Origin of the sequence: Nocardia camponoti (assembly GCF_014646135.1) — a bacterium.
Taxonomy (GTDB): domain Bacteria; phylum Actinomycetota; class Actinomycetes; order Mycobacteriales; family Mycobacteriaceae; genus Nocardia; species Nocardia camponoti.
On record NZ_BMMW01000001.1, the window covers coordinates 882,016 to 997,358 of the forward strand.

Below are 115,343 nucleotides of genomic sequence, written 5' to 3' on the forward strand. Positions count from 1 at the left end.
GAAGGTCTGGCCGCCTGCCGTTCGGACGGTGTCGGCGTCAAGCCCGATAACCCGATCGGCAACCACCCGCGCACCCGTGAGCGACAAGCTCGCGCGCAAGGCTTCGGTGTCGAACATCTGGTAATCGCGGTCGATGGTCCAGCGTTGGCGTGCGTAGGCGACCGGCTTGGTCGAGGTAGCGACCACGCGCGGGTCGAGCCACGCGGGAAGGTCATCGGCCCAGGCACCGTAGGTTGCTGTCCACGCGCGGTCGGGGTGCGGGTCGATCACCGTGACCCGACGCCCCCGCGCGAGCGCGCGATGAGCGAGCGCTCGACCAGCTGGGCCGAGCCCGCAGACAATCAACTCGGCGCGCATCACGACATTGGATCAGATGGGGCGATTTCAACCACCGCCGTGTCACGGACGCACACCGGTTCGGCCGCGACGCCTCGACCTGGTGGCAGCGAGCGGACAAGATGGAAACCATGAGGTCGATCTGGAAAGGCTCGATCGCATTCGGGCTGGTGAACGTCCCGGTCAAGGTGTACACCGCGACCGAGGACCATGACATCCGGTTCCACCAGGTCCACGGCAAGGACGGTGGTCGGATCAAATACGACCGCGTCTGCTCGGTCTGCGGCAACTCGGTGCAGTACGCCGACATCGACAAGGCGTACGTGTCACCCGACGGCGAGCAGGTTGTCCTCACCGACGCCGACTTCGCCGGGCTGCCCGCCGCCGAGAAGCACGAGATTCCGGTGTTGGAATTCGTGCCGTCGGAACAAATCGACCCGATCCTGTTCGACAAGAGCTACTACCTCGAACCGGACTCCGCGACACCTAAGGCGTACGTGTTGCTGGCCGCGACGTTGGAGCGCGTCGACAAAACCGCGCTCGTACATTTCACGCTGCGTCAGAAAACTCGGTTGGCCGCACTCCGTGTGCGCGACGGGGTGCTTGTGCTGCAAACGTTGCTGTGGCCCGACGAAGTGCGCGCTGTCGAATTCGGCAGCATTGACGACGCGCCAGCGCCACGTCCGCAAGAGTTGAAAATGGCGGAGACACTTGTTGATTCGATGTCGGGCGATTTCGATCCCGGCGAATACACCGATGAATATCAGATCGAATTGCAGAAGGTGCTTGACGCGGCGATCGCGAGTGGGACGGGGACGATCGAGCCTGCCGCGGCATCAGCGGAGGATGAAGCGCCCGATGCGGAAGTGGTCGATCTGGTTGCCGCGCTGCAACGCAGTCTTGAAGCGGGTGGTCGACGTGGCGCGGCCGACGATAAATCCCCCGCGAAGAAACCCGCCAAAAAAGCCGCCGCCAAGAAAGCTACCGCGACCCGTAAGGGCGCGTGAATGATGCTTACGCTGATTGCCAATCAGTGGGACCCTGAGTGCGCGGCGATCCGCACGTTCCTCACGCGCAATAGCGTGGTCTACCGATGGCTGGAACCCAGCGACGCTGAGGGCCACGAGTTGCTGACGCGACACGGGTTCACCGACGGGGATACGCCCGTCCTCGTCAACGACGCTGGTCAGACCCTGCGCAACGCCACCGAAGAACGGCTTGGCTCCTTCGTTGGCCTGCACGTCAAACCAACCGACCCCGACTACGACCTCGTCATCATCGGCGGCGGACCCGCTGGGATGGCCGCCGCGGTCTACGGCGCGTCCGAAGGCCTGCACACCGTGTTGTTGGAAAAGTGGGCGATCGGCGGCCAGTCCGGCCTCACTTCCCGTATCGAGAATTACCTCGGTTTTCCCGACGGGATTTCCGGTGCGGAGCTGACCGACCGCGCACGCCGGCAGGCCGATAAGTTCGGGGCCGAGTTGGTGATCAGCCCGGACGTCGACCACCTCGCCCGATCCGACAGCGGCTTCGAATTGCGCTTCACCGACGGCGGTTCGGTTGGCGGCAAAGCGGTGATCGTCGCGACCGGCGTGCAGTACCGCACCCTCGACGCACCGGGGGTCGAAGAGTTCTTCGGCGCGGGCGTTTACTACTTCTCGGCACTCACCGAAGCGCCGCAGTGCGTGAATTCGGACGTGTACATCGTCGGCGGTGCGAATTCGGCGGGGCAGGCGGCGATCTATTTCGCCAACACCGCCGCCAGTGTGACTCTGCTGGTGCGAGCCGACAATCTCGCCAAAGATATGTCGACCTATCTCATCGAGCAGGTCGAAGCGAATCCCCGTATTCATGTGCGCACGTCGACGGAAATTGTTGGCGCGGCGGGCGATTCGCATCTGCAGCAACTCACCTTGCGCGACAAGCGAACCGGTGCCGAAGAAAAAGTGCGCACCAACTGGCTGTTCTCCTTCATCGGCGGCACACCCCAAACCGCATGGCTCGGGCCCGACTACGCGCGCGATAAAAAGGGCTACCTGCTCACCGGCCCCGACATCATCGTCACCGAAGGCACGCGGTGGAACCTCGTCCGCGCTCCCCTGCACCTCGAAACGACTGTGCCTGGCGTGTTCGCGGCAGGCGACGTGCGCGCGTTCAACGGGCATCGTGTCGCCGCCGCTGTTGGCGAGGGGTCGATGGCGGTGATGCTCGTGCACCGTTTCCTCGGCGAATGAGTTTTACTCACCCAGAACTGAACCATTGTCCAGGAATTATCGGCACGGTTTGCTTGCCTCATGAATTTCTCTCGGACTTTCGCTGCCGTGGCGTTGGTAGCAACCGCGGCGCTCTCCCTCACCGCCTGCGGCTCCGCCGACGCCGACAAAGCCGACGGCGGCACCGTTGTCCGCATCGGCACCACCGATCGCGACAAGGCATGGGACGTCTTCGAACAGAAGGCGAAGGAAAACGGCATCACGCTCAAGGTGACCAACTTCTCCGATTACAAGCAGCCCAACGCGGCGCTTTCGCAGAAGCAGATCGACCTGAACCTGTTCCAGCACCTTCAGTTCCTCGGCGCGTACAACGTCGCCAACAACGACACCCTGACCCCGATCGGGTCGACTTACATTGTCCCCCTTGGCCTTTACTCCAAGAAGCACAAGGCGCTCGCTGACATCCCCGCTGGCGGCGAGATCGCGATCCCGAACGACCCGACCAATCAGGCACGCGCGCTGTTCGTGCTGCAGGCGGCTGGCCTGGTGAAGCTGTCGGGCACCCCGACCCAGCCGACGCCCGCCGACCTCGACAAGGCGGCGTCGAAGGTGAAGGTGACGCCGGTTGACGCCGCCCAGACCGCGCTTTCGCTCGCGTCGGTCGACGGCAGCATCATCAACAACACGTTCCTGTCGAAGTCGGGCATCGACCCGCAGTCGGCGCTCTACAAGGACGATCCGAAGAACCCCGGCGCTGAGCCCTACATCAACGTGATCGTGTCGCGTGCCGAAGACAAGGCCAACCCGACCTACCTCAAGCTCGCCCAGATTTGGAAGGACCCGGCCGTCGCCGCCGCGCACGCCGAAGTGACCAAGGGCACCGCGGTGGCCGTCACGCGCACGCAGCCGGAGTTGCAGGCCATCTTGGATCGGGTGCAGCAGGGCATCCGCGCGACCAAGTGAGTGCGGCTGCCGCAGTCGAATTCACCGGTGTCACCAAGGTTTTCGGTAAGGGTGATGATGCGCAGGTCGCGCTGGATGCCATCGACCTGCGCATCGAGCCCGGCGAGATCTTCGGTGTCATCGGGTATTCGGGCGCGGGTAAGTCGACGCTTGTTCGGTTGATCAACGCGCTGGAAAAACCGACGTCAGGCACGGTCACGATCGCGGGCACCCCCATTACCGGGGTGCCCGAGTCGGCCGTGCGTCGGTTGCGCCGCGACATCGGCATGGTGTTTCAGCAGTTCAACCTGTTTCGGTCGCGAACGGCGGCGGGCAATGTGGAGTACCCGCTCAAGGTCGCTGGTTGGAAGCGGGCCGAACGCAAGGCGCGGGTCGCGGAACTGCTTGAGTTCGTTGGACTTTCGGATAAGGCGCGGTCGTACCCCGACCAGCTTTCCGGTGGGCAAAAGCAGCGGGTTGGCATCGCGCGTGCGCTCGCGACGTCGCCTTCGCTGTTGCTTGCCGACGAGGCAACGTCGGCGCTCGATCCCGAGACGACGGCTGAGGTGCTTCGGCTGCTGCGCAAGATCAATCGCGAACTCGGGGTAACCATTGTGGTGATCACCCATGAGATGGATGTGATTCGCGCTGTCGCTGATCGGGTCGCGGTGCTCGCGGACGGCAAGATCGTCGAATTGGCTTCCACCTTCGACGTTTTTGCTGATCCGCAGGCCGCGCCGACTAAGTCGTTTGTGGGCACGGTGTTGCATAACCGGCCCGACGGTGGCGAGGTCGCGCGGTTGTCGTCCGTGCATAGCGGGCGATTGGTGACCGTTGATGTCGACGATCAGCACGGCATTGGTGACGCGCTCGCCGCGGCGACGCGGGCCGGGGTACGGTTCGAGATTGTCTACGGCGGGGTTTCGACGGTGCAGGACAAGACTTTTGGCAGTCTCACCGTCGCGCTGGATGGGCCTGACGACGCGGTCGCTGACGTGGTCGCGACGTTGGAAAGGCGGTCGGCATGAGCACCGATTGGGGCAAACTCAGCCCTATCCTGTGGGAATCGATCGGGACGACGATCTACCTCGTCGGGTTCACGTTCTTGTTCGCGGGCGCGCTCGGATTGCTGTTGGGCACAGCGCTTTACAGCACTCGCAAGGGCTCGCTGCTGTCGAACGCGCCAATTAACTTGGTGCTCAACGTGATTGTGAACGTGGTGCGTCCCATCCCGTTCATCCTGCTTGTCGCCGCGCTGTTCCCGGTGACGCTTGAGGTGGTTGGCACGACCATCGGCCGCGACGCCGCCCTGTTCGTGATGGTGGTCGCCGCGACGTTCGGCATCGCTCGCATCGTCGAACAAAACCTGGTGACGGTGGAACCGGGCGTGATCGAGGCGGCACGCGCGGCGGGCGCTGGCCCGCTGCGCATCATCGCGACCCTGCTGATCCCCGAGGCGCTCGGCCCCCTGATCTTGGGCTACACCTTTGTGATCATCGCCATCGTCGACATCTCGGCCATGGCGGGCGCGATTGGCGGCGGCGGCCTGGGTGACTTCGCGATCGTGTACGGCTACCAGCAATTCCAGTGGCAGCCAACGGCAGTGGCGGTGGTGATCATCATCATCGGCGTGCAGGCAATCCAGTTCTTCGGCAACTGGTTGGCCCGCAAGGTGCTGCGCCGCTAAGGGTCAGATCAGCTCGGGTTAGTCAGCTCAGGTTAGGCAAGCTCGGCCCGCGCCCGCATCAACGCGAACCCCAACAGGTTCAGTCCCAGCCATTGGCTGGGAGATTCGGTGCGCGGGTCGTCGGCGGCAAGCCCGTTGCCCCAAATTCGATCGACGGGGCTTGCCTCAACCAACACCCGCTCCCCCGTTTTGCGCAGGTAGTCAGCCAACGCCGGGTCTTGCCCGAACTTGGCGGCGTTGCCCTCGGCGACGATGTCGAATCGCGCTGCGACCCAACGATCTTCGTCGAAGTTTGCGATCTTGCGGCCCAGCTTCTTCGCCACACTCGGATGCCCAGCGGCAACGACCTCGGCGGCGGTTTGCTCGTCGTTGAAGAGCAACGCTTTACGCCACATCATGTAATGCTCGGCGGTCGCGAATTCCACGCCGTCGAGTTGGAACCGCGCGGGCCACCATTGGCTCAGGCAGCTGGCACCCAGCGTGCCGTCGGGGCGCGGCGTGTGCCCCCAGAACGGCAGGTACTTCGGAGTGACGCCCGACGTGATGGTCGCGCACAGGTCGCTCACGGATTCGATTCGCACGGTGGTTCTCCCCCTTCAAAAACAAGTGTTGAGCGGGAGTCTGGTCTACTCCCGCTCACCTTGTCTAGCTCATTACGCGTTCGCTGTGCGCGCGGCTCAGCCAGCCTGGTCTATTCGCGCCAAAGTCCTTCCGCCACAGGCGATCATCGCCGAACGCAACTGCCACAACCCCGACGCCTGGGTCGGATCGAGCCCGGTCAGATGCGCGACGCGCCGCAGCCGGTAATCAACGGTGTTGGCGTGCACGTGAAGCAAGCGCGCGGTGCGTTGCCGGTTGAGTTCATTGCCGATGTGCACACGCAGGGTTTCGAAGAGTTCCGGGTGCGCGTCGAGCGGGGCGAGCAGCTGACGCAACCGCGCGCGACCGGGTCCTGGGCGGGTGAGTTGGTATTCCAACGCCAGGTCGGTGAAGTGGTACAACCCGGGTGCGGAATCGAGCTGTTCGACCATGTCGAGCACCTCGTGTGCGCGCTGGGTCGCGGCAGGGATTTCCTCGCGCGGCCCGCTGACGTGGGCGGCGGTCACGGTCACGCGACCAGCGACGCGAGCGAGCGCGTCGACAACGCGAGCCAGTCCGGCCGGATCGTCGTCGCCGTTGGTCGGGATAAGCACCGTGCCGCCTTCGATCGACAACATCGACAGCGCCTGCCCGCCGCTGTGATGGGCCAGCGCGGCACCGATGCGCGCGAGAATCCGCGCGGCCTCTCCCGGCTTGCTCGACTCGGGTGAGGCGAACGAAATCGCAAGCACCGCATAGTGATCGGCGATCTGAATACCGCATGCACGGGCGAGCGTCTCGGTGGGTCGGCCCGCGATCAGCGCGTTCGCCAGTTCTCGCAGCGCCCACGCCTCGTCGCGTTCGGCGGGCAGGTCACCGCTGCCGCCGTAAGCGCGACCAACGGTGCTCGACACCATGTCCAACGCGCGCACCGCCCGCCGGAAACCTTCGGTGACATCGCCTCTGTCGTGGCCGCCGGTGTAGTCGTACACCTCGTCAACGCAGTCGCGCAGCGCCTCGTTGGCCACCCGCAACACCGAATCCAGCGGCACACCTTCGCGCGCCCACCCGGCTGCCGCGCGACTGAGCACCGCGACCTCGTGCGCGCAATCTTGTTCTGCGACAAGGCCGCTGATGATCGACTTGCACAGCCGCGTCGCGGTCACCGTCGCCGAACTCACGACACTCACGTCGGATCGAGTAGTCATCGTTGTCCACCTTCTTCCCTGTTCCACCGAAACCTTCACAGCGCCAGGTTGTCGATGTAACGATGACTCTAGAATGAGCACCCGCTCACCTTCTACTCTACTTTTTTCGAAGGGGAAATGATGCCACCGCAGCCCGATAAGCAGCGGAAACGCCCACGACAGGACCGCGCGAAGGAAACGCGAACCCACATTCTCGCGACAGCAGCTCACCTTTTTGGCGAGCGCGGAATCACCGAGACATCGACCAACCGCATCGCCGCCGAAGCCGAGATCAGCGTGGGGACGCTGTACCGGTATTTCGCCGATCGCGAAGAAATCGTCAAAGAACTCAACGACGGACTGTTCACGCGGGTCGAAACGCGCTACGGCGAGCTGTTGCCCGCCATAACCGGCTTGACGCCGCAGGAGGCGGTCACCGAAATCCTGCGTGCTGCTGTCGAGATTCTGGTCGCCGAAGGACCGCTGGTCCGCGCGTTAGTCACCGACCTGAATTTTTACGGCAGCGGCATCCCCGATTTCGAACCGCGCTTCCGCTTCATTCTGAAGGTCTACATCCTCAACGCGATCGGCCTGCAACCGGGCGTCGACGTCGACACGATCGCCTTCGTCGCCCTCAACGCGGGCTTCGCTGTCACGCTGCGGTCGGTGTATTTGGAAAACGAAGGGTTTGACCGGGAAACGGTCATTGCCCAAACGGCGGAGATGATCGGGACGTGGATAGCGACGAAGGCCCAAGTCCCATAAGGGAATTGGGCCTTCGTGCGGTGCGTGACTAGCGCACGTTGTCGGTGCAGTGCACCGCGACAACCTCGCCGCCCGCGAGCTGGCCTGCCAACTGCGAGGAACCGACGTTCAACAGCAGCGCCTGCGGCGAGCCCTCGACCAGGTTCGCCCACGCGTCCTTCTCGGACTCGGCGCGGGTCGAGCCAACACCCCAGGCGGTGTACTCATCGTTCTCGACGATGGTCAAGCAGCCGTTGGACCACGACGCACGGATCGTGCAGGTATCCGCAGCGCACAGCTCCAGCGCCTTCGCCTCAGCGTCGGCGCGCGTGGAGAAGTTGATTCCGCCACCGAAGTCGTCCCAGCCGTCGCCGAGCGCGATCGCACCGTACAGGTCACCTGCGGCGTTGGCAGTACCAGCGCCGAAAACCGAACCCGCCGCCATACCAAGGGCAGCGACGGCGACCGTCGCCTTACCCATGAAACTCATTGTTTCTCCTCATCATTCGGCCCCGAATGAGGCCGACTGAAGATCATCGCGCAGGACTTAGACTCGCTCTACCCAACCGATCAAGATCACAAACATCCGCCTTCACCTATCACTGAGAAAGCCCGGGACCATCGCGGTCCCGGGCTCTCAAGTAGCAGCGTTAGACAGTAAAGCCCAACGCGCGCAACTGCTCTCGCCCATCGTCGGTGATCTTGTCCGGACCCCACGGGGGCATCCAGACCCAGTTGATCTTGAGGTCATCGACAAGTCCGCTGCGCACCAACGCGTTTCGCGACTGATCCTCGATCACGTCGGTGAGCGGACACGCCGCCGATGTGAGCGTCATGTCGAGCGTGCAGATGTTGTCGTCATCGACGGACATGCCGTAGACGAGGCCCAAATCGACGACGTTGATGCCCAATTCGGGGTCGACAACGTCGCGCATGGCCTCCTCGAGGTCCTCGATGTGCTTGGCCTGCTCAGGGGTGAGCTCGACCGGCGGCGACGCCTCAACAGCCTCAGCGGCGGTATCCGGGGTCTGGGTGCTCTCAGCAGATTCACTCACGACGCGGCCTCCTCAGCCGAACTGATCTGTACCACAGCGTCTTTGAACGCCATCCAGCCCAGCAGCGCGCACTTCACGCGCGCCGGGTACTTCGCGACACCAGCTAGCGCGATGCCGTCGCCGATCAGGTCCTCATCACCTTCGACCGTGCCCCGGCTCGAGATCATCTCGCTGTAGGAGTCGACCACCTTGAGCGCGTCGCGCACCGGCAACCCGATGACCTGGTCGGTGAGGATCGACGTCGCGGCCTGGCTGATCGAGCAGCCCTGCCCGTCGTAGGAAACGTCGGCAACCGAACCCGCGTCGTCGATCTCGACGCGCATCGTGACCTCGTCACCACAGGTGGGGTTGACGTGATGCACCTGCGCACCGTAGGGCTCACGCAGCCCACGGTGGTGTGGGTGTTTGTAATGGTCCAGGATCACTTCCTGGTACATCTGCTCCATGCGCATTACTTAGGCGACCTCATCGTGTGTGACGCCGAAGAACCGCTGCGCTTCGCGCACGGCGGCGACGAGCGCGTCGACCTCGTCAAGAGTGTTGTAAACGGCGAACGACGCGCGCGCCGAAGCGGCGATGCCGAAGCGGCGATGCAGCGGCCACGCGCAGTGGTGCCCGACGCGAATCGCGACGCCCTGGTCGTCGAGGATCTGGCCAACATCGTGGGCGTGGATGCCATCGACAACGAAAGCGACAGCGCCACCACGGTTTTCGGCTTCGGTGGGGCCAACGATCCGCACACCGGGAATCGCGCTGAGCCCTTCCAACGCGGCCACGGTGAGCGAATGCTCGTGCGCGGCAACAGCATCCATGCCGAGCGCTTCGAGGTAGCGCACAGCAGCGCCCAATCCGACAACCTGCGAGGTCATCGGGACGCCAGCTTCGAACCGCTGCGGCGGCGGCGCGTAGGTGGATTCCTCCATGAAGACCTGCTCGATCATCGACCCACCGGTGATGAACGGCGGCGTGACCTCAAGCAGCGCACGCTTGCCGTACAGCACACCAACACCGGACGGGCCGAGCATCTTGTGGCCGGAGAACGCGGCGAAGTCGACGTCGAGCGCGCCGAAGTCGACCGGCATGTGCGGCACCGACTGGCACGCGTCGAGCACGACAAGCGCGTCAACCGCGCGAGCGCGGCGCACCAGTTCTTCCACCGGCGCGACCGCACCAGTGACGTTGGACTGATGCGTGAACGCGACAACCTTTGTCGCCGAAGACAATTCGAGCGAGTCGAGGTCGATGCGCCCGTCGTCGGTAACGCCGTACCACTTCAACGTGGCACCGGTGCGACGCGCGAGTTCCTGCCACGGCACCAAATTCGCGTGATGCTCAAGCTCGGTGACAACGATCTCGTCGCCGGGGCCGACGTGGTACGGGAACCGCGCGTCACCGAAGGCGTTGGTGACGAGGTTGAGCGACTCGGTCGCGTTCTTGGTGAACACGATTTCGCCCACATCGGCACCGACGAAGCGCGCGATGTCGGCACGCGCGCCCTCGTAGGCGTCGGTCGCTTCTTCGGCGAGCTGATGCGCACCGCGATGCACCGCCGAATTGCTGGTGAGCAAGAACTCGCGTTCAGCGTCGAGTACCTGCACCGGACGTTGCGACGTGGCACCCGAATCGAGGTACACCAACGGCTTCCCATCGCGCACCGTGCGGTGCAGGATCGGGAAATCGGCACGCACACGCGCCACGTCGACAGTGCGACCTGGCTCGTGGGCGACCAACGGTGCGGCGGTCATGTCAGGCTCCTGTGGCAGCGTTCTGAGTGAAACGGACATAGCCATTGGCATCGAGCTCTTCGGCCAGCTCGGCACCGCCTTCGGCGACGATCTTGCCGCCGACGAACACGTGCACGAAGTCGGGCTTGATGTAGCGCAGGATGCGGGTGTAGTGCGTGATCAGCAGAATGCCGCCGTCCTCACGCTCCTTGTAGCGGTTGACGCCTTCGGAAACGATGCGCAGCGCGTCGACGTCGAGGCCCGAGTCGGTCTCGTCGAGGATCGCGATCTTGGGCTTGAGCAGCCCGAGCTGCAGCACCTCGTGGCGCTTCTTCTCGCCACCGGAGAAACCCTCGTTGACGCTGCGGTCGGCGAAGGCGGAATCAATTTCGAGCTCGTTCATCGACTCCTTCACCTCCTTGACCCAGGTGCGCAGCTTGGGGGCCTCGCCGCGCACGGCGGTGGCGGCGGTGCGCAGGAAGTTCGACATCGAAACGCCAGGCACCTCGACCGGGTACTGCATCGCGAGGAACAGGCCCGCGCGAGCGCGCTCGTCGACCGACATCGCGAGCACGTCTTCGCCGTCGAGGGTGATGGTGCCCTGGGTGACGGTGTACTTGGGGTGACCCGCGATCACGTACGACAGGGTGGACTTACCCGAGCCGTTCGGGCCCATGATCGCGTGGGTCTCGCCGGATTTCACGGTGAGATCGACACCGTTGAGGATCTTCTTCTGTTCACCCTCAGGCGTGGTGACCTCAGCGTGCAGATCCTTGATTTCCAGAGTCGTCATCGAATTCCTTTGTGAAGTAAGTAAGTAGTTGGGGCGCGTCAGACACCGATAGCGGCGAGCTCAGCTTCGATAGCCGCTTCTAGGCGCTCACGGACCGAGGCAACAGCGATCTTGGAGATGATCTCGTGGAAGAACCCGCGCACGACGAGTCGACGGGCCACCTCCTCGGGAATGCCACGCGCACGCAGGTAGAACAGCTGCTCGTCGTCGAAGCGGCCGGTTGCGCTCGCGTGGCCAGCGCCCGCGATCTCACCGGTCTCGATCTCAAGGTTGGGCACCGAGTCGGCGCGCGCGCCGTCGGTGAGCACCAGGTTGCGGTTGGCCTCGTAGGTGTCGGTGCCTTCCGCCGCGGCGCGGATGAGCACGTCGCCGACCCAGACCGTGCGCGCGTCGCCCTTGGGCGACTTCGGGTCGCCCTGCAGCGCGCCCTTGTAGAGCACGTTCGATTTGCAGTTGGGCTGCGAGTGGTCGACGAGCAGACGCTGCTCGAAGTGCTGACCGGCGTCGGCGAAGTACAGGCCGAGCAGTTCAGCGTCGCCGCCGGGCGCGGCGTAGCGCACGGTGCCCGACAGACGGACCAGGTCGCCACCGAGGGTGACCGAGGTGTGGCGAATGGTCGCGTCGCGACCCACCTTCAGGTGGTGCGTGGTGAGGTGCACGGCGTCGTCGGCCCAGTCCTGGACGGTGACCACGGTGAGCTTCGCGCTGTCGCCGAGCACGAATTCGATGTTCTCGCCGTAGGTTCCGCTGCCGCGCTGGTCGATCACGAACGTCGCCGACGCGAAATTGGCAAGGCGGATCTGCAGGTGACCGAAGGCGGTCTTACCTTCGCCCGGTCCCGTCACCGTGACGGTAACCGGCTCAGCGACAACAACTTCGGTGCCAACCGAGATCACGGTTGCCGAGGTGAAACTCGAATACGCTTGCGCGGCAACACGATCGGTAGGCGTGCCCGCCTGACCGAGGCGCTCGTCGTCGCGACCGACGGTCTCGACGGTGATGCCGTCGACCGGGGTGACCTCGACCGTGGTCGTGCCATCGGCGACCGCGGTGCCGTCATGCAGGCCGCGCAGGCGACGCAGCGGGGTGAACCGCCACGCCTCGTCGCGGCCCGACGGCACCTCGAACTGGTCGACGTCGAACGAGGCGAAAACCTCGCCCTTGTTGATCGCTGCCCCAGCTCCGGGGTTCTGGATCGGTGTCTCGAGCGACGACATCAGCCGACGGCCCCTTCCATTTGCAGCTCGATGAGCCGGTTAAGTTCCAACGCGTATTCCATCGGCAATTCCTTGGCGATCGGCTCAACGAAGCCGCGCACCACCATCGCCATCGCCTCGTCCTCGGTCATGCCGCGGCTCATGAGGTAGAACAGCTGTTCTTCCGACACCTTCGAGACCGTGGCCTCGTGGCCCATGGTGACGTCGTCCTCGCGGATGTCGACGTACGGGTAGGTGTCGGAACGGCTGATCGTGTCGACGAGCAGCGCGTCGCACTTGACCGTCGACTTCGAACCGTGCGCGCCCTTGTTGACCTGGACAAGGCCACGGTAAGACGCGCGACCGCCACCACGCGCCACCGACTTCGACACGATCGTCGACGAGGTGTGCGGGGCGAGGTGCAGCATCTTCGCGCCGGTGTCCTGGTGCTGGCCCTCGCCAGCGAAGGCGACCGAAAGCACTTCGCCGTGCGCGTGCTCACCAGTCATCCACACGGCCGGGTACTTCATCGTGACCTTGGAACCGATGTTGCCGTCGATCCATTCCATCGTCGCGCCCGCTTCGGCCTTGGCCCGCTTGGTGACGAGGTTGTAGACGTTGTTCGACCAGTTCTGGATGGTCGTGTAGCGGCAGCGGCCGCCCTTCTTCACGATGATCTCGACAACGGCCGAGTGCAGCGAGTCGGACTTGTAGATCGGCGCGGTACAACCCTCGACGTAGTGCACGTAGGCGTCTTCGTCGACGATGATGAGCGTGCGCTCGAACTGGCCCATGTTCTCGGTGTTGATGCGGAAGTAGGCCTGCAGCGGGATGTCGACGTGGACGCCCGGCGGAACGTAGATGAACGAGCCGCCCGACCACACCGCGGTGTTGAGCGCGGAGAACTTGTTGTCGCCAGCGGGGATCACGCTGCCGAAGTACTGCTCGAAGATTTCGGGGTGCTCTTTGAGCGCGGTGTCGGTGTCGAGGAAGATCACGCCCTGGGACTCCAAATCCTCACGGATGGAGTGGTAGACGACCTCAGACTCGTACTGCGCGGCCACACCGGAAACGAGACGCTGCTTCTCAGCCTCGGGGATGCCCAGCTTGTCGTAGGTGTTCTTGATGTCTTCGGGCAGGTCTTCCCACGACTCGGCCTGCTTCTCCGACGAGCGAACGAAGTACTTGATGTTGTCGAAGTCGATGCCGTCGAGGTTGGAACCCCAGTTCGGCATTGGCTTGCGATCGAAGATGCGCAGGGCCTTGAGGCGCTGCTCAAGCATCCAGTCGGTTTCGTTTTTCTTCGCCGAGATATCGCGCACGACGTCTTCGGACAGGCCACGCGTCGCCGCGGCACCGGCCGCGTCGGAGTCGGACCAGCCGTAGTCGTAATTGCCAAGCGACGCGATGGTCTCTTCCTGGGTGAGCTGCGGCACCTGGCTTGCGCCAGCGTCGCGGCCTGTCGCGGCAGTCGTCATTGCGCACTCCTTCCGGAGTCATTCGAAGCGTGCGTCGCATTGCTCGCGGGCGATGCGGCGGCGGGGAAATTAAGCGGGACGTGCGTGGTGCAGGCACAGTCACCGTTGGCGATGGTGGCCAGTTGCTGCACGTGCGTGCCAAGCAGGTCGCGAACGACCTCGCGCTCAGCGGCACACAATTGCGGGAACTCCTCGGCCACATGCGCGACCGGGCAGTGATGCTGACAGATCTGCACCCCCGACCCAACCTCGCGGGTCGTTGTCGCGAATCCCGCCTCAGCGAACGCGCTGGCGATCTCGGCGGCTTTCGCCTCCACTTCGCCAGCGGTGTGGTCGACCACCGGTTCGATGCCTTCCACAATCGCCGCGGCGCGCCTGCGTGCGAATTCGGCGATGGCCTTCTCGCCACCGATTTCGCGTAACTGCCGGATTGCCGCACCGGCGAGGTCGTCGTAGGCGTGACCGAGACCAGCCCGGCCTGCCGCGGTGAGCTGATACTGCTTGGCTGGCCGACCGCGACCCTTCTGCTGCCACGGTGCCGACCGACTAGCTCGGGCCTGACCAGCCTCGATGAGCGCGTCGAGGTGTCGACGCACGCCAGCGGGGGCAAGGCCGAGTTCAGCGCCGATCGCGGTGGCGGTGATGGGGCCCTGTTCAAGGAGCAGGCCAACGATCGCGGCGCGGGTTTGCCCTTCATGTCCTTGCGTTGGAGCCGGTGAGGTGGGCACAGGGGAAGCCGCGGAGTCGGTCTTTCGACCCGCTCCCTGTGCTTCCGTCCGCAAACCCATGGTTTTCACAACACCAGTGTGTCGGAATTACTTCCGTAAATCTAATAAGGGTCCCCTTGCAAAGGGTGCCCTGACCTGCGTCGTCGTCGGCAAGACCGATCGGTCCGTGACAAATCGCCAGGTCGCCGGACGCGGAAAATACGTGCGCGACGTCGCATGCGTGACCCACCACACAGTGTCTGTTTGGTCGCCAACGCCGCCCAGGACGCGCCCGACCGGATTCATGACACGATGGAACCGTGGGTCAACCTGTGCCGCCGACGTGCGTCCGACATCCTGATCGTCCGACCGGATTGGCGTGTACACGCTGCGGTCGACCAGCCTGCCCGGAGTGCCTGCGGCCCGCCGCAGTGGGTCAGCATTGCGTCGACTGTTTCCAAGCGCAGCCCGTGCAGTCCGCGCGCACGCTCGTCGCGAAAGCGCGACCGGTCGCCACCTACGGACTCATCGCGATCAGCGTCGCCCTCTACGCGATCACCGCCGCGCAGTCGCATGACCTCATGAACAACCAGCGCGGGTCGAGCCTGTTTTGGGACATGGCGCTTGTCCCCTACCTCGTCGCGCAAGGCGAGTGGTACCGCGTCATCGGGTCGGGGTTCCTGCACTTCGGGGCCGTGCACTTGGCGTTCAACATGTTCGCGCTGTGGGTGGTCGGGCGCGATCTAGAACGCGTGCTTGGCTGGGCGCGGTTTCTCGCGGTGTACTTAGTCGCGCTGCTTGGTGGATCGGCGGCGGTGATGGTCGGGTCGGGCGCGCTCACCGCGACGGCCGGGGCATCCGGGGCGCTCTATGGCGTGTTCGGCGCGGTGGCTGTCGCGCTGCTTCGACTCAAGCAAAGCCCAACGCCCATGCTGATTCTCATCGCGATCAACCTCGTCATCACGTTCTCGCTGCCTGGCATTTCCCTGTGGGGACATCTGGGCGGACTTGTCGCTGGTACGGCCTGCGCGGTCGGGATTTTGTTTGTCCCCGAATGGCTTTCGGCCCGCACGTCGCAACAGGCGGCGCGCCTCGGGTGGCTGTCGGTCGCCGTTGTCGCGGTGGTGTGCATCGCTGTCACCTTGGGTGCCGCCGTCTACCTGCGCGCGAACCCGCCGGTCATGGCGGCGATGTTGAGCCAAAGCGCGGGCTTCTGATGGTCACGCGGCGCGGCCGATAGGCTCACCCTCCGTGTCGGTACTGGAAGGCAAAATACAGGCGTTCGGGCGAAGAGCCCTAGGGCTCGACGTCCCCGCGCCTGACCACACCGTCGCGGTGCTGCACCGCGACGAACCGCGCGTCCCCGGTCTCGACGGCCCCGAACGCGCGCAACTCGACCGCATTCGGTTGATGGGCGCGACCGGCGCTGTGTTGATGGCGATCGCCGCGCTTGGCATCGGCGCGCAGCCCGTGCATCAAAATCCGGTGTCGGGCATGCGAGTGTTCGGCATTTTCGCTCGCGCGCACACCGGGTCGCTTGCGATGTGCATGTTCGGCACCGTGTTGGTGATCGGCGCGTGGTTGTTGTTGGGGCGCTTCGCCATTGGTGGGTTGAACGGCTCGCCGCGTCGGCGGTTGAGTCGATCGCAGCTCGATCGCACGCTGTTGTTGTGGATCATTCCGCTGTCGATCGCACCGCCGATGTTTTCCAACGACGTGTACTCCTACCTCGCGCAAAGCGAGATCGCCGCGCGTGGGGTCGACCCGTATTTGGAAGGTCCGGTCGCTGGACTGGGTATCGACAACGTCCTCACCAACAACGTGCCGACGATTTGGCGCGATACGCCAGCGCCTTACGGGCCGCTTTTTCTCTGGATCGGACGTGGCATCGCGCACCTGACCGGCGACAACATCATCGCGGGTGTCTGGGTGCATCGACTGCTCGCGCTCGCTGGAGTCGCGCTGATCGTGTGGGCGCTCCCGCGTCTTTCGGTGCGCTGCGGCGTCGCGCCGGTGAGCGCGCTGTGGCTCGGCGCTGCCAACCCGCTCGTGCTGTTTCACCTGGTCGGCGGCGTCCACAACGACGCGCTGATGCTCGGGCTGATGCTTGCGGGCATGGAGCTGACGCTGCGCGCGATTTACGGGCCGGGTGGTCGACCGGATCGGCTCAACGCCACCGGATTGCCGCCGTTTAACGCGAAAGCCTGGGCGTTTTTGGCGGCGGGAACCGTGGTCATCACGTTGTCGTCGTCGATCAAACTCACGTCGATCATCGCGCTCGGGTTCGTTGGGATGGCACTCGCGCGGCGCTGGGGTGCGTCGGTGTCGGCGGTCGCGAAGGCCGCTGTGGTTCTCGGCGTGGTCGCGGGGGCGACGACCTTGATCGTCAGCGAGGCGAGCGGGCTCGGGTTCGGCTGGGTGCACACGCTCAGCGTCGCCAACGCGGTGCGCAGTTGGATGTCGTTGCCGACGGTCATCGGCATCATCACCGGCTTTGGCGGCGTGCTGCTCGGGTTGGGCGACCACACGACCGCGCTGCTGTCGATCACGCGTCCGATCGCCGCCGTTGTCGCTGGGTACATCACTATTCGCATGCTCGTCGCGACGGGACTCGGACGCCTGCACCCAGTCGGTGCGCTCGGCGTCGCCCTTGGTGCGATCGTGCTGCTTTTCCCCGTCGTGCAGCCCTGGTACCTGCTGTGGGCCATCGTTCCGCTCGCCGCGTGGGCAACTCAGCCGGTGTTCCGTGTGCCCGCTGTGGCGTTCTCGGCGGTGGTGTCGATGCTGGTGATGCCGCGCGGCGCGGAGTTCCAGGTGTTCCAGATCATCGGCGCGGCCGTGGCGGCAGCCGTGTGCTTCGGGCTGTTCTACCTGCTGACCCGCAACAGCTTGCCCTGGCGGGCACAGCCGGGGGTGTCAGCTCCGTCACAGGAGGGCACGCCCTACCGTGTGACATCGTGAACGCACGCTCGGTACCCGCGGTACGCGTCGATGACGTCGTCAAACGCTTTGGCGATACGACCGCCGTCGATGGCCTGTCCTTCGAGGTCGAGCGCGCCCAGGTGTTCGCGCTGCTTGGCCCGAACGGCGCTGGCAAGACGACGACCGTCGAAATGTGCGAGGGGTTCGGCGCGCCCGATCAGGGCAGCGTGCGGGTTCTTGGCCTCGATCCGATCGCCGATTCCGAGCAGTTGCGCCCGCGTATCGGCGTGATGTTGCAGGGTGGCGGCGCGTATCCGGGCGCGCGGGCAGGCGAGATGCTTGACCTCGTCGCCGCCTATTCCGCCGACCCGATCGACCCTGATTGGCTCCTCACCACGCTTGGCCTCGGCGATCACCGCCGCACGCCCTACCGTCGACTTTCCGGTGGTCAGCAGCAGCGGCTCGCGCTGGCATGCGCTCTTGTCGGCAAGCCGGAACTGGTTTTTCTCGACGAACCGACCGCCGGCCTCGACGCCCAAGCGCGACTGATCGTGTGGGAACTCATCGACGCGCTGCGACGTGACGGTGTGAGCGTGGTCCTCACGACGCACATGATGGACGAAGCCGAACAGCTCGCTGACCATCTCGCGATCATCGACCACGGTCGCGTTGTCGCCCAGGGTTCGCCCGCCGAGGTCACCGCCCACGGCGCGGCGGGTCAGCTGCGTTTTAGCGCCCCGCCGAAACTCGATCTGCGCCTGCTTGCCGCCGCGTTGCCCGAGGGGTTCGCGCCCTGCGAGACAGCACCCGGCGCCTATCTCATCGAAGGCGAGATCACCCCGCAGGTCCTGGCGACCGTGACCGCGTGGTGCGCGCGAATGGATGTGCTCGCCACCGACATTCGCATCGACACGCGCCGCCTCGAAGACGTTTTCCTCGAACTGACCGGACGGGACCTGCGCGGATGACCACCGAAACCAACCGCTTCGCCGCTGGCACTTTCACGCCCGATCCGCGCCCGGCCTCACGTGCGGTGATGTTGCGCGCGCAGACGAGCATTGAGCTGAAGTTGTTGCTGCGCAACGGCGAACAACTGCTGTTGACGATGTTCATTCCGATCGCGTTGCTGGTCGGGCTCACGCTGTTGCCGTTCGGCGAGTTCGGCGACAACCGGGTGAACAAGGTCGTGCCCATGGTGATGATGACGGCGATCATGTCGACGGCGTTCACCGGCCAAGCCATCGCGGTCGGGTTCGATCGACGGTATGGGGCGCTGAAAAGACTTGGGGCAACACCACTTCCGCGGTGGGGGGTGATCGCGGGCAAGTCGGCGGCGGTGTTGATCGTTGTCGTTTTGCAGTCGGTGCTGTTCGGGCTGATTGGTGTCGCGCTTGGCTGGCGGCCGGGGTTGCTTGGGCTCGCGCTTGGCGCGGTCGTGATCGCGCTGGGTACCGCGACGTTCGCGGCGATGGGCCTGCTGCTCGGCGGCACGCTCAAGGCCGAGGTCGTGCTCGCGTTGGCCAATATCGCGTGGTTCATCATGCTCGGCTGCGCTGGGCTCGTGCTGTTGTCCGGGTTGCCGACCGCGGTGACCGTCGCGGCTCGGCTGTTGCCGTCGGGTGCGCTCGCCTACGCGCTGGAGCGTGCGCTCGACGGGTCAATCGACTGGTTCGGCATCGCCGTCCTCGCGGTGTGGGGCCTCGTCTGCGGCTGGCTCGCGACGCACTTCTTCCGCTTCAGCTGAGATCAACGACACGTTGTAGTACACCGGGTTCCGGTCGGCTATCACCGGCCAGTACCATCGTGACGTGCTCAATCGCGCCTTCCTCGCACTTGTCGACCGGTTGCCGCTGCCCTCGTTGCGGGTGCAGCGCATCCTCGCGTTCGCGGTGATCCTCACCCAGGCGGGTATCTCCGTCACCGGCGCGGTCGTGCGGGTCACAGCATCGGGCCTTGGTTGCCCCACGTGGCCGCAATGTTTCCCGGGCAGTTTCACGCCGGTTGGGGTGTCGGAAGTTCCGGTCATTCACCAGACCGTCGAGTTCGGCAACCGCATGCTCACGTTCGCGGTCACGTTGTGCGCCGCGCTGATCGTGCTGGCTGTCGTGCGCGCGCGACGTCGACGTGAAGTGGTCGTTTACGCGTGGCTGATGCCCGGCGGCACTGTTTTGCAGGCCATCATCGGCGGCATCACCGTGCGCACGGGGTTGCTGTGGTGGACCGTCGCGGTGCATCTGCTCGTGTCGATGCTGATGGTGTGGCTCGCTGTCGTGCTTTACGCCAAGATCGGCGAGCCTGATGACGGCGTCGAAACCGTTCAGGTGCCCGCTCCCCTGCGCTGGCTCACCGCGCTCAGCGGTGTCGCGCTGGCTGGTGTGTTGATCGCGGGCACGTTGGTGACCGGCGCTGGCCCGCACGCGGGCGACAAGAGCATTGACCGACCCGTCGCGCGGTTGGAAGTCGAGATCGTGACGCTGGTTCACCTGCACGCGCAGTTGCTCGTCGGGTACCTCGCGCTGCTAGTTGGTCTCGCGTTCGGCCTGTACGCGGTCGGGATTACTCCGGCGATCCGCAAGCGCCTGTTCGTGCTGCTCGGCCTGGTTGTCGCCCAGGGTGCCGTTGGCGTAGTGCAGTACTTCACCGACGTACCCGCCGCGCTCGTCGCGGTGCATGTGGGCGGCGCGGCGGCCTGCACAGCGGCAACAGCGGCACTGTGGGCCTCACTACGAACCCGCGAATTGCTGCCCGCCAACGTTGCCGACCGAGTAGCCGCACACTAGCGATTGGCTGCCGCAGTCGATTGACTGCCGCAGTCGATTGGCTGCCGCGGCAATTGACAGCCGCTACGGCTCCCAACGCGGGATCCCCCCGTCAAGCGAACAGGGCAAGTTTTTGGCCCCCTCTCGTTTGCGGTGCGTTGCGTAACGGCGAAGCCGGAGCAACGTGCCGCAAGCGAGAGGTCACTGGGCCAAAAACTCCGCGGCGCCAGCCGCCAAAAACAAAGGCGTTGCGTAACGGCGAAGCCGGAGCAACGTGCCGCAAATGAGAGGTCACTGGGCCAAAAACTCCGCGGCGCCAGCCGCAAAAACTACAGCCTCTCGACCAGTTTCCAGTTGCGCGCCTTCGGGAACTTCGTCTGATGCGCCACCCACGCGGCCATCTTCTTCCAGTGCCCAGGCTCCGGGCTCGCCTTGCTCACCAGTTCGCGGTCCCAGTGCTCGGTTTCGGCGAGCCCGTTGACGCGCTCAACGATGGCTTTCGCGATGTCCATCGAGGCGACAACACGGTCGCCGAGGATGCCGTCGGCACCAACGAGGGTGATGCGCACGCCTTCCTTGCCCACGTACTGCAACACGGCCGTGGCCGAATCACCGTGGTCGGCGACGAATTTGACGATGGACTTCTCGACCCCGGCGGGCACCTTGACGGCGACGGCGTTTGCACTCATGACCGGTAGTTTACCGACCAGTAGTAACGAGTCCACCCCCGGTTACGTGTAAAACTGCGGGCATGCATGCGATTGAGGTCACCTCCCACGGCGGTCCCGAAGTTTTGCGTTATGTCGAGGTTGCGGATCCGGTGATCGGACCCAAGCAGCTTCTCGTCCAAACCCAGGGCATCGGCGTCAATTACATCGATACCTATTTCCGCACCGGCGCGTATCCGCAGGCCACGCCCTATATTCCGGGTTCGGAAGGGACCGGCGTTGTCAGCGCGATCGGCGCTGAGGTCACCGAATTCGTTGTTGGCGACCGCGTGGCGTGGGCGGCGGCGCCGGGCAGCTATGCCGACCAGGTTGCCGTCGACGAGGCGCATGCCGTGCTCGTTCCCGAAGGCGTTTCGACCGAGGTTGCCGCGTCGGCGTTGTTGCAGGGCATGACCGCGCACTATTTGATCGAGTCGATTTATACGCCGGGACCGGCCGATCCGGTGTTGATTCACGCGGGTGCCGGTGGTGTTGGGCTGTTGCTGACGCAGTTGGCGAAGGCCAATAACGCGTATGTGATCACGACGGTGTCGTCGGACGAGAAGGAGAAGCTGTCGCGCGAGGCAGGCGCCGACGTTGTCCTGCGCTACCACGACGACCTCGCCACGCAGGTACGCGACCTGACGAGCGGTGTCGGCGTCGCGGTGGTGTATGACGGTGTCGGCGCGGCGACGTTCGAACAGAGTCTCAAGTCGTTGCGGGTGCGCGGCATGATGGCGCTGTTCGGCGCGGCGAGCGGCCCAGTTCCGCCGTTTGACCCGCAGCAGCTCTCGCGCGACGGTTCCCTGTTCCTAACCCGTCCGAAATTGGGCGACTACACCCGCGATCGCACCGAATTCCTTTGGCGCGCAACGGATGTGTTCGATTGGATCGCCTCAGGCAAGCTCCGCTTCCGCATTGGCGCGACCTACCCCCTCGCTGACGCCGAACAGGCGCACCGCGATTTGGAGTCGCGCAAGACAACGGGGTCAATCGTGTTGTTGCCCTAGGTCGCACGGCGTACTCGGGCCATCCCGAGCACGCCTAAGCCAATGCTGAACGCGCCCAACACTATTGCGAAATAAGCGGCGGCGATTCCATTGCCCGTTCCGAGGCCGCCGGGCGATGTCGCCGCGAGGTAGGCACCACCGACGAGCCCGATGAGCCCGGCGATCGCCGCGTGCCAACGGGCGGGACTCGTTGCGAGGCGGCCGGTCGGGTCACGCAGGACGAGGATCGCGGTGACGATGCCGGTCAGGGTGAACAAGGCCAGGATGGTGGTGGGTGCGCGGCCGCGACTGGCCTCGGCGGCGGCGTGCAGTTCGGTCGCATAGCTGGCGAGGATGGCTGAGGTGGCGACGCGCATCGTGGTGCTCCTTACGAGGGGACGGTTCCATCGTCGGCGCATCTGCGGCGCGAATCATCGTGCGAGCGTGGACAATTCATGCTGCCGTTTCTGGGGCAGCGCGGCGCGACCACTACCGCGTTCGCAGTAGTCGCTAACTACCGTCGAGCGCGGATGCCGCGCGGGCGTTTTCGGCCTACCGTGGAACGATGACCCGACCGCGCCCAAGCGACTGGGCCGTCGCGCTCGGCGTTGCCGTCACCCAGCTCGTCGCCGGTTACGCAGCGAACCCAGACGGTCCGCTGCTCGGGTTCGCCCTGCTGGCCGTCGGGGGCGCGGTGCTGTTGTGGCGTGCGCGCGAACCAGTCGCGGTGTTGATCGGCACCGGGCTGTGCGCATTGGCTTGGCAGGCAATCGGTTTCGATGTGGCGGCTGTCGCGTTTCTGTTCGCGGTGTATGCAGCGGTCCGCGCTGGGTATCGCGTTGTCGGTCTCGTCGCGTCGGTCCTGTTGGTGGTCACGTTGCCGTTCGCCGTCCTCGTGACCGGTGCCGACTTGCCCGCCGCGCTCGCGCAGGCACGCGGCGCGTTGGAAATCGCCTGGTTAGTGGCCGCCGGTGCGGCTGGCGAAGCGCTTCGCCAGGCCGAAGCGCGCGCGGACGAGGCCGAACGCACCCGTGAGGAAACCGCGCGCCGACGAGCCGACGCCGAACGCCTCCACCTCGCGCGCGAACTGCACGACTCACTCACGCACCACATTTCGGTGATCAAAGTGCAGGCTGAGGCGGCGGCCCACGTCGCGCAACGCAGAGGCGACGAGACCTCACCGGCGTTGGTCGCGATCCGCGACGCCGCGCGGGAAGCGACCGCCGAACTACGCGCGACCGTCCAAACCTTGCGCGACGACCACCCACACCCGCCGCGTGGACTCGCCCAGATCGCCGATCTCGTCGACAAGGCGCGTGGCGCTGGCGTCGACGCGACACTGAGCGTGACCGCCCGCACCGCTCTCCCCGGCCCCATCGACCGAACGGCCTACCGCATCGTGCAGGAATCGCTGACCAACATCGCCCGCCACGCGGGCAACGCGACCGCGACGGTCCAGCTTGACCAGCGAGCTAACGCCTTGGTCATCCGCGTCGACAACAGCCCGGACGCAACAGCATCCACCGCGTCAACCTCCGGCGTCGGCCTCATCGGCATGCGCGAACGGGTGCACGCGCTCGGTGGGCAGTTGCATGCCGGTCGTCGTCCTGACGGCGGCTTTTCCGTGCACGCCGAGCTCCCGCTCACCGGTGGTCCAGCGTGATTCGGGTGCTGCTGGTCGACGACCAGCCCCTGATTCGCAGCGGCTTTCGCGCGTTGCTCGACATCGAACCCGACATCGAGGTTGTCGCGGAAGCGGCCGATGGTGCGCGGGCCGTCGACCTCGCGCGCACGCATGTGCCCGATATCGCGCTCATCGACATCCAAATGCCCCACGTCGACGGCATCGAAGCCACGCGCCGCATCGTGGCCGACCCGACGCTCGCCAGCGTGCGCGTGGTGATCCTGACCAATTACGGCATGGACGAGTACGTGTACGAGGCGTTGCGGGCGGGTGCCAGCGGGTTCTTAGTCAAAGACATCGAACCAAGGGATTTCCTGCACGCGATTCGGGTCGCCGCACGCGGTGACGCCCTGCTCGCGCCGACGATCACCCGCGCGCTCATCGACCGCTACCTCACGCAACCGCCCCTAACCAGCGTCGAGAACGCGGCCGAGTTGACCGTGCGTGAACGCGAAGCCGTCGTGTTAGTCGCGCGCGGCTTGAGCAATGACGAGATCGCCGCGCATATGGTGATCAGCCCGTTGACCGCCAAGACGCACGTCAATCGCGCGATGACAAAACTGGGCGCGCGGGATCGTGCGCAAGTGGTGGTTTTCGCCTACGAATCAGGGCTGGTCAGTCCGCGTGCCCGCTGAGGGCTACAGCCCGACCAGGCTGCCGAGGGTGTTCCAGCCAAGCACCGAGTCGACGGCGAGGCCGCAGAAGACGACGGCGAGGTAGTTGTTCGACTGCAGGAACAGACGCAGCGGCTTCACCGATTCGCCCCGACGCACCCCGGCGTACAGCTGATGGGCCATCAGCAGGAACCACGCGCCGGCGACGATCGCGACGGCCGCGTAGATCACGCCGGTCGCGGGGATCAGCGCGAGGGTGGCGAGCACCGTGAGCCAGGTGTAGATCACGATCTGCTTGGTGACCTGCTCTTCAGTGGCGACAACCGGCAGCATCGGCACGCCAGCCGCGCGGTAGTCCTCCTTGTAGCGCATCGCGAGCGCCCAGGTGTGCGGCGGCGTCCAGAAGAAAATCACCGCGAAAAGCACAAGCGAAGGCCAGCCGATCGTGCCGGTGACCGCTGACCACCCAACGAGCGCGGGCATACAGCCGGCAGCACCGCCCCAGACCACGTTTTGCGAGGTCCGACGCTTGAGGCCCTTCGTATAAACGAAGACGTAGAACAGAATCGTCGCGACAACGAGGATGCCGCTGAGCAGGTTGGCCTGCCACCACAACCACGCGAACGACAACGCGCCGAGCACCACACCGAAAACAAACGCGTGCGACGTTGGCACGGCGTCGCGGGCGAGGGGGCGACGCGCGGTCCGCTTCATCACCTTGTCGATGTCGGCGTCGGCAACACAGTTGAGCGTGTTGGCGCTCGCCGCGCCCATCCAGCCACCGAAAAGCGTGACCAAGATGAGGCGAATGTCGACGTTGCCGCGATCGGCTAGCAACATCGTGGGGATGGTTGCGACAAGCAACAGCTCGATGACCCGCGGTTTGGTGAGCGCGATATAAGCGAGCGGCTTGCGCACGACTGGCGACGACATGACTTTGGCCGCGATTCCATCGCCGCCGAAGCGGTCGGCCAATGCCGTCGAGGAATCGTGCGCACCGCTATTACCCGGCTGGTGACCGATCCGCACTATTTCTCCTCGCACGCTGTGCTTCGCATCCGGCATTGGAACGAGCAGCGCGCGGCTGCGACGCGGCCACTACTACAGACGATGGTAGACACCCCGTCCTAGTCGCTCCGCGTCAGGGTCTGGTGAACCTTCGATAACGCCGGAGTGAACGAGATAGCACCGCGCCCGATCGCGCAATCCATCAAAAGTGCGAAGCGATCTGAAAAATCGCGAACTAGACTCGGACGCAGGGTTCGCGCCAGTCCGGTGTTGCACCACCACTAGGGTATTCATGAACATCGGTACGCACCCTGGCATGCGGTCGATTGAGACAACTTCATCGCCCCTGCCACGTATCGCCGTCGACGAAACCTAGGTCAGGAGAACCACGGTCGTGTCAGTCACAGACGACATTCGCGCCCACACTCGCCGGAATTACCCGAGCGACTGGACAGAACTCGACACCAAAGCCGTCGACACCGCGCGGGTGCTGGCAGCGGATGCGGTGCAGAAGGCGGGCAACGGGCACCCCGGCACCGCGATGAGCTTGGCTCCCGTCGCGTACGTGCTGTTCCAGCGCGTGATGCGGCAGAACCCGGCCGACCCGTGGTGGACGGGGCGCGACCGCTTCGTTCTCTCGTGTGGCCACACCAGCCTCACCCTCTACATCCAGCTCTACTTCGCCGGTTTCGGCCTTGAGCTGCACGATCTGGAAACCCTGCGGCAGTGGGATTCGCTGTGCCCGGGCCACCCGGAGTACCGCCACACCAACGGTGTCGAGATGACAACCGGCCCGCTCGGCCAGGGTCTCGCTTCCTCGGTCGGCATGGCGATGGCGGCGCGTCGCGAGCGCGGTCTTTACGACCCGCTTGCTCCCGAAGGCACCAGCCTGTTCGACCACTTCATCTACACCATCGCTTCCGATGGCGACCTCGAAGAGGGCGTCACGTCGGAGGCGTCGTCGATCGCGGGCACGCAGCAACTGGGCAACCTCGTCGTGATTTACGACAACAACAACATCTCCATCGAAGACGACACGCTCATCGCGTTCAACGAAGATGTCGGCAAGCGCTACGAGGCGTACGGCTGGCACGTGCAGAACGTCACCAGCGGTGAGGATGTCGTCGCGATCGAAGAGGCCATCACCGCGGCTAAGGCGGTCACCGACAAGCCGTCGCTGATCATCCTGCACACCGTCATCGGCTACCCGGCGCCAACCAAGATGAACTCCGGTGCCGCCCACGGTGCCGCGCTTGGTGCTGAAGAGGTCGCCGCGCTCAAGGTCGAGCTTGGGTTCAACCCGGATTCGTCGTTCGACGTCGCGCCCGCAGTCATCGAGCACACCCGCAAGGCGCTCGTGCGCGGTGCGGAAGCGCAGGCCGAGTGGCAGATTCGGTTCGAAGCGTGGGCCGCGCAGAACCCGGAAAACCACGCGCTCTACGAGCGGTTGCAGGCACGCAAGCTGCCTGAGGGCTGGGAGAAGTCGCTTCCCGAGTTCGAGCCGAACGCCAAGGGCATGGCCACGCGTAAGGCTTCCGGCGCGGTGCTCGCGGCTCTCGCTGACGTGCTGCCGGAGCTGTGGGGCGGTTCCGCCGACCTCGCCGAGTCGAACAACACCACGATGCCGGGGCAGAAGTCGTTCGGTCCCACCGAGATCACCACGCGGCACTGGACAACCGACCCGTACGGCCGCACGCTGCACTTCGGTGTGCGCGAGCACGCGATGGGCTCGATCCTCAACGGCATCGCGCTGCACGGTCCCACCCGTCCGTACGGTGGCACGTTCCTCGTGTTCAGCGACTACATGCGTCCGCCGGTGCGTCTCGCCGCGATGATGCGCACCACCGTCACCTACGTGTGGACGCACGACTCGATTGGTCTTGGCGAAGACGGTCCCACCCACCAGCCGATTGAGCACCTCGCCTCGCTGCGCGCGATCCCGGGCCTCAACGTGGCCCGTCCCGCCGACGCCAACGAGACGTCCTACATCTGGCGTTCGCTGCTGGAACGTGGCTCCGACGAGCACAAGTCGCACTACAAGGTGTACGAAGCGCCCAAGACCGACGGCCCAACCGCGCTCGCGCTCACTCGTCAGGACGTGCCAACGCTGGAAGGAACCAGCTACGAAGGCGCGTCGCGCGGCGGTTACGTGCTCGCCGACGCCACCGGCGGCGACCCGCAGGTCGTCATCGTCGGCACCGGCTCCGAGGTGCAGCTCGCGCTCGACGCGCGCACGGTCCTTGAGGGTGAAGGCATCCGTGCTCGCGTGGTTTCGATGCCGTGTGTCGAGTGGTTCGACGCCGAAGACAAGGCGTACCGCGACTCCGTCATCCCGCCGAACGTGCGTGCACGCGTGTCGGTGGAAGCCGGTATCGCGATGCCGTGGCACCGCTTCCTCGGCGATGCGGGCGAGCACGTTGGCATCGAGCACTTCGGCGCCTCCGCGCCCTACAAGGTGCTGTTCGAGAAGTTCAACATCACCACCGACGCCGTCGTCGCCGCAGCTAAGCGTTCGCTCGACAACGTGAAGGGGTAGTGCCATGACAACAACGCAGAATCCGAATCTCGCCGCGCTCACGGCGGCGGGGGTGTCGGTGTGGCTCGACGATCTGTCGCGCACCCGCATCGAGACGGGCAATCTGGCCGACCTCATCGCTACCCGCAGCGTTGAGGGCGTCACGACCAACCCGAGCATTTTCCAGGCCGCGCTCAACGAAGGCGACGCGTACAGCGCACAGCTGAACACGCTCGCCGCCCAGGGCGCCGACGCCGAAGGCGCGGTCCGCACGATGACCACCGACGACGTCCGCGCCGCGTGCGACGTGTTCGCGCAGGTGTTCGCCGACACCGGTCACGTCGATGGGCGTGTGTCGATCGAGGTCGACCCGCGCTTGGCGTTCGACACCGATTCCACCGTGGCCCAGGCCATTGAGCTGTGGAAAATCGTCGACCGGCCGAATCTGTTCATCAAGATTCCGGCAACCGCGGAGGGCTTGCCCGCTATCACGCGTGTGCTCGCCGAAGGCATCAGCGTCAACGTCACGCTGATCTTCTCGGTCGAGCGCTACCGCGCGGTGATGGGCGCGTATCTCGACGGCATTCGCGCGGCGATCGCGGCCGGGCATGATGCGGCCAAGATCCATTCGGTCGCTTCGTTCTTCGTTTCGCGTGTCGACACTGAGATCGACAGTCGGCTCGACGCCATCGGCACCCCGGAGGCGTTGGCACTGCGTGGTCAGGCGGGTATCGCCAACGCGCGGCTCGCGTACGCGGCCTACCAGGACATTTTCGACGGTGGCGCGCACACGGTCACCTACGACGAGCTCGCGCCGAAGGGTGCCAATCGCCAGCGTCCGCTGTGGGCGTCGACGGGTGTGAAGAATCCGGCGTACTCCGACACGATGTATGTTACCGAGTTGGTCGCGCCGAACGTGGTGAACACGTTGCCGGAGAAGACGTTGCAGGCGTTCGCCGATCACGGCGAGGTCCTTGGCGACACGCTCAGCGGGCGCGCGGTCGAGTCGGCTGCGCTTTTCGACGCGCTCACCGCCGTCGGGGTCAACCTGTCGGATGTGTTCGCGGTGTTGGAGGCCGAGGGCGTGCAGAAGTTCGAATCCGCTTGGACCGAACTGCTCGACGCGACGACCAACGCGCTGCGCGCGGACTCAGGTAACTGACCTGATGGCCGGCACAGTTTCGGTGGAGCAGGCGGCACGGCACTGGGTCAATCCCCTGCGTGACCCTCGAGACAAGCGGCTCCCGATGATCGCGGGGCCGTGCGCGATGGTGATCTTCGGCGTCACCGGCGACCTGTCCCGGAAGAAGCTGATGCCGGCCATCTACGACCTTGCCAACCAGGGTTTGCTCCCACCGGGGTTCTCGCTGGTTGGGTTCGCGCGCCGCAATTACGCTGACGAGGATTTCGAGAAGGTCGTGATTGAGGCGGTGCGCAAGCACGCGCGCACGCCGTTCCGTCAGGAAGTGTGGGATTCGCTGGCGGCCGGATTGCGGTTCGTCCAAGGCAGTTTCGACGACGATGCCGCGTTTGCGACGCTGGCGCGCACTCTCGCCGAGCTCGATAAGGAACGCGGCACGGGCGGTAACTGCGCGTTCTACCTGTCGATTCCGCCGAATATGTTCCCGGTGGTGCTCGACCAGTTGTCGAAACACAAACTGGCGCAACCAGGTCCAGAACCTGACGGTTGGGTGCCGTGGCGGCGCGTGGTGATCGAGAAGCCGTTCGGCCACGATCTCGCGAGCGCGAAAGCGCTCAACGCGCTGGTGAACCGTGTCTTCCCCGAGGAGACGGTGTTTCGTATCGACCACTATCTCGGCAAAGAGACCGTGCAGAACATCTTGGCGCTGCGCTTCGCCAATGAGCTGTTCGAGCCCATCTGGAACGCGAATTACGTTGACAGCGTGCAGATTACGATGGCCGAGGACATCGGCCTTGGCGGTCGCGCTGGGTATTACGACGGCATCGGCGCCGCCCGCGATGTGATCCAGAATCACCTGCTGCAGCTGATGGCGCTCACGGTGATGGAAGAGCCAACCTCGTTCGAACCGAAGCAGCTCACGACCGAGAAGATCAAGGCGCTCTCGGCGACCAAGCTGGTGTATCCGCTCGACGAGACCACCGCGCGTGGGCAATACACCGAGGGCTGGCAGGGCAGCGAGCACGTCGTCGGACTGCATCAGGAGGAGGGTTTCGACCCGAATTCGCGCACCGAGACCTACGCGGCCATCACGCTGCGGGTGGAAAACCGCCGATGGGCGGGCGTGCCGTTCTACCTGCGCACCGGAAAACGCTTGGGCCGCAGGGTTACTGAGATCGCGGTCATGTTCAAGCGTGCGCCGCACCTGCCCTTCGACCAAACGATGACCGAGGAATTGGGGCAGAACGCGCTCGTCATTCGGGTGCAGCCGGACGAGGGCATCACCATGCGGTTCGGGTCGAAGGTGCCCGGCACCGGCATGGAAGTGCGCGACGTGAATATGGACTTCAGCTATGGCGAAGCGTTCACCGAGTCCTCCCCCGAAGCCTATGAGCGGCTCATCCTCGACGTGCTGCTTGGCGTTCCTTCGCTGTTCCCGGTAAACGCCGAAGTCGAATTGTCTTGGGAGATCCTCGATCCGGTGATTTCGCACTGGGCGGCAGGCGGCAAACCCGAACCATACGAGGCCGGGACCTGGGGTCCGATTTCGGCCGAAGAGATGCTCGCGATCAGCGGGCGGGAATGGCGGCGCCCATGATCGTCGACATGCCCGACACCAACACCGTCGATGTCAGCAAGCGGTTGTTGCAGCTTCGGGAAACCAACGGGGTCATCACCCAGGGCCGCGTGCTCACGCTCGTGGTGTGCACGCTCGACTCGTCCGAGGCGGAGATCGCGATCGAAGCGGCCAACGAGGCAAGTCGCGAACATCCGTGTCGCGTGATCGTGCTCGCGCGCGGCGACCGGGAAGCCGAAACCAGCCTCAGCGCCCAGATCCGCGTTGGTGGCGACGCGGGCGCGGCCGAGGTCATCGTGCTGCGCATGCAGGGCGCGCTCGTCAACCATGAGAGCAGCGTCGTCACACCGTTTCTGCTGCCCGACACGCCCGTTGTCGCGTGGTGGCCGCGTGGCGCGCCGGAATTCCCGTCGCTCGATTCGGTCGGCAAACTCGCCAAACGCCGCATCACCGATGCCACGTTCGCACCCGACCCGCAAGCCACCATCAAGCATCGCCGCTACACCTACGCCACCGGCGACACCGACCTGGCGTGGAGCCGCATCACTTACTGGCGAGCGCTGTTGGCGGCGTCGCTGAACGTGCCACCGTATGAACCGGTCACGTCAGCGAGCGTGTCGGGGTTGGCGAGCGAGCCCGCGCTGGACATGCTGGCGGGCTGGTTGGCCAGCCGATTGAACTGCCCGGTCATCCGCAAGTCGGGTGAACTGAAGGTGGAGTTGCATCGAGCGTCGGATTTCATTTCGATCGCCCGACCGCAATTGGGAAGAACCGCAACGATTATCCGCACCGGTGAACCCGACCAGCACATCGCGCTGGCCCGCCGGGAAACTCGCGACTGCCTCGCCGAAGAACTGCGGCGTCTCGACGCCGACGAGATCTACGCCGAAGCGCTCGCCGGAATCGAGAAGGTGACCTATGAGTGACAGCATCGACGAATTCGACGACCTGGGCGCCGATTTCCCCGCCAACACCATCGAGGTACACACCGATCCCGAACAGGTCGCCGAGGCTGCGGCGGAGCGGTTCGTCGACACCATCGTCGCGGCTCAGGCCGCGCGCGGTGTGGCGTCGGTGGTGCTCACCGGTGGCAGCGACGGCATCCGCACGCTCGTGAAGGTACGGGAGAACCCCGGCGACATCAATTGGGGCATGCTGAACGTGTTTTGGGGCGATGAGCGCTACGTCCCCGCTGACAGCCCGGAACGCAACGAGTTGCAGGCGCGCGAAGCGTTGCTAGACCATGTGCCGCTCGACCCGGCGCGTGTGTTCCCGATGGCGCCGTCGGATGGGAATTTCCCGACGGTGGAGGCGGCGGCGGCCGCGTACGGGCAGATCGTGCTTGGGTTCCTCGCCGAAGCTGGCGATTTCGACCTCGAACTGTTCGGCATGGGCCCCGAGGGCCACATCGACTCACTGTTCCCGCACTCCCCCGCCGTGCGGGAAACCACCGAATACGTTGTCGCCGTACACGATTGCCCGAAGCCGCCGCCCACGCGAATCACGTTGACGCTCCCGGCGATTCATCGCGCGCGCCACGTCGCGTTGATCGTCACGGGCGAAGGCAAGGCGGCGGCGGTTGCGGCCGCCGTGAACGGCGCGTCACCCGACGACGTCCCCGCCGCTGGCGCGGTCGGCATCGAGTCCACCACCTGGGTCATTGACGAGGCGGCAGCGAGCGACCTTGGCCTTGAGGATTTCGACGACTTCGACGATGAAGACGACGAGGACGACGAGGACGACACTGCCGCGAAGTAGTTCGAACCGGCACTCGGAGTAAGCCAGCGGGGCTGGGCCATCATGGCCCGGCCCCGTCTCCGTTCAACGACTCGCACCCTTCGGTCGCTAAAGCGGTGAGACCACCAATTGCGGGCACGCGCTGCTCACTGCGCCTACCATCGCAAGCAGATCATCGGCGGTGCACAGATAGCTCTCAACGGCGAAGAGGGGTCGCGGTGGGTGACGGAATTGCAGCAGGGCACACCACGGACCTCGACGCGCATTTTCGCGCCGCACTCGCCGAGCTCACCGTCAGCGGCGCGGCCGAACCGCACACCCGGCTCGACCCCGGCCTTGGTCTTGAGCTGTTCGAATCTCAGTGCGCCAGTAGGCATCTCGACCTGAACGCCCGCCGATTAGGTGCGAAGCGCCAGGGTTTCTACAGCATCGGGTCGTCGGGACACGAGGGCAACGCCGCGGTCGCCGCGGCAAGTCGCGTTGACGATCCCGCATTGCCGCATTACCGCTCCGGCGCGTTTTTCGTGCAGCGCTGCAGGCAGTTACCCGGGCTCAACCCTGTTCGCGACGTGCTGCTCGGCGTCGTCGCGGCTGCTGCGGACCCCATTTCGGGCGGTCGACACAAGGTATTCGGGAGTCGCCCTGCTTCGATCATTCCGCAAACCTCCACCGTCGCCTCGCATCTCCCCCGCGCGATCGGCCTCGCCTTCGCGATCGATCACGCTGCGCGCCAAGGGATTTCGAACGCATGGCCTCACGATGCGGTGGTGGTGTGCAGTTTCGGCGACGCGTCGGCCAACCATTCGACCGCCGTCGGTGCGGTGAACGCGGCCGTGCACGCGAGCACGCGCGGGGTGCCGATGCCAATAGTGTTCGTTTGCGAGGACAACGGTTGGGGCATCAGCGTCCCGACCCCACCCGACTGGATCGAACGCGCCTACGGCCCACGCCCCGGCCTCACCTATCTATCCGCCGATGGCTGCGACCTGCCGAACGTTCTCGGCACCGCGCAGGACGCGTTCGCCATCGCCCGCACCTGGCGCGTGCCCGTGTTCCTGCACATGCGCACCGTGCGACTAGGCGGCCACGCGGGCTCAGACGTCGAATCGGGCTACCGCAGCCCGGCCGACATCGCCGCTGACCTGGCCCGCGACCCCCTGATCGGCACCGCACGCGCGCTTGTCGAGGCCACCATCGCGACCCCGGCGGACCTGCTCGCCCGCTACATCCGTATCGGCACCCGAGTACGCGACATCGCCGACGAGGTAGTCACCGAACACCGCCTAGATACCGCCGCATCAGTGATCAGCCCACTAGCACCGGCCCGCCCACACGCCGTCGCAACCGAGGTCGCCCGCATCTCACCCAGCGCCAGCATCGACGAGGCAGCAGCAATTATCAACGTGCCCAACACTTCTCGCCCCAGCCTCACCCTCGCCCAGTCCATCAACACCACCCTCGCCGACCTTCTCACCCGCGACAACGACATCCTGATCTTCGGCGAAGACGTCGCGCGCAAAGGCGGCGTCTATGGCGTCACCAAAGGGCTGCGGAAACGGTTTGGCGCGCGGCGGGTGTTCGACACCCTGCTCGACGAACAAACCATCCTCGGCACCGCACTCGGCGCAGCGCTCGCCGGTTTCGTCCCCATCCCTGAGATCCAGTACCTCGCCTACGTGCACAATGCCGCCGACCAAATTCGCGGCGAAGCGGCGACGCTTTCGTTCTTTTCCGCTGGTCGCTACCGCAATCCGATGGTCGTGCGCATCGCCGGCCTCGCCTACCAGAAGGGCTTCGGTGGGCATTTTCACAACGACAATTCGCTAGCCGCGCTCCGCGACATTCCGGGCGTCGTCGTAGCGGTGCCGAGCCGGGCCGACAACGCCGCCGCACTCCTACGCACGTGCGTCGCGGCGGCCAGGGTCGACGGTCGCGTCTGCGTCTTCATCGAACCCATCGCGCTCTATCACACCCGCGACCTGTTCCCCGACGACGCCGCATGGCTCGCGCCAGCATCCGACGAGCACGTCCCTATCGGTCAGGCACGCACCTACCAGGACGGCACCGACCTCACGATCGTCACGTTCGGCAACGGCGTCCCGATGAGCTTGCGCGTCGCGCGGACCCTCAACCAACGCGGCATCGCAACCCGGGTCGTCGATCTGCAATGGCTGTCACCACTGCCGACGAAGGACCTCATCGCGGCAGCCGAAGCAACCGGACGGGTATTGATAGCCGACGAAACGCGACGCAGCGGCGGGGTCGCCGAATCAGTGATCGCGACGCTCATCGACGCGGGCTTTCGCGGCCAAATCCGTCGCGTGACCAGCGAAGACAGCTTTATCCCGCTCGGCCCGGCGGCCGAAACGGTGCTACTGAGCGAAGCCGCGATCAAAGCGGCCGCGCTAACGCTACTTAGCTGAACTTGATCTCAAGGCCGATGCCGAGGATCGCGATGAGCCAGACAATGCCGACGAAGACGGTGATGCGGTCGAGGTTCTTCTCCACCACGGTCGAACCCGACAGGCTGGACTGCACGCCGCCACCGAACAGGCTGGACAAGCCACCGCCCTTGGCACGGTGCAGCAGCACCAGCAGCACCAGCAACACACTGGTGATGACCAGGAGGATATCGAGGAACAGCGACATGGCGTCCATCCTAGGGGCACACCGCCGCGCTGGTCTAACCAGCCTCGACCGCGACCAGATGGGCGACCGTGTCCGGGCCCGCTGAATAGTGCGCGACGGTCGCCTCGATCTCTCGGTCGCGGGCGGTGAGCCGCACCTGATGCTGGTGCATATGCTCAGCCCAGGACCGTACGACGAACGCTTCGACGTACCGATCGAGGACGCCGACGTCGCGGTAGAGCCGCCATTCCATCGCGCCCGTTCGCTGCCGTGACCGGCCAACCAACGCCATCGCCTCGGTGAACGCGACGACGTCGGCGGCGGGCACGTCGTAGCCGCGCATCACCAGCACCGGCCCATCTTCGGCGTCGGGTTCGACAACGAGCTGCGGTTCTGGCCAGAACGCGGCAGGCGACAGGTCGATGTCTTCGACGTTATGCCGGATCGGCAACCACACCGTGCTCACCGCACACACCGCGAGCAGCCCGGCCGCGATGAGCAACGCCGTGACCGCGCCCGCCGTGCCCGCGACCAAACCCCATCCGAGCGAACCGAGCGCTTGCCCGCCCATGAAGACGAGCATGTATACCGAAAGCCCGCGCGCCCGCACCCACGCGGGCAGCAGCAGTTGCATCGTGGCGTTGAGCGTCGCGAGCGCGAGCAACCACGCCAAGCCAGCGCCAACGAGGGCGACAAACACCGCGACCGGATTCGGCACCAGCGCGGCCGTCACCGCGCCGACTCCGAACAGCGTGGCCGCGATCGCCAGCCGCTGCGTTGGCGTGAGCCACCGTCGCACCCGCGACAGCGCGAGCGCACCAACAACCGCACCAAGCCCCAGCGCACCGAGCAGCAGACCGTAACCGCCGGACCCGAGGTGGAGTTGATCGTGCGCGATAACCGGCAGCAGCGCCCACACCGCGCTGCCGGGCGCGACAAACATGATGGTGCGCAACAACGTTCGACGAATCGCGGGCGCGGCCCGAATGAACCGCGTGCCCGCTTGCAGTGCGGCGAGCGGGCGTTCACTCGGCAAGATCACGTCACGCACCGGCGAATGCCACAGCGCGAGCACCGCGACAATCCCCAGGAACGACACGGTATTGAACGCGAAAACCACCGTCGGGCCCGCCACCGAGACGAGCACGCCCGCGATCGCAGGCCCGATCGCACGTCCCAGGTTGACGTTCATGCTGCCCAACGCCGCCGCCGACGCGATCTCGCCGCGTGGAACGAGTTCGGGTTGAATCGCCTGCCACGCGGGCGCCGTGAGCGCTTGTCCGCAGCCAAGGACGAACAGCAGCGTGAGCAGCACGACGGGCGTGGTGTGGCCGGTGGCGGTGCAGACCGTCAACGTGAGCGAGGTGAGCGCCATGCCTGACTGCGCGCCGATCAGCAAGCGGCGCCGGTCAACAAGATCGGCAAGCACCCCCGACGGGATCGCCAGCAACATCACCGGCAACGTCAATGCCGTCTGCACGAACGACACAAGCGCGGCCGCGTTGGGTTGGTCGACGAGGATCCACTGCGCCCCGACCGTCTGCATCCAGGTGCCCAGGTTGGAGCCCAATTGCGCGACCCACAGCGCCCGAAAAACCCGCGAGCGAAGCGGCGCCCACGTCGAGGTATGTGCGGTCGTGGACGTCACCGGCTGAGCATATCCCGCCAACCGGAGGCGACAACGTGCCTAGGATGGCGTCATGTCGGCAACTCTGTTCCGTCGCATCGTCGTTACCGCCGTCGCAACCGGAGCGGTGTTCGCTGCCGTCGGGTGCTCGTCGGATTCCTCAAGCCCGCCAACCACCTCGGCCGCCCCAGCGAGCGACGGCACCCCGATGGGCCACGTTTATGAGTCGACGGCAGTCGATGGCACCGCGATTCCTGGCGGGGGCCCGATGACCCTTACGTTCAAAGATGGTCGGGTGAGCGCTAATTCGGGCTGCAACACCGCCAGCGGCCCAATCGACTTGACCGGCAACGTCATCCACGTCGACAGACTCGCTGGCACGCTCATGGCGTGCGGCGGTGACGCTTCCGGCGCCGACGCGTGGCAGTCGGACTTCCTCGAAGCCAGCCCTACCTGGCAGCTCACCAAGGGCCAACTCACGCTCACCACGCCCGCGACGACCGTGCGACTGACCGATAAAGAGATTCTGCACCCCGACAAACCGCTTGTCGGCACGAAGTGGACGGTCACGGCGCTCCTCACCCCGCAGAGCAACATCCGTTCCGCGGTCATCGACGACATCAAGCCAGGTTTCAGCATCGCTCAAGACGGCAGCATCTCCGGCACCGCTGGCTGCAATCACCTTGGCGGCACCGCGAAAGTCGGCCCCGGCGACACGGTGACCTTCGCGACAACAACAACGCGCATGGCGTGCCCACCCGAAGTGATGGACGTCGAACAAAACGTGCTGCGTGCACTCGACGGGACCGCGCACGCCACCGTCGACGCCGATACCCTCACCTTGCGCAACGACAACGGTTACGGCCTCACGCTGACCGCAAGCTGAGCCGAATAAGCGAAAACAAAAGGCCGAGAACCACTTTCGGTTCTCGGCCTTTCATCAGAGCATTACTCAGCTCACGGCAGCGGACCACCAGCGGCGATCGCCGACAGCGTCGCGAACTCGTCGGCCTTGAGCGAAGCACCACCAACGAGCGCACCGTCGATGTCGGGCTGAGCGATGAGCTCGCCGATGTTCTTGGCGTTCACCGACCCGCCGTAGAGCACCTTGACGTCGGCGGCAACCTCGGGCGACGCCAGCTTCGCCAGCTCCTCCCGAATCGCGCCGCAGACTTCCTGCGCGTCGGCAGCCGATGCCACCTTGCCGGTGCCGATGGCCCACACGGGCTCATAGGCGACGACAACCTTGGCGATCTGCTCGGCCGAAAGCCCCTTGAGCGAACCACGCAGCTGCTCAAGGTTGTACTCGACGTGCGTGCCGGCTTCGCGGACGTTGAGGCCCTCACCGATGCAGACGATCGGGGTGAGGTCGTACTTCAACGCCTGCTTGGCCTTGGCGAGCACGGTCGCGTCGTTTTCCAGGTGGTACTGGCGACGCTCCGAATGCCCGACAACCACATACGTTGCCCCGAGCTTGGCCAGCATCGCCGCGCTGATCTCGCCGGTGTAGGCACCCGAATCGTGCGCTGACACGTCCTGCGCACCGTAGGTGAGCAGCAACTTGTCGCCGTCGACGACCGACTGCACGCTGCGCAGATCGGTAAACGGCACGATGACGGTGACATCGACCTTGTCGAAGTACTTCTCCGGCAACGCGAAGGCGACTTTCTGGACAAGCGCGATGGCCTCAAGGTGGTTGAGGTTCATCTTCCAGTTGCCCGCGATAAGCGGTTTACGCGCCACCCGTCAGCCCTCCAACACCGAAATACCGGGCAGCTCTTTGCCTTCCAGGTATTCGAGCGAAGCGCCACCACCGGTGGAGATGTGCGAGAAGTCGTCGTCAGGCAGCCCGAGCGCGCGCACCGCGGCGGCCGAGTCGCCACCACCGACGACGGTGAAGGCACCCTTCTCCGTCGCGGTGACGATCGCTTCGGCGACCCCACGCGTGCCTTCGGCGAACTTCGGGAACTCGAAAACGCCCATCGGGCCGTTCCAGAAGATCGTCTTGGCTTCGGCGAGCAACGCCGAGAAACGCTTCACCGATTCGGGACCGATGTCGAGACCCATCCAACCATCGGGAATCTCGCTGGCCGACACGGTCTTTGCTTCCGCGTCGGGGGCGAACTTATCGGCGACGACGATATCGACCGGCAGGTGCAGCACGTCGCCGAAGCGCTCAAGCAGATCCTTGCAGGTGTCGATCATCTCCGGCTGCACGAGCGAGTTGCCGACCGGCAAGCCCTGGGCGGCGAGGAAGGTGAAGCACATGCCGCCACCGACGATGAGCGTGTCAACCTTCGGCGCGAGCGCCTCGATCACGGCCAACTTGTCGGACACCTTGGAACCGCCGAGCACGACCGCGTAGGGGCGCGTGGGGTCTTCGGTGAGCTTGCGCAGGACCTCGACCTCGGTGGCGACGAGGTTGCCCGCGTAGTGCGGCAGCTTCTTCGCCACGTCGTATACCGACGCCTGCTTGCGGTGCACAACACCGAAACCGTCGGAAACGAACGCGCCGTCGTCGCCAACCAGCTCGGTGAACTCGGCGGCGAGCTTGGCGCGCTCCGCTTCGTCCTTGCTTGTCTCGCGCGGGTCGAATCGCACGTTTTCGAGCAGCAGGACATCACCGTCGGTGAGTCCCTCCGAACGCGAAAGCGCGTCGTAGCCAACAACATCGCCAGCGAGCTGGACGTTGCGGCCCAGCATTTCGCTCAGCTTCTTGGCGACCGGCGCCAACGAGTACTTGGCTTCGGGTTCGCCCTTGGGCCGACCAAGGTGCGCGGCGACGACGACCTTGGCGCCCGCGTCAACGAGCGCTTTGATCGTGGGAACCGACGCGATGATGCGGCCGGGATCGGTGATCTCGCCGTTGTCATCGAGGGGAACGTTGAGGTCAGAGCGCACGAGCACGCCGCGACCTTCGACCCCTTCGTTGAGGAGATCTTGCAGAGTTTTGACAGACGGATTTTTTTCGGACACGAGGGCCAATTCTCTTACAGCGAGTGGCCGACAAGGTCGACCAGGTCGGCGAGACGGTTCGAGTAGCCCCACTCGTTGTCGTACCAGGAGACGATCTTCGCTTCGGAGCCGATGACCTTGGTAAGCGGCGCGTCGAAGATCGACGAGTGCGGGTCGCCAACGATGTCCGAGGACACGATCGGGTCGGTGTTGTACTTCAGGATGCCCTGCATCGGACCCTCGGCTGCGGCCTTCATCGCGGCGTTGATGTCTTCGATGGAAGCTTCCTTGGCCAGGTCGACGGTGAGGTCGGTGACCGAGCCGGTGGGGACGGGCACGCGCAGCGCGTAGCCGTCGAGCTTGCCAGCGAGTTCGGGGAGCACGAGGCCGATGGCCTTGGCGGCACCGGTGCCGGTGGGCACGATGTTGAGTGCGGCGGCGCGGGCGCGACGCAGATCCTTGTGCGGCGCGTCCTGGAGGTTCTGGTCCTGGGTGTAGGCGTGAACCGTGGTCATGAGACCCGAGACGATGCCGAACTCGTCGTTGAGCACCTTGGCGACGGGGCCGAGGCAGTTGGTGGTGCACGACGCGTTCGAGATGATGTTCTGGCTGCCGTCGTAGCGGTCCTGGTTCACGCCCATCACGATGGTGATGTCGTCGCCGGTGGCGGGCGCCGAGATGATGACCTTCTTGGCACCACCGGTGAGGTGGCCCTTGGCCTTTTCGGCGGCCGTGAAGATGCCGGTCGACTCGACAACCACGTCGACGCCAAGGTCGCCCCAGGGCAGCGCCGCCGGGCCTTCCTTGATCGCGAGCGCCTTGATCCGCTGCTCGCCGACCACGATGTAGTCACCGTCGACGGAGACTTCCTGCGGCAGGCGGCCGAGGATCGAGTCGTACTTCAGCAGGGTGGCGAGGGTGTTGATGTCGGTGAGGTCATTGACCGCGACAATTTCGATGTCGGTCTTGCCGACCAGTTTCAGCGCCTCAACCGCACGGAAGAAGTTGCGTCCGATACGACCGAAGCCGTTGATGCCTACCCGGACAGTCACGTTATCGCTCCTCAGCTTTCAGGCGGATTAATTCCGACCACGACCACATTAGTAGCCATGCCGACGCACAGGGAACTCACCTGGCGGTTGCCGCCACGGTGAGGCGAGTCGGGGAACAACAGAATAAGGGGCAGAACGGTCGCATTTGACCGCTCTGCCCCAAACGTCGGATTCCCCACAAACGGAACGGTTGTTACGCGTCGTCGAGAAGTTCCGCGGTAACCGCCGACTCGGTATCGGGAATGCCCAGGTCCTTGGCCCTGCGGTCAGCCATCGACAGCAAGCGCCGAATGCGCCCAGCCACCGCGTCTTTCGTCATCGGCGGGTCGGCGAGTTGACCAAGTTCTTCCAGCGAAGCCTGCCGATGCTCGACGCGCAAGCGCCCGGCAGCAGCCAAATGGTCGGGGACGTCGTCGGCCAAAATCTCCAGCGCCCGTTCGACTCTGGCCGCCGCCGCGACGGCCGCGCGCGCCGACCGACGCAGATTGGCGTCGTCGAAATTGGCGAGCCGGTTGGCCGTGGCGCGCACTTCGCGCCGCATCCGACGCTCTTCCCAGGTGAGCCGCGTGTCTTGCGCGCCCATCCGAGTAAGCAGCGCGCCGATGGCCTCACCGTCGCGCACAACGACGCGATCGGTACCGCGCACCTCACGCGCCTTCGCCGTGATCCCGAGCCTGCGCGCCGCACCAACAAGCGCGAGCGCCGCCTCCGGGCCGGGGCAACTCACTTCCAGCGCCGACGAGCGGCCCGGTTCGGTGAGTGACCCGTGCGCGAGAAACGCTCCGCGCCAAGCGGCTTCGGCGTCGCCGATGCTGCCGCCGACCACCTGCGCGGGCAACCCACGCACCGGCCGACCACGCACGTCGAGCAACCCGGTCTGTCGAGCGAGCGCCTCACCTTCCTTCGACACTCGCACCACATACCGCGAGGTCTTGCGCAAACCGCCAGCACCAAGGACATGCACATCGGACCCGTAGCCGTAGAGCTCGAAGATCTCCCTGCGCAACCTGCGCGCGATGGATCCCATATCGACTTCGGCTTCGACGATCACTCGACCGCCGACAATGTGCAGCCCGCCCGCAAAACGCAGCAGCGCCGACAATTCCGCCTTCCGTGAACTGACCTGCGTGATCGCGAGCCTGCTCAGCTCATCTTTCACCTCGGCTGTCATCGCCACGAGACGCGCTCCTTTCCCACCGACCCGGAACGCACACCCTGGCCCATGTGCCGTCCCTCGACTCGAAGCCCTGCCAGTTGCGACCGCGGCTGCCGGATCAGTTGATCCAGTGCGGCGGCGAGTTTTCCGGGATGATGCCGTGCCGTTCCCGGCTCGGCGACATCGCAGAAGGTTACCTGGGAACGCAACTGTTCGGCGGCTCTTGCGACATGTTCTCGTTGCCGTCCCTCGGGCACCGACGCCGAATCGACTAACACATCGTCGACCGCGAAATCCGGTGCGTGCTGGGACAATACATGCAAATGACGCTCCGCGGAAAAGCCGGACGTCTCGCCCGGTTCGGCCGCTAAATTCAGCACAAGTACTTTGCGCGCTGTCGTGTCGCGCAGTGCCGCATACAGTTCGGGAACGAGCACATGCGGGATCACGCTCGTGAACCACGAACCAGGCCCTAGCACAACAACATCCGCGTCGGCCACCGCCGCTGTCGCTTCGGGGCTGGCTGGCGGATCAGCCGGAATCAGCCGCACTCGCCGGACATTACCGGGCGTTGTCGCGACCGCAACCTGACCGCGAATCGTGCGACCAACGCGCGGGTCGGCTTCCAACCCCGAAACATCGGCTTCGATGGTGAGCCCAACCGGTGCCATCGGCAGCACCCGACCGGTGACGCCAAGCAGGCGACCAACCTCATCGAGCGCGGCGATCGGATCGCCGAGTACCTCGGTGAGTCCCGCCAAGATCAGGTTGCCAACCGAATGCCCGGCGAGCGCTCCCGAACCGCCGAAGCGGTGCTGCAGCGTTTCGGTCCACACCCCGTCGGCGTCGGCGGACAGCGCCGCGAGCGCCATGCGCAGATCACCGGGCGGCAGCATGCCTAACTCAGCACGTAACCGACCCGATGAGCCGCCGTCGTCGGCGACGGTGACCACGGCGGTGATGCGCTGCGTGAGCCTGCGCAACGCCGTGAGCGTGGCGTAAAGCCCATGTCCGCCGCCTAGCGCGACGACGGCTGGCGAAGCCCCTGTCATTCACGCCCCAAATCTCGGTGCACGACGCGCACCACGTCAACGGCAGTGTTCGCCGTGTCGGCACCGATGCGTTCACCGAGCGCTTCAGCGATCGCCACGCTTCGGTGTTTGCCGCCGGTGCACCCCACTGCCACCGTCATGTATCGCTTCCCCTCTTGCCGGTATCCGGTCGTGGTCAGGTCGACCAGGTGGTTGGCGGTGCCCAAGTAGTCCTGCGCACCCGGCCGCGACAGTACGTAGTCGCTGACCACCGATTCCTGTCCCGTGTGCTCGCGCAATTCCGGAATCCAATGCGGATTGGGCAAGAATCGCACATCCAACACCATGTCGGCGTCGAGTGGAACACCGTACTTGAACCCGAACGATTGCACCGTGAGCGCGAGTGCCGCTGGCGCGCCCGCGCCGTAGGCTTCCTCTAGCTTGCGGTGTAGCTGGTGTATCGACAACTCGGTGGTGTCAATCACCAGGTCAGCGGCCGCTTTCACTGAGCCAAGGCGCACCCGTTCGGCGGTGAGCCCGGCCGACAACGTGCCGTCGGGGCTGTCGCTTTGCAGCGGGTGCCGACGACGCGCGAAGCCGAAACGGCGAATGAGCACGTCATCGGACGCTTCGAGAAACAGCACGCGCGTACGAATGCCCGCGGCGCGCAAAGCTTCGGTTACGCCGGATAGGTCACCGGTGAAGAAGCGACTTCGCACGTCCATCACCAGCGCTAAGCGCCGAATGGGTGGGTCGGTTGCCGCGCCGAGTTCGACCATGCGGCCGATGAGTTCGGGCGGCAGATTGTCGGTGACGTACCAGCCCAAATCCTCAAGCACGCGCGCGGCAGTGCCGCGGCCCGCGCCGGACAGGCCGGTCACGATCACCACTTCTACTGGTTGTTGTTGAGCGGCGACGTCTGATCCGGCGTGCCCGGGTACCGTCGGCGCATTGTTATTCGATTCGACGCGTGTCATGTCCTACCGGATCCGTTTCTGGGTGCCCTGCGATCATTGCAGTACTGGCCGCACTATCGGGCGTAGACACTCGAGGGATCGGCCCGACAATCTCCCGAGAAGGCATGGCCGCGATGGGCACGAGTTCGCGCCCGGGCGGGGTGATCTCAGGTTCCGCCAGCTCGATTGCCGCGAATTCGCTTGGGCGCGTGATGTTTTCGATAACGCGCTCAAGGAGCTCGTTCACATCAGCCTCATGCGCAACATCATTCGCGTTCGCCCCATCCGTCACTTCGGGCGTTTCGGGCGCTTCCGGTGGCACCTCGGGCGCGGCGCCGAGGGCGGCCAAGACCGCCTTCGCCGTCGCGACGCCGATACCAGGCACCTGGGTGATGTCATCGACGCTGGCCTCTTTGATCTTGGCGACCGAACCGAAGTGCTGAACCAGCGCGGTGCGCCGCGATTCGCCGAGGCCGCGCACCGAGTCGAGCGCGGACGCGGTCATGCGCCGCGACCGTTTGCTGCGGTGGAAGGTGATCGCGAATCGGTGCGCCTCGTCGCGCACGCGTTGAAGGAGGAACAGCGCCTCGCTGTTGCGCGGCATGATCACCGGATCTGGTTCGCCCGGCACCCACACTTCCTCAAGTCGCTTGGCGAGGCCGACCACCGCGACGTCGGTAATGCCGAGGTCATCGAGCACTTCCGCGGCGGCGGCCGCCTGCGGCGCGCCACCGTCGACGACGTACAGGTTTGGCGGGTAGGCGAATTTGCGCGGCCTGCCGGTGGTGGGGTCGATGCCGGGGCCCGAGCCACCCGGTTCGTCGAGGTCGTCCGCCGGACCCGAAACCGGCGTCGGCTGTTCGCTCAGCTCCTGCCGTTCGCGAGCCAGCCGGGCGAAGCGTCGTCGCGTGACCTCGCGAATCGAGCCAACGTCGTCGGAGCGGCCTTCGCCCGCCGCTTCCTTGATCGCGTAATGCCGATAGTCGGACTTCTTCGCCAGGCCGTCTTCGAAGACAACGAGCGACGCGACAACGTCGGTGCCCTGCACGTGGCTGATGTCGACACATTCGATGCGCAGCGGGGCGCTGTCGAGCTCGAGTGCTTCTTGAATGTCTTGCAGCGCTTGGGATCTCGAATTGAGGTCGCCCGCGCGACGGAGCTTGTGCTGGGCCAGCGACTCGGCGGCGTTGCGCTGCACGGTTTCGGCGAGCGCCTTTTTGTCGCCGCGCTGCGGCACGCGCAGCGACACCGCCGACCCGCGCAATTCCGAGAGCCATTCTTGGACCTCGGTCGCATCGCCGGGCAGGTCGGGCACCAACACTTCGCGGGGCACGACGCCCGAGCGGTCGCCGTTTTGCTCGGCGAGGGCAGCCTGTTCGCCATAGAACTGGGTGAGGAACTGTTCGACAAGCGCGGCCAGTTCGGTGCCCGATTCGGCGGGCCGGTCGAGCGCGTCGCCCGCCTTGTCGACCACCCAGCCGCGTTGACCGCGCACGCGGCCGTCGCGGACGTGGAAGATCTGGACCGCCGCCTCTAGCTCGTCTGTGGCGAAGGCGATGACGTCGGCGTCGGTGCCGTCGCCGAGCACGACGGCCTGTTTCTCCAGCGCGCGCCGCAGCGCTTGGACGTCATCGCGCAGGCGGGCCGCGTTTTCGAAGTCGAGGTCGTCGGCGGCCTCGTGCATCCGTTTTTCCAGCGTGCGAACCATTTTGTCGGTGCGGCCTGCGAGGAAGTCGCAGAATTCCTCGACGATGTCGCGGTGTTCAGCGGCGTCAACGCGTCCGACGCAGGGGGCCGAGCATTTATCGATGTAGCCGAGCAGGCAGGGGCGACCGATCTGATTGTGACGGCGGAAAACCCCGTTTGAGCAGGTGCGGGCCGGGAAAACGCGCAGCAGCAGGTCGAGAGTTTCGCGGATGGCCCAGGCGTGGGCGTAGGGCCCGAAGTAGCGCACGCCCTTCTTGCGCGCACCGCGATAGACGAACAGGCGCGGATATTCCTCGTTGAGGGTGACCGCGAGGACCGGGTAGGACTTGTCGTCGCGGTAGCGCACGTTGAAGCGCGGATCGAATTCCTTGATCCAGTTGTATTCGAGTTGCAGCGCCTCGACCTCGGTGGAGACAACGGTCCACTCCACGCTGGCGGCGGTGGTGACCATCTGGCGGGTGCGCGCGTGCAGCGACAGGACATCGGCGAAGTAGGAGTTCAACCGCGACCGCAGGCTCTTGGCCTTGCCGACGTAAATGACCCGACCGTGGGCATCACGAAACTTGTAGACGCCGGGTTCGACGGGGATCGTGCCCGGCGCAGGCCGGTAGCTCGCGGGATCTGCCACCCGTTCAGATTAGCGAGCGGGTCTGACAGGAACGGGCGGCCTAGGGCAGCGACAACACGCCGTGGTCGGTGAGCGCGTCGAGCAGCGCCGTTGGCCGCTCGGTGGTGGTGATGGCGTCGACGAGGGCGAAGCGTGCGCCAAGGGCGGTCGCGCCGCCGTCGGCTTCGATGCTGTCGCCGATCATCAGGGTGCGCGCGGGGTCGACACCGAGTTCGGCGGCGGCATGTTCGAAGATGCCCGCGTCGGGTTTCATCACGCCGATTTCATACGACAGCGTCATCGACCCGACGAGTGCGTCCCACCCTCTGCTCGCGAAAGCGGGCCGGATGTCGAAGGCGATATTGCTGACGATGGCGACCGGAATACCCTGGGCGGCAAGGGTTTTCAGCGCTTCGCCGGTGTCGGGGTAGGGCGTCCAGGCGAGGGGGTCGATGAGCCGGTCATAAAGGCGCGCCGCGTATCGGTCGGGCACACCGGACCCGCGCAGAACCGCGAGGTACGCCTGCCGGTGCAGCGCCGGGTCAAGGTCGCGGTTGTCCCATGCGTGTTGGTCGTCGGGACCGAAGGTCATGAATTGGTGCACTGGCGAGGTCATGCGGCGCAGAATCTCGGCTTTGGTCGCCACGTCAAAGGGCGTGCCGTCATCGTCGACGAGCTCGTCGGCCCAGGTGGTGTCGTCCTCCAATCGGAAGACCGTGCCGGAGAAATCGAAGAGCACCGCGTCGACAGCCATGCTTCGAGAGTATCGACCCTCCCCCGCCCACACTGGCGGATTCCCGCCTAGCAACCCAGCGTTCAACTAGCGGGATACCGCTAGATGATCTTGAATGAAGCGTTCGGGGGATTCACCATGCGATCGTCGATCGCGCGTCTCCCGATCGATGAGGAGAACGGGCGTTGACTAGCCCCAACCACGAAAATCCCGCGCAGCCTAACTATGCGGCGATGCCGCCGTATCCGGCTCAGCCCTACCCCGGTCAGCCGCTGTACCCAGGCCAGCAGCCCGACCCATCAGCTCACTTCGCTCCCGGTCAGCAGCCCTATCCGCAACCGGTCCCGGTTGACCAGTTTGGGCAGCCGCTGTACGCGGGTCAGCACCCGTACGCGGCCTACTACGGTCCGGCTGTCCCCACCTCGATGCCCGGAACTGTCCGTGCCGCCCAGGTGATTTCGCTCATCGCGGGCGCACTGGGGATCGTGCTGATCATCGCGATCGGCGCCGTCGGCGGAGGCGAAGCCGCAGGGCGAGCCGTGGCCGGTTTCATCCCGTTCGTCGTGCTAGCCGGACTCGCCTGTGCCTACGGTTCCGGCGGCCCAGCAACGCGCGGCTGGGCCATCGGTATCGGTGCGCTTGAATGCCTCTGTGGACTCGGCGGCGCGGCGTCGCAGCAGGCACCCGGCCTGATGGGGTTAATCGTTGGGGCGACCGTGTTGCTGTTGCTCTCGCAGCGGTCGGCCGCCACTTGGTTTAGGCGACCGCGCTAGCCGCCAACGGGCAGTGCGTCGGCAATCATCCTGGTCAGCCGGCGCACACGACCCGGTCAGTTTTCGGTGTCGGGTGCGCGCTCAGGCTTCGGAGTCGACTCCGGTTCGGCAGGGGCGTAGCGCGCGCCGAGGGCGCGCAACTGTTCCAGTGCCGCGGCCGCTCGCGCCTTATCGTTCGCGCGAATCGCCAGTACCGGGATGTACTCGTCGTCGGTGAGTTCCAGTCTCGCCCAAGCCTTTCGGTCGGCGAAGCTGACGCCTCGGACGTATGACCAAGGGACGTCGCGGTCGCCGAGGATGTTGCGCACCGAAACGCCGTGGGCGCCCGCGCGCAGGCGTGGGCGCGTGAACAGCAACACTGCGGCGGCGCCGAGCACGCCGATCATGATCATCGCGACCTGGTCGGCGAGCCGGAAGTTCACGCCGGTCGAGCCCGTGCGCAACAAAATTCCACCGACGGTGAAGAACGCGAGGATCACTACCGCGATGATCACCGAGGTGCGAATCGCCTTGCGGGGCCGCACAATCAACTCCCATTCGGAGGCCGGTTCCGCAGGGCCGCGACGACGAATCCGCTCAACTGGCACGGTCACGCCGATCGCAACTGGCGGAGCGTGAGCGCGGCGTCGAGCGCGGCAGCGGCGGCCTGTTCGCCCTTGTCTTCCGACGAACCGGGCAGCCCGGCCCGATCGCGGGCCTGCTCTTCGTTATTCGTCGTCAGTACGCCGTTGGTGACCGGGGTCGCCGCGTCAAGCGATACCCGGGTGAGCCCGGCGGTGACCGCGTCACAGACGTATTCGAAATGCGGTGTGCCGCCCCGGATGACGACACCGAGCGCGACAACCGCGTCGTGGGTGCGCGCCAATTCCTGTGCGACAACAGGCAATTCCATCGCACCAGCGCACCGCACGACAGTGAGGTTTTCCACACCAGCCTCTTTGGCGACGCGGACCGCGTTCGCGACGAGGGTGTCGCAAATCTCGGTGTGCCAGCGCGAAGCGACGATGCCCAGTCGCAGATCCTTGGCTTCGGCCAGGGCGAAAGTCGGGACGCCGGTACCGCTCATCGTTGCTGCCTTTCGAAACGGGGAATCGTCACTGCGCGGTTTCGCCCAGATCCAGATCGTCGAGGCCGACGAGTTCGTGGCCCATCCGGTCGCGCTTGGTGCGCAGGTAGTGCAGGTTTTCGGCGTTGGCGCGCAACGGCATGGGGACCCGGTCGGTGATCTTGAGGCCGTATCCGTCGAGCCCGACGCGCTTGGCCGGGTTGTTGGTGAGCAGCCGCATCGAGCGAATACCGAGGTCGACGAGGATCTGCGCGCCTGTCCCGTAGTCGCGTGCGTCGGCGGGCAGGCCGAGGTCGAGGTTGGCGTCGACGGTGTCGCGCCCGGAATCCTGCAACTGGTATGCCTGCAACTTGTGCATCAGCCCAATGCCACGGCCCTCGTGCCCGCGCATGTAGAGCACAACGCCACGCCCCTCGGCGTCGACCATTTCCAGCGCGGCATCAAGCTGGGGGCCGCAGTCGCAGCGCAGTGAGCCGAAGACATCGCCGGTGAGGCATTCGGAGTGCACGCGCACGAGCACGTCTTCGCCGTCGCCGATGTCGCCGCGCACCAACGCGACGTGCTCGGCGTCTTCGAACACGCTCTGGTAGCCGACGGCTTTGAAGTCGCCGTGCGCGGTGGGGATGCGCGCTTCGGCGATGCGGGTGACGTGCTTTTCGTGCTTGCGTCGCCACGCGATCATGTCGGCGATCGAGATCATCGCGAGGTCGTGCTCGTCGGCGAACACGCGCAGCTCGTCGGTGCGGGCCATGTGGCCGTCATCTTTTTGGCTGACGATCTCGCAGATCACGCCAGCAGGCCGCAGCCCAGCCATGCGGGCGAGGTCGACAGCGGCTTCGGTGTGGCCGGGGCGACGCAACACGCCGCCGTCCTTGGCGCGCAGCGGAACGACGTGGCCGGGGCGGCTGAAGTCGTCGGCCTTGGCCTCGGCGCTGGCGAGCAGTCGCATCGTGACGGCGCGGTCGGCACCGGAAATACCCGTCGTGATGCCCTCGCGCGCGTCGACCGACACGGTGTAAGCGGTGCCGTGCTTGTCCTGGTTCATCGCGTAGGCGGGCGGCAGGCCGAGCCGGTCGCAGTCGTCGCCGGTGAGCGGGACGCAGATGTAGCCGGAGGTGTAGCGGATCATGAACGCGACCAACTCAGGGGTTGCCTTCTCCGCCGCGAAGATGAGGTCGCCCTCGTTTTCGCGATCCTCGTCGTCGATGACGACGACGGGCTTACCGGCCGCGATATCGGCGACCGCGCGCTCGATGCTGTCCAACCTGGTCACGCCGCTCCGTAATTTCTGGCGGGCTGGTGCCCGCAGGTCGAGAAGTTTTCGTCTCTTCACTACATTACGACCCACCCCGCGCCGAACTTCTCAGTGCCCGGGGCTGCGGTGTGAGTCGTTATCGGTTCATCCCCGCTGAGCCAACCGCTCCACATACTTCGCGATCACATCAACCTCAAGGTTGACCACTGTTCCGACCGGGGCGGAACCAAGCACCGTCAGCGCGAGGGTGGTGGGGATCAGCGACACCTCGAACCAGTCGCGGTTGCCGTCGGCCGCCGGTTCGTCGGCGATCCCGAGTCCCGAAACGGTGAGCGAAACACCGTCGACGGTGATCGAACCCTTCTCCACCACATACCGCGCGATGGCGTCGGGCAGCGAGATCCGGACGACCTCCCAGTTTTCCGACGGCGTCCGCGACAGCACGGTGCCGGTCCCGTCGACGTGGCCCTGCACGAGGTGGCCGCCGAGGCGGCTGTCGAGGGCGGCCGCGCGCTCAAGGTTGACGCGGGAGCCGGGCACGAGCGCCCCGATCGACGAGCGGTCGAGCGTCTCGGCCATCACGTCGACGGTGAAGCTGTCGCCATCGACAACATCGACAACGGTGAGGCACACCCCGTTGACAGCGATCGAATCACCGTGTCGCGCATCGGAAGTCACCAGCTTGCCGCGAATCGTCAGCCGGGCGGCGTCGCTGAGCGTCTCGCTGGCGACGATCTCGCCCAACTCCTCGACGATTCCTGTGAACATCGCTGAACTCTCCCTTGTCGCGTCGGCGGTACTGCTGGCCCAACAGCGGGCAAGCGAGCGCTATTCCCGCGCCGAGACGACTCCCGGGGCCGCGCCCGGGCCACAGCCTAGACGATGGCGTGATGGCGACCGCGAACAAACGGGCGCGCAGCGAATGGTCGGCAATGGCGAATTTTCCCATGACAAACCGCACCCGTTAATCGCACATTCATCGGGCGGTCCTTTCGGCGCCATACCCTTGGATTACGAACTCGAAACACGATGATCCGAATCCTTGCGACGCAACCGCGTGAGTCGGGAGAATCGTTACGTCGCCGATGCCGCGTCGAAGAACAAGTAAGGGGGCCGCGTGCGCACTGTCACCGATTCGACTCTGGAATTGCGTTGCGTTCGGTATCGCCGCGAATTCTGCTTGCCTGTCTCGATCGATCCGGATTCGCGTCGCATCCTGTTGCGCATTGGGTCCGCTTTCGGCGCGGTCACGATGCCGAGCGAACTGGGCGAGCGCGTGCACGCGCGGCTTAGCGAGGTGGGCGTGAGCGGCCCGGTGGTCGCGCATCCACGCGCGAAGCGCTGGACGTTGCTCACCACGGGCAGCGTCGGCGAACCGGTGAGTGCGAGCGCGTCAGCGGAACTGTTTCGCCTGTATGCGACGGTCGCCTGCGCGGGCAGCCAGATCGTCTTGCCTTCGCCCGACGACGAACGAACCGGCTACCGGCTGTGGATCAACCCGCCCGACCACGTCGATCACCGGCCAACGATGGCGGCGGTGATCGACGCGGCCCGTTCGGTCGGCGCACGCAAACTGCGCACGCTGTAGCCGGGGCTACGGGGCCCAGACGCTCGCGGCCTGACGACGCAGCGTGCGCACGGCAGCGCCGGGGTCGGCGGTGTTGTATACCGCCGACCCGGCGACGAAACAATCAATACCGGCTTCGGCGGCTTGCTCGATGGTGTTGGAATTGATGCCACCGTCGATTTCGACAACCAAACGCAATTCACCCGAGTCAACAAGGCGTCGCACAATACGCGCCTTCTCCAACACACTGGGAATGAAGGATTGGCCGCCAAATCCCGGTTCGACACTCATTACCAGCAGGGTGTCGAAATCGCGCAGAATTTCCAGGTACGGCTCGATGGGCGTATTCGGTTTCACCGAAAGACCCGCTTTGCCACCGGCAGCGCGAATATCGCGGGCCACCGCGACCGGATCGTCGGTTGCTTCGGCGTGAATAGTCACGTTGTAGGCGCCGGCCTCGGCGTAGCTGGGTGCCCAGCGGCCGGGGTTGTCGATCATGAGGTGGCAGTCGAGCGGAATGTCGGTGGCTTTGATCAGGCTCTCCACCACGGGCAGGCCGAGGGTGAGGTTCGGCACGAAGTGGCCGTCCATCACGTCGACGTGCAGCCAGTCGCTGCCTTCGACGGCATTGGCCTCGCTCGCCAGGTGCGCGAAATCCGCGGACAAGATGGAGGGGGCAATCATCGGCTCGGCCGGGCGCGGGAAGGTCGAAGTAGACACTAAGGAAGTGTAGCGGCGTGTAGGCGCGCCGAATGTGGGTAGTCTGCACGGAGTGACCAACATTTCGGCCGAGCATGGGCTCTTCAGCGCCCCAGTGCAGATTCGTGTGGCGGCTACCTTGTCGCAGTTGCCGATTCTGCGTGGGCTAGCCGAAACCCTGGTATTGCTAAGCGATTTCACCCTCGACGAGGTGGCCGACGTGCGCCTCGCCGTCGATGAGGTGTGTTCCACGCTCATCGCCAACGCCGCACCCGATTCCCACCTCACCTGCGAATTCACCGTGGGCGACTTCGAATTACGCGTCCGTGTCGACGGTGTAGCCGCACGCGAGGGCATGCCCGACGAGCGCAGCTTCGGTTGGCATGTGCTGCGCACCCTTTCCGACGAACTCACCGCCGAGCAATCGCCTTTCGACGCCGCCGCGGCCGGTTTTCCGACGACGGTGAGCTTCCGTCGAACCCGGGGGAAGGCGTAGTGCACGACGAGAACACCCCCGAAGACCCGGCCGACGAGCTAGCCGCCGACGAGGCTGAGATCGACGAGGTCGATGAGGTCGACGCGGTAGTCGAGGACACCGAACCCGAGGCCGAGCCGCCGGAGCCCGTTTCGGGTTACGACGACGTCGGGCGACTATTCGAGCGGCTAGCGGCCACCGAACCCGGCACTGTAGCGCACACCGTCGCGCGTGACGTGGTGATCAATCGCTGCATCCCGCTCGCCGACCACATCGCCCGCAAATTCAGCGGGCGCGGCGAGCCCTTCGATGACCTTGCCCAAGTGGCGCGCGTCGGGCTCGTGCACGCGGTTGATCGCTTCGATGTGAGTCGTGGCTCGAATTTCCTGTCGTTCGCGGTGCCGACGATCATGGGCGAGGTGCGTCGCTATTTCCGCGACAACACCTGGGCGATGCGAGTTCCCCGGCGTGTCAAGGAAACTCACCTGCGTATCGGTGGGGCGGTCGATCAGCTTTCGCAGCGACTCGGTCGCGCGCCGACTGCCAAGGAAATCGCGGCCGAGCTGGAAGTTGACCCCGATGAGGTCACGCAAGCGGTGATCGCGGGCAACGCTTATCAGCCAACGTCGATCGACGCGGCCTCGGTTGGTCGCGACAGCGACGCTTCCCTGCTCGACACTCTCGGCGAAGAAGAAGCGCAGTTCGACCGCGTTGAGGAATACATCGCGGTGCGCCCCCTCCTTGAGGGCCTGCCGGAACGCGAACGGCGCATTCTCACCATGCGATTCTTTGAATCAATGACCCAAACTCAGATCGCCAACCAGCTTGGCATCTCCCAGATGCACGTATCGCGCATTCTCGCGAAAACCCTTGCGCGCCTACGGGATCTGTCCGACCGGGAGTGATTCCCAGGTCGGACAGGGCCCGCTGCCGTTAAGACTCGCTCTTACGCAACGCGGAAACGAACATCGCGTCGGTGCCGTGCCGGTGCGGCCACAGTTGCGCCGAAGGGCCATCACCCAAATCATTGACGCCAGGCAGTAATTCGCGCGTGTCGAGCTGTTCAGCACCCGACTTGCGCACGAAATCATTCACCACCGCGACAGTCTCAGCCAGGTGCGGCGAGCACGTCGAATACACGACAACCCCGCCGGGGCGCACCAAATCCCATGCGGCCGTGAGCAATTCGCGCTGCAGACTCACCAGTTCGGGCACGTCGCTTGGCGTGCGACGCCACCGCGCCTCAGGCCTGCGGCGCAGCGCGCCAAGACCGGTGCATGGTGCGTCGACGAGGATGCGGTCGTAACCGGGCTCAAGGCCGCTGTCGCGTCCGTCGGCGACATGCACGGTGACGGGCAGGTCGCGGGTGGATTTGCGCACCAGTTCCGCGCGGTGTTCGGCCGGTTCTACCGCGTCGACGGTGAACAGGTCGATCGCGGCCAGCGAACCGAGCATCGCCGCCTTACCGCCAGGACCAGCGCAGAGGTCGAGCCAGCGGCCCTGGTCATCGCCCTTGAGCGGCGCGCGGGTGAGGGCGAGCGCGACCAGTTGGCTGCCCTCGTCCTGCACGGCGGCGATGCCTTCGCGAATCGGTTCAAGCTGGCCGGGGTCGCCGCCGTCGAGGTACACCGCGTACGGCGAAAGTGTGCCCTCGGTGCCGCCGGTGACGAGCGCGAGTTCCTCGGCGGTGATTTCGCCAGGACGCGCGGCCAGGTGGACGACCGGACGTTCGTCGTCGGCAGCGAGCAGGTCGTCGAGTTCGCCAGCGTCGGCACCGAGCGCGTCGGCGAACGCCTGCGCGATCCAAACTGGGTGGGCATGCTCGAAGGCCAAGCGACCAACCGGATCAGCGGGCGACAGCTCCGCGATCCACTCTTCGGCGGTGCGTTCGCCCGCCCGACGCAGCACGGCGTTGACGAATCCCGCACGGCCCTGGCCGAATTCGGCACGCGCGAGATCGACGGAGGTGTCGACGGCGGCGTGGGCGCTGGTGCGGGTACGCAGCAGCTGGTAGACGCCGAGGCGCAGAATGTCGAGGATCGGACCGTCGATTTCGGCGACCGGGCGACCCGCGCAAGCGGCGATCACGGCATCAAGCTGGCCTTGCGACCGCGACGTGCCGTAGGTGAGTTCCGTTGCGAACGCGGCGTCGCGTCCCTGAATCTTGCGTTCGCGCAACAGCTTTGGGAGCACGAGGTTGGCGTAGGCGTCGCGTTCGCGGACCGCACGCAGCACGTCGAGCGCGACTTCGCGGGCGGGGTCGATCGACTCGTGGCGCTTGCGCGCGGTCGGCACGTTGGGGTCGGCGCGCTCGTCGCGATTGGCGGGGTTGCGGCGTCCACGTGGGGCATTGCCGTTGCTCGCGCTGCTGGCGGGACCACCGCGCCGTCCTTGCGAGTCGCGTGCGCCGGTACGGCTGCTACCTACACCTGCGCGCTCGCTGGTGTCGCGCTGGCCGGATCGGTTTCCGCCCGCACCTGCCCGCTCGGCTCCGCGTTGGCCGGTGCGATCGCCGCGCTCGCCGCTATCGCGCTGCCCAGCGCGGTCCCCGCCCGCACCGGCCCGCTCGGCTCCGCGTTGGCCGGTGCGATCGCCGCGCTCGCCGCTGTCGCGCTGCCCGGTGCGGTCCCCGCCCACGCCACCGCGCTCGCCGGTGTCGCGCTGGCCAGCACGATTGCCGCTCGCACCACCATCACGCGACGAGGACTGGTCGCGTCGGAAACCTCCGCCGCTCGCACCTTCCGACCGATCCGCGCCCGACGCGCCTGCCGAATCCTGGTGTGATCCAGCGGAATTCGCGTCGTCGGTGCGGTACGCCCGACCTCGGCGGTCCGCGCGGTCGCGGTCGTCCCGGCGACGCGGACGGTTGTCGCCGTCGCGACCGGACCAACGCTGTTCGCCCGCTTCGCCTTTCGGCTTCGCGGCCCGCGCGGCCCACCCGCCGTCCACGTTTTTGCCCGTGATTTTGCGTTCGGGCGAGTCAGCCTTGCGGGCCTCAGCTTCGCGGCGGCGGCGACGGTCGGAGGCGCTCATGCGGTCACCGTGCCCGGTGCCAAACGTGCGCCGCGTGCCCAGTCGAGCGCGTTCATCATCTTCTTGCCCGGTGGTTGCACCTGACCCAATCGCACTGCCGTGGTTGACGTTCCGACGTACACGCCGGATTTGCGTACCTCGATCTCGTGTTCGGGCAAGGTTTCCTCCACCATCTCGACCGGACCCAGCTTGAGCCGGATTCCGTTGACCTCGGTCCACGCGCCCGGAGCGGGCGTGACCGCGCGGATGTGGCGTTGAATTTGTAGCGCGGGCATTCCGAAACTGATGCGCCCACCTTCGACGGTGACCTTCGGTGCGTACGACACCCCGTCATGCGACTGCGGAACCGCGCGCAGCTCGCCATCCTCGACGCCGTCAAGCGTCTTTTCGAGCAGGACAGCGCCTGCTTCGGCGAGTCGACCGAGCAGGTCGCCCGCGGTGTCGGTGCGATTGATTGGCTCGGTCATCAGGCCGTACATCGGCCCGGTGTCGAGACCTGCTTCGATAAGAAACGTTGTGGCACCGGTCATTTCGTCGCCAGCGGCAATCGCGGCCTGCACCGGGGCGGCCCCCCGCCACGCGGGCAGCAGCGAGAAATGCAGGTTGATCCAGCCGTGTTTGGGGATGTCGAGCACATGTTGCGGCAGCAGCGCACCGTAAGCGACGACCGGGCAGCAGTCGGGCGCGAGTTCGGTGAGCGCGGCGACGAACTCGGGATCGCTCGGCTTGGCCGGGGTGAGCACCGGGATGCCGTGCTCGTCGGCGACCTGACCGACCGGCGAACGCATGATCTTGCGACCACGTCCGGCGACGGCATCCGGGCGAGTAACGACGGCAACTACCTCGTGCCGACCGCTGTCGATGAGCCGTCGCAGCGACGGGACAGCGGGTTCCGGGGTGCCGGCGAAGACGATGCGCATCAGCGGCCACCGCCCACACCGCTGGATTCGCGCACGGTGACACCGTTGCGGAACCAGTCGGATTCGCGGATCGTCCGCATCGCGGCCTTGCGGTCCGACGGCTCAAGGCGGTTGATGAACAGGATGCCGTCGAGGTGGTCGCCCTCATGCTGCACACAGCGCGCGAGCAGCTCGGTGGCATCGAATTCGATAGGCGCACCGGTGATGTCGACACCCTTGACCGTGATGTTGGCCGCGCGTTCCACATCGAATCGCACGCCCGGAATCGACAGGCAGCCTTCGGCACCGACCTGGGTTTCTTCGCCGTTGACCGTCCACTCCGGGTTCACGACGTGCCCGGCGTGGTCGCCGGTGTCGTAGACGAACACCCGCAGACCCACGCCGATCTGCGGGGCGGCCATGCCAACGCCGCCGTCGTCGTGCATCGTTTCGGTGAGGTCGGCGACCAGCTGCGCCAGCTCCGCACCGAACTCGGTGACCTCCTCCGCACGGGAACGCAGAATCGGATCGCCGAAAAGGCGAACGGGCTGAATGGTCACGGCGGCTCCCAGCTGGACGAATTGCGGATCGTCCCATTCTAGGTTCCGCCGCGACCAGAGTTAACCGCCGCGTGTGGGCGCGGCGTTAGGAGTTGCCCGCGATGATCACTTCCGGGATGCCGGTGCCCAGGGCAACCGGGACGCAAACCGGTGCGGGCGCGTTGTCAGGATCGAGCGTCTTGCGTACCAATTGCGCGACGAACGGGTCGTAGACCATGTGAAAGTGCCCGGTCATGTCGACGGGGCACAGGTCTTGCAGCACGAGGTTGGTCGCGCCTGGCCCGCGCAGCGCGATGCTGTCGAACGGCTGGATCATCTCATCGACGCGGCTGCCGATGGTGGTGTAGCGCACGCCGGGGACGGTGTCGCCGCCCGCGTTGAGTTCGACCATGATCGGCTGACCTTGGCCCTGCTGCACGGCGGCGACCGAGGTGACCTTCTCGTAGACGGTCAGCAGTCCAGGAACCGCCTGTCCGAGCGGCATCAGCCCGTACATCACGCCGCCATAGGTGGGCGACGCGACGCCGACCCACCGATCGACCTTGGCCGCTCCCCCGAGCTTGTTGACATAGAACCGGCTGACGGTCGCGCCCTGGGAGAACCCAACAAGGTCGACTTTCGTCGCGCCGGTGCGCGCGAGCACGTCGTCGACGAACGCCGACAGCTGCGCGAAGCTGACGCGCATGTCCTCGGTGCCATAGGTGTCGGCGCCGGGCGCACCGCCGTAGTTGAGGGCGAAGACGCACATCCCCGCGTCAACGAGCTGCGGACCGATCGCCGCCCAATCGGAGTAGGCACTCGAATCGGTGCCATGCACGAGCACAACGGGGCGTGGATGCGCTGCCGTCGGCCGACAGTCAAAGTTATTGACCCCCAACGGAACTGAATCGGGATGGGCATCGAGGTAGCGCGCTGCCGCGAGGTGGTCGGTTTGGCGCGGCCCCTGAGCGAGCGGCACGACCGCGGGCGGAACACCATCGGGGGCCGCGGCGACATTAGGCGCGAAGGCGACGGCCATCGCCATCGTCAGCGCCGCGAGCGTAGGAATCGATTCCCTACGCCCGCCGCGCCGAAACTGTGTCTTTCCCCGAACCCACAAGCGAGAACGCTGTTCCATGTACCAAACAAGTACCGGACACAGTCGTCAAACGCACGTTGAGCGCACCCCTAAGTTTTCGGGGGATTGGTCGGTTTACCGCCCCGTCGCCGGGGATCACTTCTCGTCGTCAGCGTCGTCTTCCGGCGCGATGCCGTCTTCGGCGAGGATGCGGTACAACGCCTTTCGCGCTTCGGTGAGCACCTCGGCAGCCCGCGCCGCCTGTGCTGCCGTACCGACCTGGGCGACCTGGGCGGCAGCGCCAACCAGCGGACCGATGAGGCCACGCAGGTCGAGGGCTTGCGCGCCAACGTCTTCGCGCACGTCAGCCCACGGGTCACCGAGTTCGGCGCGCTGCGCGTCGACGTAAGCGGTGCCTTCGGGCGTGAGCTGCGCGGTCTTGCGACCGGCGACCTTTTCGATGATGACCAGGCCCTCGTCCTCAAGCTGGGCGAGCGCGGGGTAGATCGAGCCGGGGCTCGGGCGCCACACGTCGTCGGAGCGCTCGCGGATCTGCTGAATCAGCTCGTACCCATGCATCGGGCGCTCGGCGAGCAGCAGCAGGACCGCCGCGCGCACGTCGCCACGTCGACCACGGCCGCCGCGCCCACGTCCACGACCAAAACCGGGACCGAAGCCCGGACCAAAACCGGGGCCAAATCCAGGACCGAAGTCCGGGCCGTGCCCGTGTCGACCGCCGCGACGGAACTGCCGCCGGTCGTGCCCAAATTCCATTTCGTCGGGACCACAGCCGCGTCGGCCCGGGTGCCCAAACTCTCGTTCGTTTGCGTTTCGCATGACAGCCTCCTCAGGCTCTCGGATTATCTTTACTGTATCGACGATATATCGACAATCCATCGGGCGCAAGGAGGAGTTTTTAGGCTGCTAGCTCGTCGATCCACCGTTGCAGTCGCGCTCCTTCGGTCGTCATCAGCGCGGGGTTGCCGAAGGTGTTGGTCAGCACGGAGATGCCCTGATAGGCGGCGATGAAGGCGATAGCGAGTTCGTCGGCATCATCGCGGTCCAGTGCTTCGAATTGCGTTCTCGCCCAGTCGATTAGGCGTTGCATCACGCGGGCAGGCTCGGCGGCGAAGGGTTCGTTGCGTTTGTTGAGTTCGGTGGCGAGGGTGCCGAAAGGGCAGCCGAAGTTGGCGGCCATGTCGCGTTGATCGACCCACCCCGCGACCATGGCTTTCAGGCGTTGAGCGGGGGCGGGCAGTTGTTCTAGCGCGGTGATCGTCGCGTCGAGGATGGCCTCGTGTGCGGCGATGACCGTCTCGACGAACTGATCTTTCGTCTTGAAGTAGTAGTAGACGTTGCCCACCGGGACGTCGGCCGCGCGGGCGATGTCGGCGATGGTCGTTTTCTCCACGCCCTGCTCGTAGAACACGCGGATCGCGGCGTCGATGAGCCGCTCTCGCTTCTTTTTTGGGGCCGTGACCTGCGTCGATGAGTTAGTCATACAACTAACTATAGACACCTGAGCCAAGCGGAGCTACGGTTGCTCCCGAAACTCAGTCAGTCAACTAACTCGGGAGTTCAGATGATCATCGTCACCGGCGCGACAGGCAACATCGGCAGCGCGCTCATCACTTCCCTCGCCGAATCGGGCGAGGACGTTCGGGCGGTTTCGCGCGGGGCTCGGCCAGTGGAATTGCCCGCGGGCGTTGACCATGCCGTGGCCGATCTGGGCGACCTGACCAGCTTCGCTTCGGCGTTGACGGGCGGCGACGCGCTGTTCTTGCTCATCACCGGCGAGCAACTGATGACCGGACCTGATCCTGTCGACGTGGTGAAAGCGGCTGCGGCGGCAGGGATTTCGCGGGCGGTGTTCGTTTCTTCGCAAGGCGCGGTCACGCGACCTGGCGTGCCCGGCTACGCGCGGTCACTCGCTTTTGAACGCGCGTTCGGGCTTAAGCCTCCGTCGCGAGGCTCGGGCTTGGGCGGCCGACGTCGGCTCATCCTGTTAGGCGGCCTGACCCTCCGTAGCGAGACTCCTGACGAAGGCGACCGACAGCGGCTGGCCCAGTTCTGTGCGCCTCAAGCCTCTGTCGCGATGCTTTGACGACGTCGGCTCGCCAGTTCTGTGCGGCTCAAGACTCTGTCGCGATCGTTTGACGACGTCGGCTCGCCAGTTCTGTGCGGCTCAAGCCTCTGTCGCGATCGTTTGACGACGTCGGCTCGCCAGTTCTGCGCGGCTCAAGCCTCTGTCGCGATCGTTTGACGACGTCGGCTCGCCAGTTCTGCGCGGCTCACGCTTCCGTCGCGATGCTTTGACGACGTCGGCTTGCCCAGTTCGGTGCGGCTTTAAGCTTCCGTCGCGAGGCTCTGGCTCAGGCGGCCGACGTGGACTTGCCTGCGGGCGTTGGCTACTGAGCTGATGACGCAGGTGCCGAGTCGGCCTGCGCGGTCGAAGAGGGTCGCGGTGCTGACCGCGACCCCTTCGGCGCTCACTTGGTCGAGGGCCATGAGGCCGAGCTCCGGGCCGATGGGGAGGCGAGCGAGGGTGAGCGTCATGTCGGCATTGATGTAGCCGACGCCCGCCGAACCCCAGTTGGTGACGAGGTTGGTGATGTCGCCGGTTGCCGCCGCCCGTTGGAACGGAGTGAACGGGAGGCCCGCGACGAGCGGAGGCAGGTGATGCCAGCTCACCTTGCGTTCAGCGTTGCGCGCGGTGGCGTAATCCGAAAGCCATTCGCCATCACCACATTTCAGCAGGGGTGGGGCGGCTACCGCGTCGGCGAATTCTGGCCGTGGCGCGGGAATGGGGAGTTCCTCGGCTGGCCGCCACACTTCGCCCGGTGCATCTTCGGTGGTTGCGAGGAAGGTGACGGTGGCTCGCGCCCGCATCTCCCCTTCTTGCACGAGCCAGGAATCGGCGACTTTGATGCGGTTGCCCGCGCGAATCACACCGCTATGCACCGAGATGGGGGCATTGATGACGGGCCGGAACAGGTCGACAGTGAAGCGCGCGGGAACGAATCCCTGTGCGGGACAGTGCTTTTCGGCTTCCATCGCGAGGAGCCCGCACACCGCGACCCCGTTGAGCTGATTGTCCGACCAGCGACTAATCGACAGCGCACTCGGCAGGAAGCGGCCACCTTCGGTCGTAAAAAATTCCACCGCGTTCCTCTCGCCAACAGCAGCTTGCATTAGAACACGTTTTACCTACGTGGGGAATGGGTCAACGAACGCCACATTCGCTAGCGGATGACCCGCCGAGCCAGCCCGAAGCACTGATTCCGCGCGTGTCGAGTGGCATTTTCGTGCAGGTTCGAAGGGCAACAGGCGAATTCGAGGCGTTTGCGCGCGAAAGTGCACGAAAATGCCAACGGCGACCGGCGCGACACGCCCGAATAGTGCGAACGCCGTTGCCGCGCCCAGGCGGATGGGCAATGTGGATTCGCGGTGACGTGGAGGACGGGCTCGCGGCAACAGACTCGCTGGCGGCGTGCGCGCGGCCCCTGACACGAGGTCTACAGCCTGCTGCGCCGCCCGAACGCTGAGTTTCGCGCGTGTCGAGTGGCATTTTCGTGCAAGTTCGAAGGGCGACAGGCGGATTCGAGGGGCATGCGCGCGAACGTGCACGAAAATGCCAAGCGGGCGCGCTGGACACGCCCGGCGCGGGGGGTCACCCTATGTCGACCGGGTCGATTTGGACGCGCAGCGGGGCATCTGAGCGGTGCGTGCTGCGGACGGCCTGGGCTGCGGTCAGGGCCCGGGCTAACGCCGCGCCGTCAGACCGGGTCACGCGCAACAGCATTCGCTCAACTTCGGCGGGTTCTTCCGCGCTGGAAAACGGTTTGCGGGCCGTCGGCGGCAGCGGGACCGGGCCGAGGACCTCGACGCGGTCGGAAAGCTGCGCGGCGTCGAGCAATTCCGCGATCGATGCCGTTGTTCCGTCAATCGCGGCCAATCGGACAGCGGGTGGAAAGCCCACGTCAGCGCGGGCGGCGAGTTCGGCGGCGGCGTGATTGACGGGGTCCCAGCGAACGAGGGCTTGCACCGTCGGCTGGTCGGGTTCGGCCATGACGATCACCTGGCCGCGCGGGCGGACCAGGGCGGCCGCGCCCATCCAGCGGCGGAGCGTGTCTTCGGCGGCGCGCAGGTCGGCGCGGCTGAGCAGCGCCCACCCGTCAAGCAACAGCGCCACGCCGTAGCCGCCGGGCACCGTCGGTTCCGCGCCGGGGGTCGCAACCACCACGCTCGCGCCGGGGTCGACCGTATCGAGCACTTCGCCCCCGCCGGACCCGCGAATGGGCACGCCGGGGAACGCGCGTCCGAGTTCTTCCGCAGTGCGCTGCGCACCAATCACAGTGGCGCGCAATGCTCTTCCGCCGCAAGCCGAACATCGGAACGCGGCGTCGGTGACGCCACACCAGCGACAGTGCGGGCTCGCCGCCGTCCCGTCGGAGGTGTGCGGCAAGGCAAGGGGGCCGTTGCAGTGGCGACAGCGCGCGGGGGTTCGGCATTTCGCGCAGGCGAGCGCGGGGACGTAACCGCGGCGCGGGACCTGGACGAGTACCGGCGCGTTTTCCTTCAGCGCGGCCCGAGCGGCGGCGAACGCGACACCCGGGATGCGGATCGCTTTGGCGATGGGGTCGCGTTCGAGCGCGTAGTCGCTGTCACCGGGCGCGCTGATGCGTGGGGTGACCGAGCGGAGCAGTTGCCGGTCGGCGACAAGATCGTGGGCCCACCCGGAGTCGACGACGGCCTGAATTTCGGCGGACCGCGCGAAACCGCCTGCAACGAAGGCCGCGCCCGTCTCGTGCGCGCGCAGCATCGCGACCTCACGCGCGTGCGGATAAGGCGCGCGCGGTTCGGCGTAGGTGTCGTCGCCGTCGTCCCAGATGGCGATGAGCCCCAGATCCTTGGCCGGCGCGAAAACGGATGCGCGCGTGCCGACAACAATGCGCGCCTGCCCCCGCAACACCGCCAGCCAGCGACGGTACCGCGCGGCAGGACCAAGCCCGGCCGACAGCCCAACTGCCGAATCCCCTACCAGGGCAACACATTCCGTGAGGAGCCGATCGAGGTCGCGTTGGTCGGGAACGAGCAGCACCGCACTGCGCCCAGCTTTGACGACGGTCGCGGCCAACTCAGCGAGCCGAGCAGCCCAGTCCTCCCCTGGCAGCGCTTGCCACGCAGCCCGCGGGCCCCGCTTGTCCGCAAGCGCGGAAAGGAAGGCGTCGCCGTGCCGATAGCGCTGCCAGGCGGTGGTGTCGATGGGGTTATCCGCCGGTCGCGCGTCCTCCTCGCCCCGCCCTCCATGCGTGGCTGACTCGCTGGCGGCGGCGATCGATCCGCCTTGAACTACGGGATCGGACACTGATTGCCGTTGGGCGTCGCCGACTTCATCGCCCGGGTCACCCTGGCTAGACGGCAGACCAACCGTCGCCCCGTCCGCTCCGGCGTTAACCACAGGTGCCGACGCCAACGATCGTGCGGCGGGCGACGGCAGGGGTGGGACACCTGGCGTCACGTGACTTGAAGCAGGCCCAGCTATCGCATCATTGGCAACCGTCACAGGGTCGGTTAAATCCCGCGCGGTTTTGGGCGCGGCTGCCTGCTGGGCCTCATCAGAAACTGTCTGATCTGCTTGCGGTGCACCATGTTCCGTGTGCAGCGATGTCCACGCCGTGTCCGACGAAACTGCCTGCGTCGCCGAGTCTGCTGGGGGCGTCGAACTCGAAACCGTGCGATCGCCCTGCCGCGCAACTCGCTCCGCCTCCTGCGCCGCTGACGCTGATTCAGGCGGGAATGCCTGCATCGCCGAATATGCTGAGGGCGTCGGGTGCGCAGCGGCGTGACCTTCACGCTGCACGCCATGTTCCGCATTCAGCGTCGCACACACGTGGAGCGCCGAAGAGTCTTCCGAGCTAACCGGGCCGCCCAAGTCTCCTGTCGCAGCATCCGACATGTCTTGGACCACTGGGGTTCCCGCGTTCCTCGACGCAGTCCGAGTGGTAGTCGCTGCGGCGAGGGCAACGTCAGGCTCCAGCGAAACACCCTGCGGCGCGACGCTTTTCGCACTCTTCTTCGGGGCGGAGCCAAGTTCGGTTCGGGCGTGGCGGGGCGGGATCGCCAAACGTAAAACGTCGGCTCGGGTGCCCGCGTAGCGTGCCGCTACCGCGTTCACCAAACGCAGGATCTCCGGGGTCAACACCCGTTCCGGGGAAACTACGCGGTCCAGCGGGACCAGCTTGCCGGTGTGGTCGCTGTGCGGGAGCCGCTCCAGCAAATAGCCGTCCACCAGGCGACCAGCGAAACGGACGCGCACTCGCACGCCCGGTTGGGCCTCGGCGTCCATCTCCGGCGGGACAAGATAGTCGAAGTCGCGGTCAAGGTGTGCGGGCGACAGCAGCGGGAGCACCCGAGCGATCGGGTGTCCCGCTGCTGTCGTAGGCGACGTTGCGTCGGCTGGCACCGGTGCCGATGCGTCCTACAGGCCGGGGATGGCCGCGCGCAGCTTCTCCGCGCGGTCGGTGTGCTCCCACGGCAGGTCGACATCGGTGCGACCGAAGTGGCCGTACGCGGCGGTCGGTGCGTAGATGGGACGCAGCAGGTCGAGGTCGCGGATGATCGCGCCCGGACGCAGGTCGAAGACCTCCGAGATGGCGGTGGAGATCTTGGCCGGGTCGACCTTTTCGGTGCCGAAGGTCTCAACGAACAGACCAACCGGGGCAGCCTTGCCGATGGCGTAGGCGACCTGCACCTCAACACGGTCGGCAAGCCCAGCCGCGACCACGTTCTTGGCAACCCAACGCATGGCGTAGGCAGCCGAACGGTCGACCTTTGACGGGTCCTTGCCCGAGAACGCGCCGCCACCGTGGCGAGCCATGCCGCCGTAGGTGTCGACGATGATCTTGCGGCCGGTGAGGCCAGCGTCGCCCATCGGGCCGCCGAGCACGAACTTGCCGGTGGGGTTCACCAGCAGACGCACGTCGGAGGTGTCGAGGGTGGGCACATTCAGGTCGGCGAGCACCGAGTCGAGCACCTTCGCGCGGATGTCGGGCGCGAGCAGGTTGTCGAGGTCGATGTCGGCCGCGTGCTGGGTCGAGATGACGACGGTGTCGAGGCGGACGGCCTGGTCGCCGTCGTATTCGATGGTGACCTGGGTCTTGCCATCGGGGCGCAGGTAGGGCAGCACACCCGACTTGCGGACCTCGGTGAGCTTGCGCGACAGGCGGTGCGCGAGCGCGATCGGCAGCGGCATCAGCTCAGGGGTGTCGATGGTCGCGTAACCGAACATCAGGCCCTGGTCGCCCGCGCCCTGACGCTCGATCGCATCATCGGAACCGTCGACACGCGCCTCATGCGAGTGGTCGACACCCTGGGCGATATCGGGCGACTGCGCGCCGATGGCGATGTTGACACCGCACGAGTTGCCGTCGAAACCCTTTGCCGACGAGTCGTATCCGATTTCGAGGACCTTCTCGCGCACGATCTTGGGGATGTCCGCGTAAGCGGAGGTGGTGACCTCGCCCGCGACATGAACCTGACCGGTGGTGACGAGAGTTTCGACCGCGACACGGCTGTGCGGGTCGGCGGCGAGAAGGGCGTCGAGGATGGAATCGCTGATCGCGTCACAGATTTTGTCCGGATGCCCCTCGGTCACGGACTCACTGGTGAATAGCCGACTACCTGTCGTACGCACAGTTATTCCCTCTCCCTCAACGGGTTACTCGATTCGGTTCGCGACAACCCCGACCCCACCTTCGTAGAGCCCGCGTCGCGCGACCTTGTTGTCAAGACTATTCCAAAGCACCGACAAGGTGGTGCAGTGCGCACAGACTGTCCCGGACTGTGCGCCGCGGCGGCCGAAGCAACACCGCGACCTTGTCCGGGCCGGTAGACTATGCGACTTTCGTTGTCGCGGAACGTATTTCACGCACCCTGCGCGTATCCCTAGCGGCTAGTGCAGCAGCGGAATGAGCGCGTCAAGCACGCGACTCGCGAGCAGCGCTTTCGACCCGTGATCCAGCGCGGATTCGGTGCCGTCGGCACCAAGCAGCCAGCCGTCGTTGGTGTCGACTTCGAATGCCTTGCCCTCGCCGACCGCGTTGACAACAAGCAAGTCACAGCCCTTGCGCGCGAGTTTGGCGCGGGCGTGGGTGAGGACGTCGCCGTTCTCATCACCGGTCTCGGCGGCGAACCCGACGATCGCGGTGTCACCAAGCCGACCTTCGGTGCGGGCGGTGACCAGCCCGGCCAAAATGTCGGGGTTTTTGGTGAGGGGGATCACATCGGGCTCGTTCGCGCCCTTTTTGATCTTGGCGGCGGCCACATTGGTTGGCCGGAAGTCGGCGACAGCGGCGGCCATGATGACGGCATCGGCACCGACGGCATGCTTGTCGACAGCGGTCGCGAGCTGCTCAGCGGTGGTGATGTGCACCAGATCGACGGCGGCGGGCGGGGCCAATTCGACGGTGTTGCCCGCGATCAAGGTGACCGAAGCACCGCGCTGCGCGGCGACGCGCGCCAACGCATAGCCCTGCTTGCCGGAGCTGCGGTTGCCGAGGAAACGCACCGGGTCGAGCGGTTCGCGCGTGCCACCAGCGGTGATGATGACGCGACGACCTTCCAGGTCGCGCGGCAACGCGTCGGGCCGCTCGAGCAGCAGCGAGGCCAGCCCGAAGATTTCCTCCGGCTCGGGCAGCCGACCGGGACCGGTATCGGTGCCGGTGAGGCGACCTGATGCCGGTTCCATCACCGTCGCACCATGCGCGCGCAAGGTGGCGACGTTGGCGACGGTGGCCGGGTGCTCCCACATTTCGGTGTGCATCGCCGGCGCGAACAGCACCGGACATCGCGCGGTGAGCAGGGTGGCGGTAAGCAGATCGTCGGCGCGACCTTGGGCGGCGCGCGCCATCAAGTCGGCGGTAGCGGGTGCGATGACAACGAGATCGGCCTCCTGGCCAATCCGCACATGCGGCACCTCAGGGACATCAGTGAACACGGAGGTGCTGACGGGCTGACCCGACAGCGCCTCAAACGTGGCCTTACCGACGAATTGCAGGGCCGACTCGGTGGGAATAACTCGCACCTGATGGCCGGTCTCGGTGAACCGGCGAACGAGGGCACACGCCTTATAGGCCGCGATGCCCCCGCCAACCCCGACGACGATCCGCATGGTGTTTACGCCTCCGAAAGAAAGATCGTCACTCGCCCTCGGTGTGCTCAAGCAGGTCGGAGTGAATCTCGCGCATAGCGACCGAGAGCGGCTTCTCCTGAAGACCGGGCTCGACCAGCGGGCCGACGTATTCGAGGATGCCGTCGCCGAGCTGGTTGTAGTAGTCGTTGATCTGACGGGCGCGCTTGGCCGCGTAGATCACCAGGGCGTACTTGGACGAGGTGCGCTCAAGAAGTTCGTCGATCGGCGGGTTGGTGAGGCCAATCGGGGTGTCGTAGGCAGGCACTGCGGAGAGGTCGGTGCTCACGAGAGGAGGCTCCTGGGAGTCGAAGGGAGAAATTGCGGACTGGGTCGCGGACTTAGTCTGCTAAGAACTCGAATTTGTGCTAACGAACAAGGATACCAATTGCTCGCAAGCCGTCGTCACCTCGTTGTTGACGATGACAGTGTCGAACTCGTCACACGCGGCCAGCTCAACCCGGGCGGTCTCAAGCCTGCGCTCGATCACCTCAGGGCTCTCGGTTCCGCGCGAACGTAGTCGCGACACGAGTTCTTCCCAGCTCGGCGGCGCGAGAAACACCAGCAGTGCTTCGGGCATCGCCTGTCGCACTGACCGCGCTCCGGCCAGGTCGACTTCGATCAATACCGAAAGTCCGGCGGCCAGTGCTTCACGCACCGGTGCCGCGGGGGTGCCTGATCGCTGCAACCCCCCGTGGATGTCTGCCCATTCGAGCAGTTCGCTCGCCTCAATCATGGCGTCGAACTCGGCTCGGGAAACAAAACGGTAGTCGCGGCCGTCGACTTCACCGGGACGGGGATCCCGGGTGGTCGCCGAAACGCTGAACACCAGTTCGGGCAGGCGTTCCCGCACGCATTTCACAACCGTCGACTTGCCGACGGCCGAGGGGCCGACCAGTACTACCAGTCGGCCCTTCCGCGTGTTGTTGTCCACCAGATTCTTACGCGTCGAAGTCGAAGCGAGCCAGCAGCGCCTTGCGCTGACGGTCGCCCAGGCCACGGAGACGCCGGGTGGGGGCGATCTCCAGCTCGGTCATGATCTCGGCCGCCTTGACCTTGCCCACCTTCGGCAAAGCCTCAAGCAGCGCAGAAACCTTCATCTTGCCGAGAATCTCATCAGACTCGGCGTCGGTGAGGACCTGCTTCAGGTTGGTGCCGCCACGCTTCAGGCGCTCCTTGAGCTCTGCCCGAGCGCGGCGAGCGGCCGCCGCCTTCTCCAGAGCAGCGGCGCGCTGCTCGTCAGTCAGCTGGGGAAGGGCCACGGGTTCCTCCGTCTCATCGTTTATTGCTAGATCTACCGCCGGTTACCCGAACGGTCTGTGCGACCGTACCCACGGTGCGCGCCGATTGCGAACCCGACCCCCAGGTCAGGGCCGGATTACCCATGCTCTATAGCGGGCGCGACCCGGCTGCGTTGCCCGCTGATTCCACTCAACCGAGCCTACCGGCGATTCCCGGAAATGGCCGCCCACCTGCGATTATTCTGCTTCGACCGAAGTTAGCCACTGGGTTGCGTTGAACACTCGACAATCGGCCGCGATGGGGATGCCGCCTTACCAGCGGCTTTCCGAAAATTGTGCGCGTGTCGCGTGATTTCGCGTTGCGTGTCGCGTCGAAACGGCCGCAGTGGCAGCGAAATACGCACGAGCTTCGGGTACGACGAAGACCGGAACCGAGCACTCGATTCCGGTCTTCGATGTGGTTGAATCTCAGCCTTGCAGGAAGGCGAACTCCCCCTGTAGGCGCTCAGTTTCAGCGCACAGGGCGCTCACCGACGGGCCAGCGTTGAGGATCTCGCGCGACACGCTCGGCACGACCCACGCGAGGCTCTCGGCAGGAACGAGGGCGCGAATAGAGTCCGCTCCCCCGCCTTGCGCGCCGACGCCCGGCATCAGGATCGGGCCGTTGAGCGCCGACAAATCCGGGGCTTCGGTGAGCGTCGCACCGACGACAACGCCGACCGAGCCGAGGCCGTCCGCGTCGGCGTTGCGCGCCGCCGCTTCGTCGACCATCGTCTGGGCGATCGTGCGCCCGTCCGATGCGGTGATGCGCTGCAACTGCGCGCCCTCGGGGTTCGACGTTGCCGCGAGTACGAACACGCCACGCTCGTTGGCCCGCGCCAAGCTCAGGGCCGGATCCAGCGACCCGAAGCCCAGGTACGGCGACACCGTGACCGCGTCCGAGCCAAGTGGCCCGTTGCCGAGCCAGGCGTTGGCGTAGGCGTCCATCGTCGAGCCGATATCGCCACGCTTGGCGTCGGCGACCACGAGCGTGCCCGATGCACGCAGCACCTCGATCGTGCGCTCAAGCACCGCGATGCCGCCCGAACCGTAGGTCTCGAAAAACGCGACCTGCGGCTTCACCAACGCGACGCGCCCGTCGAACGCTTCGACACAGATTTCCGCGAACGCCTCAAGCCCGTCGACGTCTTCGGTGAGCCCCCACGCCCGCAACAGCGCGGCGTGGGGGTCAATACCAACGCAGACCGGTCCAAACTGGGCCATCGCCGCGCTGAGCCGTTTACCGAAGCTCATCGGCTCAGCCTCGCAGCGACGAGTGCAGTTCCTGCAGGGAACGCACGCCGATGCCGCCGTTGATGCACGCCTCGATGCCCTGCACGGCCGCGGCCGCGCCCTGGACGGTGGTGATGCACGGAATGTTCGCGCCAACGGCGGCGGTACGAATCTCGTAACCGTCGACGCGCGGACCCGAGTTGCCGTAAGGCGTGTTGAACACGATGTCGATCTCACCGTCGCGAATCTGCTCGACGATCGACGCCTCGGGCATGCCGGTCGCAGCGTCGACGCGCTCCGGATCGGAGTGCTTGCGCACTTCCTCACACGGAATGCCGTTGCGGCGCAACGTTTCCGCTGTGCCCTCGGTGGCGAGAATGCGGAACCCGAGGTCGTGCAGACGCTTGATCGGGAACACCATCGCGCGCTTGTCGCGGTTGGCGACGGAGACGAACACGGTGCCCTCAGTCGGCAGCGAACCGTAGGCGGCGGCCTGGCTCTTGGCGAAGGCGGTGCCGAAGTCGGCGTCGATGCCCATGACCTCACCGGTCGACTTCATCTCCGGCGACAGCAGCGAGTCGATGCCCGACCCGTCAGCGCGACGGAACCGGTGGAACGGCAGCACGGCTTCCTTCACCGCGACCGGCGCGTCGAGCGGCACGTGACCACCGTCGCCCTCGGGCGGCAGCATGCCTTCGGCGCGCAGTTCGGCGATGGACGTGCCAAGCATCACGCGAGCGCACGCCTTGGCGAGCGGCACCGCGGTCGCCTTGGAGACGAACGGCACCGTGCGGCTGGCACGCGGGTTGGCTTCAAGGACGTAGAGAACGTCGTCCTTGAGCGCGTACTGCACATTGAGCAGACCCTTGACGCCGATGCCCTTGGCGAGCGCGGCGGTCGAGCGACGCACGGCCTCAATGTCGCTGCGGCCCAACGTGATTGGCGGCAGGGCGCACGCCGAGTCGCCGGAGTGAATGCCGGCTTCCTCGATGTGTTCCATGACGCCAGCGAGGTACACCTCTTCGCCGTCGCACAGGGCGTCGACGTCGATTTCGATCGCGTCTTCGAGGAAGCGGTCGACGAGCACCGGGTGGTCGGGGTTGAGTTCGGTCGCACGCGAGATGTAGCCCTCAAGCGAGCCCTCGTCGTAGACGATCTCCATGCCACGACCGCCGAGCACGTACGACGGGCGCACGAGCACCGGGTAGCCGATGTCGTTGGCGATCTTCTTCGCCTGCTCGACGGTGGTCGCGGTGCCGTACTTCGGCGCGGGCAGCCCGGCGGCGACAAGCACCTCACCGAACTCGCCACGGTCCTCAGCGAGGTCGATCGCGGCGGCCGACGTACCAACAACGGGAACGCCCGCGTCAGTGAGTCGCTGCGCGAGGCTCAGCGGGGTCTGGCCGCCGAGCTGCACGATGACGCCAGCGACGGTGCCCGACTCGGCTTCGGCGTGGTACACCTCGAGGACGTCCTCGAAGGTCAGCGGCTCGAAGTAAAGACGGTCGGCGGTGTCGTAGTCGGTCGACACGGTCTCGGGGTTGCAGTTGACCATCACGGTCTCGTAGCCAGCCGCCGACAGCGTCTGCGCGGCATGCACGCACGAGTAGTCGAACTCGATGCCCTGACCGATGCGGTTCGGGCCCGAGCCCAAGATAATGACCTTCTCGCGCTCACGCTGCGGCGCGACCTCCGACTCAGCGCCGGGATCGAGTTCGTAGGCGCTGTAGTGATACGGCGTCTTCGCTTCGAATTCGGCGGCGCAGGTGTCGACGGTCTTGTACACCGGACGCACCCCGAGCCGGTGGCGCAGCGAACGCACGCCCGCCTCACCAGCGAGTTCGGGACGCAGCGCGGCAAGCTGACGGTCGGAAAGGCCGTAGTGCTTAGCGCGACGCAGCAGGTCTTCGTCAAGCACGGGCGCGTCGAGGATTTCCTGACGCAGCTCGACCAGGCCAGCCACCTCGGCGACAAACCACGGGTCAACACCGGACGCAAGCGCGACCTCTTCGATGCTGCCACCGAAGCGCAGCGCGCGTTCGACCTGGTAGATGCGACCTTCGGTGGGCACGCGCAGGTCGGCGAGGATGGCGTCGATGGCCGCGCGCACGGAGGCGGGATCGGTCGGGTCGGCAGGGGCCCACTCGCCGTCGTCGACGGTCCAGAAGCTGCCAGCCTTGGTTTCGAGCGAACGCAGCACCTTGCCGAGGGCCTCGGAGAAATTGCGGCCCATCGACATCGCCTCACCGACCGACTTCATGGTCGTGGTGAGCGTGGCGTCAGCGCCGGGGAACTTCTCGAAGGCGAAACGCGGCGCCTTGACAACGACGTAGTCGAGCGTGGGCTCGAACGACGCGGGGGTTTCGCCAGTGATGTCGTTGACGATCTCGTCGAGGGTGTAGCCGATCGCGAGCTTCGCGGCGATCTTGGCGATCGGGAAGCCGGTCGCCTTCGACGCCAGTGCCGACGACCGCGACACCCGCGGGTTCATCTCGATGACGATCAGGCGACCGTCCTTCGGATCGACGGCGAACTGAATGTTGCAGCCACCGGTATCGACGCCGACCTCGCGCAGAATCGCGATACCGAGGTCGCGCATCTTCTGGTACTCGCGGTCGGTGAGGGTCATCGCGGGCGCGACGGTGACCGAGTCGCCGGTGTGCACGCCCATCGGGTCGACGTTCTCGATCGAACACACGATGACCACGTTGTCGTTGCGGTCACGCATGAGTTCGAGTTCGAACTCCTTCCAGCCGAGGATGGATTCCTCGATGAGCACGTTCGCGGTCGGCGACGCGGCGAGGCCGCCACCGGCGATACGGTTGAGGTCGTCCTCGTTGTAGGCCATGCCCGAACCGAGGCCACCCATGGTGAACGACGGTCGAACAACAACCGGGTAGCCCAGCTCAGCGACGGTCTCGCGCACTTCGTCCATCGTGTAACAGACTGCGCTGCGGGCACTTTCGCCACCCACCTTGGCGACGATGTCCTTGAACTTCTGTCGGTCTTCGCCACGCTGAATGGCGTCGAAGTCGGCACCGATCAGTTCAACGTTGTACTTGGCGAGCACGCCGTTCTCATGCAGCGCGACGGCGGTGTTGAGCGCGGTCTGACCGCCGAGGGTCGCCAGGATCGCGTCGGGGCGTTCCTTCTCGATGACCTTCTCAACGAACTCGGGGGTGATGGGCTCGACGTAGGTGGCGTCGGCGAACTCCGGGTCGGTCATGATCGTTGCCGGGTTGGAGTTGACCAGCGACACGCGCAGGCCCTCCGACCGCAGCACGCGACACGCCTGGGTTCCGGAATAGTCGAACTCACATGCCTGGCCGATGACGATCGGGCCAGAGCCGATCACCAGGATGTGCTTTAGATCCTCGCGGCGTGGCACTGTGTCAGATTCCCTTCGCTTCGCTACGGGTGTCGCCTTGCATTAGCGCGGCGAAACGGTCGAAAAGATATGCGGCGTCGTGCGGGCCAGCCGCGGCCTCAGGGTGGTACTGCACCGAGAAAGCGCGACCGTCGATCAGTCGCACGCCCTCGACGGTGCCGTCGTTAGCGCAAATGTGGGAAACCTCGGCCTTGCCGAACGGGGTGTCGAACACCTCGCCACGCTCGCCTTCGAGCGCGAATCCGTGGTTCTGGGCGGTGATCGAGACGCGGCCCGTGCCCTCTTCTACGACCGGGATGTTGATGCCTCGGTGGCCGAACTTCATCTTGTAGGTGTTGCGACCAAGCGCACGGCCCAGGATCTGGTTGCCGAAGCAGATGCCGAACATCGGGATGCCGCGTTCGAGGACGCCCTGGGTGAGCGCGATCGCGCCGGTCTGGGTTGCCGGGTCGCCCGGGCCGTTCGACAGGAAAACGCCGTTCGGGTTGAGGGCGAGGATGTCGTCGATGCTCGTGTTGGCGGGCACAACGTGGGTGCGCACGCCACGCTCGGCGAACATGCGCGGGGTGTTGGTCTTGATGCCAAGGTCGACCGCGACCACGGTGAACCGGTGGTCACCGTCGGGTTCGATCGTGTACATCGCGTCGGTGCTGACCTCGTTGGCCAGGTCAGCGCCCAACATCGACGGCTGACCGGTCACGCGGGCGACCAGCTCGTCGTCGGTGGCGAGCGCGTCACCGGAGAAGATGCCCGCCTTCATCGAACCGCGTGTGCGCAGGTGCCGTACGACAGCGCGGGTGTCGATGCCCGCGATGCCAACCACGTTCTGGCTGTCGAGTTCGTCCTGCAACGTGCCGGTTGCCCGCCAGTTCGACGAGATTCGCGCGGGGTCGCGCACGGCGTACCCGGCGACCCAAATCTTGCCGGACTCGTCGTCTTCGTCGTTCCAGCCGGTGTTGCCGATCTGCGGGGCCGTGGCCACCACGATCTGGCGTGCGTAGCTGGGGTCGGTCAGGGTTTCCTGATAGCCGGTCATCGCGGTGCAGAACACCGCTTCGCCCAAGGTCTGGCCCTGCGCGCCGAATGCCCGTCCGCGGAATACGCGGCCGTCTTCGAGCACCAAAGCCGCTTTCACATCACTCATTGTCGTCTCCCGTCGTCCAGGCCGGGTACACCGTCTTGTCGTCGCCGCGGAAGCCGGTATCGATCTCGGTTCCCGTCGGCAGCTTCCAGCGAATTACCAGCACACCATTGTCGGTCATCACTTTGCCCGCGTGACCACGCTCGGTTCGCACCGCGGTGACCGACTCCTGCGGAATCCAGATCACCGTCGCGCCGTCACGTTCGAGCAGGATTCCGCGTTCGAACCGCGTCAATTCCGCGGTCGCTCGGAACCCCAAATCACCGACGGCGATTCGGTCCTGCCAACTGGGTGCCATGGTGGAACCCAGGTAGAGGCCGGTCGTCGGCTCAAGCAGTTGCGCACCCAGTTCAGCGGGCACGGTCGGCAGATCACCGATCCGACCCGCTTGGCGCGCGGCCTTTTTCTGCCAGGCGCGGTACATGAGCCACAGCCACGCGAGAAATAGCGCGGCTAGCCCTAGTACCCACAGCGTTCTTTCCACGTCTGGCCTCCTAGATCCCGGCCGCCTTGCCCTCGCGGGCAGTTACCTTGCCGCGCAGCACGGTGGCTGTCACAACGGCAGGGAACGTCATGTCCTCGAACGGGGTGTTGTTCGAGATGCTCGCCAGTTCGGCGCCGTGCACCGTCCACTCGGCGTCGGGGTCGACCAGCGTGAGGTTGGCGGGCTCGCCGACGGCGATCGGGCGACCGTGGTCGTCGAGACCGACGATCTGGGCTGGCCGTTCGCTCATCACGCGGGCAACGCCACGCCAGTCGAGCAGACCGGGCTCGACCATCGTCTGCGCGACGATCGACAGCGCCGTTTCCAGCCCGAGCATGCCGGGACGGGCGGCGGCGAATTCGCAGCACTTGTCCTGTTCGGCGTGCGGGGCATGGTCGGTGGCGACGCAGTCGATGACGCCTTCGGCGAGCGCGGCGCGCAGGGCGGCGGCATCGGATGCTTCGCGCAGCGGCGGGTTGACCTTGTTGATCGCGTCGTAGGTTTCCAGGCGCGAGTCGTCGAGGAGCAGGTGATGCGGGGTGACCTCGGCGGTGATCGAAATGCCTTGGCCCTTAGCCCATTTCATTAACTCGACGGTGCCAGCGGTCGACGCGTGGCAGATGTGGACGCGCGCGCCAGCGTCGCGGGCGAGCAGCGCGTCGCGCGCCACGATCGACTCCTCAGCGGCGCGCGGCCAACCGGCGAGGCCGAGTCGCGCGGCCGTCGGGCCTTCGTGCGCGACCGCGCCCTTGGTCAGCCGCGGTTCTTCGGCGTGCTGGGCGATGAGGACATCGAGCGAGTTCGCGTATTCCAGCGCGCGCCGCATGATCAGCGGGTCGTCGACGCAGTGACCGTCGTCGGAGAACATGCGCACCTGGCCGACACTGTTGGCCATCATGCCCATCTCGGCGAGCTGCTTGCCTTCAAGACCAACCGTGACCGCGCCGACCGGGAACACGTCGACGAGGCCGACTTCCTGGCCGCGCCGCCACACGTGATCGGTGACGACGGCCGAGTCGGCCACCGGGTTGGTGTTGGCCATCGCGAACACGGCGGTGTAACCACCCAAAGCCGCTGCCGCAGAACCGGTTTCGATGGTTTCGGTGTCTTCGCGACCGGGCTCGCGCAGGTGCGTGTGCAGGTCGACGAAGCCGGGCAGCAGGATCTGGCCGTTGCCTTCGATGACCTCGGCGTCGGGCGCGTCGATCCCGGCGGCGATCTCGGCGATCACCCCACCGCGCACCAGCACGTCGACCGGTTCGCCCTCGTTGTAGGGCTTGACGTTTTTGATCAGCAATTCACTCATGTCAGACCACCACTTCCTGTGCCGCGCCAACGAGCCGGAACAACACGGCCATGCGCATATGCACTCCATTACTGACCTGTTGCAGAACTGCCGCCTGGGGCGAATCGGCGACCGCGGGCGCGATTTCCATGCCGCGCAGCATCGGGCCCGGGTGCAGGACGACGGCGTCGTCGCTGAGCAGGCCGAGACGTCGCTCGGACAGTCCGTAGTTCACCGAGTACTCGCGGGCCGACGGGAAGAACCCGCCATTCATCCGTTCGGCTTGCACGCGCAGCATCATCACCGCGTCGGCACCGGGCAATTCGGCGTCGAGCGAAGTCGAAACGCGCGCGCCCCACGACTCAACGCCGATCGGCAGCAGCGTGCGCGGCGCGACAAGCACCACTTCAGCGCCGAGAGTGTTGAGCAGCGAAACGTTCGACCGCGCGACCCGGCTGTGCAGGATGTCGCCGACGATCACCACGCGACGGCCCTCGATGTCGCCGAGACGCTGACGCAGCGTGAGCGCGTCGAGCAGGGCTTGGGTCGGATGCTGATGCGTGCCGTCGCCCGCGTTGATGATGGCAGGCGACGTTGTGCCCTGTTCGCGTGCCCAGTTATCCATCCAGCCCGCGATCTGATGCGCCGCGCCCGAAGCCGGGTGCCGCACGATCAGCGCGTCCGCGCCAGCGGCGTGCAGGGTGAGTGCGGTGTCGCGCAGGGATTCACCCTTCGACACCGACGAGCTCGACGCGCTCACGTTGATCACGTCGCCGCTCATCCACTTGCCAGCGACCTCGAACGACACGCGCGTGCGGGTCGAGTTCTCGTAGAACACCGTCATGATCGTGCGACCACGCAGCGTCGGCAGCTTCTTCACCTCGCGGCCGAGCAGGGCTTGCTGGAACCGTTCACCCTCGTCGAGCAGTTCGGTCGCGGTTTCGCGGTCGAGATCGTCGACTGTCAGCAGATGCTTCACTCGCCCGCCTCCTGATGCAGGTAGACACCGTCGTTGCCGTCGTGCTCGCTCAGCAGCACCGAGATGTCCTCGGAGCGCGAAGTCGGCACGTTCTTGCCCACGTAGTCGGCGCGGATCGGCAGTTCGCGATGCCCTCGGTCGACGAGCACGGCGAGCTGCACCGCGCGCGGGCGGCCAAGGTCGCGCAGGCCGTCGAGTGCCGAGCGGACCGTGCGACCGGAGAACAGCACGTCGTCGACGAGGACGACCAGGCTGTTGTCGATGCCGCCGTCGGGCACCGAGGTGCGCTCAAGCGGGCGGTGCGGACGGCTGCGCAGGTCGTCGCGGTAGAGGGTGATGTCGAGCGAACCGAGCGCGGATCGCGCGCCGGAGAATTCCTCGATCTTGGCCGCGAGGCGGTGAGCGAGGGTGGTGCCGCGGGTGGGAATGCCCATCAACACGACGCGCGGAGCGTCGGGGGCGTCGAGCGCGGTCTTTTCAATGATTTGGTGCGCCATTCGCGCGATGGTGCGCGTGACGTCGGATGGCGAGAGCAACTCGCGTCCGGCGGCGACCCACTCGGGGGTGTGCCGTTGCGATGTTTCCGCGCCGGTGCTGGCGGCCCGTTCGGGCACAGCCATGCCGACCTCCTTCCCCGCCTCGCTGGACGGTCCGTTAAAGGATGCCTAACTTCCGTGCGCCAGCTTATCAGCGGCTGAGCGGGTCTTTAACCAGCTAGGGGCTCTCAGCGGGTGCTTGTGAGGGCCGACACCCGGGCATGTGGGCGGGCATGATGGACGTGATCGGCGAATGCGCGTGTGGCGGTCGAGGTTTCGGTGTTTGGTCGCGAATCACTCGCGACGGTGAATTCGATCACCGATCTTTTTCTCCGACGCACACCGATCGCAAACCTTCTCGTTGGCGCGCTTGTTGTCTAGCGTGCCGAGGGCAACAGGCAACACAACGCAGGGAGCACACCATCGACACTTTCTCGGCCGATGCGGCGAAGCGAATCGATGCGGCCATTCGGTGGGTCGACCGGCACAGCTTCGGGACGACGATCGATCGGGCACTCCCGATCACCATCAACTTCCATCCCGACCGGGCCGATGTGCTCACGTCGATGGCACGCGACGGGCGCTATCTTTCGCAGTTCGCCACCGGGACGAGCAACGGCGGACTCATCGCCGACGGCAGCGACCGATGGCAGTGGGAGAGCACGATTTTCGGTGGCGTCTACGACGAAGCGCCGCCGACTGAACGGCCGATTTATGGGGCGCTTGACTTGGCGAAGAGCCCGTTTGGGGCGGCACCGCGCTTCGGGTCGGCCCATTTTCGCCTCGTTGAAGACATTGTCGAGCGCACGACATTCTGTTTCCCCGACAGTCATTTCGGTCCAGCCGCGTTTGGGACGGCCGCGCATGCTGGCGTGGTTGATCTGGCGCGAGCGGGCACTGACGATCCGCTCGATGACTACGTAGAGGCGCACATTCACGGGCCGGTGCGGCTCGCGTTGGATGTCGCCGCGCTGGTGTTGGACCCGTGTTATCGCGGGACGCCGGTTGAGGCGGCGGCCCGGTTGTTGCCGTGCCCGCTTGAATGGCACCCCGGCTACGAGCTGTCGGCCGACACGTTGCGCCGTCACCGCGACTACCGAGGGGCCGAGGTAGTCGAATTGGGTTCGCGGATCGCGGAATACGGGTTTTTGGACCCGTTGGTGCTTGGCGCGGCCGTTGCTGACACCGACCCTCAACTGTTGAAACGCTTGTGGCACTGCGTTGCTCGTTATGGGGAGCGAGCGTGAACTGAGTGTGTCGGGGGTCGTGGTTACGATCGCGGACATGGGGAGTTCCTTAGTTAACGCGTTTACCGCACGCTGGTGTGCCGAGTCGTTTCGCGAGAAGAACGCGGTGGTGTCGGGTGTCGGATTGTGGCCGCTGCTGGCGATTCTCGCCGGGGCGGCCCAAGGTGACGCGCGCGCGGAATTGGCTGCGGCCGTTGGGGTTTCGGCCGATGCTGCCAGTCAAGCTGGCGTCGACGCGCTGCGGTCGCTCGATTTGTCATTTGAGGCGCACACCGCGCTGGGTGCGTGGGTGCGAAGCGGGATCCCGCTTAATACCGAGTGGGTGGATAGCCTGCCTGCTGGGACGGTAGAAGAGCTCACCGATCAGGCCGCCTTGGACGCGTGGGCGGCGAAACACACCGCAGGGTTGATCAAGGCCTTCCCGGTCCAGGTCACCGAGCAAACCCTTTTCGTTATCGCATCGGCATTGGTCGCGAAGACACGGTGGGTGAAGCCGTTTGGCAGGACCGCAACGCTGTCGGGCAGTGGCGACTGGGCCGGGCATCAGGGCGCCGGTCTGCACCGCACGACCTACGACAAGAGCGTCGCGCTGCTCGATGACACGGTGACGCGCGTGATTGTGCGCGGCGGGTTACTCGACGTGCACCTGCTCGTCAGCGACGACGGCCCGCAGCGCGCGCTCGCAGCGGGGTTCGCCGCGCTTGCCGACGCCGCGGATGTCCGCACGGATTTCACGGTCGACACCACTGGCCCGTGCCTGCGCGTCGCGCGCGGAAAGACGACGCGCGGCGATGCCGTCAACCTCACCGTGCCCGCGTTCGAGGTCGCCAGCCTGCACGACCTCACCGAGCACAAGGAACTGTTCGGGCTCACCGCTCTCACCCGCCCGGACCCGCGTGGTCACTTGCCCGGCATCAGCCCGGTCCCGTTGATGCTGGATCAGGCGAAACAGGATGTGATCGCGCGGTTCGACGCGGAGGGATTCGAAGCCGCTGCCGTCACCGCGCTGGCGATGACGCCGGGCTCGGTGCCCTACTACGAGTGGGCCACCATCGTCTCCGTCGAACTGGATCGGCCGTTCGGATTCCTCGCCGTCGATCGGAAGACCGGACTGGTGATCGTCGCGGGCCAGGTTGCTGAGCCGCCGCGTGAGTGGGAGCGAACCGACGCGTCCGCGAGTCGCTGGGCGTAGCTTCTCGCCGCTGGCGATCGCGGTCGCCATTACTGCGCGCCTGCGACTCGGGCCGTCGCCGCATTGGTGTTGTCGGTCGCCGCGCAGTTTGCTGGCGCCTCGGCGCGGTCGATCGCTGATGCGCGGGAGGCGGCGGTGACCGGAAACCGCGTCGCAGCACGCTCGGCAAACGGCAGCGCATTCGACCGTATACGAACACCTGTTCGAACGGTGCGGTAGACTTGCTCGCATGTCGCTGCCCCTCCAGAGTTCACTGTTCGACGGCGAGTCCGTTGGTCTGGGTTCGCTGAGCGCCATCCGGCGCACCCAGCTCGATGAGACCGCGTGGGTCGACGTGCTGCCCGGCTGGCTCACCGGCGCGACCACGTTGTTCGAACGGCTTGTCGAACGGGTGCCGTGGCATGCCGAGCGGCGGCCGATGTATGACCGGGTTGTCGACGTTCCCCGCCTGGTTTCGCATTTCGGGGCCCACGATCCACTCCCCGACCGCGTGCTTGTCGATGCGCGCGCCACCCTGTCGATGTACTACGCCGAAGAACTTGGCGACCCGTTCGTCACGGCGGGCCTTGCCTACTACCGCGACGGCAACGACAGCGTCGCCTGGCATGGCGACCGTGGCTGGCGCACCAGCGACAAGGACACGATGGTCGCGATCCTGTCGGTCGGCGCACCGCGCTCACTGATGCTGCGCCCGCGTGGCGGCGGAAGCGCGAGCCTGCGTTTTAGCGCTGGCCACGGCGATTTGATCGTGATGGGCGGCGCATGTCAACGCACATGGGAGCACTCGGTCCCGAAAACCACCCGCCCGGTCGGCCCCCGCATCAGCATTCAGTTCCGTCAGCGCGGAGTGCACTAAGAGCACCAAGCACATCGACAAGTGTCGGTGGTCGCCCGTAGGCTGTGACCGGGGTTACTGGCTAATCAGTCGCGGTGGATAATCTTCGCGGCGCCCGTGGTTTTCGCAGGGTATTCGCGTGCGCACTTCTACCCGCGTGCCGCTTTCCTCAATTCCACGCGAAATGGTCAGCACTATTGTCGAAATCCTTGTTCGACAACAGGATTCGGTTTCGATGTCACTGATGGAGGTCGTATCCTGGTGTCAGTCCGCAGTCGGGTGCTCAGGGGGTCGTGGTGATCGTCGTTGTCGCGGACGAGACCGCACTCGAAGGCGCTGAAGAGATCGTCGGCACCACCATCGGCGACTGGGATACCAGCGTCGGTGGTGTTGCCATTCTGCGCTGTCATGTGCCCGAAAGTCGGGGCGGTTGGGTCGAAGTCGACGCGATGGTCTGCACGCCGCAAGGTGTCACTGTTGTTGAAGTCAAAGGTTTCACGGCTCGCCAAGACGGCACGCTAGCCACCCCGCCTAACGGCCCGTGGACTGTCGACGGCGCCCACGCCGCGCTCTATCACGCTGTGCGCGTTCCGAATCCGTTCGTCCAGGTCCGTCGCCAGGTTTTCGCGGTCAAGAATTTGCTGCAGCAGGCGGGGATTTTCGGGTGGGTGAACGCTGTCGTCGCGCTGGTTCCGCAGCCGGGCGCGCACATCACCCTCGAAGAAGCTCGCATCGCCGACGGTTACCGCGCGGTGCTGGTCAGCGAATCCGCCACCGCGCTGCGTGACTATTTCCAGGCCGAGACCGGCCGCACCGTCCGGCTCAGTGTGCGCGATGTGCGACGCGTTTTCGAAGCACTCAACCTCGGTCACCTGCTGCCGAGCCGAGTTGCCTTGGCCGATCAGGGTTTTCCGGCGCGCCTCGAACCGTCGACGAGCAGTCGACCGATGGGACCGGGCGTTGCTGATCTCCCGAGCGCCGATCTCACGAGTACGGAGGAGGTCGCGATGGATTCGGAAGAAACTCCTCCTGCCGCGCCCGCGTTTTTGGCCGCGATCGACCGATTGTCCAAGCGGCCCAAGGGAGTTGCGGGCTTTGGTGCGCCCGAAGTATCGAATGTTGACGGTGAGTCACCGGCGCGCGGGGAGGCCGACACGGCGAGTGCGGTCGACTCGTCATCGACATCCGCAGGCGACGAAGCGAGCACAGCCCCGACGGCCAAGACGGGATCTGCGCAGCTCGCGTTCGCCTTGGGCGCAGCATCGGCACCTCAGGAAAAGGCCAGTGCGCGAGGCGAATCCGCAGCGAATAGTGCTGGTGCGTCAGCCAAGCCAGCTGAGGGACCCGGGCAGGCCGCAGCGGACGATTCCGGTGCTGATGCGTCGGTGACGTCGTCCGAAGACGTGGAGTCGTCCGGATCAGTTGGCGAAAATTCCCCTATGCCAGCGGAATTCGGCGATCACGGTGGCGATGCCGCGTCGGACGAGGACGATCTTGACGACGTTCGCGCGCCCGACGAAACGGGCACCGATTCGCTGGCGGGCGACTCACACGACTCAACTTCGAGCACGAAGTTGGTCAGCCTTCACAAGTCTGACTCGGCTCCCCTCGCGAACGAGGGCGCTGAGTTAACAAGTGGGACAGACAAAGTCGACAACGATCGCGGGAACACGGGTGTAGCTGTCGCGGGTGCTGCGGCGGCCGTAGGCATCGCGGGTGCAGTCGCTGTCGCGAAGCGCAAAGGTGCTGGTGAAGCCGGTCGGGGCGCCACGTCCGATGCGCGGAACAGCGACGACCCGACTGCGGCGAGCGACAGCGCTGATGTCGCCGAGGACAACGACGTCGCCGACTCCGGCAAGGCGCGCACCGCTGCGGCAGCGGCCATCATCGGCGCCGCGGGCGCGGTAGCCGCAGCGCGTGCCGCGAGCAGTCGCGGGGTTGCCGCGAGCGTGACTGCCAGTCCATCGGATACGGCCCGACCATCCGACCAGGCTGGCGACCCAGCCGACCTCCGTTCGCCTGTCACCAGTTCAGCACCGACTGACGATGAGCGCGTGGCCATTCCATCGGATACGACCCGCCCATCTGACCTGGCTGGCGACCGAGCCGATCGCCTCCAGCCCGGCGACACTCCCGCGCCCGCTGACAATCAGCGCACGGCAGCGAACCCTTCGGATATGCCCCCTGCGTCCGACCAAGCTGGCGGCCAAGCCGCTGCTGACGATCAGCGGGCGGCCAGTCCATCGGGTACGACCTACCCCTCGGACCCGGCTAACGATCGAGCCAACCACCGTCCCATCGCCACTTCCGCGCCGTCGGGCGACGAGCGCATCAAGGACCGCGACGGGCACTCCCCCGATCAATTCAGTCCCGCTGACGATCGGGACGCCCACTCCCGCGACAGCGCCAATTCCGTTGGCGACGACGGGCATTGGGCCGACTGGGTCGATCCGCACGCATCCCCACGTGCGGCGCGTGGGGTCAGGCAGTGGCGTGCCCAGCGCGACCGTCGGCCCGTGCAGCCCTCGCTCATCGACCGCCTACGCGACCGGCGCGCTACCTCCCAACGACGTGGCATGCGCATCGGGCCCGCGCTCGGACTCGTCCTCTTCATCGCGATCTTCGGCGTCGGGTTCTTCACCATTGCCGCCGTGCACGCGAGTCGACTGCAACTCGCCGACTACGACGCCATGTGCCGCGAAGGCAAAACGTTCAACAGCGCCGCCCAGTACCGGCCCGGCGGTCCGAGCCCCGTGTATTTGTCGGGCGCACTGGGACATTCGATCGGCGACACCAACTCCCGGGTCTGGCACCCGACCGACCCAGCGGACGTGCAGCTGATCGCCTGTCTGGACCAACGCGCACTCGGACAGCTAGTCGAAACGTGCCAGTTCCCCGGCAAACCGGTCGGGCGCACGGTCAACCTGTTTCGCGCCGAGTACGAGATCATCGTCTACGAAGCGCGAACGCACCGAGAAGTGGCGCGCGCCAACCTCATTGGCGACCGCTACGCCGAAGACCCCACCGATACGCGTGCCGACCGATGCGCCGCCGCAGCCAACGCACCCGACGAACTCGGTCGCCGCGTCGGCCTCCCCTCCGCCGCGCAGGTCACCGGATTCCTTGCCCCGTTGGTAGGCGCGAGTCGCTGAAACGACAACGGCCGCACCCTCAAAAAGGATGCGGCCGTTGACAATTGGCTGATCACGCCGAAACGGTGATCTCCCACTCGTAAACCGTGAGCTCCGACGAGCCGGTGAGGTGCAGCGGATCCTGCTGCACCAGTTCCGTTGCCGCCGTGAGGTTCTCAGCGAAAATCACGTACGCACCGCCGGAACCGTCGGTGAACTTGCCGCTCTCGAACAACGCGCCGTCGGCGAGCAACTTCGCGAGGAAATCGCGATGCGGCTCGATGACGGAATCAACGAAGGCGGGCGTGCGCATCGCCATCACCAGGTACTTGCGCATGGGCGAATCAGTCCTGTTCTGCGTCGGTATCGGCATCGGCAGCCGGGCGCGGCGCACGCGTTGCCGCCGCGGCGGACCGCACCTGCGACGCGACCTGCACGACCTGGCCGAGCACACCGTTGATGAACGACGGCGAGTCGTCGGTCGACAGTTCCTTGGCCAACTCGACTGCCTCATCGACAGCGACCACCGGCGGAACGTCGTTGGCGTGGAACAACTCCCACACCGCGATCCGCAGGATGGCACGGTCGACAGCGGGCAGGCGGGTGAGCGCCCAGTCCTGCAGATACGACTCGATGGTGCCGTCGACGCGATCGAGATCGTCGGCTACGCCTTCCACCAGCGTGGTGGTGTACGGGTGCACCGGCGCGACGCCGGAATCGCGGGTAGCCAATTCCGAGCGCTGCTCAATCAGTTCCGAAACGTCGATATCACGCGCCTCGGCCTCGAAAAGCAGGTCGACAGCGCGACGACGCGCCTTGTGGCGCGCGCCCAGCTTCTTGAACTGGCCCTTTTTGTCCGCCGACTGATCTGCCACGATCAGGCGTTGACTCGGCCGAGGTAGCTACCGTCACGCGAGTCGATCTTGAGCTTGTCGCCGGTGTTGATGAACAACGGGACCTGCACCTCAGCGCCGGTTTCGAGGGTGGCGGGCTTGGTGCCGCCGGTGGAGCGGTCGCCCTGGAGGCCGATGTCGGTGTGCTGCACGACCAGCTCGATGGTGACCGGCAGCTCGACGAACAGCGGCGCGTCCTCGTGAACGGCGACCTGCACGCCCATGTTCTCAAGCAGGAAGCGCGCACCGTCGCCGATGGTGGCTTCGGCGATCGCGATCTGGTCGTAGGTGTCGCCATCCATGAAGATGTAGTCGCTACCGTCGTGGTACAGGTAGGTCATGTCGCGGCGGTCGACCGTCGCGGTCTCGACCTTGACGCCCGCGTTGAAGGTCTTGTCGACGACCTTGCCGGACACGACGTTCTTGAGCTTGGTCCGCACGAAGGCGGGGCCCTTGCCCGGCTTCACGTGCTGGAACTCGATGATCTGCTGAAGCTGACCCTCGATCTTGAGCACAAGGCCGTTCTTGAAGTCGCTAGTGTCCGCCACTGTCCTCGGATCTCCTCGTTCGTTCTACTGCGGTTCGGGTACGTCGTCACTCGACGACGGTCAAGTCTTTGCTGGTGCGAGTGAGCAGTTCGGGGTCTGTTTCACGCACCACGAGCGTGTCCTCGATGCGGACCCCGCCACGGCCGGGAAGGTAGACACCAGGTTCAACGGTCACCGCCACACCAGCAAGCAGTGTACCGGTAGACGTTTTGGCGACTCCGGGTGCTTCATGGATCTGTAACCCGACTCCGTGGCCAAGCCCGTGGACGAACTGCGCGCCGTAGCCCGCCTGCTCGATCACGTCGCGCGATGCCGCGTCGACCGCCGATGTTGCCACCCCGGGCGCTAATGCGGCGGTCCCGGCACGCTGCGCGGTCGCCACCAGCTCGTAAATCTCGCGCTGCCATTCGGCTGGCGCGCCGAGCACCAGCGTGCGTGTCATGTCGGAGTGGTAGCCACCGACGACCGCACCGAAGTCGAGTTTGACGAAATCGCCTGCCGCCAGCACCGCGTCGGTGGGTCGGTGATGCGGAATCGCTGAATTGGGCCCGGTCGCGACGATGGTTTCGAAGGAAATCGCTTCGGCACCGTGGCCGAACATGGCCCACTCAAGCTCGCGCGCGACCTCACGTTCGGTGCGTCCCGGCCGCAACGAGCCGCGTTCCAGCAGCGTCGCGAGGCCGGCGTCGGCCGCCGCGCATGCCGCCCGCAACTGGGCCACTTCGTAGTCGTCCTTGACCATGCGCAATTGCTCAACGAGACCGGAAATGGGGGTGAGCTGAAGGCCGGTGCGTTGCGCTTCGAATGCGACGTGTTGCGCCACCGTCACCACGTGCGATTCGAAACCGACGCGGCCAAGCTGCCACTCCCCTGCCAGGTCGAGCACTCGCGGCGCGGTCGCGCGTGCGATCTCGGCTTGCAGGTCAGGGACCTGTTCGGCCACTTGCGCGCCGTAGCGACCGTCGGTGCCGATGATGGTGCGGTCCTCTGCTTCGCGCATGTCCCACGCGTGCACTAGCAGCACCGCGTTCGACCCGGTGAAACCGGTGAGATAGCGGATATTGACCAGGTCGGTGACCAGTAGCGCGTCGAGCCCGTTCTCGACCAGCAGACTGCGCAACGCGCCACGTCGCGCGGCGTGGTCGGGTTTGGCCCCGAGGTATTCAGCACACATGAGACAACGCTACCGCTCCGCCGTCTGGACGCGGTGCGCATCGCGCACCGAACGCGAGAGTGGAATTCGCGTTATCCACAACCGAGAAAGTTATCCACATTCTCGAAATCGGCGGCGATTTCCCCTTGTCGGGACGGCACGATCGGTGGCATGACTACTGCCGCGTTTTGCCTGTTCATCGCTTGGTCGGTGCTGCTGTGCGTCATCGACATTCACACGCGAAGGTTGCCGAACGCGCTCACGAGCGTGGGTGCCGCTTCGGTGTTCGTTTTCGCGTTCGCCAACGACGTGCTGCCGGTCGCGGTGATCGGCGCGGCGCTGCTCACCGTGCCGTATTTGACCGCGCATCTCATCGCGCCCGCCGCGCTAGGAGCTGGCGACGTGAAGTTGGCGGTCGCGCTGGGTGGTGCCGCCGCGCTAGCTGGGCCGCGAGCGTGGGTGTGGGCGGCGTTGCTCGCGCCGCTTGTCACTGCCGGGCTTGGTGTCGCGTTGCTGGCGCATCGGTGGGTGGTTCGCGTTGTTGGTCTGCGCTCGGGCGTTGCTGTCGACCTGCCGGTCGCCAGCCACGACGGCGCGAGCCAGCCCGAAATCGCCCGCGCGGACGATACAGGAGCTGCCCGCATGCTTGGCCGGCCCAGCGCTCGCGATCCCGTTCGAACACCGATACTTATCCCGCACGGTCCGGCGATGTGCGTCGCCACGCTGTCAGCGATGGCGTTCGCATGAGCCGCCATGCGGCCGTTGGCCTCGCCACGACAGACCACGTGCCGGAGCAGCGGCGTCGACATGGGAAGATGGTCGGCGTGTTGCGCTGGATAACTGCCGGAGAATCCCATGGTCCCGCTCTCGTCGCCCTCCTTGAAGGAATGGTCGCCGGAGTCGAGGTGACATCGAACGATGTCTCGGCACAGCTTGCTCGCCGTCGACTCGGGTACGGGCGTGGCGCGCGCATGAAGTTTGAGGCCGACCAGGTCACGCTGGTCGGCGGTGTTCGCCACGGCAAGACCATGGGTGGTCCCATCGCGATCCAGGTCGCGAATTCCGAGTGGCCCAAGTGGACTGAAGTGATGTCGGCCGATCCGGTTGATGCCGAAGCGCTCGCGGGGATGGCGCGCAACGCGCCGCTCACCCGTCCGCGTCCCGGTCACGCCGACTATTCGGGAATGCTGAAGTACGGCTTCGACGACGCACGTCCGGTGCTCGAACGGGCGAGCGCTCGCGAGACGGCCGCGCGTGTCGCCGCTGGGACGGTCGCGCGCAATTTCCTGCGTCAGGTTTTCGGCGTCGAGGTCATCTCGCACGTGGTGTCGATTGGCGCTGCCGCCGACACCTCGGGTGCGACCCCGACCGCCGCTGATCTTGACGCGATCGACGCGAGCCCGGTGCGCGCGTTCGATTCGGCCGCTGAGGCGGCGATGATCGCCGAGATCGAGGCGGCGAAGAAGGATGGCGACACGCTCGGTGGCGTTGTCGAGGTCATCGTTGAAGGACTGCCGATCGGGCTTGGTTCGTTCACCAGCGGTGAGCACCGGCTCGACGCGCGTCTCGCTGCCGCGCTCATGGGCATTCAGGCCATCAAGGGTGTCGAGGTGGGCGACGGGTTCGAGACCGCTCGCCGTCGCGGTAGCCAGGCGCACGACGAAATGCGTCCCGGCCCCGACGGCGTGTTGCGCTCGACCAACCGTGCCGGTGGTCTCGAAGGTGGCATGACCAATGGTGAAGCGCTGCGCGTTCGCGCGGCGATGAAGCCGATTTCGACGGTGCCGCGCGCGCTGTCGACCGTCGATATGTCCAGTGGCGAGGAAGCCGTCGCTATTCATCAGCGGTCCGACGTGTGCGCGGTCCCCGCCGCCGCCGTTGTTGCTGAGTCGATGGTCGCGCTCGTCGTCGCCCAGGCCGCGTTGGAGAAGTTCGGTGGCGATTCGGTCGCCGAGACGCTCGACAATGTCACTAGCTACCTCAAGCGAATTGGCGATCGCCCGCACATTCCAGCGGAGAGCCGTACGTCGTGACCGAGTCGGGGCAGGAGGGAGCCGCCGACCCGACCGCCGCCGTGCCACCCCGCGCCGAGGGCAGCCCAGTTGGCCAGCCCAGCTCGGGCGACGCACAACCGCACGTCGTGACCGAGGCAGCCCCGGTCGACCCCATTGGGAGGCCCGGTGGGAAACTGCGCGGCGTGGCCGAGGCCGGATCGGACCAACCCGCGACAGCGCCACGTGCACGGGTCGTTCTCGTTGGACCGCCTGGTTCCGGTAAGTCGACCATTGGGCGACGGCTCGCGCGGGAGCTCGGGCTTGAGCTTTATGACACCGACGCTGGCATCGAGGCCGACACTGGGCGCACGATTCCCGACATTTTCGCCAATGATGGTGAGCCCGTTTTCCGGCGGATCGAAGAGGAAGTCGTGCAGCGCGCGGTGCGCGAGCACGAGGGCGTCGTCTCGCTCGGTGGTGGGTCGGTGCTGTCGGCCGACACTCGTGCCGCATTGCGCGGTGCCACGGTCGTGTACCTGGAAATCAGTGTGGGCGAAGGACTTCGGCGCACCGGGTCGAGTAAGGGTCGCCCCCTACTCAACGGTGCCGACGCCGCCGCGAAGTATCGCGAGTTAATGCGCAACCGCAGGCCGCTCTACCGCGAGGTAGCGACCGTACGCGTGCGCACCGATGGCCGCAGTCCCGGCCGCGTCGTGCGGATGATCCTCGCGAAACTGGGTCTTGAGTCGGTGCGCACGGACCTGCCGCCCACGCAGACAACGCGCGCGACGCCGCCGAGCAGCGCCCCAACCGCGCGCGCGGCGAACCAGGTCGGGAACCGCTCACGCGCCCGTCGCCGTGCGCGCGCCAAGGCAGCGGCCGCTCGCCGTGCGACCGGCGAGGTGACGTCCACCGGTTCACTCCGTCGCACCAGCGATGCCGCAGACGCGCCTGCGGGTACCGGTCGCCGCAAAGGTAGCGAAGCCGCAGCTTCCGCCCCGAGTGGTCCCCGCCGCACCGATGGCGACACCGCACACGCACCCGACACGGCAACGCGGCGTGGGAGCGATGCTGGGGTGTCGGCCCCAGGTCCCCGCCGAGCCAAAGGCGATAACGCGCACTCGTCGGGCACGGCTACGCGTCGTGGTGGGGAGACTGAGGCGTCGGCCGCAAGCGGTCTCCCACACGGCAAGGTCGATGCCGCGCACTCACCCGACACCGCAACGCGTGGGTCCAGCGACCATACCGATACTCCGTCCTCCTCCGCGACAGCGTCCGTAGGCACCTCGGCGGACGGAACGCGAACGCCAAATCCCGAGCGCGCCAAGCGTTCTCGTCGCGGACGCTCGCGGCGGGGCGGGGCGCGCGGCCGGGCTTCGACCGCGAACGGCGCCGCACGCAATTCCGACGCGTCCGTCGGGACGAACGACAGTGCGAGCGCTCAAGCAGGCGCGCGTAGTTCGCACCGTCAGCCCGGCGCAGCAGGAAAGTCGGCGAACTCCCCCACTGCCCCGACTCAGCGCGGCCAGACAGGAAAATCGGCGAACTCGACCACCACGCCAGCTCAGCCCGGTCCGGCAGGAAAGTCAGCGAGTTCCCCCACGACCCCGACTCAGGCCGGACCGGCAGGGAAGTCGGCGAGCTCCACCACGCAGACTCAGCCCAACGCACTCGGGAATTCGCCAGCGCCCAACTCCGCCGCGCACACCAGCACCAAAGTCGACGGGGGCAACGCTGCCTCCGCAGCACCGCGCGAAGCCAATTCGCAAGGGGCGGTGGGCAAACCGAACCCGGGCGGACCCGCGCAGGCGAACTCCGCGCACCATGATCAACCCGCACGGCACGAGCGCGCGCGGCGCGGTCGGTCTCGTCGGCGCGGCGGCAAACGCACATCAACCGACCAAACAGAATCGGAGCAGCGCACGTGACAGAGCCGACCACCATCGATGTCCGTACCGCGGACCCGTACCCGGTGATTATCGGGCGCGGACTTCTCGGTGACCTCGTTGAGAACGTCACCAAGGGCAACGCGGTGCGCACCGTCGCGATCTTCCATCAGCCGCCCCTGGCGGAAACCGCTGAGGTCGTGCGAAAGGCGTTGGCCGACAACGGCATTGACGCGCATCGCATCGAAATCCCGGACGCCGAAGATGGCAAGGACCTCGCTGTCGCCGGGTTCTGCTGGGAGGTGCTCGGCCGCATCGGCCTCACCCGCAACGACGCGATCGTCAGCCTTGGCGGCGGCGCGGCAACCGACCTCGCCGGCTTCGTCGCGGCTACCTGGATGCGCGGCGTGCGGATCGTGCATGTGCCGACCACCCTGCTCGCGATGGTCGATGCAGCTGTCGGCGGCAAGACCGGTATCAACACCGAAGCGGGCAAGAACCTCGTCGGCAGTTTCCACGAGCCCGGCGCGGTGCTAGTCGACCTCGCCACGTTAGAAACGGTGCCGCGCAACGAGATTGTCGCGGGCATGGCCGAGATCATCAAGGCTGGCTTCATCGCCGACCCGGTGATCCTCGACCTCATCGAGGCCGATCCCGAAGCCGCACTCGACCCCGCTGGCGACGTGCTGCCGGAACTGATCCGCCGCGCTATCCAGGTCAAGGCCGACGTTGTCGCCGCCGACCTCAAGGAAGCAAGCCTGCGCGAGATCCTCAACTATGGCCACACCCTTGGGCACGCGGTGGAACGTCGCGAGCGGTACCGGTGGCGTCATGGCGCGGCGGTTGCTGTCGGCATGATGTTCGCCGCTGAATTGGGCCGTCTCGCAGGACGTTTGGACGACGCGACCGCCGACCGGCACCGCACAATCCTCGAAGCTATCGGCCTGCCGACGAGCTACGACGCCGACGCGCTGCCGCAACTGCTCGACGCGATGCAGACCGACAAGAAGACCCGCTCGGGCGTGCTGCGTTTCGTCGTCCTCGACGGTCTCGGCAAGCCCGGTCGTTTGGAGGGCCCCGACCCGAGCCTGCTGGCTGCGGCGTACTCGGCGATCGGCCGCGAGCCGACCACCGGCGCAACCCCGATCCTGCTCTAGGAACACCCGCGCCACGTCACGTCAGCCCCCGACCGTCTTCGGACTGCGCACCGCGACGAAGACGTGGACGAAACCGACGCGCCACATCCGGCCGACCGAAAAGTCGGCCGGATGAGACGTCCGGGCCAGTCCCGATTCGCCAGGCATGCCAGCCCGCGCACGCCGGCCTCGCACGGCCAAGCACACCATCCCGCGCACACCAGACACACACGGCCCAGCACACTGCGCTCGCCAGATGTCAAGGCGCATGCGAGCTATGCCAGACGTTTACCCGGTCCAGATCGGCACGATCGGGCGAGCGCTCCGAGTTAGCGGGATAGTTCGGGCGGCACGAACGGCCTAGCACTCCCGATGTTTCACACAGCTCGAATGGTCAATTGTCCAGAACCACTGCCCATCTCAGCTCAAATGCGGCGCTGAGCATGATCAACTAGTAGGGTCCCTCGATGTGAGGGAACCAGTTTTCACTCGCAGGACCGCCTTTCGTGCGGCCGCTGCGGGGTTGACCGCGACAGCTTTTGGCGCGGGTGTTGCGGCGAGTAAGCCAACAAAGACCGCGATCGTGATCGGCAGTGGTTTCGGTGGCGCGATCGCCGCCTACCGGCTCGGCACCGCCGGGTTCACCACGACAGTGCTTGAGCGCGGCCGACGTTGGCCGATCACCGCGGCGGGCGACACCTTCTGCACCAGCACGAACCCCGACGGCCGCGCGGCCTGGTTCAGCGACAGCCCGGTCCTCTCCCCCTTGCAGGCGGGCACCCGCATCCCGCGCTACGCCGGTTTGCTTGAAGCCATCCACGGCAACGGCCTGGTCACGCAATACGCGGCAGCGGTCGGTGGCGGTTCGGTGGCGTTCGGCGGGTTCCTCGGTACCCCACGTCGCCGCGATTTCGAAGCCGCTTTCCCCAAGGAACTCGACTACAACGAACTGGTCAGCGTCTACTACGCGCGCGCCCTCAAAAACCTGCGCGGCTCGCGACTGCCCGACGACATCCTCGCCCACCCCAGCTACATCGGCTGCCAGTCATGGCTGCGCGACGTCGCCGACGCAGGCTACGAACCGCATTTCTTCGACTTCTGCATCGACTGGGACATCGTCCGCGCCGAATTGGCAGGCGAGCGCGTGCCGTCGGTGTCGATCGCCGAGTTGAACCTGGGCGTGAACTCGGGTGCGAAGAACAGCGTCGACGGCAACTACCTCGCGTGGGCCGAGCAGACCGGCAACGTCACGGTCCGTCCTCTGCATGAGGTCACCGAGATTCGCGAGTCCGGCGAAGGATTCACCGTCGCGGTGCGCGAGATCGACGAGTTCGGCGCAACGCTCTCGACCAAGCAGCTCAGCGCCGACTACCTGTTCATGGCGGCGGGTTCGTACCACACGCCCGCGTTGCTCGTCGAAGCAAAGGCGAAGGGTCAACTCCGCAACCTCAACGAGCACGTCGGTCAGGGCTACGGCACGAATGGCGACTTCCTCGCCACCCGCGTGAACACTCGCCGCCCGTACGGCCGCACGAATGGCGGACCGGGCGTCGCGTTGATCTACGACGACACCCACCCCGGCGGCTCGGTGTCGATGGCGTGGCAGGCGGTCCCGCCGGTGGGCGGCATCGACCTCAGCAATCTCACCACGCACCTGGTGCTGATGGACCCGCATCACCGTGGCTCGATCGATTACAACCGCGACCTCGGCCGCGCCGAACTGAACTACCGCTTCGGCGAGGACAACGAGGCCGACCTGCGCGCGAAGTGGATGGTCGGCAAGTTCAAGCAACTCGCCGACGATCGAAATGGCTTCGCCGCCAACGGGATTCCCGCATGGCCACGCGAAGCCGGGTTCGGCAGTTACTCGGCCTATCACGGCCTCGGCGGCATGGTGCTCGGCAAGGCGTGCGACCTGGACGGCACCGTGCGCGGTTACCGCAACCTGTTCGTCGTCGACGGATCGCTGCTGCCCGGCACGGCCGGACTGGTGAATCCCGCGCTGACGGTCGCCGCGTTCGCCGAACGCTGCATGGACAAGTTCCTGGCGCGCTAAGCGGCTACGGCGGTTCTGCCCGCGCGCCATCGGGAAACACCAACCCCGATGAGCGCGGGCAAAAACACCAGCAGCGTGATGAACGACGCGGCGGAAGTGACTTCGTAAAGCAGCCCGTTGCCGCCCAATTCGAGCCCGAGCCCCTCGGCGAGTGCCCAGCTCAGCGCGCCGCTGAGGAACCCGGCGACCAAGCCCGTGAGCAGCCAACGCACGGTGAGATCGGCAGAGGAATCGGTACGCGCGTCCCGGAATCCCCACGCGACAGCGACACCGATCACGGCAACAAGGCACAGGCCACGCCACAGGCTCCCGCACGTTGGCGCGACGCCCATCACGAGCCCAAGAATCACCCGCAGGACAACTACCAGCATGGCGAAACCGCCAACTCGCCAAGCCACCGCACTCATGTCCCCCACCTTAACCACCAAAAACTGAAACCGGTGCCAGTTTCAGCCGGGGATTAGAGCAGATCGGCGACCACTGAGGCCATCGCGGCGCGTGGTGCCGCCTGCCCGGTGAACTGCTCGACCTGCCCGTATGCCTGGTTCAGGAGCATCTCCAAGCCGCTGACGACCGTATTGCCCTGTGCCGCAACGGCTTCGGCGAGCGGCGTTGGCCACGGGTTGTAGATCGCGTCCAAGACAACGGGAGCCAGCGCGACCGCCGAAGCAACAGCCGCGGCCGCATCGACCGGAATCGTCGACACCACCGCACCCGCCCGCGCGCACACCGGCGCGAGCTCGTCGGCGTCGAAGCCACGCACCATCACAGCCATGCCGAGCTTCTCCGCGAGCGCGACCGCGTCGGCAGCGCGACCAGCATCGCGCGCGACAATCGTCACCGAGCGAGCACCAAGGTCGGCCAACGCGAGCAGCGCGGGCCGCGCGGTCCCTCCGGCACCAAGCACGACCGACTCGCCGACGGATTCGACTCCAGCCCCCCGCAACGCGCCAACCACACCGTCGACATCGGTGCAGTCGGCCCGCCACCCAGTCTCGGTGCGCACCAACGTGTTTGCCGACCCGACGAGCACCGCGCGCTCGGTCCGCTCGTCAGCGAAGGCGAGCGCGGCTTCCTTGCCCGGCATCGTGACCGAAAGCCCAACCCACTCCGGCCCGAGCCCCGCGACAAAACCGGGCAGCGCGGCCGCGTCGCATTCGACCCGCTCGTAGGTCCAGTCCAACCCGAGCGCCTGGTAGGCGGCCGCGTGCAGCAACGGCGACTTCGAATGCGCGATGGGCTTGCCAAGCACGGCAGCCTTACGTTGCCCGCTCATCGGCCGCTGTCGAGAATGCCGCTCTGCTGCGCCTTCTGAATGTTGCGCAGGTGCTCAGCGTAGCTCTCGGTAAACAGGGTGGTGCCCTTCTTGTCGATGGTCACGAAGTACAGCCAAGGGCCAGCTTCGGGATTCTCCATCGCCCGCAACGCCTGCAACGACGGTGCGGCGATCGGATTCGCAGGCAGACCGGTCATCGCGTAGGTGTTCCACGGCGTCTTGCGCTGGCGGTCGGCGTCGGTTGTCGCGACCTCAGTGTGGTCGAGGGAGTAATTGACCGTCGAGTCGAATTGCAACTGCTGGTCGACCTTCAACCGGTTGACGATCACGCGCGCGACCTTCGGCATATCCGACGGCAACGCCTCACGCTCAACGAGCGACGCCGCGATGAGCGTCTGGTACGGGTCGAGCTGCGTGCTCGCCCCCGACTTCAACAGGCCGGTGCCCTCGTAGCGCGCGGCGCTGTCGGTGATGAGCTGGCGCAGGATGTCGACCGCGCCGCCAGTCGGGTCGAAGTCGAGCGTGCCAGCGGCGATCAAGCCGTCGAGCTGACGACGACGATCCGGCGCGGCGGCGACCGACTTCTTCGCCCAGTCCGGAACACCAAGAGCGGCAAGGTCATTGCCCGAACCGGCGGCATCAAGCTGCTCGTAGGTGACGCACTTCGACGCGACACACGACGCGGCGGCGATCTTGGTGTACACGCCTTCCTTGCGCGCACCGGTGTTCACATCGGTCGTGTCATGCAACTGGCGACCTTCCGAAATCACCAAATTGCCGACACGAGCGTCCTTGGACACCAACGCCGTCACCGCTTCGGCGGCCGGACTGTGTTGGGCCACAGCGTAATACCCGGGCTGGACGCCGTTCATGTTCGAATTGCGAACGGCCGCAGCGTAAAACGCCTCTTCGCTGGCGACGACACCCTTGGCCTTCATCGTCTTCGCGATCTCGTTCGCGGTGTCGCCGCTGTGCACCTGAATCACCACGGGCGCGCCGCTTGGACCGGCGAAGTCCTCGGGCGGCGTGAACCGGCCCATGAGTTTGTATCCGCCGAACCCGGCGAGCGCGACGACAACAACGAACGCGACACCGAGGACCAGCCAGCGACGGCGACGGCGTTTCCGCGCGGCAGCTTGGCGCGCGGCGGCCTTACGCGCCGACGCACGCGACGGACGCGGACCAGCCCGCCCCTTCCCGGACGCGGGCGCTGCCCGCTTGCCTACTCGGCGAGGTGGCGGCGTCGGCTCAGGTTCGGGCTCAGCGACCTGCTCCGGCTCGTCGGAGTACGCGCCCGCATAGTCGGCCTCGTAGTCCGGCTCAGCCGCGTAAGCCGCCGCCGCAGGCTCGTACTCAGCCGCGGGCTCGTAATACGGCGCGTCGTCGCGATAGACCGGGATCTCGTCGGTGGCGGGGTCGTCGTCCCACCCCCGCGCGGCCGGTGCCGCTGGCTCGGCGGCGGGCTCGCTGTCCCATTCGCGGCGGGGGTAGCGCCGATCGGCTTCCCGGGCCCGGTAGCGTTCCTCGGCCCTTGCCCACCGGTCGGTCGTCATGCATCGTCTCCGACGCTCGCGTCCGCCGCGCCCGCTCTATCGTCTTTCAACACCGAACTCCGCTCGTCCAACCATCCTTGCAGAATCGACACGGCTGCCGCCTGGTCGATCATCTGCCGCTGGCCACGCGCGCTGACGCCACTGTCGCGCAGCGCACGTGCAGCAGACACCGTAGTCAAACGTTCGTCGGAAAGGCGTATCGGGATTGGGTCGATTTTGGCCCGCAACTGTCTAGCGAACTTGCGGGCGATCGTTGCGGCAGTGCCATTTTCACCGCGTAACGTGCGCGGGAGACCAACGATCACCTCGACGGCTTCGTACTCCCGCACAATTTCAGCAATTCTTGCGATATCCGTCGGCGGAGGCCCGCCACGCTTGCTTTTGGCGCGCGGGACCGTTTCGACCGGTGTGGCGAGAATGCCGTCGGGGTCACACGAAGCGACCCCGATGCGCACGCTGCCGACGTCGATGGCGATGCGGCGGCCGCGCCCCGGGTCGGTCGCCGGATCGGGACGATCGACGGGTTCGGCTTCCCGGGGCGCGGAGTCGTTGGTCGACATCAGCCGACCAGTTCGCCCACCCGCGCGCGTACCGCGGACAGGCCGGCCGGGATGCCCGTTGCGTCCGAGCCGGAGCCCTGCGCCATCTCTGGCTTACCGCCACCGCGACCGGCGATGCTGGGCCCGAAGGCGGCAACAAGATCGCCCGCCTTGAAGCCCATCTCCTGCGCGGCCTTGCTGACGGTGACAACGAACGGCACCTTGCCGTCGACATCACCAAGCAGCACGACGATCGCGGGCGCGGTACCGAAGCGACCACGAATGTCGGTGGCGAGGGTGCGCAGGTCGCCCGCCGAGACGCCCTTCGGCGCGGCAGCGGCGACGAGCAGCAGGTCGCCAACACGCTCGGCCTCGTCAGCGAACGTGCCCGCCGACGACAGCACCGCGGCGATCTTGGTGCGTTCCAGTTCCTTCTCGGCCACCTTGAGTCGCTCGACGAGCTGCTCAACGCGACCCGGCACCTCGTCCGACGGCACCTTCAGCGACGAAGCGACACCGGCGAGCAGCGCGCGCTCCTTCGCGAGGTACTTGTAGGAGTCGAGGCCGACGAACGCTTCGATGCGTCGCACACCCGAGCCGACCGACGACTCACCGAGCACGGTGATGGGACCGATCTGCGACGAATGTTGTACGTGCGTACCACCGCACAGCTCCATCGAGAACGGGCCGCCGATCTCAACGACACGGACCTCGTCGCCGTAGTTCTCGCCGAACAGCGCCATCGCGCCCATCGCCTTAGCCTTGGGCAGGTCGGTGACGAACGTGTTGACCTGGAAGTCGGCACCGACCGCGTCGTTGGACACGGCTTCGATGTCGGCCTTCTGGGCGTCGCTGAGCGCGCCCTGCCAGTTGAAGTCGAAGCGCAGGTAACCCGGCTTGTTGAGCGAGCCAGCCTGAACAGCGTTGGGGCCCAACACCTGTCGCAGCGCGGCATGCACCATGTGCGTGCCCGAGTGACCCTGCGTCGCGCCACGACGCCACGCCGGATCGGCTTGTGCGAGCAGCACATCACCCTCGGTGAGCTGACCCTGCTCGACGGTCGCCTTGTGCACCCACAGCGACTTGGCGATCTTCTGCACGTCGTTGACACGCACCTTCAACCCGTTGGCGGTGAGCGTGCCACGGTCGGCGATCTGGCCGCCCGACTCGGCGTACATCGGGCTGCGATCGAGGATCACCTCGACGTCGTCGCCAGCCTGGGCAACCGGGACGCGGACACCGTCGGCAATGAGCGCGAGCACGGTTGCTTCGGAGTTGAGTTCGTCGAAGCCGGTGAACTCGGTCGCGCCACGGTCGACCAGTTCCTTGTAGACGGTGAGGTCGGCGTGGGCGTGCTTGCGCGCCTGCGCGTCGTCCTTCGCCCGCTTGCGCTGCTCGGCCATGAGCGCGCGGAAACCGTCCTCATCGACCGAAAGGCCAGCCTCGGCGGCCATTTCGAGCGTGAGGTCGATCGGGAAGCCGTAGGTGTCGTGCAGGGCGAACGCGTCGCTGCCCGCGATCTGGCTGCTGCCCTTCGACTTCACCGCGCTCGCGGCGTTGTCGAACAGGGTCTCGCCGGTGCTCAGCGTCTTGAGGAAGGCGGTTTCCTCGCCGACCGCGACGGTCTCGATGCGCGCGAAGTCGGTGCCCAGTTCGGGGTACGACGGGGCCATCAGCTCGGAAACGACCGTCATCAGCTGGCCCATGACCGGCTGCTCGGCACCAAGCAGGCGCGCCGAACGCACAATGCGACGCAGCAGGCGACGCAGCACGTACCCACGACCGTCGTTGCCCGGGTTAACGCCGTCGGCGATAAGCATCGCGGCGGTGCGCGCGTGGTCGGCGATCACACGGAAGCGCACGTCGTCGGCCTGGGTGACGCCATACGAGCGACCGGTGAGTTCCTCGGCCTTGTTGATGATCGGGCGCATGAGGTCGGTGTCGTAGACGTTGTCGACGCCCTGGAGCAGGAACGCGACACGCTCAACACCCATGCCGGTGTCGATGTTCTGCTTCGGCAGCGGGCCGAGGATCTCGAAGTTGTCCTTGCCGATGCCCGTACCGCGCTCGTTCTGCATGAAAACGAGGTTCCAGATTTCGATGTAGCGGTCTTCGTCGGCTTCCGGGCCGCCTTCGACGCCGTATTCGGGGCCACGGTCGAAGTAGATTTCCGAACACGGACCACACGGGCCGGGGATGCCCATCGACCAGTAGTTGTCGGCCATGCCGCGACGCTGAATACGCTCGGCCGGGATGCCCATTTCGAGCCACATGCGCTCGGCTTCGTCGTCGTCGAGATAGACGGTGACCCAGAGTCGCTCGGGATCGAAGCCGTAACCGCCGTCTTCGACGGAGTTGGTGAGCAGCGACCACGCGAGGCGAATGGCCTCACGCTTGAAGTAATCGCCGAAGCTGAAGTTGCCCGCCATCTGGAAGAACGTGTTGTGGCGGGTGGTGATGCCGACGTTCTCGATGTCGAGGGTGCGCACGCACTTCTGCACGCTGGTCGCGGTCGCATAAGGCGGGGTCTGCTGACCGAGGAAATACGGAACGAACTGAACCATGCCCGCGTTGACGAAAAGCAGGTTGGGGTCGGCCAGGATCAGCGAAGCGCTGGGGACTTCGGTGTGTCCGGCACGGACGAAATGGTCCAGGAACCGTCGTCGAATCTCGTGGGTCTGCACGAATACCCAGCCTACCGCCCCCACGCATCTGGTTTTTCATCGCCCAGGGTGGTACGCGCCACTGCCTTACTCCCCACGCACGATCTTGCGCAGTTTCTCCACGCGCGGGCCAACCGTGCGCTCGTTGCCGTGGTCGGTTGGCAGGTAGTAATCGACGCCGACCAGCTCGTCCGGCGGATACTGCTGGGTGACCACCCCTTCGCGCGAATTGTGCGGGAACTTGTAGCCCTGCGCGTTGCCAAGCAGCTTCGCGCCCGCGTAATGCCCGTCGCGCAAATACGGCGGAACCGCGCCCGCCTTGCCCTGCGACACGTCGGCCATCGCCTTGCCAATCGCGGTGGTAACCGCACCCGACTTCGGTGCCGTCGCCAAATGGATCGTGGCTTGCGCGAGGGCGAGCTTGCACTCGGGCAGACCCACCTGTTGCACGACTTGTGCTGCGGCCGTTGCGGTTTGGAGTGCGGTTGGGTCGGCCATGCCGACATCCTCGCTGGCGTGAATCATCAATCGCCGTGCGATGAAGCGCGGGTCTTCGCCTGCGGCGAGCATGCGGGCGAGGTAGTGGACTGCCGCGTCGACGTCGGAGCCGCGAATGGATTTGATGAAGGCGCTGATGACGTCGTAGTGCTGGTCGCCAGCGCGGTCGTAGCGCACCGCTGCCTTATCGACGGTGGCTTCGACCAGTTCGAGGTCGACAGTGCCGTCGGCTGCCGACTCCGCCGACGCCTCAAGCGCGGTGAGCGCCCGACGCGCGTCGCCGCCCGCGATGCGCACGATGTGTTCGATGGCCTCCTCGGTGACGGTCACCTTGCCGCCGAGCCCACGCTCGTCTTCGATCGCGCGCGCCAACACCGCGCGAATGTCGTCGGGCGTGAGCGGTTGCAGTTGCAGGATCAGCGACCGTGACAGCAACGGTGAGACAACCGAGAACGACGGATTCTCCGTGGTAGCGCCAACGAGCAGCACGATGCGGTTCTCGACAGCCGCGAGCAGCGCGTCTTGCTGTGTTTTGGAAAACCGGTGGATCTCGTCGATGAAGAGCACGGTCTGCTCACCGGCAGCCAAGCGACGCCGCGCGAGGTCGATGACCGCGCGCACGTCCTTGACCCCGGCCGACAACGCCGACAGCGCTTCAAACCGACGCCCGGTGGCTTGCGAGAGCAGCGACGCGAGCGTGGTTTTGCCAGTGCCGGGCGGCCCGTAGAGCAGCACCGATGCCGCACCGGAACCTTCTACCAGCCGCCGCAACGGCGAACCGGGACCCAAAAGATGTTGCTGACCAATGACCTCATCGAGGTTGGCAGGGCGCATGCGAACCGCTAGCGGCGCGCCCGAGTCGCGACGAAAAACGGCGTCGGCACCGAGGTCGGTGGACGCGCGTTCGCCGGGTACGTCGAAAAGGCTGTCGCTCACGTTGTGCACGCTACCGATGGCCACCGACAGATTTGGTCACGCGTGCGTACCGACGCGGTCGGTAAACGAGAAGGTGGACGTTTGACCAATTATTTCCCGTTCCGCTTGCGCACGGGGTCGCGGTGCGTTGTGATCGTCGATCGTGGTCGAAAACTCCGCAGTCCCCGCTTTGCCAGCCGACACCAGCTTCGCGCGACGCACCCTTCTCAAAGGCAGTACTGCCGCCGTAGCCGCGATGGCGAGCGTCGCCGTCACGTCAGCCCGCGCGAACGCGACCGACAGCAGTGTCTTCGCCCACGGCGTCGCCTCCGGTGACCCGCTGCCCAGCGCGGTCATCCTGTGGACACGGGTGACTGTCGCCGAAGACGCGACCCCCGGTTCTGGCGCTGGTGCCCCGACGAGCGTGCGCTGGGAAATCGCGACCGACGACACCTTCGCCCACATCGCCGCTTCCGGCGCGGTGACCGCGACCATCGACACCGACCACACCGTCAAAATCGACGCGACCGGCCTCACCCCCGGCAGCGACTACTACTACCGCTTCACCGCGCTCGGCCAGACGTCCCCCGTTGGGCGTACCCGCACCGCGCCTGCCGCCGACACCGACCTTGCCCGCCTGCGCCTCGGCGTCGTTTCGTGCGCGAACTGGGAAGCTGGCTGGTTCGGCGCGTACCGCCACCTTGCCGCCCGCACCGACCTCGACGCGATCGTGCACCTTGGCGACTACATCTACGAGTACCCGCGTGGTGGCTACACCGGGCGCAACGGCGCGGTTCGCCCGCACGACCCGGTCAACGAGACGATCACCCTCACCGACTACCGCATCCGGCACGCCCAGTACAAAACCGATCCCGACCTCGCCGCGCTGCATCAAACGCTGCCCTTCATCTGCACCTGGGACGACCACGAGTCGGCCGACAACTCCTGGCGCGACGGCGCGAACAACCACACGCCGGGCGTCGAAGGCGACTGGCAGAACCGGCGCGCGGCGTCGGCGAAGGCTTACCTTGAGTGGATGCCCGTGCGCGAGACACGGGCCGACGGCGCGGTGCAGATCTATCGACGCCTACGCTTCGGCACGCTCGCCGAGCTGTCGATGCTCGATCTGCGCAGCTACCGCGACGAAGATGCCCACGCGTTCGCCCCGCGCAGCGTGATCGACGACCCGAACCGCACGCTCACCGGTGCGGCCCAAATGTCTTGGCTCACCGCGGGTCTCACGTCATCGCCGACGCAGTGGAAGTTGATCGGTAACTCGGTGATTGTCGCGCCGCTCGTTTTCCCGCCACTGGAACCGGCGACCACCGAGGCGCTCGGCGCGGTCCTCGGCATCCCGCAGGGCGGCTTCGCGCTCAACGGCGACCAGTGGGACGGCTACACCGCCGATCGACGCAAACTGTTCGCCACGATCGCCGACCACAAGATCAGCGACGTCGTTTTCCTCACCGGCGACATCCACAGCTCATGGGCCGCTGACCTGCCGCTCGACGCGGCGAACTACCCGGGCGGGCCGACCGTCGGCGCGGAATTCGTCGTCCCGTCGGTGACGTCGTCGAGCGTTGGCGACGCGTTGAAGGTGCCCGCGCGGACCGCGTCGGTCGCCCGAAACCGCGATTACCGCCGTCAATCACCACATGCGCTACGTCGAACTCGATTCGCACGGCTTCGGCGTCTTGGAGGTGACGCCCGCACGAGCGCAGATGGACTGGTTCTACGTGCTGGATGTCACCGACAAGGCCACGGGCGTGCGGCACGGCACCTCCTTCGCGCTGCCTAGCGGCGGCCGCATCCAGCAACAGGCGACGCCGCTGCAGTGATGCCATGCGCTAGGTCAAAAGAAAGCGCAGAATTGTTCGGCGAGGGTTGTCGATTACGACGAAGCTGATCCGTCGGGTTACTGAGGCGACCCGACCGGCGGGTGCCAGCACCGAAGGAGATGCTCCCATGAGCCTGTACCTCGCTTTGATCTACGGCGACGAAACGTACCGCGCGACGATGTCGGCCGAGGACGGCGCCGAGATCTTCGCGGGCCATATGGCGTTTCAGGAGATCGCGGGCGACGCGCACATAGGCGGCCACCCCCTACAGCCAAGCAACATGGCAACGTCGATCCGCCACGACGCCGACGGTAAGGCCGTCATCACCGACGGTCCCTTCGCCGAAGCCAAGGAAGCCCTTGGCGGGTACTACGTCATCGAAGCGCCCGATCTGGACGCGGCGATCGCGTTGGCGAGCAAGATTCCCGCGCCGCACGGCGGGATCGAACTGCGGCCGATTGAAATGATGAACTGACGTGACCGCCGAGACGGCCGTCGCCGCGGCCGTTGAGCAGGCGCATCGTCGCGAGTGGGCGTTTGTGCTCGCCGCGACGGTGCGCCTCGTGCGTGACATCGACCTGGCCGAGGAATGCGTGCAGGAGGCGTACGAGACCGCGCTCACGGCATGGGTGGCCGACGGCATCCCGGATTCGCCGGGCGCATGGCTGACCACGGTCGCCCGTCGGCGCGCCCTGGACAAGATCCGCCGCGAGAGCACGTTGCAACGGCTGCTGCCGCGGCTGGTCGTTGATGACGACACCGTCGACGATCCCGCCGACTTGGCCCTGCTCGCGCTAGACAAACCCATCCCCGACGATCGCCTTCGCCTGATCAGCACCTGTTGCCATCCCGCGCTGTCGGAATCCGCCCAGGTCGCGCTAACGCTGCGGCTTGTCTGCGGCATGACGACTCACGAGGTCGCGCGCGCGTTTCTCGTCAGCGAGTCGACGATGGCCGCGCGACTAACCCGCGCCAAACGCAAGATCGCCGTCGCGGGCATCCCGTATCGCGTCCCGTCGATGCGTGAGTTACCCGCCCGCGTCGACGCGGTCTGCCGCGTCGTGCACCTGCTGTTCACCACCGGCCACACCGCGCCGACGGGCACTGAACTCGTGCGCGCCGACCTGGTCGAGCGGGCCAAACAGGTGGCACGCATGATGCGCGCGCTGATACCCGCCGACCCCACTGTGACCGGGCTGCTCGCGTTGATCCTGCTCACCGACGCGCGACGGGACGCCCGCGTCGACGCCGACGGCACTATGCGCACGCTCGAATTCCAAGACCGCGCGAAATGGGACCGTGCCGCGATCGCCGAAGGGATTGCCCTCGTCAAGCAGGCGCTCGCGAAACAGTCGCTGGCCGCCCCTGACCCGTACACGCTCGCCGCCGCGATCGCCGCCGTCCACGATGAAGCACCAACGTGGGCCGACACCGACTGGCGCGAGATCATCGGGCTGTACCAGTTGTTGTTGCGCGACAACCCAACTCCGGTGACGCGACTCAATCACGCTATCGCCGTTGGGTTTTCGGGCAACCCGGCGCGCGCGCTCACGCTGCTCGACGCGCTGGTGACCGAGCCAGCATTGCGGTCCTACGGCTACCTGCAAGCGGCCCGCGCGACGTTCCTCGCTGAACTCGGGCATCGCGACGCCGCGGTGGCCGCCTACGACATGGCCTTGATGCAAACAACCAATGCCGTTGAGGCGGCGCATCTTCGGACGAAGCTCGCCGCCCTCACGGGCTAGTCGCCCCAGCGCTCCTCGAACATCGCCGACACCTGTTCGGCGAAGTCGCCAACCGCGTCGTCGCCGGTGATGCGCGCGTCTTCGGCGAGCGCGGACCACCGGTTGATCAGGGCCTCGGAACGTGGGACCGACAGCCCGTGCTCGCGCGCGACGGCGATGCGGGCGTGGTCGGCGGGCAAGAACCAATACGTCGAGAGCCACACCCAGATCAGGCGGGCTTCCAAAATGCGTTCGGCGAGCACAGCATCGTCGGCAAGCGACGGCCACACGCCAACCACCGCGGACCGCCACGCCTCAACCATTTCGCGCGCACGCTCGCGCGACAGTTCGAAGTCGCACAGGCAACCGGGGAAGGAAACGAGCGCGTACGCGATGTCGAGGGTGGCGTCGCGGAAGCCGCCCCACTCGTAGTCGAGGAAGCGCGCGCCCTCATCGTTCATGATCACGTTGTCGGGGCACAGATCCGACGGACTGAACGCGCGATGGCGGCCGCTCGTGAACAGTCGATTACCCGCGACGATGCGGTCGGCGATTTCCGGCGGAACCTCAATGCCCAGTTCGGAATCGAGCAGCGCGGGCAGTTCGGCGATGGCCGCTTGGGCTTGCTGGGCGATGCCGTCGACGCGATGCACCGAGTCGACGCGACGCAGCAGCGCGACGAAATCGGGTTCACGGCCCACGGTCGCGGCGTGCATGCGACCTAATGCCTGCGCGAACGCCATGAGCGCGTTGCGGGTATTGGGTTCGGAGCGCGTGCGCAAAACCGAAGTGAGCAACGCGTTGTCGCCTAGGTCCGACAGCACCAGCAACCGGTCGGGAACCGAATGCGCGAGTAGGTAAGCGCCAGGGCGTAGTTCGCGGCTAAGCGCGGTGGTGAACTGGTAGCTCACCGCCTCACGAAGGAATGCCGAGTCGATGCTGGCGACGCCAGGCGCCATGCCACCGGTTCGGCGATCGGAAGCGGTGCCGCGCACCTTCTTCACAATCAGCGTGCGCGGCAACGAGAAAGCGTTTTCCGCAACACGCACACGCAGGACGGTGGTCCTGCCACTTCCGCTGAGCTCGACAGGGTCGCTCAGCTTTACCGCAGCACCCATGCGCTTTGTGAGCAACTGTTGTGCTGCGGACACGACGTCGGCGGCGCGTTCGGCCAATAGTGCGGTCATCGCCTCTCAAGCTACTCGTACAACGTCACTTCCTGCGAGCGGTTAGACAACCTTTCCGCGTCGCTCGGCGTGTTGACTTCTTGGTTGCGCGCGGGTCGCGCTGGGCTTGACACAGTTGTGCTTCGTCGGGTTTTCTTCGACGTGAACTGCTGTGCGCCACACCGCAAACCGGTTGAGTCGAAAGGTCTACCACAGTGACCGACACTCCGTACGCCGCATCGGACGATTCACCGGGAGCACCCAAAGCAAAACCGGGTAGCGCGGAATTCGCCGCGACGCCAGGTCAGCACGAGTCAGCCCACCCCGCACCGCAGCCGAGTTCGACCAGCGGTCGACACGGATTGGCTGGCGGCGCAGGATATCCGCAGTTCGAAGGGCCGGGTGCCGCGCAGTACGGCGACGAACCCGTCGAGCCAGCACCGCCCGTCGCTAGCCCCGGATACTCGGCACCGCGCTACGGTCCGTCGGGCACCGGGCCGGGTTACACACCCGGACACAGCGACCCAGCACCGGGCGATTACCCGGACCCCGCGCGCGGCGTGTCGGGCGAAGGGGCAAGTACCGGCGGGCAGACACCAGGTTACTACCATTCGGGAGCACATGCGCTCGATGTTGGTCAAGCCCTGAACTACGGCTTTGACCGATTCAAATCGAATCCTGGGCCGTGGCTAGGCGTTACCGGCGTTGGTGTGCTGATCTACCTCGCCTTCACCGCCTACGTGCAGTTGTTCGAGCCAACGTCGATGTTCACGCTGCTCTTCCTGTTCCTCATCGTGATGGTTGGGCTGTGGCTGTTGCAGGCGGCGATGGTGCGCGGCGCGCTGTATGAAACCGACGGGTACCCACCGGCATTCGGCTCGTTCTTCCGGTTTGTCAACGCGGGCAACGTGTTACTCACCGCGCTGCTCGCCTTCGGCCTCACGCTGGTCGGGTCCACGCTGTGCCTGCTACCCGGGCTCGTCGTCGGATTCTTCTGCATGTACTCGATCCCGTTCGTCATCGATCAGGATTACGGCCCCTTCGACGCGCTCAAGGCCAGTGCGCAGCTGGTCCTCGCGAACCTCTGGGCGTCGGTGCTGCTTGCTCTCGCGGTCACCTTGATCACCCTGATCGGGCTCGCGCTGTGTGGACTCGGGCTGTTCGTCGCCGCACCGGTATGCACGATCGCGGTCACCTACGCCTATCGCATGCTCACCCAAGGTCCGGTCGCGCGCGTCTAATCGCCTACCGCGGCAACACTGTTCGCATCCCGATCAACCGCTTGAAGCGCCCAACAAGACCTTCTTCTTCGCCAACGCGCGGCCGCAACAACAGCACCGCGACACCCGCGACCACGATGCCGAGCAGGTTCACCGCGAGCTGACCAACCGATTCGAACGCGCGGTGCCACTGCCCCAGCGTCACCGCGACAACGGCGTAACCGGCGGCGGGCACGGTCGTGACGGAAATGAAGACGCCGATCAGCGCGGCGGATTTCGCGGTCACGAGCGACAGCATGCCCGCCGCACCCGCCAGCAGCGCGACGACCAGCGAGAATGGCCCGACCTGGTAAATGAAGTCGACGTTGTGGGCGTCGATCACGCCTTCGGTGGTGATCCAACCGAAGTGCTCCCACGCCATCGTCGCACCGAGCGTCACGACCATCGCGATGGGAAACGCGACGGCAAGCGCGGTCACCGAGCGACGGACCAGCGCCCAATTCCGCAGCATCAACCCAACCGAAAGCGCGGCGAGCGGCCCGAACTCGGGACCAACAACCATCGCACCGACCACGGTCACGGGTGAATTCGTCGAAACACCAATGGCGGCAAGCAAACACGCGATGGTGAGGAACGCGACGAAGGTGGCGTTGAGGCTCGACTCTTCGTGGGTGTCGGACAGGAGTTTTTCCCAGACCACCGCGTCGCTCGGATCGCCGGGCGCGTCTTCAACCGCGCGATCGGCCGCGTCCGACATCACCGCGTCAATCGGGCCGATCGTGATGCCGCCGGTCTCGGGGATACCCATCGCGCGAATACGCGCCAGCAGTTGGTTCGCACCCTCGCGGGCAACGTCGGCCTGTACCAGGTCGCCGTGCGGTTTCACCGCGACGCCACGCGCCAGCGTGATGTGGGTGGCGCCCGGGTCATCTTCCAACAGTCGCATCAGCGCGGCCGTTTTGTCGGCTGGGCTGATGACGCGCAGGTGCAGCACCGGTGGTCCTTCCGATCAGGTCGCTCGGTTGACCGAAGCGAACTGACCAGAAGGTACCGGGTGCGTGCTAACTATTGCGCGGCAGCGTCTTTCGGCGCGTCTTCGGTGCTTGCCTCGGCTGCGTTCGCGGCGGGCTTGGCCTGCGGCTTGGCATCGAGACCAGCTTCCTTGCGCTGCTGCGGGGTGATCGCGGCAGGCGCGTCGGTGAGCGGGTCGACGCCGCCACCGGTCTTCGGGAACGCGATCACCTCACGGATCGAGTCCTCACCGGCGAGCAGCGCAGTGATGCGATCCCAGCCGAGCGCGAGGCCGCCGTGCGGCGGGGCGCCGTAGGCGAACGCGTCGAGCAGGAAGCCGAACTTGTCCTGGGCCTCGTCGTTGTCGATGCCCATGACCGCGAACACGCGTTCCTGCACGTCGCGACGGTGGATACGGATCGAGCCGCCGCCGATCTCGTTGCCGTTGCAGACGATGTCGTAGGCATAGGCAAGCGCCGAACCCGGATCGGTGTCGAACGTGTCGAGCGACTCCGGCTTAGGCGAGGTGAACGCGTGATGCACGGCCGTCCACGCCGAATGACCAAGGGCCACATCGCCACTCGCGGTGGCTTCGGCTGCCGGTTCGAACATCGGCGCGTCGACAACCCACACGAACGCCCATGCGTTCGGGTCGACCAGGTCGCACTTGCGGGCGATTTCGCCACGCGCTGCACCGAGCAGCGCACGGCTCGACTTCACCGCGCCTGCCGCGAAGAACACGCAGTCGCCCGGCTCAGCACCGACCTGCTTGGCGAGGCCATCACGCTCGGCGTCGGTGAGGTTCTTGGCGACCGGGCCGCCGAGGGTGCCGTCTTCGTTGACCAGCACGTACGCGAGACCCTTCGCGCCACGCTGCTTGGCCCACTCCTGCCATGCATCGAGCTGGCGACGCGGCTGCGAAGCACCGCCGGGCATCACGACCGCACCCACGTACGGCGCCTGGAACACCCGGAAGGTGGTGTCAGCGAAGTAGTCGGTGAGCTCGGTGATCTCAATGCCGAAGCGCAGGTCGGGCTTGTCCGAACCGTAGCGACGCATCGCTTCGGCGTAGGTGATGTGCGGGATCGGCGTCGGAATCTCGTAGCCGATCAGCGCCCACAGCGCCTTGAGGATGTCTTCGGTGAGCGCGATCACGTCGGCCTGGTCGACGAAGCTCATCTCGATATCGAGCTGAGTGAACTCCGGCTGACGGTCGGCGCGGAAGTCCTCGTCGCGGTAGCAACGCGCGATCTGGTAGTAGCGCTCGATACCGCCGACCATCAGCAGCTGCTTGAACAGCTGCGGGCTCTGCGGCAGGGCGTAAAAGTTGCCGGGCTGCAACCGCGCGGGCACGAGGAAGTCGCGCGCGCCTTCGGGCGTGGACCGGGTGAGCGTGGGCGTCTCAACCTCGACGAAGTCGTTCGCTTCCAGCACGGCACGGGCGGCGGCGCTGACCTTCGAGCGCAGGCGGATGGCCTTCGCCGGGCGCTCGCGACGCAAGTCGAGGTAGCGGTGCTTGAGGCGGGCCTCGTCGCCGGGAGTCTCGTCGAGCTGGAAGGGCAGCGGGGCGCTCTCGTTGAGCACCTCAAGTTCCTTGACGTCGAGCTCGATCGCGCCGGTGGGCAGATCGGCGTTCTCGTTGCCCTCGGGCCGCTTCTCAACGACACCGGTGATGCGCACGACGAACTCAGCGCGCAGCTTGTGCGACGCCTCAGCGGCCTCGCCCTCACGGAACACGGCCTGGGCAACACCGGAGGAATCACGCAGGTCGATGAAGATCACGCCACCGTGGTCACGACGCCGGGCCACCCATCCGGTGAGCGTGACGGTCTGACCGGCGTGCTCGCTTCGCAGCGAACCAGCCAAGTGGGTGCGCAGCACGGTATTCCTTTCGACGACTTTCGCGGACTTGTCGCCCCGGAGATAACCGGGTGCACTGCCATCGTAGTGAGACACGGCAGCCGAACGAAAACGGATATCGACCTGGCTCATGTCAAGCTAAGCGGCGGGACCGGCCCGCGACGTCGCGCGGCCACGGTCGCGACCGTCAATCGTGCTGCCCCGCAGCGGCACACCCGATATTCTCCCGGTGCGCATGAACATCCTCCGGGCACAGCGAAGGCGAGTACGGCGATGACCTTCAACGAAGGTATGCAGATCGACTCCGATGGGGTCAGTTCCGGCGGCGGTGGCTTCGGTCGCGGCCCCAAAATGGCGCTCGGCGGGGTTGGCGGCCTCATCGTGGTTGTCATCGGCCTGTTTTTCGGTGTCGATCTCACCGACGGCGGCAACGCGCTGTCGGGCGGACAGTCGCAGCCGGGTGCTGGCCAGCCCGCGATCGAAGGGGCACCAGCACATTGCAAAACCGGTGCCGACGCCAACAAGTACGACGACTGCCGCGTTGTCGCCACCGCCCAAAGCCTCAACGCCGTGTGGTCGGTGCAACTGCCCAAGCAGACCGGTAAGAAGTACGTGAAGCCCAAGGTTGTGTTGTTTACCAACCAGGTCAACACCGCGTGCGGTGCGGCGACGAGCGACGTTGGCCCGTTCTACTGCCCCGCCGACCAGACCGCGTACTTCGACGTGAGCTTCTTCAAAGAACTCACCACTCGCTTCGGCGCGAGCGGCGGCCCGCTGGCCCAGGAATACGTGGTCGCGCATGAGTGGGGTCACCACATCCAAACCCTCCTTGGCGATATTGGTCGCGCCCAGCGTGACCCGCGCGGGCCCGAGTCGGGCGCGGTGCGAACCGAACTGCAAGCCGACTGCTACGCGGGGATCTGGGCCTATTACGCCGATAAGCAGCCGTCGCCCGGTGGCGGTCAGCCGTTCCTCAACCCGTTGACGGACAAGGACATTCGCGATGCCCTTTCGGCCGCCAATGCCGTCGGCGACGACCGTATCCAACGTTCAGCAGGTCGCGGCGTGAATCCCGAGTCGTGGACCCACGGTTCGTCGGAGCAGCGCCAGAAGTGGTTCCTCGCCGGATATAAGTCCGGTGCGGTGTCTTCCTGCGACACCTATTCCGCCAACGACCTCAACAATCCCCCCGGACTACGCTGAGCCGCGAACACGCTTGCCCGCAACCGCTTTCGACTGAGGGGAACTCATGCGTCTGACCGTGACCGCATTGCTCGTTTGCGCGTTCGCGCTGCCCGGTGCGACTTCTGTTGTCGCCCATGCTGATCCGGCTCCGCTGCCTGTCCTGACGCTCACCACCATTCCTGAGGGGTGGTCGCTGCGTACCGATTTGCGACCGGTGTTGAAGGTGTATTCCGACGGTTCGGCGTTGCGCTCCCCCGACGCGACGTCGAAGGACCGCAAACCCGACACCGCGCCCAAGGAAGAAAAAGGCACCGTTGCCGCCGACGTGATCGCGGCGGCAACCGACGAGATCGTCGCTTTGAAAGACGTTGACATGGGCATCCCCGTTGGCGACGGCAAGGGCACGCAGATCGTTGACCTGATGCCCAGCGACGCGGCAGGCGAAGTTCACCTGATCGTGTACTCGCCCAACTCGACCGATGGGCTCAACCCCGACCAGACCGCGGCGCGCAAGCGCTTCACCGAGGTGTACCGCAAGCTGGTCGAGGCGTTTACCGCGTGAACTAACTCGCGTGAGCTAAAACCGAGCCTCATCGGAGTCGGCGTCGTCTTCGAACCCGCCTCCGATGACCTCGGGTGCGCCTTCGCCTAGCGGGCCGGTGAGGTCGTCATTGCCGAGGCGACTCTGGTACGGCGTAACCGAACCCTTGTGTTCCTCGTTGCCGTTACCTCGACCAGCACCGGCCGCGCCGGGCGCGCCCATCATCGACGTCCCGGCGCCACCAGCGGTGCCCATCGTTCCCGCGGTGCCCATCACGCGGGCAGCGGGAACGGCTGCCGCGGGGGTGCCCGCCTTGGGCGTGCCCGCGCTCGGGGTACCGGTGGTGCCACCCTTGCCGCCGAGACCGGCCAGCGATGCGCCGCCCGGTGAGCTGCCACCGGGCGAACCGCCGCCCGGCGAACCACCCGTACCGAGGCCAGCGGGCGACGTGCCAGGAGTAGTGCCGCTTGGCGTGGTGCCCGCTGGCGTCGTTGACAGGTCTTGGGTGAGTCCGGTAAGCGCGGACTGCGCCTGGGTAAGCAGCGGCTCGGCGTTCTCCGACACCACCGACAGCACGTCCTGCGGCGACGGCAGCCCACTTTGGGCGGCGAGTTGCTGGACAACCCCCGCGAGCTGCGCGGAATGCCCAGCCAGCTGGCCGCGCGTGATGTTGACGACCGTGACGGCCTCGGTGATGTGTTCGGTGGCCAACGCGATGAGCGCCGCCTGGGTGGGCGGCAACATAATCGTTGGCGCGAGCGCGGCCGCTTGGGTGGCGAACGTGGTGGCGATCGCCGACAGTTGCGCGTTGCCTGACTGCACGACAGCGGCGGCCTGTTGGGTGAGGCTCGCGATGTCGATGCCCCGCTGACTCGCTTCGGTGCCCTGATTCTGCGCCTGCTGACTGCTCGTTGTCGCGGAGTCGGACGCTTTGCCCTCCCACAGCGACTGCACGGTGGTGAGGCCACTCTTGGCGACCGACATCGCGGTTTCGATAGCCGACGACGAGTTGCTCAAGATGCTGGTTGGATCGATGGACCCGAACGTGCCGGTACCAAAGCTGCTGAGCAGGCTCAAGATTGGCTCGAATAGGGTCTCAATGCCCGGCAGCGCGGGCAGCGAAAGACCGTTGAGTAGCGCGCTGACCGGGTCGTCGGTGATGGTGCTCGACGCTGCCGAATTCGTGGCGCCCGTCGCCGTTCCCGACCCTGCCGATGCCGTTCCGGTGCCCAGGCTGCCGCCGGTAACCCCCGCCAGCCCCGATTCGGCCTGGTTGAGCGCGGAGTGCGCGGCGGCGAACCCGTTGGCAGCGCCCTGGCTGATGGTGGACTGCACGCCGGTGAGCAGCGAGGTCGAGTCGGGAATCCCCGACAGAATGTCTTGTGCCTGAACCGAATTGCCGCCGAGACCGGAGAGCCCACCCAGCCCAGCGGGCGAAACCGGAATGCCAGCGTTCGCGTCGTCGCTGAGTTTGGTCGCGTAGCCGACCGCGGTATCGGTGACATCGGCGGGCAGCTGCACCAGCGACGTATCGGGCAGCCCGGACAGCAGGCCGCTCGCATCGCCGGGGGCGGTGGTAAGCGCGTGCTTGGCCGATTCGTTCGCGGTCAACGTACTTGGTGCGATAACGCCCGTGTCGGGCGAGCTCAGCGGCCTCATGCCGCACCACCGATACCCGCGGCCTGACGCGCGATGTCGGCGGCATTGCTCAGGTCGGTGGTTTCGAACGCCACCGAGGTCTTGAACGACGCGTCCGACAGCGACGAGAACTTGCCAGCGACGTCGTTGATGTCTTTGGCCTGCAAGATTTGCGCGGCGGCGAACATCGCCAAGTAGTCGGCACCAATGAGGCCGAAGGTTGGCGTTGCGGCGCTGACGCTAGCCGCTACATCGAAGCCCGCGCGCGACGAAAGATCGGCCGCGACACCGGCATTAGTGGCCGCGAAAGCCGCGACCGCGCTTGGTTCCACCGAGACATCGGCCATGCGAAAGCCCCCCGAATCGTCGTAATTGGCCGCGGAACTCCCGACGCGGCACCTCTATCGTGCGAACGCGCCAAATATAGCCCAGGGCTACGACAAGTTTCGACCCCTGCGTCGAGATCCTTCCGAAACTAGAACATGTTCTATATCCTCGGGCGCATGAAGGTCGCAGTGACCGGCGCAGCCGGCTACCTCGGTTCCAATCTGATCCCGCAGCTACTCGATCGCGGTGATGACGTTGTCGCCATCGACCGCGTCGCGCCCGCCGAGCCGACGCCGGGCGTCACCTGGGTCGCCGCTGACGTGCTCGATCGCGACGCGATGCGCGCGGCGTTCGACGGCGTCGACGTCGTTTATCACCTCGTCGCGCTGATCACGCTTGCCAACCACAACGAGGTCGCGTGGCGGGTGAATACCGAGGGCGTGCGGGTGACCGCCGAAGCCGCGCTCGCCGCCGGGGTGCGCCGGTTCGTCCACACGAGTTCGATTCACGCGTTCGACCAGTATCGATCGGGCGGGCATATCGACGAAACCTCTTCGCGCTCAACCGATTCCGACCTGCCCGTCTACGACCGCTCTAAGTGGCAGGGCGAGGTCGAGCTGCGCGCGGTGATCGAGCAGGGCCTCGACGCGGTGATCGTGAACCCGACGGGCGTCTTCGGCCCTGCCGACAACCCGGCCGCTTTGTCGCGGTTGAACCGGACAGCTATCGACTCCGCGCGTGGTCGGGTGCCGGTGATGATCGGCGGCGGTTTCGACTTGGTCGACGTGCGCGACGTGGGGCGCGGTCTGATCCTCGCTGGCGAGAAGGGCCGAACCGGCGAAAACTACCTGCTCGGCGGCCATATGATCACGATGCTCGACCTATGCCGCCAGGCGGCAGCCCACGCAGGCAAAACGGGCCCTCGCTTCGCCATCCCCCCGCAGGTACTCGGCACTTTGCTCCCGGTTTTGGAACCGATTTTCCGCCGCCTCGGCACGGACGTGATCTCCAAGGCGGCATTGGGCGCCCTGATCTCGGCCCCCCAGGTCGACCACAGCAAGGCAACCCGCGAACTGGGCTACGACCCCCGCCCCCTGCCCGAATCGATCACGGAACTGGTCGACTACGTACTCCCGACCCGATAGGCGGCCCATGCTCCGCAGCAATGCCCGCCGGTCCACCACCCGGCGGGCATTCGACCGTTAACTCTCAGATCCACAACCGCAGTCCAGCGCGCGAGATGCGCACCCGCGACCTGGACGAAGCCGCGCTGGTCAACCCCGGCGTTCCCAGCGACGAGGGAGCACACGTGCTGCTTGCCCATCGATAGCCAGTTGACATTTTATCGAACACCTGTTCGAATCAACGGGTGCGATGGCAAAGCCAAACTCTCGGCGTCGATGATGGCGCGTTTCCCGGGCTCGACCGGGCCGGGTTGGTGCGGTCGGTGCGTACACCCGAGTTCGACGGGATCACCTTTCATGAGGTGCTGTGTAAAAGCGCGCTGAATAAGATGCCGGAAAGTTCGGCGATGCCGTTTCGGTGGACCATCAATCCGATGCGCGGGTGTTCGCATGCCTGTCGGTACTGCTTCGCGCGGGGCAGTCACGAATATCTTGAGCTCGATGCGGGGCGCGATTTCGATTCGCAAATCGTGGTGAAAACCAATGTTG

General features: G+C 66.0%; 106 protein-coding genes and 3 pseudogenes (2 of these 109 only partly in view). 45 read left to right on the plus strand and 64 right to left on the minus strand.

The genetic code is table 11. From position 1 onward, the window contains the following. A protein-coding gene (locus IEX78_RS04030; RefSeq protein ID WP_188827380.1) for a lycopene cyclase family protein crosses the window boundary here: on the minus strand, positions 1 to 357 show its 5' end (the start). The gene continues 702 nt to the left of window position 1, outside the view; only the first 357 of its 1,059 coding nucleotides appear in the window; the start codon lies at positions 355 to 357; the stop codon falls past the left edge of the window. A 110-nt stretch (positions 358 to 467) separates the two neighbouring features. On the opposite strand from IEX78_RS04030, the gene ku reads away from it, so the two are divergent. Genes ku through IEX78_RS04055 form a run of 5 tightly spaced genes read left to right on the plus strand, consistent with a single transcriptional unit; the run spans position 468 to position 5,178 of the window. After that, positions 468 to 1,343: a non-homologous end joining protein Ku gene (ku, locus tag IEX78_RS04035; protein WP_188827382.1), complete on the plus strand. Its 876-nt coding sequence runs from the start codon at positions 468 to 470 to the stop codon at positions 1,341 to 1,343. Continuing rightward, entirely contained in the window at positions 1,344 to 2,570 is a 1,227-nt protein-coding gene (locus tag IEX78_RS04040; protein ID WP_188827384.1) for an NAD(P)/FAD-dependent oxidoreductase, read from the plus strand. A 60-nt stretch (positions 2,571 to 2,630) separates the two neighbouring features. Next, positions 2,631 to 3,512, plus strand: a complete 882-nt coding sequence (locus IEX78_RS04045) for a MetQ/NlpA family ABC transporter substrate-binding protein (protein ID WP_188827386.1) — start codon at positions 2,631 to 2,633, stop codon at positions 3,510 to 3,512. After that, positions 3,509 to 4,519 carry a methionine ABC transporter ATP-binding protein gene (locus IEX78_RS04050; RefSeq protein WP_188827388.1) on the plus strand — a complete coding sequence of 337 codons (1,011 nt, stop codon included), beginning with the start codon at positions 3,509 to 3,511 and terminating at the stop codon, positions 4,517 to 4,519. The genes IEX78_RS04045 and IEX78_RS04050 overlap by 4 nt, the downstream gene beginning before the upstream one ends. Further along, the gene (locus IEX78_RS04055) at positions 4,516 to 5,178 is read left to right on the plus strand and encodes a methionine ABC transporter permease (RefSeq protein ID WP_188827390.1); all 663 of its coding nucleotides are present in this window, start codon (positions 4,516 to 4,518) and stop codon (positions 5,176 to 5,178) included. Before IEX78_RS04050 ends, IEX78_RS04055 begins: the two co-directional genes overlap by 4 nt. A 32-nt stretch (positions 5,179 to 5,210) precedes the next feature. Here IEX78_RS04055 and ybiA read toward each other — a convergent pair whose 3' ends face one another. Then, positions 5,211 to 5,759, minus strand: coding sequence for a riboflavin biosynthesis intermediates N-glycosidase (gene ybiA / locus IEX78_RS04060; protein ID WP_229683694.1), 549 nt, complete (start codon positions 5,757 to 5,759; stop codon positions 5,211 to 5,213). A 96-nt stretch (positions 5,760 to 5,855) separates the two neighbouring features. Continuing rightward, the gene (locus IEX78_RS04065) at positions 5,856 to 6,965 is read right to left on the minus strand and encodes a PucR family transcriptional regulator (RefSeq protein WP_188827392.1); all 1,110 of its coding nucleotides are present in this window, start codon (positions 6,963 to 6,965) and stop codon (positions 5,856 to 5,858) included. Positions 6,966 to 7,082: 117 nt separating this feature from the next. On the opposite strand from IEX78_RS04065, the gene IEX78_RS04070 reads away from it, so the two are divergent. Further along, complete coding sequence (locus IEX78_RS04070; protein ID WP_188827393.1) at positions 7,083 to 7,709, plus strand: TetR/AcrR family transcriptional regulator; 627 nt, start codon at positions 7,083 to 7,085, stop codon at positions 7,707 to 7,709. A 28-nt stretch (positions 7,710 to 7,737) separates the two neighbouring features. On the opposite strand, the gene IEX78_RS04075 is transcribed toward IEX78_RS04070, so the two are convergent. The 8 genes from IEX78_RS04075 to IEX78_RS04110 form a co-directional block, all read right to left on the minus strand. After that, positions 7,738 to 8,178, minus strand: a complete 441-nt coding sequence (locus tag IEX78_RS04075) for a DUF4189 domain-containing protein (RefSeq protein ID WP_188827395.1) — start codon at positions 8,176 to 8,178, stop codon at positions 7,738 to 7,740. 160 nt (positions 8,179 to 8,338) lie between these two features. After that, positions 8,339 to 8,743 (minus strand): metal-sulfur cluster assembly factor, encoded by a 405-nt coding sequence (locus tag IEX78_RS04080; RefSeq protein ID WP_188827397.1) that lies wholly within the window; start codon positions 8,741 to 8,743, stop codon positions 8,339 to 8,341. Next, positions 8,740 to 9,195: a Fe-S cluster assembly sulfur transfer protein SufU gene (gene sufU / locus IEX78_RS04085; RefSeq protein ID WP_188827398.1), complete on the minus strand. Its 456-nt coding sequence runs from the start codon at positions 9,193 to 9,195 to the stop codon at positions 8,740 to 8,742. Before sufU ends, IEX78_RS04080 begins: the two co-directional genes overlap by 4 nt. A gap of 3 nt (positions 9,196 to 9,198) precedes the next feature. Beyond that, complete coding sequence (locus tag IEX78_RS04090) at positions 9,199 to 10,488, minus strand: cysteine desulfurase (RefSeq protein WP_188827400.1); 1,290 nt, start codon at positions 10,486 to 10,488, stop codon at positions 9,199 to 9,201. 1 nt (position 10,489) lies between these two features. Further along, a complete protein-coding gene (gene sufC / locus IEX78_RS04095) occupies positions 10,490 to 11,260 on the minus strand; it encodes a Fe-S cluster assembly ATPase SufC (RefSeq protein WP_188827402.1) in 771 nt (256 codons plus the stop codon). A gap of 38 nt (positions 11,261 to 11,298) precedes the next feature. Further along, entirely contained in the window at positions 11,299 to 12,477 is a 1,179-nt protein-coding gene (gene sufD, locus IEX78_RS04100) for a Fe-S cluster assembly protein SufD (protein ID WP_188827404.1), read from the minus strand. Beyond that, the gene (sufB, locus tag IEX78_RS04105; RefSeq protein WP_188827406.1) at positions 12,477 to 13,934 is read right to left on the minus strand and encodes a Fe-S cluster assembly protein SufB; all 1,458 of its coding nucleotides are present in this window, start codon (positions 13,932 to 13,934) and stop codon (positions 12,477 to 12,479) included. Before sufB ends, sufD begins: the two co-directional genes overlap by 1 nt. After that, entirely contained in the window at positions 13,931 to 14,722 is a 792-nt protein-coding gene (locus IEX78_RS04110; protein WP_188828222.1) for a helix-turn-helix transcriptional regulator, read from the minus strand. Before IEX78_RS04110 ends, sufB begins: the two co-directional genes overlap by 4 nt. 239 nt (positions 14,723 to 14,961) lie before the next feature. On the opposite strand from IEX78_RS04110, the gene IEX78_RS04115 reads away from it, so the two are divergent. The 5 genes from IEX78_RS04115 (at position 14,962) to IEX78_RS04135 (ending at position 20,343) form a co-directional block, all read left to right on the plus strand. After that, a complete protein-coding gene (locus IEX78_RS04115; protein WP_188827408.1) occupies positions 14,962 to 15,858 on the plus strand; it encodes a rhomboid family intramembrane serine protease in 897 nt (298 codons plus the stop codon). A 34-nt stretch (positions 15,859 to 15,892) separates the two neighbouring features. After that, a complete protein-coding gene (gene mptB / locus IEX78_RS04120; protein ID WP_188827410.1) occupies positions 15,893 to 17,602 on the plus strand; it encodes a polyprenol phosphomannose-dependent alpha 1,6 mannosyltransferase MptB in 1,710 nt (569 codons plus the stop codon). Then, a complete protein-coding gene (locus tag IEX78_RS04125; RefSeq protein ID WP_188827412.1) occupies positions 17,599 to 18,531 on the plus strand; it encodes an ABC transporter ATP-binding protein in 933 nt (310 codons plus the stop codon). Before mptB ends, IEX78_RS04125 begins: the two co-directional genes overlap by 4 nt. Further along, complete coding sequence (locus IEX78_RS04130) at positions 18,528 to 19,307, plus strand: ABC transporter permease (protein WP_188827414.1); 780 nt, start codon at positions 18,528 to 18,530, stop codon at positions 19,305 to 19,307. The genes IEX78_RS04125 and IEX78_RS04130 overlap by 4 nt, the downstream gene beginning before the upstream one ends. 64 nt (positions 19,308 to 19,371) lie before the next feature. Continuing rightward, complete coding sequence (locus IEX78_RS04135; RefSeq protein WP_188827416.1) at positions 19,372 to 20,343, plus strand: COX15/CtaA family protein; 972 nt, start codon at positions 19,372 to 19,374, stop codon at positions 20,341 to 20,343. Between the two features lie 308 nt (positions 20,344 to 20,651). On the opposite strand, the gene IEX78_RS04140 is transcribed toward IEX78_RS04135, so the two are convergent. Continuing rightward, positions 20,652 to 21,011, minus strand: coding sequence for a hypothetical protein (locus IEX78_RS04140; RefSeq protein ID WP_188827417.1), 360 nt, complete (start codon positions 21,009 to 21,011; stop codon positions 20,652 to 20,654). Between the two features lie 62 nt (positions 21,012 to 21,073). On the opposite strand from IEX78_RS04140, the gene IEX78_RS04145 reads away from it, so the two are divergent. Further along, the gene (locus IEX78_RS04145; protein ID WP_188827419.1) at positions 21,074 to 22,039 is read left to right on the plus strand and encodes a quinone oxidoreductase family protein; all 966 of its coding nucleotides are present in this window, start codon (positions 21,074 to 21,076) and stop codon (positions 22,037 to 22,039) included. Here IEX78_RS04145 and IEX78_RS04150 read toward each other — a convergent pair. After that, entirely contained in the window at positions 22,036 to 22,395 is a 360-nt protein-coding gene (locus IEX78_RS04150) for a DUF6223 family protein (protein WP_188827421.1), read from the minus strand. The two genes, IEX78_RS04145 and IEX78_RS04150, sit on opposite strands and share 4 nt — an antisense overlap. Before the next feature lie 188 nt (positions 22,396 to 22,583). Between IEX78_RS04150 and IEX78_RS04155 the strand changes: the two genes are divergently transcribed. Continuing rightward, a complete protein-coding gene (locus IEX78_RS04155; protein WP_188827423.1) occupies positions 22,584 to 23,681 on the plus strand; it encodes a sensor histidine kinase in 1,098 nt (365 codons plus the stop codon). After that, positions 23,678 to 24,337: a response regulator gene (locus tag IEX78_RS04160; RefSeq protein ID WP_188827425.1), complete on the plus strand. Its 660-nt coding sequence runs from the start codon at positions 23,678 to 23,680 to the stop codon at positions 24,335 to 24,337. Before IEX78_RS04155 ends, IEX78_RS04160 begins: the two co-directional genes overlap by 4 nt. A gap of 3 nt (positions 24,338 to 24,340) precedes the next feature. Here IEX78_RS04160 and IEX78_RS04165 read toward each other — a convergent pair whose 3' ends face one another. Next, positions 24,341 to 25,249, minus strand: coding sequence for a heme o synthase (locus IEX78_RS04165; RefSeq protein WP_229683787.1), 909 nt, complete (start codon positions 25,247 to 25,249; stop codon positions 24,341 to 24,343). Positions 25,250 to 25,718: 469 nt separating this feature from the next. Between IEX78_RS04165 and tkt the strand changes: the two genes are divergently transcribed. The 6 genes from tkt to IEX78_RS04195 all read left to right on the plus strand — a co-directional run bounded on the left by tkt (position 25,719) and on the right by IEX78_RS04195 (position 34,716). Next, a complete protein-coding gene (gene tkt / locus IEX78_RS04170) occupies positions 25,719 to 27,860 on the plus strand; it encodes a transketolase (RefSeq protein ID WP_188827429.1) in 2,142 nt (713 codons plus the stop codon). A 4-nt stretch (positions 27,861 to 27,864) separates the two neighbouring features. After that, positions 27,865 to 29,001: a transaldolase gene (tal, locus tag IEX78_RS04175; RefSeq protein WP_188827431.1), complete on the plus strand. Its 1,137-nt coding sequence runs from the start codon at positions 27,865 to 27,867 to the stop codon at positions 28,999 to 29,001. A 4-nt stretch (positions 29,002 to 29,005) separates the two neighbouring features. Then, positions 29,006 to 30,577 (plus strand): glucose-6-phosphate dehydrogenase, encoded by a 1,572-nt coding sequence (zwf, locus tag IEX78_RS04180; RefSeq protein ID WP_188827433.1) that lies wholly within the window; start codon positions 29,006 to 29,008, stop codon positions 30,575 to 30,577. Continuing rightward, positions 30,574 to 31,482: a glucose-6-phosphate dehydrogenase assembly protein OpcA gene (opcA, locus tag IEX78_RS04185; RefSeq protein ID WP_188827435.1), complete on the plus strand. Its 909-nt coding sequence runs from the start codon at positions 30,574 to 30,576 to the stop codon at positions 31,480 to 31,482. The genes zwf and opcA overlap by 4 nt, the downstream gene beginning before the upstream one ends. Then, positions 31,475 to 32,314, plus strand: a complete 840-nt coding sequence (gene pgl / locus IEX78_RS04190; RefSeq protein WP_188827437.1) for a 6-phosphogluconolactonase — start codon at positions 31,475 to 31,477, stop codon at positions 32,312 to 32,314. Before opcA ends, pgl begins: the two co-directional genes overlap by 8 nt. Positions 32,315 to 32,511: 197 nt before the next feature. Further along, positions 32,512 to 34,716: a transketolase C-terminal domain-containing protein gene (locus IEX78_RS04195; RefSeq protein WP_373291515.1), complete on the plus strand. Its 2,205-nt coding sequence runs from the start codon at positions 32,512 to 32,514 to the stop codon at positions 34,714 to 34,716. Here IEX78_RS04195 and secG read toward each other — a convergent pair. Next, positions 34,709 to 34,942, minus strand: a complete 234-nt coding sequence (gene secG, locus IEX78_RS04200) for a preprotein translocase subunit SecG (protein ID WP_188827439.1) — start codon at positions 34,940 to 34,942, stop codon at positions 34,709 to 34,711. The two genes, IEX78_RS04195 and secG, sit on opposite strands and share 8 nt — an antisense overlap. Positions 34,943 to 34,976: 34 nt before the next feature. Then, complete coding sequence (locus tag IEX78_RS04205; protein WP_188827441.1) at positions 34,977 to 36,569, minus strand: MFS transporter; 1,593 nt, start codon at positions 36,567 to 36,569, stop codon at positions 34,977 to 34,979. Between the two features lie 52 nt (positions 36,570 to 36,621). Here IEX78_RS04205 and IEX78_RS04210 point away from each other — a divergent pair, with 52 nt between their 5' ends. Beyond that, positions 36,622 to 37,434 (plus strand): META domain-containing protein, encoded by an 813-nt coding sequence (locus IEX78_RS04210; protein ID WP_188827443.1) that lies wholly within the window; start codon positions 36,622 to 36,624, stop codon positions 37,432 to 37,434. A 71-nt stretch (positions 37,435 to 37,505) separates the two neighbouring features. Here IEX78_RS04210 and tpiA read toward each other — a convergent pair whose 3' ends face one another. The 8 genes and pseudogenes from tpiA to IEX78_RS04245 form a co-directional block, all read right to left on the minus strand. Continuing rightward, positions 37,506 to 38,291: a triose-phosphate isomerase gene (gene tpiA, locus IEX78_RS24075; protein ID WP_229683695.1), complete on the minus strand. Its 786-nt coding sequence runs from the start codon at positions 38,289 to 38,291 to the stop codon at positions 37,506 to 37,508. A 3-nt stretch (positions 38,292 to 38,294) separates the two neighbouring features. Beyond that, entirely contained in the window at positions 38,295 to 39,524 is a 1,230-nt protein-coding gene (locus IEX78_RS24080; protein ID WP_229683696.1) for a phosphoglycerate kinase, read from the minus strand. A 14-nt stretch (positions 39,525 to 39,538) separates the two neighbouring features. Further along, a complete protein-coding gene (gap, locus tag IEX78_RS04220) occupies positions 39,539 to 40,555 on the minus strand; it encodes a type I glyceraldehyde-3-phosphate dehydrogenase (RefSeq protein ID WP_188827445.1) in 1,017 nt (338 codons plus the stop codon). Positions 40,556 to 40,748: 193 nt separating this feature from the next. Then, positions 40,749 to 41,732 (minus strand): DNA-binding protein WhiA, encoded by a 984-nt coding sequence (gene whiA / locus IEX78_RS04225; protein WP_188827447.1) that lies wholly within the window; start codon positions 41,730 to 41,732, stop codon positions 40,749 to 40,751. Further along, positions 41,723 to 42,763 carry a gluconeogenesis factor YvcK family protein gene (locus IEX78_RS04230; protein WP_188827448.1) on the minus strand — a complete coding sequence of 347 codons (1,041 nt, stop codon included), beginning with the start codon at positions 42,761 to 42,763 and terminating at the stop codon, positions 41,723 to 41,725. Before IEX78_RS04230 ends, whiA begins: the two co-directional genes overlap by 10 nt. Beyond that, the gene (gene rapZ / locus IEX78_RS04235; protein WP_229683697.1) at positions 42,760 to 43,719 is read right to left on the minus strand and encodes an RNase adapter RapZ; all 960 of its coding nucleotides are present in this window, start codon (positions 43,717 to 43,719) and stop codon (positions 42,760 to 42,762) included. Before rapZ ends, IEX78_RS04230 begins: the two co-directional genes overlap by 4 nt. A gap of 303 nt (positions 43,720 to 44,022) precedes the next feature. Next, positions 44,023 to 46,033 (minus strand): annotated as a pseudogene (gene uvrC / locus IEX78_RS04240) (excinuclease ABC subunit UvrC); the annotation flags it as partial. A gap of 40 nt (positions 46,034 to 46,073) precedes the next feature. After that, on the minus strand, positions 46,074 to 46,766 hold the full coding sequence (locus IEX78_RS04245) for an HAD family hydrolase (protein WP_188827451.1): 693 nt from the start codon (positions 46,764 to 46,766) through the stop codon (positions 46,074 to 46,076). 164 nt (positions 46,767 to 46,930) lie between these two features. On the opposite strand from IEX78_RS04245, the gene IEX78_RS04250 reads away from it, so the two are divergent. Then, positions 46,931 to 47,518: a hypothetical protein gene (locus IEX78_RS04250; RefSeq protein WP_188827453.1), complete on the plus strand. Its 588-nt coding sequence runs from the start codon at positions 46,931 to 46,933 to the stop codon at positions 47,516 to 47,518. A 56-nt stretch (positions 47,519 to 47,574) separates the two neighbouring features. Here IEX78_RS04250 and IEX78_RS04255 read toward each other — a convergent pair whose 3' ends face one another. From IEX78_RS04255 to IEX78_RS04270, 4 genes are all read right to left on the minus strand, one after another. Then, entirely contained in the window at positions 47,575 to 48,105 is a 531-nt protein-coding gene (locus tag IEX78_RS04255; protein ID WP_188828225.1) for a PH domain-containing protein, read from the minus strand. Between the two features lie 2 nt (positions 48,106 to 48,107). After that, positions 48,108 to 48,584 carry a 6,7-dimethyl-8-ribityllumazine synthase gene (gene ribH / locus IEX78_RS04260; RefSeq protein ID WP_188827455.1) on the minus strand — a complete coding sequence of 159 codons (477 nt, stop codon included), beginning with the start codon at positions 48,582 to 48,584 and terminating at the stop codon, positions 48,108 to 48,110. A 28-nt stretch (positions 48,585 to 48,612) separates the two neighbouring features. Further along, on the minus strand, positions 48,613 to 49,857 hold the full coding sequence (locus IEX78_RS04265; protein WP_188827457.1) for a bifunctional 3,4-dihydroxy-2-butanone-4-phosphate synthase/GTP cyclohydrolase II: 1,245 nt from the start codon (positions 49,855 to 49,857) through the stop codon (positions 48,613 to 48,615). A 126-nt stretch (positions 49,858 to 49,983) separates the two neighbouring features. Next, a complete protein-coding gene (locus IEX78_RS04270) occupies positions 49,984 to 50,607 on the minus strand; it encodes a riboflavin synthase (protein WP_188827459.1) in 624 nt (207 codons plus the stop codon). A gap of 349 nt (positions 50,608 to 50,956) precedes the next feature. Here IEX78_RS04270 and IEX78_RS04275 point away from each other — a divergent pair, with 349 nt between their 5' ends. After that, on the plus strand, positions 50,957 to 51,427 hold the full coding sequence (locus tag IEX78_RS04275; RefSeq protein ID WP_188827462.1) for a hypothetical protein: 471 nt from the start codon (positions 50,957 to 50,959) through the stop codon (positions 51,425 to 51,427). Positions 51,428 to 51,433: 6 nt separating this feature from the next. Here IEX78_RS04275 and rpe read toward each other — a convergent pair whose 3' ends face one another. After that, positions 51,434 to 52,090 carry a ribulose-phosphate 3-epimerase gene (gene rpe, locus IEX78_RS04280; protein ID WP_188828226.1) on the minus strand — a complete coding sequence of 219 codons (657 nt, stop codon included), beginning with the start codon at positions 52,088 to 52,090 and terminating at the stop codon, positions 51,434 to 51,436. A gap of 88 nt (positions 52,091 to 52,178) precedes the next feature. On the opposite strand from rpe, the gene IEX78_RS04285 reads away from it, so the two are divergent. Together IEX78_RS04285 and IEX78_RS04290 are read left to right on the plus strand one after the other, a co-directional pair. Further along, on the plus strand, positions 52,179 to 52,601 hold the full coding sequence (locus IEX78_RS04285) for an ATP-binding protein (RefSeq protein WP_188827464.1): 423 nt from the start codon (positions 52,179 to 52,181) through the stop codon (positions 52,599 to 52,601). Continuing rightward, positions 52,601 to 53,485: a SigB/SigF/SigG family RNA polymerase sigma factor gene (locus tag IEX78_RS04290; RefSeq protein ID WP_229683698.1), complete on the plus strand. Its 885-nt coding sequence runs from the start codon at positions 52,601 to 52,603 to the stop codon at positions 53,483 to 53,485. Before IEX78_RS04285 ends, IEX78_RS04290 begins: the two co-directional genes overlap by 1 nt. 28 nt (positions 53,486 to 53,513) lie before the next feature. Here the strand turns inward: IEX78_RS04290 and IEX78_RS04295 are convergent, their stop codons facing one another. Beyond that, positions 53,514 to 54,875, minus strand: a complete 1,362-nt coding sequence (locus IEX78_RS04295; RefSeq protein ID WP_188827466.1) for an RsmB/NOP family class I SAM-dependent RNA methyltransferase — start codon at positions 54,873 to 54,875, stop codon at positions 53,514 to 53,516. On the opposite strand from IEX78_RS04295, the gene IEX78_RS04300 reads away from it, so the two are divergent. Continuing rightward, entirely contained in the window at positions 54,852 to 55,364 is a 513-nt protein-coding gene (locus tag IEX78_RS04300) for a hypothetical protein (RefSeq protein ID WP_188827468.1), read from the plus strand. The genes IEX78_RS04295 and IEX78_RS04300 overlap by 24 nt on opposite strands. Positions 55,365 to 55,609: 245 nt before the next feature. On the opposite strand, the gene fmt is transcribed toward IEX78_RS04300, so the two are convergent. The 5 genes from fmt to IEX78_RS04325 all read right to left on the minus strand — a co-directional run bounded on the left by fmt (position 55,610) and on the right by IEX78_RS04325 (position 59,630). Then, positions 55,610 to 56,533, minus strand: coding sequence for a methionyl-tRNA formyltransferase (gene fmt / locus IEX78_RS04305; RefSeq protein WP_188827469.1), 924 nt, complete (start codon positions 56,531 to 56,533; stop codon positions 55,610 to 55,612). Continuing rightward, on the minus strand, positions 56,533 to 57,072 hold the full coding sequence (gene def / locus IEX78_RS04310) for a peptide deformylase (protein ID WP_188827470.1): 540 nt from the start codon (positions 57,070 to 57,072) through the stop codon (positions 56,533 to 56,535). Before def ends, fmt begins: the two co-directional genes overlap by 1 nt. Positions 57,073 to 57,157: 85 nt before the next feature. Further along, a complete protein-coding gene (locus IEX78_RS04315) occupies positions 57,158 to 58,090 on the minus strand; it encodes a lipase family alpha/beta hydrolase (protein WP_188828227.1) in 933 nt (310 codons plus the stop codon). A 195-nt stretch (positions 58,091 to 58,285) separates the two neighbouring features. Then, positions 58,286 to 58,966: a PadR family transcriptional regulator gene (locus IEX78_RS04320; protein WP_188827472.1), complete on the minus strand. Its 681-nt coding sequence runs from the start codon at positions 58,964 to 58,966 to the stop codon at positions 58,286 to 58,288. Between the two features lie 79 nt (positions 58,967 to 59,045). Continuing rightward, complete coding sequence (locus tag IEX78_RS04325) at positions 59,046 to 59,630, minus strand: TetR/AcrR family transcriptional regulator (protein WP_188827474.1); 585 nt, start codon at positions 59,628 to 59,630, stop codon at positions 59,046 to 59,048. A gap of 81 nt (positions 59,631 to 59,711) precedes the next feature. Here IEX78_RS04325 and IEX78_RS04330 point away from each other — a divergent pair, with 81 nt between their 5' ends. Continuing rightward, entirely contained in the window at positions 59,712 to 60,233 is a 522-nt protein-coding gene (locus IEX78_RS04330) for an SDR family oxidoreductase (protein WP_188827476.1), read from the plus strand. Between the two features lie 242 nt (positions 60,234 to 60,475). On the opposite strand, the gene IEX78_RS04335 is transcribed toward IEX78_RS04330, so the two are convergent. From IEX78_RS04335 to pyrR, 14 genes are all read right to left on the minus strand, one after another. After that, the gene (locus tag IEX78_RS04335) at positions 60,476 to 61,291 is read right to left on the minus strand and encodes an acyl-CoA thioesterase domain-containing protein (protein WP_229683699.1); all 816 of its coding nucleotides are present in this window, start codon (positions 61,289 to 61,291) and stop codon (positions 60,476 to 60,478) included. 508 nt (positions 61,292 to 61,799) lie between these two features. Then, positions 61,800 to 64,595: a primosomal protein N' gene (locus IEX78_RS24085; RefSeq protein WP_229683700.1), complete on the minus strand. Its 2,796-nt coding sequence runs from the start codon at positions 64,593 to 64,595 to the stop codon at positions 61,800 to 61,802. A gap of 15 nt (positions 64,596 to 64,610) precedes the next feature. Then, positions 64,611 to 65,825: a methionine adenosyltransferase gene (gene metK / locus IEX78_RS04345; RefSeq protein WP_188827479.1), complete on the minus strand. Its 1,215-nt coding sequence runs from the start codon at positions 65,823 to 65,825 to the stop codon at positions 64,611 to 64,613. Between the two features lie 258 nt (positions 65,826 to 66,083). Then, entirely contained in the window at positions 66,084 to 67,301 is a 1,218-nt protein-coding gene (coaBC, locus tag IEX78_RS04350) for a bifunctional phosphopantothenoylcysteine decarboxylase/phosphopantothenate--cysteine ligase CoaBC (protein WP_188827481.1), read from the minus strand. A 28-nt stretch (positions 67,302 to 67,329) separates the two neighbouring features. Next, positions 67,330 to 67,608, minus strand: a complete 279-nt coding sequence (gene rpoZ, locus IEX78_RS04355; RefSeq protein ID WP_188827483.1) for a DNA-directed RNA polymerase subunit omega — start codon at positions 67,606 to 67,608, stop codon at positions 67,330 to 67,332. A gap of 60 nt (positions 67,609 to 67,668) precedes the next feature. Beyond that, complete coding sequence (gene gmk, locus IEX78_RS04360) at positions 67,669 to 68,253, minus strand: guanylate kinase (protein ID WP_188827485.1); 585 nt, start codon at positions 68,251 to 68,253, stop codon at positions 67,669 to 67,671. A 7-nt stretch (positions 68,254 to 68,260) separates the two neighbouring features. Next, positions 68,261 to 68,581: an integration host factor, actinobacterial type gene (gene mihF, locus IEX78_RS04365; protein ID WP_043653536.1), complete on the minus strand. Its 321-nt coding sequence runs from the start codon at positions 68,579 to 68,581 to the stop codon at positions 68,261 to 68,263. A 447-nt stretch (positions 68,582 to 69,028) separates the two neighbouring features. Beyond that, positions 69,029 to 69,853 carry an orotidine-5'-phosphate decarboxylase gene (gene pyrF / locus IEX78_RS04370; protein WP_188827486.1) on the minus strand — a complete coding sequence of 275 codons (825 nt, stop codon included), beginning with the start codon at positions 69,851 to 69,853 and terminating at the stop codon, positions 69,029 to 69,031. A gap of 4 nt (positions 69,854 to 69,857) precedes the next feature. After that, complete coding sequence (carB, locus tag IEX78_RS04375; RefSeq protein WP_188827487.1) at positions 69,858 to 73,220, minus strand: carbamoyl-phosphate synthase large subunit; 3,363 nt, start codon at positions 73,218 to 73,220, stop codon at positions 69,858 to 69,860. Positions 73,221 to 73,224: 4 nt separating this feature from the next. Continuing rightward, positions 73,225 to 74,364 carry a glutamine-hydrolyzing carbamoyl-phosphate synthase small subunit gene (gene carA, locus IEX78_RS04380; RefSeq protein WP_188827488.1) on the minus strand — a complete coding sequence of 380 codons (1,140 nt, stop codon included), beginning with the start codon at positions 74,362 to 74,364 and terminating at the stop codon, positions 73,225 to 73,227. Further along, on the minus strand, positions 74,357 to 74,845 hold the full coding sequence (locus IEX78_RS04385) for a PH-like domain-containing protein (protein ID WP_188827490.1): 489 nt from the start codon (positions 74,843 to 74,845) through the stop codon (positions 74,357 to 74,359). The genes carA and IEX78_RS04385 overlap by 8 nt, the downstream gene beginning before the upstream one ends. 10 nt (positions 74,846 to 74,855) lie before the next feature. Further along, positions 74,856 to 76,151: a dihydroorotase gene (locus IEX78_RS04390; RefSeq protein WP_188827491.1), complete on the minus strand. Its 1,296-nt coding sequence runs from the start codon at positions 76,149 to 76,151 to the stop codon at positions 74,856 to 74,858. A gap of 1 nt (position 76,152) precedes the next feature. Further along, complete coding sequence (locus IEX78_RS04395; RefSeq protein ID WP_188827492.1) at positions 76,153 to 77,109, minus strand: aspartate carbamoyltransferase catalytic subunit; 957 nt, start codon at positions 77,107 to 77,109, stop codon at positions 76,153 to 76,155. Then, a complete protein-coding gene (pyrR, locus tag IEX78_RS04400; RefSeq protein WP_188827494.1) occupies positions 77,106 to 77,729 on the minus strand; it encodes a bifunctional pyr operon transcriptional regulator/uracil phosphoribosyltransferase PyrR in 624 nt (207 codons plus the stop codon). The genes IEX78_RS04395 and pyrR overlap by 4 nt, the downstream gene beginning before the upstream one ends. A 443-nt stretch (positions 77,730 to 78,172) precedes the next feature. Between pyrR and IEX78_RS04405 the strand changes: the two genes are divergently transcribed. The 4 genes from IEX78_RS04405 to IEX78_RS04420 all read left to right on the plus strand — a co-directional run bounded on the left by IEX78_RS04405 (position 78,173) and on the right by IEX78_RS04420 (position 84,071). Continuing rightward, positions 78,173 to 78,892, plus strand: coding sequence for a DUF3626 domain-containing protein (locus IEX78_RS04405; RefSeq protein WP_268240885.1), 720 nt, complete (start codon positions 78,173 to 78,175; stop codon positions 78,890 to 78,892). Between the two features lie 37 nt (positions 78,893 to 78,929). Then, a complete protein-coding gene (locus IEX78_RS04410; protein WP_188827497.1) occupies positions 78,930 to 80,084 on the plus strand; it encodes a serpin family protein in 1,155 nt (384 codons plus the stop codon). Positions 80,085 to 80,313: 229 nt separating this feature from the next. After that, positions 80,314 to 80,940: an alpha-ketoglutarate-dependent dioxygenase AlkB gene (locus IEX78_RS04415; protein WP_188827498.1), complete on the plus strand. Its 627-nt coding sequence runs from the start codon at positions 80,314 to 80,316 to the stop codon at positions 80,938 to 80,940. 275 nt (positions 80,941 to 81,215) lie between these two features. Next, positions 81,216 to 84,071: an NERD domain-containing protein gene (locus IEX78_RS04420; RefSeq protein WP_188827499.1), complete on the plus strand. Its 2,856-nt coding sequence runs from the start codon at positions 81,216 to 81,218 to the stop codon at positions 84,069 to 84,071. A gap of 52 nt (positions 84,072 to 84,123) precedes the next feature. Here IEX78_RS04420 and IEX78_RS04425 read toward each other — a convergent pair whose 3' ends face one another. Genes IEX78_RS04425 through IEX78_RS04440 form a run of 4 tightly spaced genes read right to left on the minus strand, consistent with a single transcriptional unit; the run spans position 84,124 to position 86,665 of the window. Then, entirely contained in the window at positions 84,124 to 84,387 is a 264-nt protein-coding gene (locus tag IEX78_RS04425) for a YciI family protein (RefSeq protein WP_188827501.1), read from the minus strand. Between the two features lie 7 nt (positions 84,388 to 84,394). Continuing rightward, positions 84,395 to 84,925, minus strand: a complete 531-nt coding sequence (nusB, locus tag IEX78_RS04430) for a transcription antitermination factor NusB (RefSeq protein WP_188827503.1) — start codon at positions 84,923 to 84,925, stop codon at positions 84,395 to 84,397. Between the two features lie 2 nt (positions 84,926 to 84,927). After that, positions 84,928 to 85,491: an elongation factor P gene (gene efp, locus IEX78_RS04435; protein WP_188827505.1), complete on the minus strand. Its 564-nt coding sequence runs from the start codon at positions 85,489 to 85,491 to the stop codon at positions 84,928 to 84,930. A gap of 46 nt (positions 85,492 to 85,537) precedes the next feature. Continuing rightward, positions 85,538 to 86,665 (minus strand): M24 family metallopeptidase, encoded by a 1,128-nt coding sequence (locus IEX78_RS04440; RefSeq protein WP_188827507.1) that lies wholly within the window; start codon positions 86,663 to 86,665, stop codon positions 85,538 to 85,540. Between the two features lie 150 nt (positions 86,666 to 86,815). Here IEX78_RS04440 and IEX78_RS04445 point away from each other — a divergent pair, with 150 nt between their 5' ends. The 5 genes and pseudogenes from IEX78_RS04445 to IEX78_RS04465 all read left to right on the plus strand — a co-directional run bounded on the left by IEX78_RS04445 (position 86,816) and on the right by IEX78_RS04465 (position 93,716). Next, positions 86,816 to 87,391, plus strand: coding sequence for a prepilin peptidase (locus IEX78_RS04445; protein ID WP_188827508.1), 576 nt, complete (start codon positions 86,816 to 86,818; stop codon positions 87,389 to 87,391). 77 nt (positions 87,392 to 87,468) lie between these two features. After that, positions 87,469 to 88,677, plus strand: coding sequence for a chorismate synthase (gene aroC / locus IEX78_RS04450; protein ID WP_188828229.1), 1,209 nt, complete (start codon positions 87,469 to 87,471; stop codon positions 88,675 to 88,677). A gap of 164 nt (positions 88,678 to 88,841) precedes the next feature. Continuing rightward, a pseudogene (locus tag IEX78_RS24090) lies at positions 88,842 to 89,375 on the plus strand (shikimate kinase); the annotation flags it as partial. Between the two features lie 1,187 nt (positions 89,376 to 90,562). Next, on the plus strand, positions 90,563 to 91,681 hold the full coding sequence (aroB, locus tag IEX78_RS04460; RefSeq protein ID WP_188827509.1) for a 3-dehydroquinate synthase: 1,119 nt from the start codon (positions 90,563 to 90,565) through the stop codon (positions 91,679 to 91,681). A gap of 448 nt (positions 91,682 to 92,129) precedes the next feature. Further along, on the plus strand, positions 92,130 to 93,716 hold the full coding sequence (locus IEX78_RS04465) for a GMC oxidoreductase (RefSeq protein WP_188827510.1): 1,587 nt from the start codon (positions 92,130 to 92,132) through the stop codon (positions 93,714 to 93,716). Here the strand turns inward: IEX78_RS04465 and IEX78_RS04470 are convergent. The 6 genes from IEX78_RS04470 to IEX78_RS04495 form a co-directional block, all read right to left on the minus strand. Further along, a complete protein-coding gene (locus IEX78_RS04470) occupies positions 93,713 to 94,123 on the minus strand; it encodes a B-4DMT family transporter (protein ID WP_188827511.1) in 411 nt (136 codons plus the stop codon). The two genes, IEX78_RS04465 and IEX78_RS04470, sit on opposite strands and share 4 nt — an antisense overlap. Positions 94,124 to 94,176: 53 nt before the next feature. After that, the gene (locus tag IEX78_RS04475) at positions 94,177 to 94,992 is read right to left on the minus strand and encodes a shikimate dehydrogenase (RefSeq protein ID WP_188827513.1); all 816 of its coding nucleotides are present in this window, start codon (positions 94,990 to 94,992) and stop codon (positions 94,177 to 94,179) included. Next, complete coding sequence (gene mltG, locus IEX78_RS04480) at positions 94,989 to 96,545, minus strand: endolytic transglycosylase MltG (protein WP_188827514.1); 1,557 nt, start codon at positions 96,543 to 96,545, stop codon at positions 94,989 to 94,991. The genes IEX78_RS04475 and mltG overlap by 4 nt, the downstream gene beginning before the upstream one ends. Then, positions 96,542 to 97,105, minus strand: a complete 564-nt coding sequence (gene ruvX, locus IEX78_RS04485; protein ID WP_188827515.1) for a Holliday junction resolvase RuvX — start codon at positions 97,103 to 97,105, stop codon at positions 96,542 to 96,544. The genes mltG and ruvX overlap by 4 nt, the downstream gene beginning before the upstream one ends. After that, positions 97,105 to 99,768 (minus strand): alanine--tRNA ligase, encoded by a 2,664-nt coding sequence (alaS, locus tag IEX78_RS04490; protein WP_188827516.1) that lies wholly within the window; start codon positions 99,766 to 99,768, stop codon positions 97,105 to 97,107. Before alaS ends, ruvX begins: the two co-directional genes overlap by 1 nt. Before the next feature lie 66 nt (positions 99,769 to 99,834). After that, on the minus strand, positions 99,835 to 101,181 hold the full coding sequence (locus IEX78_RS04495) for a replication-associated recombination protein A (RefSeq protein WP_229683702.1): 1,347 nt from the start codon (positions 101,179 to 101,181) through the stop codon (positions 99,835 to 99,837). Between the two features lie 235 nt (positions 101,182 to 101,416). Between IEX78_RS04495 and IEX78_RS04500 the strand changes: the two are divergent. The 3 genes and pseudogenes from IEX78_RS04500 to IEX78_RS04510 all read left to right on the plus strand — a co-directional run bounded on the left by IEX78_RS04500 (position 101,417) and on the right by IEX78_RS04510 (position 104,743). Further along, a pseudogene (locus IEX78_RS04500) lies at positions 101,417 to 102,998 on the plus strand (alkaline phosphatase D family protein). A 127-nt stretch (positions 102,999 to 103,125) separates the two neighbouring features. Continuing rightward, positions 103,126 to 103,473 (plus strand): YciI family protein, encoded by a 348-nt coding sequence (locus IEX78_RS04505; RefSeq protein WP_188827517.1) that lies wholly within the window; start codon positions 103,126 to 103,128, stop codon positions 103,471 to 103,473. Position 103,474: 1 nt separating this feature from the next. After that, the gene (locus IEX78_RS04510) at positions 103,475 to 104,743 is read left to right on the plus strand and encodes an RNA polymerase sigma factor (protein ID WP_188827518.1); all 1,269 of its coding nucleotides are present in this window, start codon (positions 103,475 to 103,477) and stop codon (positions 104,741 to 104,743) included. Here the strand turns inward: IEX78_RS04510 and IEX78_RS04515 are convergent. Further along, the gene (locus tag IEX78_RS04515) at positions 104,740 to 105,909 is read right to left on the minus strand and encodes a phosphotransferase family protein (protein WP_188827519.1); all 1,170 of its coding nucleotides are present in this window, start codon (positions 105,907 to 105,909) and stop codon (positions 104,740 to 104,742) included. The two genes, IEX78_RS04510 and IEX78_RS04515, sit on opposite strands and share 4 nt — an antisense overlap. A gap of 194 nt (positions 105,910 to 106,103) precedes the next feature. Between IEX78_RS04515 and IEX78_RS04520 the strand changes: the two genes are divergently transcribed. Then, the gene (locus IEX78_RS04520; RefSeq protein WP_188827520.1) at positions 106,104 to 107,129 is read left to right on the plus strand and encodes a hypothetical protein; all 1,026 of its coding nucleotides are present in this window, start codon (positions 106,104 to 106,106) and stop codon (positions 107,127 to 107,129) included. Between the two features lie 4 nt (positions 107,130 to 107,133). Here the strand turns inward: IEX78_RS04520 and IEX78_RS04525 are convergent, their stop codons facing one another. Together IEX78_RS04525 and aspS are read right to left on the minus strand one after the other, a co-directional pair. Next, positions 107,134 to 108,102 carry a DUF389 domain-containing protein gene (locus IEX78_RS04525; protein ID WP_188827521.1) on the minus strand — a complete coding sequence of 323 codons (969 nt, stop codon included), beginning with the start codon at positions 108,100 to 108,102 and terminating at the stop codon, positions 107,134 to 107,136. 71 nt (positions 108,103 to 108,173) lie between these two features. After that, positions 108,174 to 110,000 carry an aspartate--tRNA ligase gene (gene aspS / locus IEX78_RS04530; RefSeq protein ID WP_188827522.1) on the minus strand — a complete coding sequence of 609 codons (1,827 nt, stop codon included), beginning with the start codon at positions 109,998 to 110,000 and terminating at the stop codon, positions 108,174 to 108,176. Positions 110,001 to 110,252: 252 nt separating this feature from the next. On the opposite strand from aspS, the gene ypfJ reads away from it, so the two are divergent. Both ypfJ and IEX78_RS04540 read left to right on the plus strand, forming a co-directional pair. Beyond that, positions 110,253 to 111,182 carry a KPN_02809 family neutral zinc metallopeptidase gene (gene ypfJ / locus IEX78_RS04535; protein ID WP_188827523.1) on the plus strand — a complete coding sequence of 310 codons (930 nt, stop codon included), beginning with the start codon at positions 110,253 to 110,255 and terminating at the stop codon, positions 111,180 to 111,182. Positions 111,183 to 111,228: 46 nt separating this feature from the next. Continuing rightward, on the plus strand, positions 111,229 to 111,726 hold the full coding sequence (locus tag IEX78_RS04540; protein WP_188827524.1) for a hypothetical protein: 498 nt from the start codon (positions 111,229 to 111,231) through the stop codon (positions 111,724 to 111,726). 15 nt (positions 111,727 to 111,741) lie between these two features. On the opposite strand, the gene IEX78_RS04545 is transcribed toward IEX78_RS04540, so the two are convergent. Together IEX78_RS04545 and IEX78_RS04550 are read right to left on the minus strand one after the other, a co-directional pair. Continuing rightward, positions 111,742 to 113,364 (minus strand): hypothetical protein, encoded by a 1,623-nt coding sequence (locus tag IEX78_RS04545; protein WP_188827525.1) that lies wholly within the window; start codon positions 113,362 to 113,364, stop codon positions 111,742 to 111,744. Beyond that, positions 113,361 to 113,690, minus strand: coding sequence for a type VII secretion target (locus IEX78_RS04550; protein ID WP_188827526.1), 330 nt, complete (start codon positions 113,688 to 113,690; stop codon positions 113,361 to 113,363). The genes IEX78_RS04545 and IEX78_RS04550 overlap by 4 nt, the downstream gene beginning before the upstream one ends. A 156-nt stretch (positions 113,691 to 113,846) precedes the next feature. Here IEX78_RS04550 and IEX78_RS04555 point away from each other — a divergent pair, with 156 nt between their 5' ends. The 3 genes in view from IEX78_RS04555 to IEX78_RS04565 are tightly spaced (at most 39 nt apart) and all read left to right on the plus strand, a layout consistent with a single transcriptional unit that may run on beyond the window. Then, positions 113,847 to 114,815 carry an NAD-dependent epimerase/dehydratase family protein gene (locus tag IEX78_RS04555; protein ID WP_188827527.1) on the plus strand — a complete coding sequence of 323 codons (969 nt, stop codon included), beginning with the start codon at positions 113,847 to 113,849 and terminating at the stop codon, positions 114,813 to 114,815. A 20-nt stretch (positions 114,816 to 114,835) separates the two neighbouring features. Next, complete coding sequence (locus IEX78_RS04560) at positions 114,836 to 115,000, plus strand: hypothetical protein (RefSeq protein WP_188827528.1); 165 nt, start codon at positions 114,836 to 114,838, stop codon at positions 114,998 to 115,000. A 39-nt stretch (positions 115,001 to 115,039) separates the two neighbouring features. Continuing rightward, positions 115,040 to 115,343, plus strand: partial view of an Rv2578c family radical SAM protein gene (locus IEX78_RS04565; protein ID WP_188827529.1) — the start only. 722 nt of this gene lie beyond the right edge of the window; only the first 304 of its 1,026 coding nucleotides appear in the window; its start codon is at positions 115,040 to 115,042; its stop codon lies off the right edge, out of view.

Coding starts and splice junctions, on each gene's coding strand:
- IEX78_RS04150 (WP_188827421.1), bottom strand. CDS start 22,395: ATGCGCGTCGCCACCTCAGCCATCCTCGCCAGCTATGCGACCGAACTG.
- IEX78_RS04130 (WP_188827414.1), top strand. CDS start 18,528: ATGACCACCGAAACCAACCGCTTCGCCGCTGGCACTTTCACGCCCGAT.
- IEX78_RS04330 (WP_188827476.1), top strand. CDS start 59,712: ATGATCATCGTCACCGGCGCGACAGGCAACATCGGCAGCGCGCTCATC.
- IEX78_RS04065 (WP_188827392.1), bottom strand. CDS start 6,965: ATGACTACTCGATCCGACGTGAGTGTCGTGAGTTCGGCGACGGTGACC.
- IEX78_RS04165 (WP_229683787.1), bottom strand. CDS start 25,249: ATGTCGTCGCCAGTCGTGCGCAAGCCGCTCGCTTATATCGCGCTCACC.
- IEX78_RS04505 (WP_188827517.1), top strand. CDS start 103,126: ATGAGCCTGTACCTCGCTTTGATCTACGGCGACGAAACGTACCGCGCG.
- IEX78_RS04410 (WP_188827497.1), top strand. CDS start 78,930: ATGGGGAGTTCCTTAGTTAACGCGTTTACCGCACGCTGGTGTGCCGAG.
- IEX78_RS04545 (WP_188827525.1), bottom strand. CDS start 113,364: ATGAGGCCGCTGAGCTCGCCCGACACGGGCGTTATCGCACCAAGTACG.
- rapZ (WP_229683697.1), bottom strand. CDS start 43,719: ATGACACGCGTCGAATCGAATAACAATGCGCCGACGGTACCCGGGCAC.
- IEX78_RS04110 (WP_188828222.1), bottom strand. CDS start 14,722: ATGGGTTTGCGGACGGAAGCACAGGGAGCGGGTCGAAAGACCGACTCC.
- carA (WP_188827488.1), bottom strand. CDS start 74,364: ATGAGTGATGTGAAAGCGGCTTTGGTGCTCGAAGACGGCCGCGTATTC.
- IEX78_RS04075 (WP_188827395.1), bottom strand. CDS start 8,178: ATGAGTTTCATGGGTAAGGCGACGGTCGCCGTCGCTGCCCTTGGTATG.
- IEX78_RS04270 (WP_188827459.1), bottom strand. CDS start 50,607: ATGTTCACAGGAATCGTCGAGGAGTTGGGCGAGATCGTCGCCAGCGAG.
- IEX78_RS04440 (WP_188827507.1), bottom strand. CDS start 86,665: ATGTGTGCTGAATACCTCGGGGCCAAACCCGACCACGCCGCGCGACGT.
- pyrR (WP_188827494.1), bottom strand. CDS start 77,729: ATGGCTGTGCCCGAACGGGCCGCCAGCACCGGCGCGGAAACATCGCAA.
- ypfJ (WP_188827523.1), top strand. CDS start 110,253: ATGACCTTCAACGAAGGTATGCAGATCGACTCCGATGGGGTCAGTTCC.
- IEX78_RS04445 (WP_188827508.1), top strand. CDS start 86,816: ATGACTACTGCCGCGTTTTGCCTGTTCATCGCTTGGTCGGTGCTGCTG.
- IEX78_RS04325 (WP_188827474.1), bottom strand. CDS start 59,630: ATGACTAACTCATCGACGCAGGTCACGGCCCCAAAAAAGAAGCGAGAG.
- IEX78_RS04155 (WP_188827423.1), top strand. CDS start 22,584: ATGACCCGACCGCGCCCAAGCGACTGGGCCGTCGCGCTCGGCGTTGCC.
- sufC (WP_188827402.1), bottom strand. CDS start 11,260: ATGACGACTCTGGAAATCAAGGATCTGCACGCTGAGGTCACCACGCCT.
- sufB (WP_188827406.1), bottom strand. CDS start 13,934: ATGACGACTGCCGCGACAGGCCGCGACGCTGGCGCAAGCCAGGTGCCG.
- IEX78_RS04425 (WP_188827501.1), bottom strand. CDS start 84,387: ATGCGCAAGTACCTGGTGATGGCGATGCGCACGCCCGCCTTCGTTGAT.
- IEX78_RS04045 (WP_188827386.1), top strand. CDS start 2,631: ATGAATTTCTCTCGGACTTTCGCTGCCGTGGCGTTGGTAGCAACCGCG.
- IEX78_RS04210 (WP_188827443.1), top strand. CDS start 36,622: ATGTCGGCAACTCTGTTCCGTCGCATCGTCGTTACCGCCGTCGCAACC.
- IEX78_RS04415 (WP_188827498.1), top strand. CDS start 80,314: ATGTCGCTGCCCCTCCAGAGTTCACTGTTCGACGGCGAGTCCGTTGGT.
- IEX78_RS04070 (WP_188827393.1), top strand. CDS start 7,083: ATGATGCCACCGCAGCCCGATAAGCAGCGGAAACGCCCACGACAGGAC.
- IEX78_RS04245 (WP_188827451.1), bottom strand. CDS start 46,766: ATGGCTGTCGACGCGGTGCTCTTCGATTTCTCCGGCACGGTCTTCCGA.
- IEX78_RS04315 (WP_188828227.1), bottom strand. CDS start 58,090: ATGGCCGTCGCCTTCGCGCCTAATGTCGCCGCGGCCCCCGATGGTGTT.
- secG (WP_188827439.1), bottom strand. CDS start 34,942: ATGTCGCTGTTCCTCGATATCCTCCTGGTCATCACCAGTGTGTTGCTG.
- rpe (WP_188828226.1), bottom strand. CDS start 52,090: ATGATTGCCCCCTCCATCTTGTCCGCGGATTTCGCGCACCTGGCGAGC.
- sufU (WP_188827398.1), bottom strand. CDS start 9,195: ATGCGCATGGAGCAGATGTACCAGGAAGTGATCCTGGACCATTACAAA.
- IEX78_RS04230 (WP_188827448.1), bottom strand. CDS start 42,763: ATGACAGGGGCTTCGCCAGCCGTCGTCGCGCTAGGCGGCGGACATGGG.
- IEX78_RS04090 (WP_188827400.1), bottom strand. CDS start 10,488: ATGACCGCCGCACCGTTGGTCGCCCACGAGCCAGGTCGCACTGTCGAC.
- IEX78_RS04390 (WP_188827491.1), bottom strand. CDS start 76,151: ATGAGTGAATTGCTGATCAAAAACGTCAAGCCCTACAACGAGGGCGAA.
- pgl (WP_188827437.1), top strand. CDS start 31,475: ATGAGTGACAGCATCGACGAATTCGACGACCTGGGCGCCGATTTCCCC.
- tal (WP_188827431.1), top strand. CDS start 27,865: ATGACAACAACGCAGAATCCGAATCTCGCCGCGCTCACGGCGGCGGGG.
- mltG (WP_188827514.1), bottom strand. CDS start 96,545: ATGACGACCGACCGGTGGGCAAGGGCCGAGGAACGCTACCGGGCCCGG.
- ribH (WP_188827455.1), bottom strand. CDS start 48,584: ATGAGCGGTACCGGCGTCCCGACTTTCGCCCTGGCCGAAGCCAAGGAT.
- IEX78_RS04540 (WP_188827524.1), top strand. CDS start 111,229: ATGCGTCTGACCGTGACCGCATTGCTCGTTTGCGCGTTCGCGCTGCCC.
- zwf (WP_188827433.1), top strand. CDS start 29,006: ATGGCCGGCACAGTTTCGGTGGAGCAGGCGGCACGGCACTGGGTCAAT.
- IEX78_RS04475 (WP_188827513.1), bottom strand. CDS start 94,992: ATGAGCGGGCAACGTAAGGCTGCCGTGCTTGGCAAGCCCATCGCGCAT.
- coaBC (WP_188827481.1), bottom strand. CDS start 67,301: ATGCGGATCGTCGTCGGGGTTGGCGGGGGCATCGCGGCCTATAAGGCG.
- ruvX (WP_188827515.1), bottom strand. CDS start 97,105: ATGTCGACCAACGACTCCGCGCCCCGGGAAGCCGAACCCGTCGATCGT.
- pyrF (WP_188827486.1), bottom strand. CDS start 69,853: ATGAGCTTCGGTAAACGGCTCAGCGCGGCGATGGCCCAGTTTGGACCG.
- IEX78_RS04555 (WP_188827527.1), top strand. CDS start 113,847: ATGAAGGTCGCAGTGACCGGCGCAGCCGGCTACCTCGGTTCCAATCTG.
- IEX78_RS04320 (WP_188827472.1), bottom strand. CDS start 58,966: ATGCGAAACGCAAACGAACGAGAGTTTGGGCACCCGGGCCGACGCGGC.
- ku (WP_188827382.1), top strand. CDS start 468: ATGAGGTCGATCTGGAAAGGCTCGATCGCATTCGGGCTGGTGAACGTC.
- fmt (WP_188827469.1), bottom strand. CDS start 56,533: ATGCGCATCGTCTTCGCCGGCACCCCGGAACCCGCTGTCCCGTCGCTG.
- IEX78_RS04040 (WP_188827384.1), top strand. CDS start 1,344: ATGATGCTTACGCTGATTGCCAATCAGTGGGACCCTGAGTGCGCGGCG.
- IEX78_RS04515 (WP_188827519.1), bottom strand. CDS start 105,909: ATGACCGCACTATTGGCCGAACGCGCCGCCGACGTCGTGTCCGCAGCA.
- sufD (WP_188827404.1), bottom strand. CDS start 12,477: ATGTCGTCGCTCGAGACACCGATCCAGAACCCCGGAGCTGGGGCAGCG.
- IEX78_RS04470 (WP_188827511.1), bottom strand. CDS start 94,123: ATGAGTGCGGTGGCTTGGCGAGTTGGCGGTTTCGCCATGCTGGTAGTT.
- opcA (WP_188827435.1), top strand. CDS start 30,574: ATGATCGTCGACATGCCCGACACCAACACCGTCGATGTCAGCAAGCGG.
- IEX78_RS04140 (WP_188827417.1), bottom strand. CDS start 21,011: ATGAGTGCAAACGCCGTCGCCGTCAAGGTGCCCGCCGGGGTCGAGAAG.
- IEX78_RS04055 (WP_188827390.1), top strand. CDS start 4,516: ATGAGCACCGATTGGGGCAAACTCAGCCCTATCCTGTGGGAATCGATC.
- IEX78_RS04560 (WP_188827528.1), top strand. CDS start 114,836: ATGCCCGCCGGTCCACCACCCGGCGGGCATTCGACCGTTAACTCTCAG.
- IEX78_RS04550 (WP_188827526.1), bottom strand. CDS start 113,690: ATGGCCGATGTCTCGGTGGAACCAAGCGCGGTCGCGGCTTTCGCGGCC.
- IEX78_RS04145 (WP_188827419.1), top strand. CDS start 21,074: ATGCATGCGATTGAGGTCACCTCCCACGGCGGTCCCGAAGTTTTGCGT.